The organism is Corynebacterium sp. HMSC067D03, assembly GCF_001811185.1.
Classification (GTDB): domain Bacteria; phylum Actinomycetota; class Actinomycetes; order Mycobacteriales; family Mycobacteriaceae; genus Corynebacterium; species Corynebacterium coyleae.
Window position 1 is genome coordinate 117,772 of record NZ_KV803820.1, and the last position, 115,343, is coordinate 233,114.

General features: G+C 61.3%; 103 protein-coding genes. 21 read left to right on the top strand and 82 right to left on the bottom strand.

Annotated elements, in window-relative coordinates:
- Window positions 1-53 precede the first annotated feature (53 nt).
- The 5 genes from map to dxr all read right to left on the bottom strand — a co-directional run bounded on the left by map (window position 54) and on the right by dxr (window position 6,436).
- A complete protein-coding gene (map, locus tag HMPREF2785_RS06310) occupies window positions 54-953 on the bottom strand; it encodes a type I methionyl aminopeptidase (protein WP_168164681.1) in 900 nt (299 codons plus the stop codon).
- Window positions 954-1,012: 59 nt separating this feature from the next.
- Entirely contained in the window at window positions 1,013-2,818 is a 1,806-nt protein-coding gene (locus HMPREF2785_RS06315; protein ID WP_070614554.1) for a penicillin-binding transpeptidase domain-containing protein, read from the bottom strand.
- Between the two features lies 1 nt (window position 2,819).
- Window positions 2,820-3,983 carry a flavodoxin-dependent (E)-4-hydroxy-3-methylbut-2-enyl-diphosphate synthase gene (ispG, locus tag HMPREF2785_RS06320; RefSeq protein WP_070422393.1) on the bottom strand — a complete coding sequence of 388 codons (1,164 nt, stop codon included), beginning with the start codon at window positions 3,981-3,983 and terminating at the stop codon, window positions 2,820-2,822.
- Between the two features lie 20 nt (window positions 3,984-4,003).
- Window positions 4,004-5,212: a M50 family metallopeptidase gene (locus HMPREF2785_RS06325; RefSeq protein ID WP_070614555.1), complete on the bottom strand. Its 1,209-nt coding sequence runs from the start codon at window positions 5,210-5,212 to the stop codon at window positions 4,004-4,006.
- Window positions 5,213-5,275: 63 nt separating this feature from the next.
- The gene (gene dxr, locus HMPREF2785_RS06330; protein ID WP_070483892.1) at window positions 5,276-6,436 is read right to left on the bottom strand and encodes a 1-deoxy-D-xylulose-5-phosphate reductoisomerase; all 1,161 of its coding nucleotides are present in this window, start codon (window positions 6,434-6,436) and stop codon (window positions 5,276-5,278) included.
- A 196-nt stretch (window positions 6,437-6,632) separates the two neighbouring features.
- Between dxr and HMPREF2785_RS06335 the strand changes: the two genes are divergently transcribed.
- Window positions 6,633-7,121, top strand: coding sequence for a DUF2631 domain-containing protein (locus HMPREF2785_RS06335; RefSeq protein WP_083292009.1), 489 nt, complete (start codon window positions 6,633-6,635; stop codon window positions 7,119-7,121).
- Window positions 7,122-7,196: 75 nt separating this feature from the next.
- On the opposite strand, the gene rlmN is transcribed toward HMPREF2785_RS06335, so the two are convergent.
- Genes rlmN through frr form a run of 3 tightly spaced genes read right to left on the bottom strand, consistent with a single transcriptional unit; the run spans window position 7,197 to window position 9,823 of the window.
- Window positions 7,197-8,300: a dual-specificity RNA methyltransferase RlmN gene (gene rlmN / locus HMPREF2785_RS06340; protein ID WP_070614556.1), complete on the bottom strand. Its 1,104-nt coding sequence runs from the start codon at window positions 8,298-8,300 to the stop codon at window positions 7,197-7,199.
- 55 nt (window positions 8,301-8,355) lie between these two features.
- Window positions 8,356-9,264, bottom strand: a complete 909-nt coding sequence (locus tag HMPREF2785_RS06345) for a phosphatidate cytidylyltransferase (RefSeq protein ID WP_070422267.1) — start codon at window positions 9,262-9,264, stop codon at window positions 8,356-8,358.
- A gap of 1 nt (window position 9,265) precedes the next feature.
- Window positions 9,266-9,823 (bottom strand): ribosome recycling factor, encoded by a 558-nt coding sequence (frr, locus tag HMPREF2785_RS06350; RefSeq protein WP_070422266.1) that lies wholly within the window; start codon window positions 9,821-9,823, stop codon window positions 9,266-9,268.
- 74 nt (window positions 9,824-9,897) lie between these two features.
- Here frr and HMPREF2785_RS06355 point away from each other — a divergent pair, with 74 nt between their 5' ends.
- The gene (locus HMPREF2785_RS06355) at window positions 9,898-10,977 is read left to right on the top strand and encodes an amidase family protein (protein ID WP_141750653.1); all 1,080 of its coding nucleotides are present in this window, start codon (window positions 9,898-9,900) and stop codon (window positions 10,975-10,977) included.
- Here the strand turns inward: HMPREF2785_RS06355 and pyrH are convergent.
- From pyrH to rpsB, 3 genes are all read right to left on the bottom strand, one after another.
- Window positions 10,966-11,649, bottom strand: coding sequence for a UMP kinase (gene pyrH, locus HMPREF2785_RS06360; protein WP_070422390.1), 684 nt, complete (start codon window positions 11,647-11,649; stop codon window positions 10,966-10,968). The two genes, HMPREF2785_RS06355 and pyrH, sit on opposite strands and share 12 nt — an antisense overlap.
- Window positions 11,650-11,874: 225 nt before the next feature.
- Window positions 11,875-12,693, bottom strand: a complete 819-nt coding sequence (gene tsf / locus HMPREF2785_RS06365; RefSeq protein WP_070422265.1) for a translation elongation factor Ts — start codon at window positions 12,691-12,693, stop codon at window positions 11,875-11,877.
- A gap of 231 nt (window positions 12,694-12,924) precedes the next feature.
- Window positions 12,925-13,842 carry a 30S ribosomal protein S2 gene (gene rpsB / locus HMPREF2785_RS06370; RefSeq protein ID WP_070614557.1) on the bottom strand — a complete coding sequence of 306 codons (918 nt, stop codon included), beginning with the start codon at window positions 13,840-13,842 and terminating at the stop codon, window positions 12,925-12,927.
- Window positions 13,843-14,172: 330 nt separating this feature from the next.
- Between rpsB and HMPREF2785_RS06375 the strand changes: the two genes are divergently transcribed.
- Window positions 14,173-14,703: a M23 family metallopeptidase gene (locus HMPREF2785_RS06375; protein ID WP_083279399.1), complete on the top strand. Its 531-nt coding sequence runs from the start codon at window positions 14,173-14,175 to the stop codon at window positions 14,701-14,703.
- Here the strand turns inward: HMPREF2785_RS06375 and HMPREF2785_RS06380 are convergent.
- The 14 genes from HMPREF2785_RS06380 to rpsP all read right to left on the bottom strand — a co-directional run bounded on the left by HMPREF2785_RS06380 (window position 14,666) and on the right by rpsP (window position 27,997).
- Window positions 14,666-15,565: a tyrosine recombinase XerC gene (locus HMPREF2785_RS06380; protein ID WP_070614558.1), complete on the bottom strand. Its 900-nt coding sequence runs from the start codon at window positions 15,563-15,565 to the stop codon at window positions 14,666-14,668. The two genes, HMPREF2785_RS06375 and HMPREF2785_RS06380, sit on opposite strands and share 38 nt — an antisense overlap.
- Window positions 15,566-15,606: 41 nt before the next feature.
- Complete coding sequence (gene dprA / locus HMPREF2785_RS06385) at window positions 15,607-16,782, bottom strand: DNA-processing protein DprA (RefSeq protein WP_070614559.1); 1,176 nt, start codon at window positions 16,780-16,782, stop codon at window positions 15,607-15,609.
- Window positions 16,779-18,302 (bottom strand): YifB family Mg chelatase-like AAA ATPase, encoded by a 1,524-nt coding sequence (locus tag HMPREF2785_RS06390; RefSeq protein ID WP_070483901.1) that lies wholly within the window; start codon window positions 18,300-18,302, stop codon window positions 16,779-16,781. Before HMPREF2785_RS06390 ends, dprA begins: the two co-directional genes overlap by 4 nt.
- Window positions 18,289-18,669, bottom strand: a complete 381-nt coding sequence (locus HMPREF2785_RS06395) for a YraN family protein (protein ID WP_070422259.1) — start codon at window positions 18,667-18,669, stop codon at window positions 18,289-18,291. Before HMPREF2785_RS06395 ends, HMPREF2785_RS06390 begins: the two co-directional genes overlap by 14 nt.
- Before the next feature lie 74 nt (window positions 18,670-18,743).
- A complete protein-coding gene (locus tag HMPREF2785_RS06400) occupies window positions 18,744-19,049 on the bottom strand; it encodes a DUF2469 domain-containing protein (protein ID WP_070422258.1) in 306 nt (101 codons plus the stop codon).
- Window positions 19,046-19,696: a ribonuclease HII gene (locus HMPREF2785_RS06405; protein ID WP_070450984.1), complete on the bottom strand. Its 651-nt coding sequence runs from the start codon at window positions 19,694-19,696 to the stop codon at window positions 19,046-19,048. Before HMPREF2785_RS06405 ends, HMPREF2785_RS06400 begins: the two co-directional genes overlap by 4 nt.
- A 4-nt stretch (window positions 19,697-19,700) precedes the next feature.
- A complete protein-coding gene (gene lepB, locus HMPREF2785_RS06410; protein ID WP_371326413.1) occupies window positions 19,701-20,531 on the bottom strand; it encodes a signal peptidase I in 831 nt (276 codons plus the stop codon).
- Between the two features lie 105 nt (window positions 20,532-20,636).
- Window positions 20,637-20,984: a 50S ribosomal protein L19 gene (gene rplS, locus HMPREF2785_RS06415; RefSeq protein ID WP_070422256.1), complete on the bottom strand. Its 348-nt coding sequence runs from the start codon at window positions 20,982-20,984 to the stop codon at window positions 20,637-20,639.
- 114 nt (window positions 20,985-21,098) lie between these two features.
- Window positions 21,099-23,417 (bottom strand): Tex family protein, encoded by a 2,319-nt coding sequence (locus HMPREF2785_RS06420; RefSeq protein WP_070614560.1) that lies wholly within the window; start codon window positions 23,415-23,417, stop codon window positions 21,099-21,101.
- A gap of 36 nt (window positions 23,418-23,453) precedes the next feature.
- Complete coding sequence (locus HMPREF2785_RS06425; RefSeq protein ID WP_070614561.1) at window positions 23,454-24,839, bottom strand: anaerobic C4-dicarboxylate transporter; 1,386 nt, start codon at window positions 24,837-24,839, stop codon at window positions 23,454-23,456.
- Window positions 24,840-24,943: 104 nt separating this feature from the next.
- The gene (gene trmD, locus HMPREF2785_RS06430; protein ID WP_070614562.1) at window positions 24,944-26,023 is read right to left on the bottom strand and encodes a tRNA (guanosine(37)-N1)-methyltransferase TrmD; all 1,080 of its coding nucleotides are present in this window, start codon (window positions 26,021-26,023) and stop codon (window positions 24,944-24,946) included.
- A complete protein-coding gene (rimM, locus tag HMPREF2785_RS06435) occupies window positions 26,016-26,516 on the bottom strand; it encodes a ribosome maturation factor RimM (protein WP_070614563.1) in 501 nt (166 codons plus the stop codon). Before rimM ends, trmD begins: the two co-directional genes overlap by 8 nt.
- Before the next feature lie 59 nt (window positions 26,517-26,575).
- Complete coding sequence (locus tag HMPREF2785_RS06440; protein WP_070614564.1) at window positions 26,576-27,355, bottom strand: SDR family NAD(P)-dependent oxidoreductase; 780 nt, start codon at window positions 27,353-27,355, stop codon at window positions 26,576-26,578.
- Between the two features lie 132 nt (window positions 27,356-27,487).
- Window positions 27,488-27,997 carry a 30S ribosomal protein S16 gene (rpsP, locus tag HMPREF2785_RS06445; RefSeq protein ID WP_070483912.1) on the bottom strand — a complete coding sequence of 170 codons (510 nt, stop codon included), beginning with the start codon at window positions 27,995-27,997 and terminating at the stop codon, window positions 27,488-27,490.
- Window positions 27,998-28,388: 391 nt separating this feature from the next.
- On the opposite strand from rpsP, the gene HMPREF2785_RS06450 reads away from it, so the two are divergent.
- Window positions 28,389-30,584: an acyltransferase family protein gene (locus HMPREF2785_RS06450; protein ID WP_070614565.1), complete on the top strand. Its 2,196-nt coding sequence runs from the start codon at window positions 28,389-28,391 to the stop codon at window positions 30,582-30,584.
- 58 nt (window positions 30,585-30,642) lie between these two features.
- Here HMPREF2785_RS06450 and ffh read toward each other — a convergent pair whose 3' ends face one another.
- Window positions 30,643-32,271 (bottom strand): signal recognition particle protein, encoded by a 1,629-nt coding sequence (gene ffh / locus HMPREF2785_RS06455; protein WP_070422388.1) that lies wholly within the window; start codon window positions 32,269-32,271, stop codon window positions 30,643-30,645.
- Window positions 32,272-32,382: 111 nt separating this feature from the next.
- Complete coding sequence (ftsY, locus tag HMPREF2785_RS06460; protein ID WP_246818859.1) at window positions 32,383-34,020, bottom strand: signal recognition particle-docking protein FtsY; 1,638 nt, start codon at window positions 34,018-34,020, stop codon at window positions 32,383-32,385.
- A 190-nt stretch (window positions 34,021-34,210) separates the two neighbouring features.
- On the opposite strand from ftsY, the gene HMPREF2785_RS06465 reads away from it, so the two are divergent.
- Complete coding sequence (locus HMPREF2785_RS06465; protein ID WP_070422248.1) at window positions 34,211-35,701, top strand: HNH endonuclease signature motif containing protein; 1,491 nt, start codon at window positions 34,211-34,213, stop codon at window positions 35,699-35,701.
- Between the two features lie 29 nt (window positions 35,702-35,730).
- On the opposite strand, the gene smc is transcribed toward HMPREF2785_RS06465, so the two are convergent.
- The 9 genes from smc to gdhA are packed head-to-tail and all read right to left on the bottom strand — an operon-like array spanning window position 35,731 to window position 45,831.
- Window positions 35,731-39,189: a chromosome segregation protein SMC gene (gene smc / locus HMPREF2785_RS06470; protein WP_070614566.1), complete on the bottom strand. Its 3,459-nt coding sequence runs from the start codon at window positions 39,187-39,189 to the stop codon at window positions 35,731-35,733.
- Between the two features lie 31 nt (window positions 39,190-39,220).
- Complete coding sequence (locus tag HMPREF2785_RS06475) at window positions 39,221-39,505, bottom strand: acylphosphatase (RefSeq protein WP_070422246.1); 285 nt, start codon at window positions 39,503-39,505, stop codon at window positions 39,221-39,223.
- A gap of 18 nt (window positions 39,506-39,523) precedes the next feature.
- Window positions 39,524-41,005 carry an alanine/glycine:cation symporter family protein gene (locus tag HMPREF2785_RS06480; protein WP_070422245.1) on the bottom strand — a complete coding sequence of 494 codons (1,482 nt, stop codon included), beginning with the start codon at window positions 41,003-41,005 and terminating at the stop codon, window positions 39,524-39,526.
- A 52-nt stretch (window positions 41,006-41,057) separates the two neighbouring features.
- Window positions 41,058-41,564, bottom strand: coding sequence for a flavin reductase family protein (locus HMPREF2785_RS06485; protein ID WP_070422244.1), 507 nt, complete (start codon window positions 41,562-41,564; stop codon window positions 41,058-41,060).
- A gap of 10 nt (window positions 41,565-41,574) precedes the next feature.
- A complete protein-coding gene (mutM, locus tag HMPREF2785_RS06490) occupies window positions 41,575-42,396 on the bottom strand; it encodes a bifunctional DNA-formamidopyrimidine glycosylase/DNA-(apurinic or apyrimidinic site) lyase (RefSeq protein ID WP_070614567.1) in 822 nt (273 codons plus the stop codon).
- Window positions 42,389-43,156 (bottom strand): ribonuclease III, encoded by a 768-nt coding sequence (gene rnc / locus HMPREF2785_RS06495; RefSeq protein ID WP_070422242.1) that lies wholly within the window; start codon window positions 43,154-43,156, stop codon window positions 42,389-42,391. The genes mutM and rnc overlap by 8 nt, the downstream gene beginning before the upstream one ends.
- A complete protein-coding gene (locus HMPREF2785_RS06500; RefSeq protein ID WP_070450960.1) occupies window positions 43,153-43,689 on the bottom strand; it encodes a YceD family protein in 537 nt (178 codons plus the stop codon). Before HMPREF2785_RS06500 ends, rnc begins: the two co-directional genes overlap by 4 nt.
- Window positions 43,690-43,723: 34 nt before the next feature.
- Window positions 43,724-44,458, bottom strand: coding sequence for a DivIVA domain-containing protein (locus HMPREF2785_RS06505; protein ID WP_070422240.1), 735 nt, complete (start codon window positions 44,456-44,458; stop codon window positions 43,724-43,726).
- A gap of 26 nt (window positions 44,459-44,484) precedes the next feature.
- Window positions 44,485-45,831 carry an NADP-specific glutamate dehydrogenase gene (gdhA, locus tag HMPREF2785_RS06510; protein WP_070422239.1) on the bottom strand — a complete coding sequence of 449 codons (1,347 nt, stop codon included), beginning with the start codon at window positions 45,829-45,831 and terminating at the stop codon, window positions 44,485-44,487.
- Between the two features lie 111 nt (window positions 45,832-45,942).
- Between gdhA and HMPREF2785_RS06515 the strand changes: the two genes are divergently transcribed.
- Entirely contained in the window at window positions 45,943-47,070 is a 1,128-nt protein-coding gene (locus HMPREF2785_RS06515; protein WP_070422238.1) for a glycerate kinase, read from the top strand.
- On the opposite strand, the gene HMPREF2785_RS06520 is transcribed toward HMPREF2785_RS06515, so the two are convergent.
- Window positions 47,040-47,429 (bottom strand): hypothetical protein, encoded by a 390-nt coding sequence (locus HMPREF2785_RS06520; protein ID WP_070422386.1) that lies wholly within the window; start codon window positions 47,427-47,429, stop codon window positions 47,040-47,042. The genes HMPREF2785_RS06515 and HMPREF2785_RS06520 overlap by 31 nt on opposite strands.
- 40 nt (window positions 47,430-47,469) lie before the next feature.
- Between HMPREF2785_RS06520 and HMPREF2785_RS06525 the strand changes: the two genes are divergently transcribed.
- From HMPREF2785_RS06525 to HMPREF2785_RS06535, 3 genes are read left to right on the top strand one after another with little or no spacing between them, the layout of a single operon-like run.
- Window positions 47,470-48,822: a DUF4921 family protein gene (locus HMPREF2785_RS06525; RefSeq protein ID WP_224213725.1), complete on the top strand. Its 1,353-nt coding sequence runs from the start codon at window positions 47,470-47,472 to the stop codon at window positions 48,820-48,822.
- 7 nt (window positions 48,823-48,829) lie between these two features.
- Window positions 48,830-50,083 carry an amidohydrolase gene (locus tag HMPREF2785_RS06530; protein WP_070422237.1) on the top strand — a complete coding sequence of 418 codons (1,254 nt, stop codon included), beginning with the start codon at window positions 48,830-48,832 and terminating at the stop codon, window positions 50,081-50,083.
- Window positions 50,084-50,104: 21 nt separating this feature from the next.
- On the top strand, window positions 50,105-52,495 hold the full coding sequence (locus tag HMPREF2785_RS06535) for a glycogen/starch/alpha-glucan phosphorylase (protein WP_070614568.1): 2,391 nt from the start codon (window positions 50,105-50,107) through the stop codon (window positions 52,493-52,495).
- Here the strand turns inward: HMPREF2785_RS06535 and HMPREF2785_RS06540 are convergent.
- Window positions 52,492-52,950 carry a GNAT family N-acetyltransferase gene (locus HMPREF2785_RS06540; protein WP_070450949.1) on the bottom strand — a complete coding sequence of 153 codons (459 nt, stop codon included), beginning with the start codon at window positions 52,948-52,950 and terminating at the stop codon, window positions 52,492-52,494. The two genes, HMPREF2785_RS06535 and HMPREF2785_RS06540, sit on opposite strands and share 4 nt — an antisense overlap.
- 29 nt (window positions 52,951-52,979) lie before the next feature.
- On the opposite strand from HMPREF2785_RS06540, the gene HMPREF2785_RS06545 reads away from it, so the two are divergent.
- Both HMPREF2785_RS06545 and HMPREF2785_RS06550 read left to right on the top strand, forming a co-directional pair.
- Window positions 52,980-54,824, top strand: coding sequence for a chorismate-binding protein (locus tag HMPREF2785_RS06545; protein ID WP_070614569.1), 1,845 nt, complete (start codon window positions 52,980-52,982; stop codon window positions 54,822-54,824).
- Window positions 54,817-55,560 (top strand): aminotransferase class IV, encoded by a 744-nt coding sequence (locus tag HMPREF2785_RS06550; protein ID WP_070614570.1) that lies wholly within the window; start codon window positions 54,817-54,819, stop codon window positions 55,558-55,560. Before HMPREF2785_RS06545 ends, HMPREF2785_RS06550 begins: the two co-directional genes overlap by 8 nt.
- A gap of 118 nt (window positions 55,561-55,678) precedes the next feature.
- Here the strand turns inward: HMPREF2785_RS06550 and HMPREF2785_RS06555 are convergent, their stop codons facing one another.
- From HMPREF2785_RS06555 to HMPREF2785_RS06605, 11 genes are all read right to left on the bottom strand, one after another.
- Window positions 55,679-58,096, bottom strand: a complete 2,418-nt coding sequence (locus tag HMPREF2785_RS06555; protein ID WP_070614680.1) for an excinuclease ABC subunit UvrA — start codon at window positions 58,094-58,096, stop codon at window positions 55,679-55,681.
- A gap of 18 nt (window positions 58,097-58,114) precedes the next feature.
- The gene (gene pyk / locus HMPREF2785_RS06560) at window positions 58,115-59,539 is read right to left on the bottom strand and encodes a pyruvate kinase (RefSeq protein ID WP_070450941.1); all 1,425 of its coding nucleotides are present in this window, start codon (window positions 59,537-59,539) and stop codon (window positions 58,115-58,117) included.
- Window positions 59,532-60,491, bottom strand: a complete 960-nt coding sequence (lgt, locus tag HMPREF2785_RS06565; RefSeq protein ID WP_070422383.1) for a prolipoprotein diacylglyceryl transferase — start codon at window positions 60,489-60,491, stop codon at window positions 59,532-59,534. Before lgt ends, pyk begins: the two co-directional genes overlap by 8 nt.
- Before the next feature lie 18 nt (window positions 60,492-60,509).
- Window positions 60,510-61,328, bottom strand: a complete 819-nt coding sequence (locus HMPREF2785_RS06570) for an indole-3-glycerol phosphate synthase TrpC (RefSeq protein WP_070422231.1) — start codon at window positions 61,326-61,328, stop codon at window positions 60,510-60,512.
- A 39-nt stretch (window positions 61,329-61,367) separates the two neighbouring features.
- Complete coding sequence (locus tag HMPREF2785_RS06575) at window positions 61,368-62,033, bottom strand: TIGR02234 family membrane protein (RefSeq protein WP_070450939.1); 666 nt, start codon at window positions 62,031-62,033, stop codon at window positions 61,368-61,370.
- 16 nt (window positions 62,034-62,049) lie between these two features.
- Window positions 62,050-62,838, bottom strand: a complete 789-nt coding sequence (locus HMPREF2785_RS06580) for an inositol monophosphatase family protein (protein WP_070614571.1) — start codon at window positions 62,836-62,838, stop codon at window positions 62,050-62,052.
- Window positions 62,831-63,487 (bottom strand): type 1 glutamine amidotransferase family protein, encoded by a 657-nt coding sequence (locus tag HMPREF2785_RS06585; RefSeq protein WP_070614572.1) that lies wholly within the window; start codon window positions 63,485-63,487, stop codon window positions 62,831-62,833. Before HMPREF2785_RS06585 ends, HMPREF2785_RS06580 begins: the two co-directional genes overlap by 8 nt.
- Window positions 63,488-63,514: 27 nt before the next feature.
- Window positions 63,515-64,828 (bottom strand): MFS transporter, encoded by a 1,314-nt coding sequence (locus HMPREF2785_RS06590; protein ID WP_070570048.1) that lies wholly within the window; start codon window positions 64,826-64,828, stop codon window positions 63,515-63,517.
- A 1-nt stretch (window position 64,829) separates the two neighbouring features.
- Complete coding sequence (locus HMPREF2785_RS06595) at window positions 64,830-65,009, bottom strand: hypothetical protein (RefSeq protein WP_070422226.1); 180 nt, start codon at window positions 65,007-65,009, stop codon at window positions 64,830-64,832.
- Window positions 65,010-65,095: 86 nt separating this feature from the next.
- Window positions 65,096-65,617 (bottom strand): hypothetical protein, encoded by a 522-nt coding sequence (locus HMPREF2785_RS06600; protein WP_141739363.1) that lies wholly within the window; start codon window positions 65,615-65,617, stop codon window positions 65,096-65,098.
- Window positions 65,617-66,327, bottom strand: coding sequence for a hypothetical protein (locus HMPREF2785_RS06605; RefSeq protein WP_070422224.1), 711 nt, complete (start codon window positions 66,325-66,327; stop codon window positions 65,617-65,619). The genes HMPREF2785_RS06600 and HMPREF2785_RS06605 overlap by 1 nt, the downstream gene beginning before the upstream one ends.
- Window positions 66,328-66,537: 210 nt before the next feature.
- Here HMPREF2785_RS06605 and HMPREF2785_RS06610 point away from each other — a divergent pair, with 210 nt between their 5' ends.
- The 5 genes from HMPREF2785_RS06610 (at window position 66,538) to HMPREF2785_RS06630 (ending at window position 72,387) form a co-directional block, all read left to right on the top strand.
- On the top strand, window positions 66,538-67,095 hold the full coding sequence (locus tag HMPREF2785_RS06610; protein ID WP_070422223.1) for a TetR family transcriptional regulator: 558 nt from the start codon (window positions 66,538-66,540) through the stop codon (window positions 67,093-67,095).
- Window positions 67,096-67,134: 39 nt separating this feature from the next.
- Window positions 67,135-69,324 (top strand): glycogen debranching protein GlgX, encoded by a 2,190-nt coding sequence (gene glgX / locus HMPREF2785_RS06615; RefSeq protein WP_070614573.1) that lies wholly within the window; start codon window positions 67,135-67,137, stop codon window positions 69,322-69,324.
- Window positions 69,325-70,686 (top strand): exonuclease domain-containing protein, encoded by a 1,362-nt coding sequence (locus HMPREF2785_RS06620; protein ID WP_070614574.1) that lies wholly within the window; start codon window positions 69,325-69,327, stop codon window positions 70,684-70,686.
- A gap of 103 nt (window positions 70,687-70,789) precedes the next feature.
- The gene (locus tag HMPREF2785_RS06625; protein ID WP_070450928.1) at window positions 70,790-71,341 is read left to right on the top strand and encodes a hypothetical protein; all 552 of its coding nucleotides are present in this window, start codon (window positions 70,790-70,792) and stop codon (window positions 71,339-71,341) included.
- Window positions 71,342-71,355: 14 nt separating this feature from the next.
- Window positions 71,356-72,387 carry a GTP pyrophosphokinase gene (locus HMPREF2785_RS06630; RefSeq protein ID WP_070614575.1) on the top strand — a complete coding sequence of 344 codons (1,032 nt, stop codon included), beginning with the start codon at window positions 71,356-71,358 and terminating at the stop codon, window positions 72,385-72,387.
- Between the two features lie 6 nt (window positions 72,388-72,393).
- Here the strand turns inward: HMPREF2785_RS06630 and HMPREF2785_RS06635 are convergent, their stop codons facing one another.
- The 4 genes from HMPREF2785_RS06635 to ilvA are packed head-to-tail and all read right to left on the bottom strand — an operon-like array spanning window position 72,394 to window position 74,961.
- Window positions 72,394-72,777, bottom strand: coding sequence for an RNA-binding S4 domain-containing protein (locus HMPREF2785_RS06635; RefSeq protein ID WP_070614576.1), 384 nt, complete (start codon window positions 72,775-72,777; stop codon window positions 72,394-72,396).
- A 4-nt stretch (window positions 72,778-72,781) separates the two neighbouring features.
- The gene (locus HMPREF2785_RS06640; protein ID WP_070422217.1) at window positions 72,782-73,015 is read right to left on the bottom strand and encodes a hypothetical protein; all 234 of its coding nucleotides are present in this window, start codon (window positions 73,013-73,015) and stop codon (window positions 72,782-72,784) included.
- Between the two features lie 11 nt (window positions 73,016-73,026).
- Window positions 73,027-73,677 (bottom strand): YigZ family protein, encoded by a 651-nt coding sequence (locus tag HMPREF2785_RS06645; protein WP_070450919.1) that lies wholly within the window; start codon window positions 73,675-73,677, stop codon window positions 73,027-73,029.
- Window positions 73,678-74,961 carry a threonine ammonia-lyase IlvA gene (gene ilvA / locus HMPREF2785_RS06650; protein ID WP_070614577.1) on the bottom strand — a complete coding sequence of 428 codons (1,284 nt, stop codon included), beginning with the start codon at window positions 74,959-74,961 and terminating at the stop codon, window positions 73,678-73,680.
- Window positions 74,962-75,238: 277 nt separating this feature from the next.
- On the opposite strand from ilvA, the gene HMPREF2785_RS06655 reads away from it, so the two are divergent.
- On the top strand, window positions 75,239-75,661 hold the full coding sequence (locus HMPREF2785_RS06655) for a hypothetical protein (protein ID WP_070614578.1): 423 nt from the start codon (window positions 75,239-75,241) through the stop codon (window positions 75,659-75,661).
- A 29-nt stretch (window positions 75,662-75,690) separates the two neighbouring features.
- Complete coding sequence (locus tag HMPREF2785_RS06660; RefSeq protein WP_070614579.1) at window positions 75,691-76,185, top strand: hypothetical protein; 495 nt, start codon at window positions 75,691-75,693, stop codon at window positions 76,183-76,185.
- A gap of 381 nt (window positions 76,186-76,566) precedes the next feature.
- On the opposite strand, the gene dnaE is transcribed toward HMPREF2785_RS06660, so the two are convergent.
- The 7 genes from dnaE to lspA all read right to left on the bottom strand — a co-directional run bounded on the left by dnaE (window position 76,567) and on the right by lspA (window position 85,855).
- Entirely contained in the window at window positions 76,567-80,127 is a 3,561-nt protein-coding gene (gene dnaE / locus HMPREF2785_RS06665; RefSeq protein ID WP_070614580.1) for a DNA polymerase III subunit alpha, read from the bottom strand.
- Window positions 80,128-80,160: 33 nt separating this feature from the next.
- Window positions 80,161-81,429: an ABC transporter permease gene (locus HMPREF2785_RS06670; RefSeq protein ID WP_070450908.1), complete on the bottom strand. Its 1,269-nt coding sequence runs from the start codon at window positions 81,427-81,429 to the stop codon at window positions 80,161-80,163.
- Window positions 81,430-82,140, bottom strand: coding sequence for an ABC transporter ATP-binding protein (locus HMPREF2785_RS06675; RefSeq protein ID WP_070422382.1), 711 nt, complete (start codon window positions 82,138-82,140; stop codon window positions 81,430-81,432).
- Between the two features lie 162 nt (window positions 82,141-82,302).
- Window positions 82,303-83,892, bottom strand: coding sequence for an efflux RND transporter periplasmic adaptor subunit (locus tag HMPREF2785_RS06680; RefSeq protein ID WP_070422210.1), 1,590 nt, complete (start codon window positions 83,890-83,892; stop codon window positions 82,303-82,305).
- Between the two features lie 38 nt (window positions 83,893-83,930).
- On the bottom strand, window positions 83,931-84,449 hold the full coding sequence (locus HMPREF2785_RS06685) for a hypothetical protein (protein ID WP_141743379.1): 519 nt from the start codon (window positions 84,447-84,449) through the stop codon (window positions 83,931-83,933).
- A complete protein-coding gene (locus HMPREF2785_RS06690) occupies window positions 84,430-85,356 on the bottom strand; it encodes an RluA family pseudouridine synthase (protein ID WP_070422209.1) in 927 nt (308 codons plus the stop codon). The genes HMPREF2785_RS06685 and HMPREF2785_RS06690 overlap by 20 nt, the downstream gene beginning before the upstream one ends.
- On the bottom strand, window positions 85,349-85,855 hold the full coding sequence (lspA, locus tag HMPREF2785_RS06695; RefSeq protein WP_070422208.1) for a signal peptidase II: 507 nt from the start codon (window positions 85,853-85,855) through the stop codon (window positions 85,349-85,351). Before lspA ends, HMPREF2785_RS06690 begins: the two co-directional genes overlap by 8 nt.
- Before the next feature lie 63 nt (window positions 85,856-85,918).
- Between lspA and HMPREF2785_RS06700 the strand changes: the two genes are divergently transcribed.
- Window positions 85,919-86,839 (top strand): hypothetical protein, encoded by a 921-nt coding sequence (locus HMPREF2785_RS06700; RefSeq protein WP_083308108.1) that lies wholly within the window; start codon window positions 85,919-85,921, stop codon window positions 86,837-86,839.
- A 1-nt stretch (window position 86,840) separates the two neighbouring features.
- On the opposite strand, the gene HMPREF2785_RS06705 is transcribed toward HMPREF2785_RS06700, so the two are convergent.
- The gene (locus HMPREF2785_RS06705) at window positions 86,841-87,437 is read right to left on the bottom strand and encodes a WKL family lipoprotein (RefSeq protein ID WP_070570073.1); all 597 of its coding nucleotides are present in this window, start codon (window positions 87,435-87,437) and stop codon (window positions 86,841-86,843) included.
- A gap of 75 nt (window positions 87,438-87,512) precedes the next feature.
- Here HMPREF2785_RS06705 and HMPREF2785_RS06710 point away from each other — a divergent pair, with 75 nt between their 5' ends.
- Window positions 87,513-88,406, top strand: coding sequence for an asparaginase (locus HMPREF2785_RS06710; RefSeq protein WP_070614682.1), 894 nt, complete (start codon window positions 87,513-87,515; stop codon window positions 88,404-88,406).
- On the opposite strand, the gene HMPREF2785_RS06715 is transcribed toward HMPREF2785_RS06710, so the two are convergent.
- A complete protein-coding gene (locus tag HMPREF2785_RS06715) occupies window positions 88,395-89,777 on the bottom strand; it encodes a DNA polymerase IV (protein ID WP_070450902.1) in 1,383 nt (460 codons plus the stop codon). The two genes, HMPREF2785_RS06710 and HMPREF2785_RS06715, sit on opposite strands and share 12 nt — an antisense overlap.
- Window positions 89,778-89,819: 42 nt before the next feature.
- Window positions 89,820-91,118, bottom strand: a complete 1,299-nt coding sequence (locus HMPREF2785_RS06720; RefSeq protein WP_070483964.1) for an HNH endonuclease signature motif containing protein — start codon at window positions 91,116-91,118, stop codon at window positions 89,820-89,822.
- A gap of 217 nt (window positions 91,119-91,335) precedes the next feature.
- Between HMPREF2785_RS06720 and HMPREF2785_RS06725 the strand changes: the two genes are divergently transcribed.
- A complete protein-coding gene (locus HMPREF2785_RS06725; protein WP_070614582.1) occupies window positions 91,336-92,499 on the top strand; it encodes a S1 family peptidase in 1,164 nt (387 codons plus the stop codon).
- Between the two features lie 74 nt (window positions 92,500-92,573).
- Here the strand turns inward: HMPREF2785_RS06725 and ileS are convergent, their stop codons facing one another.
- The 19 genes from ileS to mraZ form a co-directional block, all read right to left on the bottom strand.
- Complete coding sequence (gene ileS / locus HMPREF2785_RS06730; protein ID WP_070614583.1) at window positions 92,574-95,738, bottom strand: isoleucine--tRNA ligase; 3,165 nt, start codon at window positions 95,736-95,738, stop codon at window positions 92,574-92,576.
- A gap of 218 nt (window positions 95,739-95,956) precedes the next feature.
- A complete protein-coding gene (locus tag HMPREF2785_RS06735) occupies window positions 95,957-96,916 on the bottom strand; it encodes a DivIVA domain-containing protein (protein WP_070570081.1) in 960 nt (319 codons plus the stop codon).
- Window positions 96,917-97,047: 131 nt separating this feature from the next.
- Entirely contained in the window at window positions 97,048-97,356 is a 309-nt protein-coding gene (locus HMPREF2785_RS06740) for a YggT family protein (protein WP_070422201.1), read from the bottom strand.
- Between the two features lie 22 nt (window positions 97,357-97,378).
- Window positions 97,379-97,861 (bottom strand): cell division protein SepF, encoded by a 483-nt coding sequence (locus HMPREF2785_RS06745; RefSeq protein WP_070483971.1) that lies wholly within the window; start codon window positions 97,859-97,861, stop codon window positions 97,379-97,381.
- Window positions 97,862-97,896: 35 nt separating this feature from the next.
- A complete protein-coding gene (locus HMPREF2785_RS06750; RefSeq protein ID WP_070614584.1) occupies window positions 97,897-98,583 on the bottom strand; it encodes a YggS family pyridoxal phosphate-dependent enzyme in 687 nt (228 codons plus the stop codon).
- Window positions 98,576-99,301, bottom strand: a complete 726-nt coding sequence (gene pgeF / locus HMPREF2785_RS06755; protein WP_070614585.1) for a peptidoglycan editing factor PgeF — start codon at window positions 99,299-99,301, stop codon at window positions 98,576-98,578. Before pgeF ends, HMPREF2785_RS06750 begins: the two co-directional genes overlap by 8 nt.
- Window positions 99,302-99,315: 14 nt before the next feature.
- The gene (ftsZ, locus tag HMPREF2785_RS06760) at window positions 99,316-100,530 is read right to left on the bottom strand and encodes a cell division protein FtsZ (RefSeq protein ID WP_070422197.1); all 1,215 of its coding nucleotides are present in this window, start codon (window positions 100,528-100,530) and stop codon (window positions 99,316-99,318) included.
- Between the two features lie 132 nt (window positions 100,531-100,662).
- Window positions 100,663-101,340: a cell division protein FtsQ/DivIB gene (locus tag HMPREF2785_RS06765; protein ID WP_070422196.1), complete on the bottom strand. Its 678-nt coding sequence runs from the start codon at window positions 101,338-101,340 to the stop codon at window positions 100,663-100,665.
- Between the two features lie 17 nt (window positions 101,341-101,357).
- Window positions 101,358-102,779 carry a UDP-N-acetylmuramate--L-alanine ligase gene (murC, locus tag HMPREF2785_RS06770; protein WP_070614586.1) on the bottom strand — a complete coding sequence of 474 codons (1,422 nt, stop codon included), beginning with the start codon at window positions 102,777-102,779 and terminating at the stop codon, window positions 101,358-101,360.
- The gene (locus HMPREF2785_RS06775; protein ID WP_070570093.1) at window positions 102,779-103,855 is read right to left on the bottom strand and encodes a UDP-N-acetylglucosamine--N-acetylmuramyl-(pentapeptide) pyrophosphoryl-undecaprenol N-acetylglucosamine transferase; all 1,077 of its coding nucleotides are present in this window, start codon (window positions 103,853-103,855) and stop codon (window positions 102,779-102,781) included. The genes murC and HMPREF2785_RS06775 overlap by 1 nt, the downstream gene beginning before the upstream one ends.
- 12 nt (window positions 103,856-103,867) lie before the next feature.
- The gene (locus tag HMPREF2785_RS06780) at window positions 103,868-105,262 is read right to left on the bottom strand and encodes an FtsW/RodA/SpoVE family cell cycle protein (protein WP_070422193.1); all 1,395 of its coding nucleotides are present in this window, start codon (window positions 105,260-105,262) and stop codon (window positions 103,868-103,870) included.
- Window positions 105,263-105,305: 43 nt separating this feature from the next.
- Window positions 105,306-106,700: a UDP-N-acetylmuramoyl-L-alanine--D-glutamate ligase gene (gene murD / locus HMPREF2785_RS06785; RefSeq protein WP_246821179.1), complete on the bottom strand. Its 1,395-nt coding sequence runs from the start codon at window positions 106,698-106,700 to the stop codon at window positions 105,306-105,308.
- Complete coding sequence (gene mraY, locus HMPREF2785_RS06790) at window positions 106,697-107,803, bottom strand: phospho-N-acetylmuramoyl-pentapeptide-transferase (protein WP_070450875.1); 1,107 nt, start codon at window positions 107,801-107,803, stop codon at window positions 106,697-106,699. The genes murD and mraY overlap by 4 nt, the downstream gene beginning before the upstream one ends.
- Window positions 107,804-107,842: 39 nt before the next feature.
- Complete coding sequence (gene murF / locus HMPREF2785_RS06795; RefSeq protein ID WP_070450873.1) at window positions 107,843-109,363, bottom strand: UDP-N-acetylmuramoyl-tripeptide--D-alanyl-D-alanine ligase; 1,521 nt, start codon at window positions 109,361-109,363, stop codon at window positions 107,843-107,845.
- Window positions 109,360-110,865 (bottom strand): UDP-N-acetylmuramoyl-L-alanyl-D-glutamate--2,6-diaminopimelate ligase, encoded by a 1,506-nt coding sequence (locus HMPREF2785_RS06800; protein ID WP_070614588.1) that lies wholly within the window; start codon window positions 110,863-110,865, stop codon window positions 109,360-109,362. The genes murF and HMPREF2785_RS06800 overlap by 4 nt, the downstream gene beginning before the upstream one ends.
- A gap of 24 nt (window positions 110,866-110,889) precedes the next feature.
- Window positions 110,890-112,842, bottom strand: coding sequence for a peptidoglycan D,D-transpeptidase FtsI family protein (locus tag HMPREF2785_RS06805; protein WP_083308907.1), 1,953 nt, complete (start codon window positions 112,840-112,842; stop codon window positions 110,890-110,892).
- Window positions 112,843-112,951: 109 nt separating this feature from the next.
- Window positions 112,952-113,659: a cell division protein FtsL gene (locus tag HMPREF2785_RS06810; protein ID WP_141750654.1), complete on the bottom strand. Its 708-nt coding sequence runs from the start codon at window positions 113,657-113,659 to the stop codon at window positions 112,952-112,954.
- Between the two features lie 47 nt (window positions 113,660-113,706).
- On the bottom strand, window positions 113,707-114,720 hold the full coding sequence (gene rsmH / locus HMPREF2785_RS06815) for a 16S rRNA (cytosine(1402)-N(4))-methyltransferase RsmH (protein ID WP_070483991.1): 1,014 nt from the start codon (window positions 114,718-114,720) through the stop codon (window positions 113,707-113,709).
- Window positions 114,721-114,895: 175 nt separating this feature from the next.
- Window positions 114,896-115,330, bottom strand: a complete 435-nt coding sequence (gene mraZ, locus HMPREF2785_RS06820; protein WP_070422186.1) for a division/cell wall cluster transcriptional repressor MraZ — start codon at window positions 115,328-115,330, stop codon at window positions 114,896-114,898.
- Between the last annotated feature and the right edge of the window lie 13 nt (window positions 115,331-115,343).

Consider the following 115,343-nt stretch of genomic DNA (forward strand, 5'->3'; position numbering starts at 1 on the left):
GCCCCGCAGGGAACGTTCCCTGCGGGGCACATATGCATCTACCAGTGCGACGCCTACTCCCCCAGCATGTGCTGGCCTGCTGCTACATCGGCGTCCGGGATCGTGAGAATCTCGTTGCCATCGGCAGTGATCACGATGGTGTGCTCGAATTGTGCGGTGTACTCACCATCGACGTTCTGTACCGTCCAGCCGTCGTCCCACACGGTGTACGGCAACTCACCCAAGTTGATCATCGGCTCGACGGTCAGCGTCATCCCCGGCTCGAGAACATCCGTGTAGGCATCCGAGTCATAGTGCAGGACGACGAGACCGTTGTGGAACGTCGTGCCCACGCCGTGTCCGGTGAAGTCAGTGACGACGTTATAGCCGAAACGTTTCGCGTACGCCTCGATAACGCGTCCGATGACGTTGATCTCGCGGCCCGGCTTTGCTGCCTTGATGCCACGCATCATGGCCTGGTAGGTACGGTCCACAAGATCCTTGTGTTCCTGTGCAACCTCGCCAGCGAAAAATGTGGCGTTGGTGTCGCCGTGCACACCGTTCTTGTAAGCAGTGACGTCAATGTTGACGATGTCGCCTTCCTGAATCACCGTCGTATCCGGGATGCCGTGGCACACGATCTCGTTCAGGGACACACAGGAAGACTTTGTAAAGCCGCGGTAGCCAAGCGTGGAGGGGTATGCACCGTGTTCGATCAGGTAGTCGTGCACAATGCCGTCGATCTCATCGGTGGTTTTTCCCGGCGCAACCGCCGCGCCAGCAAGGGCGAGTGCGTTCGCGGCGATCTTGGATGCCTCGCGCATCGCCTCGATCGTCTCGGGGGTTTGGATGACCGGTTCGCCGACGTTTTCTTGGACGTCGTCTTTCCAGGCGTACTCCGGACGCTCAATGTGGTCCGGGACCTTACGCACTGGGGTCGGTTTACCTGGTGTAAGTAGTCCTCTTGGATTCATAAAGGCCATGGTAGTACCGCGAGCAAATTGGCCCTGCGGCAGCTAGCCAGCTTTCCGAGCTACCCCAGCGGCAAGTTGGCAAGCATCGTGTTCGTCAGCGCAACTGCCGCTTCAGAACCACCGCCGAGGACCACCAGGGTTGCAAACGCGATGTCGTCTTCCACGCGGTAGCCGGTGAACCAGGAGTGGGACCCACCGTTGATTTCGGCCTCGCCGGTTTTGCCGCGAATATCGCCGCCGGCACTCATGCCGCCTGCGGTACCGCCCGGCCCGGTCACGGCAGCCATGATCTGGCGCAGCTGATCGATCGCTTCCGGTGGAAGGGGCTGCACGTCCTCGCTGAGTTTCGTTTCCTCGCCCTGCACCAGGTACGGCACCGGCAATGACCCACGCGCGGCCGTCGCAGAAACCAGTGCCATGCCGAAAGGGCTGGCAAGGTCGAGGCCCTGGCCGTAGCCGGCCTCAGTGCGGTCGAGGGGCTCCTCCCCGACCGGGATCGAGCCAGTGATTGTCTCTACCCCTGGGATCTGCATATCGACCCCGAGACCAAACTGCTTACCCACGTCCTGCAACTCACCTGGGGCGAGACGCGTCGACATGTCCGCAAACGTGGTGTTGCACGAACGCGCAAACGCCGTCTCCAACGGCACGGTGCCGAGGCTGAAGCCTCCGTAGTTGGTCACGATGCGCCCATACAGGTTCATCGGGCCCGGACACGGCACCGGTGAGCCTGGTGTGAGCCCTTGCCGTGCAAGCCCCGCCGCTGCGGTGATGATCTTAAATGTCGAGCCAGGCGGGTACTGGCCCATCGTCGCCAGATTGCCTTGCGCATCCGCAGCCGGGGTCTGCGCAATAGCCAGAATCCCGCCCGTAGACGGCCTGATGGCCACAATCATGGCCTGCTGCCCGGCAACGGGTTCGAGCGCACGCTCAGCGGCCTCCTGGACCCGGTGATCCAAGCTGATGTGCACCGCCGGCGCCGGTGCGGGATCCTGACGGGTGATCTCCTCGTACGACGCACCATTTTCGTTGACAATGTCGACGCTCCAGCCGGAATCACCAACCAAATCATCGCGCACCAACTCGCCCACGCGCGCCATAATGTCGGGCGCGAAGCCCGGCTTTGCGTTAACCATGGCGGCTTCTTCGTTGAGCCGGACACCGGGCTCGTTGCTAAGCGCTGCTTCAACAGCATCTCGCGCTGCTGCCGGCACCACCGCCACCGAATACACACCGGAGGCGCGCTCGAGCTCGCCCTTCAACGTGTCTGCGTCGCGCAGTGGCACGCCACGGTCCTGCTCGTGCGCCCGGGCGAGAGCACTGCTGATCGCAGATGCCGCAGCACCGGCCGTGCGCATCTCGTTGGTATCCACCAACACCCGATACGCGATGCCGGGCTTTAACAACTCCACCCCATCAGAGGACACGACACTCGCCTGTGCGGGAGCGATCGCGCGCAACTCCAAATGCTGGTGCGCACCCAAACGCGGGTGCAACACCGACGGCTGCCAGCGCACCGTCCACTTCTCGCCGGACTGTGTCAGCGTCATCTGCGCGTCGTACTTCAACTCACGATCGCGCGGCAATTGCCACGCCAACTCGTACGTCGCGGTGGCCAGATTCTCTTCCTGGCGCACATCTTTCAGCGTCGCTGTGACGTCTTCTGCCTGCAAACCATCCCAGGTCGCGTTCGTGGAATCAGCCGCGGACGTCGGATTGTCAATCGCAGACGACCCGACGTCGCGACGCTCCAGCGCCTCCAAAAACGCACTCGCTGCTGGCTCAGCATCATTGGGGCGCGGGGTGCATGCGCTTATCGACGACGCAAGCACCACCCCGGCAACAACTGCGACGACACGACGCATACTAGCGGGTGACCTTGACCTCAGCCTTGGCGCCAGCGACCTCCTCGAGGCCCTGCTCCTCAGCAATACGCAGCGCGTGAGCAATCAGCGTTTCCACAATCTTCGACTCCGGCACGGTCTCCACAACCTCGCCCTTGACAAAGATCTGGCCCTTACCGTTACCGGAAGCTACACCAAGGTCAGCGTCGCGCGCCTCGCCCGGACCGTTGACAACACAGCCCATGACGGCCACACGCAGCGGGAACTCCATGCCATCCAGGCCAGCGGTGACCTCCTCGGCCAACTTGTACACGTCCACCTGGGCGCGACCACAGGACGGGCAGGAAACGATCTCCAACTTGCGCGGACGCAAGTTCATCGACTGCAGAATCTGGTCACCGACCTTGATCTCTTCCACCGGGTCAGCGGAAAGAGACACACGAATCGTGTCGCCGATACCCTGCGACAACAGGGCACCGAAGGCGACGGACGACTTAATCGTGCCCATGAACTTCGGACCAGCTTCCGTCACACCGAGGTGCAACGGGTAATCCGTCTTCTCTGCCAACTGGCGGTACGCCTCGACCATCAGCACCGGGTCCGAGTGCTTTACGGAAATCGCAATATCGCCGTAGCCGTACTCTTCGAACAAGCCAGCCTCGTAGATCGCGGACTCCACCAGCGCTTCTGGCGTGGCCTTGCCGTACTTCTCCAGCAGGCGCTTATCCAGCGAGCCACCGTTGACGCCGATACGGATCGGGATGCCTGCGTCACCGGCTGCCTTCGCAACCTCCTTGACGCGGCCGTCGAACTCCTTGATGTTGCCCGGGTTCACACGCACAGCTGCGCAACCGGCGTCGATCGCAGCGAAGATGTACTTCGGCTGGAAGTGAATATCGGCGATCACCGGGATCGGCGACTTTGCAGCAATTGCTGGCAACGCTTCCGCATCGACCGTCTTCGGGCACGCGACACGCACAATGTCGCAGCCAGCCGTGGTCAACTGCGCAATCTGCTGCAAGGTGGCGTTGATGTCGTGCGTCTTCGTCGTGGTCATCGACTGCACCGTGATCGGGTGATCGGAGCCAACACCGACACCTCCAACCATCAGTTGGCGGGTCTTACGACGTGGGGCCAGGGTGGGTGCCGGACCTTCAGGGATGCCTAATCCGATGGGGGTACTCATGGTGGATAACTCTAGCACCGTCACCCAAAAAGATTGACGGGGTTGACCACGTCTGCCGCCATCACCAACACACCGACAACAAGCAGCAGCGCCGCCATGAAATAGGTCAGTGGCATCAGCTTCTCGTAGTTTGCCGGGCCGGCTGGCGGCAGGCCACGGAGGCGTCGCAAAGCATTGCGAATCTTCTCGTAAATCACCACCGCAATATGCCCACCATCAAGCGGTGGAAGCGGCACGAGATTAAACAACGCCAGAAAGAAGTTCAGGCTGGCCAGCATCATCCAAAACGCCGGCCACTGGTCGCGCTCCACCAGCTCACCGCCGGTGCGCGAGGCCCCAATCACACTGATCGGGCCCTCAATGTCGCGCTCCCCGCCAAAGATCGACGCGACAACCCCCGGGATCTTCCCCGGAAACGCCATCAACCCGTCAACAGATGCTCGAAGCATCTGACCGGTGAACTTGGCCGTCGCCGGCACCGCCTCGACAGGCCCGAATTGCTTCACCGCATCCTTGACCGGAGCTGCGGCGATGCCCACCGCGCCGACGTCGATACGCTCGCCCGTCGAAGGATCGATGCGCTCGACCCGCGCCACGGGGACATCAATGCTTTGCGACGACCCACCGCGCTCCACCTCAAGCGCGACCATCTCCCCCGGACGCTGCGCAACATAAGTACGCAGATCCGCGAATGTCTCGATTGGTTCGTCGTCGACCGCAACCAACGTGTCGCCCACCTGTACACCCGCTTGGCCCGCAGGACCAGGTCCGCTGCACTCCGCCAGAGTTTTCTCATCCACCTGGTCGGCAACACAGACGACCTGGCCCACCTTCGGGGTGAAATCCGCGTACGGGTTCCGGATACCTGATGAGACAGCAACCCCAAAAATGATCACGACGCCGATCAAGATGTTCATCACGATCCCGCCGGAGAGCACCGCAATACGCTGCCACGCAGGCTTTTTCACCATCGCGTGCGGCGCTTCCTCCTCGGTGACCGGATCCATCGCCGTCATCCCCGCAATGTCACAGAACCCACCGAACGGCAGCGCAGCAATCCCATACTCTGTTCCGCCCCGTTTCACCGACCACAACGTTGGCCCGAAACCGACAAAAAACCGGCGCACTCGCATGCCAAACGCACGCGCAGTGAACATGTGGCCTGCTTCGTGCAGCGCAATCGAAGCAGTGATTGCAAGCGCGAAAAGCACAATCCCCAACACACTCATCGCGCTTCACCCCACAGCACACACAGCGAAGAGGTGCGGGCACACCGCCCGCACCTCAAGGGTCTAACGCTCAATGCGCGCAATCGCCGCGGCGACTCGCTCACGCGTACGGGACTCAACCCGCATCACATCAAACACATCGCTCGGGACTGCGGCGAACTCGTCGGCCTCGTCCAGGACCTCCCCGATAATGTCCACGATCTCCGGGAACTTAATGCGACCCGCGAAGAACGCCTCTACCGCTGCTTCGTTAGCAGCGTTGTAAATAGCCGGGTACGGATCACCCTTCTTGGCCACCTCACGGGCCAGACACACAGCAGGGAACACCTCGTTGTCCAGCGGCTCAAACTCCCACGAGAATGCCTGCGAGAAATCCAACGGCTCCTGCACATCCGGCACACGGTTCGGCCAATCCAGCGCGTGCGCGATAGGCAGCTTCATCGACGGCGGCGAAGCCTGTGCAAGCGTTGCACCGTCCGTAAACGTGACCAACGAGTGAATCACGGACTGCGGGTGAATCGTGACGTCGATCTTGTCCGGATCCATGTCGAACAACATGGCCGCCTCAATCAGCTCAAGGCCCTTGTTCACCAGAGTCGAAGAGTTAATGGTGTTCATCGTTCCCATCGACCAGGTCGGGTGTACCACGGCTTCTTCCGTGGTCACCTCCATGAGACCCTCGCGCTCCCAGCCACGGAACGGACCACCCGATGCGGTAAGAACAAGGCGAGCGATTTCGCTACGGCGAGTGCCGCGCATGCACTGCGCCATTGCCGAGTGCTCCGAATCAACCGGAACAATCTGACCCGGCTTTGCAGCGTCGAGCACGATACGGCCACCCGCTACAAGCGATTCTTTGTTAGCCAACGCAAGTGTCGCATCCGAGCGCAGCGCAGCCATGGTTGCCGGCAGGCCCGAGGCACCAACGAGTGCGTTGAGCACCACGTCAGCTTCCTGCGATTCAACGAGCGCAGCAGCGGAGTTCTCGCCAGTGATCACGTAACCGCCAAGCGCACGGGAGACTTCCTTCGCACCCTCAATATTGCGCACGGCAATCTGGTCGGCGCTCAGGCCAAACTCCTGCGCCTGCTCAATAGCAGCCTTAGGATTGGCGCCACCAATGGCAATCCCGACAATGTTGAACTTGTCGCGGTTTTCGCGGATCACCTCCACAGCCTGTGAGCCAATGGAACCGGTCGAACCTAAAATTACAACGTTTCGCACGCAACCATTGTGACACGTTTTGATTCATTTCGGCACTTGAACTGGATTAAACCCCCGAGGTGGTGCGAAAGTTTGAACACATTGGGGGCTATTGTCACCTTTTTCGCGCTCTGTGTGCGATGATGGGCAGCGATAGTTTCATCATTTCCAGGTGATCGTGTTTGCGATCGATCCCGTGTTAACAAGGAGCGTTGCAGTGGCCCACGCAAAGGAAAGCGCACCCCAGGTGTACAACGGTGTATCCGAGGCTGACGTCCCGTCCGCCAAATTTGGTTGGAGTGCGCTGAGCGACCGCGCCATCCAGCTGGCAGGTTGGATTTCCGTCGCGTTCCTCGTCGCCTACAACTTTGGCAACCACCAGGGCCACGTTGAGACCATTTGGCTCATCGCACTGGCCGTCCTCATTGCTCTCGCACTGATCCTTCTGGCTACCAAGCCGAAGCTCAACCAGGTGCGCACCGTGACGTCGCACAACAAGCCGGTCGGCTACGTGGAGCGTGACTGGACCTACGACCAGGCCACCCTCTCCGGCGACGTCTACGAGTCGCTGACCGATAGCCAGCTGCGCGCCCTCAACATCGAGCCGAGCCGTGTTGCACACCTGCGCAACACTGCACCGGCGCAGGCACGCGAAAACGTAGAGGTCATCGAGGTCGAGTCCAAGACCGGCAAGCACGCCCTCTAAAATCTTTTCGACGAAATACCGCCGCACCTTCCAACGAAGGTGCGGCGGTATTTTCATGCCGTCTGCCTGAGCGGACTAGCCACTCTTTTCGTCGGCTGCCAACTGCCCGCAAGCGGCCGCGATCTCTTGGCCCTTGGTGTCGCGCACCGTGCAAGGCACGCCTTGGGCGATCACACGGCGGACGAACTCGTCCTGCCGATCCTTCGGCGACGCATCCCACTTCGATCCCGGTGTCGGGTTGAGCGGAATGAGATTCACGTGCACCAGCGAACCCAACGCGCTGTGAAGCTTCTTGCCCAACATGTCAGCGCGGAAGTTCTGATCGTTCATGTCGCGAATCAAGGCGTACTCAATGGAGACACGGCGCCCCGTCTGGTCCGCGTAGTAGCGGGCCGCATCAAGCACTTCGGCTACCTCGAAGCGGTTGTTGATCGGGACCAACTCGTCGCGCAATTCATCGTCCGGTGTGTGCAGACTCACTGCGAGTGTGCAGGACAGCCCTTCATCCGCGAGCATACGAATCTGCGGTGCAAGTCCGACAGTGGATACCGTCACGTTGCGCTGGGAGATGCCAAAGCCAGCAGGCGACGGCTGCGTAATCTGGCGAACAGCAGAGACCACACGCTTGTAGTTAGCCAGTGGCTCCCCCATCCCCATAAACACAATGTTGGATAGGCGGGAGCCTTCTGCCTCCATCATTGCGGCCGCAGCGCGCACCTGGTCCACGATCTCCGCGGTGGACAGGTTACGGTCCAGGCCACCCTGACCGGTCGCACAGAACGGGCATGCCATGCCGCAGCCCGCCTGCGAGGAGATGCACAACGTCGCGCGACCTGGGTAACGCATCAGCACCGACTCCAGCAAGATGCCATCGTGCAGACGCCACAGCGTCTTCGTGGTATCACCGTTGTCGGTCTCCACGGTGCGCACGGGGGTCAACAACGTGGGAAAAAGTGCGTCCTTGACAAGCTGACGCTGGTTCTCGGGCAGATCCGTCATCGTCAGCGGATCTGCCTCAAACTTGCCGTAATAGTGACGCGCGATCTGATCAGCACGGAACTTCGGCAGCCCGAGTTCCTTCAACGCGTCGATTCGCTCCTGTGCCGACAGATCAGCGAAGTGCTTTGGCGGCATGCCACGCTTTGGGGCGAGCAGTTTGATCTCGGGAAAATCACTCATAGTGCGCCCCATCTTTGCATGTCGCACGAATGTTTTCGAATTACTAGGTCTGTGCTTAGGCGCTCATAAGCGTGATGGTCGTGAGCAGGATGTAGGTCGCCGCTGCTGCGGGAAGCATCCCGTCAAGTCGATCCATGATGCCACCATGCCCTGGCAGCAGGTTGGACATGTCTTTGATGCCCAGTTCACGCTTGAACTGGCTTTCCACCAAATCTCCCATCGTTGCGCAAATCACTAAAGCGATGCCGAGCACAACGCCCATCCACCACGGGCCGTGAATGAGCAGCGTGACCACTAAGATGCCGGTGATGCTTCCGGCAACGATCGACCCAGCGAAGCCCTCCCAGGACTTGTTCGGGCTAATTGCCGGCGCCATCGGGTGCGAGCCAAACATCACGCCTGCAGCGAAACCACCCACATCGCTGGCAACAACGCACAGCATGAACGCCACAATGTAGGCGGAACCATCCACCCCACCTTGGCTAATCAAGGAAATCATTGCGGCGAACGTGCCAAACAGCGGAATCCACGCAAGCACGAACAGACTCACTGCCGTGTCGCGCAGGTAGTTCTCTGGTCGCTTGTTCCTGCCCTGGTGGAACATCCCCCAGAACATGACAACTAGAACGGTGAAGGCAAAACCCGCCACGAGCCCTGTAGTGCCATACGGCACGGAGGACCACAGCATGAGTTGGGCCATGATGATCAGCAGTGTGCGCGGCTGCTGGTAACCAGCTTCCCGCAGCCGGGTCATCACCTCCCACATCGCTCCTGCTACAGCGACGGCGACAAGTGGGTACCAGGCTTTGGGCCCCACCCATACGGCGGCAATGACAATCGCGCCGAGCACAACACCGGTCGTAATGGCGGTCGGCAGATCACGCCCCGGGTTGTTCTTCGGCTTCGGCGCATGCACCGGCCAGCGGCTCGGCGTGGCGCGCTCCTCCTGATCAGCAGCAGGCACGCTAGACCTCCAGCAGTTCGGCTTCCTTACGCTGAACGATCTCATCGACCTGAGCAACGTAGGACTGGGTGGTCTTGTCCAGCGCCTTCTCGGCGGTCACGACCTCATCCTCACCAGCGTCGCCGTCTTTCTGAATCTTCTTCAGCGCTTCCATGCCCTGGCGACGGATATTACGGATGGCAATCTTGCCGTCCTCGCCCTTCTGCTTCGCCTGCTTGACCAGGTCACGGCGGCGTTCCTCGGTGAGCTGCGGGATAGACACACGGATGACCTGGCCGTCATCCGTCGGGTTCACACCGAGATCAGAGTTACGGATTGCGTTCTCGATCTCACCCATGGTGGACATGTCGTACGGCTTGATCAGCAGCATGCGCGGCTCCGGCACGGAAATCGTCGCCATCTGGTTAATCGGTGTCGGCGCACCGTAGAAGTCAGCCATCACACCGTTGAACATCGCCGGGTTCGCACGTCCGGTACGAATCGTGGCCAACTCGTCACGAGCGTGCTCAACAGAGGCGGTCATGCGCTCTTCGGCATCCAGCAATACGTCATCAATCATGGGGAAAACCCTACCTTTTCTCTATTCGGCGTCCCTACTAACCTACCAGCGCGACTGGCACCTACACTGGCGCCATGCTGCATCCCGCGTTCACGTTGCCCCCAAGCACACACACGCGGCCGCGCCCAAACATCGGACGTCTGGCTGGTTGGCAGATCCCGGTCAAAGACGGCACCGACGTTGCTGGCATGACCACTACCCACGGCAGCCCTGCACGCGCCTACACCGCAACAGCAACCGATCCGTTTATCTCCAATCTTTTGGCGCACGGCGTCGCCATCCACGGCAAGACGCTGACCTCGGAGCTGGGCGCGACCTGCTACGCAGAGCGCCCTGACGTTCCCGTGCTCGAGTCGCCGGCCTACCCCGGCTGCACCCCAGGTGGCTCTTCTACTGGCGCCGCAGTTGTGGTGGCCGACGGCACCGTTCGCGCCGCACACGGCACCGATGCCGGCGGATCCATACGCGTGCCAGCTGCAGCGTGCGAGATCGTCGGCTTCAAACCCGCAAGCAAAGGTATCGCCGCACATGGGTTTCTCACCCAGGACGTCGCGGACCAATTCACGTTGTGGGGTTGGCACCGCCGCATCAAAGGCAAGCGGCTCCGAATCGGTGTGCTTACCGACGGTATCTTCGCGCGGCCGGATGTGGAGGATCGGCGAGGTGCGCTCGTCGAAAAGCTTGCGAGTGCTCTCGACTTTGAAGTGGTGCAGCTCAAGCCGTATCGCGAATCGCTGGAAACCTACGCCCACTTCACGACCACAATCACCGCGAGTTTCAACCTGACGGATCCGCTCGACAGCGGATACATCGGCTGGCTCGTCGAGCAATCCCACAAGCTGACCAACAGCGACCTTGACGCCGCCGAGCAACACCGCCGGGATTTGCCTCACCTCATCGCCTCCCAATGGGACGTCGATGTAGTGCTCTCCCCCACGCTCGCATTCGCACCACCCCGGATCGGCTATTTCCCCTCTCTCACGCCAGAAGCGAGCTTCCACGCGCAAACCGAATGGTCACCGTGGTGCTCGCTGTACAACATGCTCGGCACCCCTGCGATTGCACTCGGCGGGGTGCACCTTGGCAGCCTTACGCTCACCGGGCCGGAACTGCTCACGGTGGCGCAGCATATTGAGACGCTGTTAGGCGACTAGCGTACCTACCTGCTCGCCACCAACCGCGCGGGCGATGTTTCCTTCCTTGAGCAGGTTAAACACCAGGATCGGCATGTTGTTGTCCATACAGAGACTAAATGCGGTGGCATCCGCAACCTTGAGGCCAAGTTCAATGACCTCGCGAGGAGAAATCTCGGAGTAGAGCTTCGCATCGGGGTTCTCGCGCGGGTCGGAGTCGTAGACACCGTCCACACCCTTAGCCATGAGCAGCACCTCGCAGCCGATCTCCAGCGCACGCTGCGCGGCCGTGGTGTCCGTGGAGAAGTACGGCATACCCATACCCGCACCGAAGATGACCACGCGGCCCTTCTCCAGGTGGCGTGCTGCACGCAGTGGCAGGTACGGCTCTGCAATCTGCGCCATGTTAATCGAAGTTTGGACGCGGCAATCGATGCCCATCTGCTGCAAGAAGTCCTGCAGCGCAAGGCAGTTCATGACAGTGCCGAGCATGCCCATGTAGTCCGAGCGCGCACGGTCCATGCCGCGCTGCTGCAGCTGAGCGCCGCGGAAGAAGTTGCCGCCACCGATCACGACAGCGACCTCGGTGCCGGAGCGCGCGACATCTGCGATCTGGCGGGCGACGGACTCGACTACGTCGGGGTCGATGCCAACCTTGCCGCCGCCGAACATCTCACCCCCCAGCTTCAGCATGACTCGCTTGAAACCTGTGCGGTTGGGGTTGAGGTCAGTCACCGAAAACGCTCCTTTGCGCGGATCAGCCAATTGCAAAATGTTCGGAACCGATCTTAGCCACGCAACGCGTTGAGTTCAGAACTGCTTGCTTAACGACGACAACCCCGCACCACCCGTCCCCCTAATCGGGACAGACAGTACGGGGTTGCACCGCGTGTGAGGCTATGAAACCTCTCGCCTGGCTTATGCCTGGCCGACCTCGAAGCGGACGAAGTCGGTGATCTCGATGCCGTTCTCGTCAGCGAACTGCTTCACGGTCTTCTTGGAGTCAGCCAGCGACGGCTGGTCGAGCAGGACAACGTCCTTGAAGAAGCCACCCATGCGGCCCTCGACAATCTTCTCGATGGCAGCTTCCGGCTTGCCCTCGTTGCGGGTGATCTCTTCCTGAACCGCACGCTCCTTCTCAACAACGTCGGCCGGGACAGCCTCCTTGTTGAGGTAACGAGCCTTCATAGCAGCGATCTGCAGAGCCACCTGGTGTGCAGCCTCAGCGTTGTCACCGTTGTAGGCAACGAGTACGCCAACTGCCGGCGGAAGGTCAGCAGCCTTCTGGTGCAGGTACTTGGCAATGTTGTCGCCTTCGATGGTGGCAGCGCGGCGCAGTTCGAGCTTCTCGCCGATCTTTGCGGAGAGGCGCTCCAGCACCTCGTGTGCGGTCTCACCGTTGACGTCGGCCTTTGCCAGCTCCTCCTGGGAGTTCGCCTTCACTGCAGCAGCAGCCTCAGCGATCTGGTTGGCGATGTCCTTGAACTCCTGGTTCTTCGCCACGAAGTCGGTCTCGGAGTTGATCTCCACGATGGTGTTGCCGGAAACAGCAACGAGGCCCTCGAGGGCGTTGCGCTCAGCGCGCTTGCCCACGTCCTTCGCACCCTTGATGCGGAGGTTCTCAACGGCCTTGTCGAAGTCGCCGTCGGTTTCCTCGAGTGCCTTCTTGCAGTCGAGCATGCCGGAGCCGGTGATCTCGCGGAGCTTCTTGACGTCAGCAGCAGTGTAGTTCGCCATATTGGGCGATCCTCCTCGTGAAAGTTTTACGTAAAGGTATTCAACCGTTTCAAGCGTAGCCGACGATCTGGCCGGCGGCATGACTTGCCACGTGTGGAAAATACGAACACCCCGGTCCGCCGCGTCCCGGCCGGTAATCGGCGGACGTGAGCGGAACGCGGGGTGTGCGTGAATCCTGGCCGAAGCCAGGCGGCTTACGCCTGGGTTGCGGACTTGCAGTGTCCTTGAGACTTAGGCGTCCTTGCCCTCAGCCTGCTCAGCAGCGCGGACGGCTGCCGGCTGCTCGACCTCTGCAACTTCCTGCGGAGCAGCGGTCTCTGCGGCAGCAGCAGCCTTAGCGGCATCTGCTGCGGAAACATCGTCGGAAGCAGCGGCCTGTGCAGCAGCCTCGGCTGCCTCAGCCTGACGCTTCGCGTCGGTGTCGCCTGCAGCGTCACGTGCAGCTGCGAGCTGACGCTCTTCGCGCTGCTGCTTACCAGCGATGACAGCCTCGCCCACGACGTGGGTGAGCAGCTTGACAGCGCCGATGGCGTCGTCGTTGCCCGGGATCGGGAAATCGACAACATCCGGGTCGCAGTTCGTGTCCAGAACAGCGACGACCGGGATGCGAAGCTTCTGCGCCTCGTTGACGGCGATGTGCTCCTTGTTGGTGTCCACGATCCAGAGAGCGGACGGAGCCTTGGTCATCTCAGAGATGCCACCCAGGACACGCTCGAGCTTCACGCGCTCGCGGGTCAGCATGAGGATTTCCTTCTTGCCGCGACCTGCGTAGCCGTCCTCGGCTGCGTCCATCGCCTGAAGTTCCTTCATGCGACCGATACGCTTGGATACGGTCTGGAAGTTGGTGAGCATGCCACCCAGCCAGCGGTGCGTGACGTACGGCATGCCGACACGCTGCGCCTCTTCCTGGATCGGCTCCTGTGCCTGCTTCTTGGTGCCGACGAACAGGATGGTGCCGCCGTGTGCGACGGTTTCCTTGACAAACTCGTATGCCTCATCGATGTAGGTCAGCGTCTGCTGCAGGTCGATGATGTAGATGCCGTTGCGCTCCGTGAAGATGAAGCGACGCATCTTCGGGTTCCAGCGACGCGTCTGGTGACCAAAGTGGACACCTGCGTCGAGGAGTTCACGCATGGTTACAACTGCCATGGGAATGTCTCCTTCGGAGAAAGTAGTTCGGTTACTTGTAAGTCTCACGTGCGGGTTTTTATCCCTCACCCTGGCACCGTGCCTGCCCCGCACCCCTGTGAGAGGGACCGTTGCTGAGCAGCCATTGTTCGGCGCGCGTAGTCAATCTATGCAGCGCTCTACGGTGCTGCACAAACTGCCCCGGCAACCTTACCCGTATGAGCCCTAAAAACCTAAACTCATCTGCAACGTTGTGGATAACTTCCCCTGGAGTCACACTAACCACTCCCGTTATCCACAGATTTTGCGCAGACCCTGTTTTTTTCCACGCCGCAATGGTCCTTTGAGAGCATGCATTGCCTATCGACGACGCCACGCACCACCACAGCCACCATCCTGCTCGGAGCCCTACTGTGGTGCTCCCCCGCCACCGCCCTTGCCTGGGTCGATCCCGCGGCAGGCACACCGTATCCCCGCGCGGTATCCCGTCCTGCGTCAATCCCGGAGGAAAATTGGAAGCCTGGCCACCGTGGCGTGGATCTGCCTTTGAAGCTCAACGCGCCTGTGCTCGCTGCGGGCGACGGGGTTGTGGCGTTCGTCGGCACTGTCGCGGGCACTCCTGTGATCTCGATTGACCACCCAGGGGGCATTCGCACGACCTACCAGCCAGTGCGCTCAGACCTCAAGGCTGGCGACAACGTTACGGAAGGCCACATCATTGGCAGACTTGCGCGCGCCACAAGCCACTTTGCTGGCGAACACGACGGACTGCACTGGGGTGCGCTTACAGGACCTGACAAGTACATCGATCCGCTCACACTGCTGGAGCCACCGAGAATACGACTTAAGCCCGTGGATGCGCCTGGTCGTAGACGTTTTTGAGCCGCTGCGCCGAGACGTGTGTGTAAATTTGCGTGGTTTGCAGGCTTGAGTGCCCAAGCATTTCCTGCACAACACGCAGATCCGCTCCGCCTTCGAGCATGTGCGTCGCGGCCGTGTGGCGAAGGGTGTGCGGACTGATGTCGCTGACACCGGCACGTTGCCCGGCGCGCTCGACAACGCGGCGCACTTGGCGTTGGTCGATGCGCCCGCCACGCGATCCGACGAATACCGCATCCTCTGCTTTGCCATTGGCCAGTTCGGAGCGCCCGAACTCGAGCCACTCGTTGAGCGCCAGTGTTGCTTCGCGCCCGAATGGGACCACGCGTTGTTTGTTGCCTTTGCCGGTCACGCGGGCAAGCCCGCGAGCCAGGTCAATGTCGGCGAGGTTGAGACCGGTGAGTTCGCCAACACGCATGCCGGTGGCGTAGAGCAGCTCGAGCATGGCTCGGTCACGGAGGTGTTCGGCGGGGTGGGCGTCGTCGGCGGTATCCGCCTCGACGAGTTCTGTGGCACGCTCCCCGCGTACGACGTTGGGCAGCGCGCGATTCACTTTTGGTGCTTTGAGGCGGGCTGCTGCATCGTGGTCGATGTAGCCCTGGCGGTACGCCCAGGTAGAGAATGCGCGCGCGGCTGCGGTACGGCGCGCAAGGGTGGCTCGGCTGCGCCCGGCGGTCAGTGCGTCGGCCAGCCAGGTGCGAAGCGCCTCCAGGGTGAACGCGTCGAAGGTGTCTGCGTACCCGGCGAGTGTCGCCAGGTCGGAGACATACCCCTTCACTGTGTTTGGGGAGCGCCCGAGCACAAGCGAGGCGTAGTCGGCGAAATCGCCGACGCCCGCTTGCACTTGCCCTACGCTTTCACTCATGTCGCAGGAGTTTACTCGCTAACCGATATTCACTTGGTTATTCACTCGGTGCGGGACCATTCCTTCCGCTCGCGCTGCACCACTCCCCGTTTAGCGAGATCCATCAGGATATGCACCGCCAGTCCGATGGAAAGGCCAGCGTCTGCCGCGATCTCTTCAGCCGTTCGCGATCCTTCGCCTGCTCGTGGCAGTGCGTCGTAAATGCGCAGTTCGTTGTGGCTGAGTTGCTGCGTCAATGTCGGCGGGTACTTCATTTCCATCTGCTCGCCCGCATCGAAATCCCCCGTATGCACGATGTGCTCGTGAATCTGGTCGGCGTTGAGCACCATCGCCGCCTGCTTGTTCTGAATGGCGAGGTTCGTGCCGAGCGACTCCGTTGCAGTAATGGGGCCCGGCACTGCCATCGTTTGTTTATTCATTGCATTGGCCCACTTCAGCGTGTTTAACGCACCTGAGCGAAACGCCGCTTCCACCAGCAGGGTGCCCTGGGTCAGCCCTGCTACGAGACGGTTACGGGTGAGGAACCTGTGCCGGTCCGGGGTCGTGCCGGGTGGGTACTCGGTGACAATGGCTCCCCCGGCGCGCACAACCCGATCGAAGAGTGGCTCGTTGCTCAGCGGGTAGACGTACCCCGGCCCGCAGGCAGCGACCACGATGGTGGGTGCGCCGCAGTCGAGGGCCGCCTGGTGTGCGATCGTGTCGATACCCAGTGCACCACCAGAGACGATCGTGTACTGGTGTTTTGCCAAACCCCGCACAAGGTCATCGGTAGCGTGACGTCCATACTGCGTTGCTGTTCGTGTACCGACAACGCCGACCGACTGTGCAAGTAGCTTCGCAAGGTCTGCTTCACCTTTTACCCACAGCGCGTGTGGTGCAACCGCTTCTTCGTTCAGGGAAAGTTTTCGATCATCGTCCGGATACTCACAGTGGAACGTGGGCTTGATGTTCTCTCCAGGCCAGCCTGGCGAGTCTGGAGTCAGCAACGTATATCCGGCGGCCCTAGCACGCGCGAGATCCTGCGCAGGTTGGTCCCAGGTATAGCGGTTTTGCGTCTGCGGTCCTAGGGCCCCGATCCAGCTTGCACGCGTGCGCACACCGTGGGCAATCTCGTCCGCGCTTCGCCCGTTGGCAATGAACTCCTGAATGTGGATCGAGGGTCCCTCGACAACACGGCTGAGATACGCCCAGGATTCTGGCGAACTTACATTCCTCATGCCGCCACCTCCTCTGGTGCGGTGCGCATATCGACCGCGCGAGCCACATGGTCGATATCCGGTTGCGCCACGCCTTCCAGATCCGCAAGCGTCCACGCCACCTTCAGGCTCCGATCCACGCCACGCTGCGTGATACTTCCGGTGCGCAGCAGCGAGGACAGGTAAGCCATCGCTGCTTCGTCCGCGGGAAATTGCTTGCGGATCAAAGTTGGGGCAACGCGAGCGTTGACGGACTCGTCGATACCAGCCTGCGACCAGCGCTCTTGGGCACGCTCGCGCGCCTGCATGACACGCTCGGCGATGACTGCCGACGACTCCGCGTCACCCGGGGTAACCACCGTGGAATCCGCTGAGGTCTGGATGAACACATCCAGCCGGTCGAGCAACGGGCCGGAAACGTTGGATAAGTGCCGGGCCCGCTCAGCCACCCGACACGTGCAATTGCCGTTGACCCGCTGGCACGCACACGGGTTCGCAGCCAGAACGATTTGCGTATCAGCCGGGTAGACAACTTCCCGGCGCGAGCGCGTCAGGCGCACCTCACGCTTTTCTAGCGGGATCCGAAGCGCGTCGAGAACGTGCGCAGAAATCTCCGAGGCTTCGTCGAGGAACAGCACCCCATGGTGGGCCTGGCTGACCACCCCGGGGCGAGGCACTCCTGAACCGCCGCCGATGAGCGCCGCCCTGGTCAACGACGGATGTGGGGCGATAAACGGCCGGTTGGACACAATGCCGCCACTGGAAATTCCCGCAGCCGAGTGCAGCGCCGTGACTTCCACCATCTCCTCGATGTTCAGCGGCGGCAAGATAGAAGGCAGCCGCTCTGCCAGCATCGACTTGCCGGAGCCAGGCGGGCCGATCATCATCACGTGGTGCCCACCGGCTGCGGCGACCTCGAGGGCCTCGCGCTCCACAGTCATTCCGGCGATGTCACTGAAGTCCGCGACCGCTGCAGCGTGTTGGACCTCCGGCTCGCCGACGGTATCCAGCGTTGTCTCCCCGATGAGCCACTGCCACACCTGCGCCAGCGAATCTGCCACAAGGATGTTCTTCATGCCGAGCAGTGAGGCTTCTGCGGCGTTCTCTCGTGGAACGACGACGATGTCGGGTCCGGTGGTGGAGTCGTCGTGAAGCATTGCAATCAGCATCGGCAACACGCCGTCCACTCGGCGCAACGAACCATCCAACGCCAGCTCTCCGAGCAGCATTGTGCTCTCTAGTCTGCGCTGCACCCGCGGATCCAAACTGCCCAAGACGGCAGCTGCAATCGGTAAGTCGAAGTGCGAGCCCGTCTTCGGCAAATGCGCCGGGGACAACGACACCATGATCTTCGTACGTGGCCAAGGAAGCTGCGAGTTGGAGATCGCAGTGCGAATCCGGTCGCGCGACTCTTTCACCGCAGCATCGCCCAACCCCACCATGTGGATCCCCGGAAGACCCGGGCCGACGTTGGCCTCCACAGTGACAAGCCGAGCCGTGATGCCCTCAACTGTTGCGCTGATCGTGCTAGCAAGCGGCATCTTCCACCCCCAAGTAACGACGAAGGACGAAATCATCGCCATCGGTGACGCACTCCACGACGTCGAAACGGATAGCGCGAACCCCCAACGCAGGATGCTCTCGCATCCACTGCGCAGCGCAACGACGCATCGTGCGCAACTTCTTCGCAGTGACCGCCTCCGCGGCACCGAACGCGCCACCCCTGCGCGACTTCACCTCGACGAACACAATCGTGCCGTCTTCGTCTTCAACGACTGCGTCAATCTCCCCCGCAGCAACGCGTTCTCGCTGACCAAGGACGGTATACCCTTGCTCCGCGTACCAGCGAGCCGCAGCACGTTCCCCCAATACGCCCAACTCCTGTTGGGCCGCATACCTGGCGTGCATACATTCCCCCTTATTGTCTTTTAGGACCAAAACATCTGGTGCCTATTAGACGGGCAAATGCACGCCCCGGTTCCCTACTCCGGGAATGTCAGCTCAGGTTTATCCAACTCTTCAATGTTGACATCCTTGTAGGTGATCACACGCACGTAACGCACAAAGCGCACCGCACGGTACATGTCCCACACCCACGCATCCGACATGAGGACCTCGTAGTAGACGTCGCCACCCTCCGTGTGCGGAATCAGCTTCACCGCATTAGCCAGGTAGAAGCGGCGGTCCGTCTCTACAACGTAGGAGAACTGGCTCGCCACGTCGCGGTACTCGCGGTACAGGGACAGCTCAACTTCTGCCTCGTAGTTGTCAAGATCCTCGGCGCTCATACATGACCCCTTAGCTCAGTGTGAAACCTGTCAGCGTCCCTGACGTTCGCATAACTATAACGATGTTCCGGGCTCGCCCCGTGGCGGCGCACCGCGTCCATATGCACCTTTGTTGAATAGCCCTTGTGGCCCTCCAACCCGTACTGCGGATAGTCCCGAGCCATCTCCACAACGAGCCTGTCGCGGCTCACCTTTGCCAGCACACTCGCCGCAGCGATACAACGCGCGGTGTAGTCACCGCCGACAACTGGCAGTTGCGGTGCGCGAAGCCCCGGCACACGAAACGCGTCCACGAGCACGTAACCCGGATCGACATCCAAGCCTGCGACGGCGCGCCGGGCCCCATCCAGGTTGGCGTGTTGGATCCCGCGCCGATCAATCTCTGCCGCAGGGATATGAATGACGTGGTAGGAGACGGCGGCGTTGCGGATTTCGTCGAAAAGCAACTCGCGCTTCTTCGCCGAGAGTTTCTTCGAATCCGTCAACCCCTCAAGCGCAGCAATCGGCTTGATGGGCAAGACGCACGCAGCGATGGTCACAGGGCCGAAGCACGCGCCCCGACCAGCCTCATCGACCCCCGCCACCGGCCCCAGCCCGGCCTTGTCCAACGCGACCTCGTAGGTGCGTAACTGCTTAAGACGGCGCACTACCCTACTGCTGAATGTCCGGGTCCGACACACCCTGAAGGCGGTTCAGCGGGAAAACAACCGCCTGCACCTTGCCGCGGATATTCTCCTCCGGAATAGTTCCCTGGAACTGATCCCCCAAGTGGTAGCGAGAGTCCAGCGAGTTGGTGCGGTTATCGCCCATCATGAAGTAGTGGCCTTCCGGCACCGTCACCGGGCCGAAGTACGGACCACCACACGCATCCGAACCGGTCTCCTCATCCACCGGGTAGAAGTTCGGCTGCAAGATGTACGACTGATCGATCGGCTTACCATCAACCATGACCGCCGGGTCGCCCGCCTGACACGAGACAGTCTGTCCGCCGGTAGCGATGATGCGCTTGACCAACGTGTTTTCATCCTTGGGCACCAAACCAACCCAGGAACCTACCTCCTGCAGCCCACGAATCGCGGGGTTAGAAGAACGGTTGGAGGAAAAACCCGTGTTCCACGAATCCGTACCGGCGAACACGATGACATCACCCGGCTCAGGGTCCGAGAAGTAATAGCTGACCTTCTCTACAAAGATGCGGTCGCCCGAACCGTCCTCGCCGTGCAGCGTTGGCTCCATCGACGCCGACGGAATGACATACAGCCGGCCGATAAACGTTTGCAGCACGAACATGATCACCAACGTGAGCACAACTACCACCGGGATCTCGACGTACCAGGGAAGGTTCTGCTTCTCGTCGCTGCTGTCAGCGCCATTTGCAGCGCCGTTTGTAGGGCGGTCTGCAGCGTTCACCTCATACGATGCATCCTCGGCAGCGTACGGGTTGTGCGGCTTAGGGGTCTGGGGCTGCCCGTTGGCGGGCACATTCGCGTTGGTCACGCCGGATAGGTTAGCACCGCACCCCGACACCCTGAGAACGCAACGTGCCCCGCCCGAGAAACTCGGACGGGGCACGTGGTGCGGCTAAAACTAGCGACGCTCCTTAATACGCGCAGCCTTACCGCGCAGATCGCGCATGTAGTACAGCTTCGCACGACGGACGTCACCCTTGCGGACGACCTCAATCTTCTCCAGGTTCGGGGAGTGCACCGGGAAGGTACGCTCAACGCCGATGCCGAAGGAAACCTTGCGGACGGTGAAGGTCTCGCGGATACCGCTGCCCTGGCGACGCACAACGAAGCCAGTGAACACCTGAGTACGGGTCACAGAACCCTCGATAACCTTAACGTGAACGTCGAGGGTATCGCCCGGGCGGAAGTCCGGGATATCGTCACGGAGCTGGCCTGCGTCTACCAGATCAATAATGCCGTTGCTCATGAAAGCAATCCTTTTCGTTTTCGGACAGAGGACCCTGGCGGCACTTCCCTAATCAGGGCGCTCGGCCGGTTCGTGTCGATTACAACAACCTGCAGCATTCTACATACTGCCCGGTCACTTCCCAAATCCGGCACGCTTGAGCGCGTCCGCCATCGAGCCAGATGCTTGACGACGATCACCGCCCCGGTTCTGGTTTCGCCCCTGGCGCTGCTTCTGACCGCCACGGTTCTGGCCACGGTTCTGGCCACTGCGCTGTTTCTGACTGTTGGTCTGGCCGGGCTGGCCGGGCTCGTCGTCAAGCCGCAGGCTCAACCCGATGCGGTTGCGAGCGACATCCACATCCATCACCTTGACCTTGACCACCTCGCCGGAGCGCACCACCTCGTGCGGGTCGGAAACAAACTTGTGGCTCATCGCGGAGACGTGAACCAGACCATCCTGGTGCACACCCACATCCACGAACGCGCCGAAAGCGGCAACATTGGTCACGGTTCCCTCGAGGATCATGCCGGGCTTGAGATCCTTGACCTCGTTGACGCCTTCCTTGAACTCCGCAGTTTTAAACTCGGGGCGCGGGTCGCGCCCCGGCTTGTCCAGCTCGGCCAGGATGTCGGTCACGGTAGGCACACCGAAGGTGTCGTCAGCGAAATCTGCCGGCTTGAGTTTGGTGAGTACCGCCGTGTTGCCGATGAGTTGCTCGGTGTTCAGGCCCGTCGCCTGGGCGACGCGCTCCACCACCGGGTAAGCCTCCGGGTGTACCGCTGAGCCATCGAGCGGGTTCGTCCCGCCCTGGATACGCAGGAAGCCAGCGGCCTGCTCGAATGCCTTCGGCCCCAGACGCGGAACCTTGCCCAACTCCTTGCGGGTAGCAAAACTGCCGTGCTCGTCGCGGTACGCCACGATGTTCTTCGCCACCGTGCCGGACAGACCAGCGACACGCTCAAGCAGCGGTGCCGAAGCGGTATTGACGTCCACGCCAACTGAGTTCACCGCATCCTCCACCACAGCGTCCAACGTCTGTGCGAGCGCCGTTTGATTCACGTCGTGCTGGTACTGGCCTACGCCGATCGACTTCGGGTCAACCTTGACCAGTTCCGCCAAAGGGTCCTGCAGGCGGCGCGCAATGGACACTGCGGAGCGCAGCGAGACATCCATGTCTGGGAACTCTTCGGCTGCGATTGGGCTTGCCGAATAGACCGACGCGCCTGATTCGGACACAACCACCGGAGTCGGGCGCTTGCCGCCAGCCTGTGCGATGAGGTCCGCTACCTCGCCGGCGAGCTTCTCCGATTCGCGCGAAGCGGTGCCGTTGCCAATAGCGATGAGCTCGACTCCGTGCTGGGCAGCCAGCGACGCTAACTCGGCACGCGACGCGTCCCAACGGTTCTGCGGCTGGTGCGGGTAGACGATTGTCGTGGCCAGCACCTTGCCGGTGCCGTCCACAACCGCGCACTTCACGCCGTTGCGATAGCCCGGGTCAAGCGCGAGCGTTGCGCGCTGACCTGCGGGGGCGGCGAGCAGCACGTCGCGCAGGTTGGTCTTGAACACCTGCAGCGCGCCCTCCTCGGCCTTTTCCTTCAGACGCATGCGGGTATCCAGGTTGGCCGACACCTGCAGTTTCGTGCGCCAACCCCACTGCACCGCCTTAGCCAACCAGGCGGAGTCTTTCACCGGCAGATCGAAACGATCCGCGATCATGCCCTCAAAGACGGCCTCGTCGCCCGGGTCGAGGTTGAGCGTGAGCACGCCCTCGTTCTCACCACGCAGCAACGCCAGAATGCGGTGGCTGGGCAGTTTGTCGAACGGCTCCGAGAAGTCGAAGTAGTCCGCGAACTTCGCGCCTTCCTGCTCCTTGCCCTCAACAACCGAGGAGCGCATGGTGCCCTGTTCGTAGACGCGGTCGCGCACGGCTCCAACAAGGTCGGCGTCGGTGGCGAACCGGTCCACCAAAATCGAACGAGCACCGTCGAGTGCAGCCTTGGCATCCGGGAAGCCTTCGGAGAGGTACCTCTCGGCGAGGGTCTCGGGGGTGGCGGTGGGGTCGTCGATAAGCAACTGCGTCAAATCCTCAAGACCTGCCTCGCGGGCGATATCCGCCTTAGTCTTGCGACGCTTCTTGTAGGGCAAGTACAGGTCCTCAACGCGCGCCTTCGTATCGGCTGCGAGAATCTCGCGTTTGAGATCGTCGGTAAGTTTGCCCTGCTCCTCAATACTTTCGAGCACCGCGGTCTTGCGCTCAGCGAGCTCGACGAGGTAGATGTTGCGCTCCTCAATGTGGCGCAACTGCCCGTCGTCGAGCCCACCGGTGGCTTCCTTGCGGTAGCGGGAAATGAACGGCACGGTGTTGCCCTCGGCGAGCAGTTTCAGCGCCTGCTCGACCTGAGATTCCCGAATGCTGAGTTCGTTCGCGATGGTGACTGCGATTGATGTCATTCGGGCGATCTTAGTCGCGCCGTTGTTGTGCCAGCTTTACAGCAGCACCTGCGCCAGAATCGAGCCCACCACGCACGAAGTGAACACCGAGATCGCACCCGGAATCAGGAACGAGTGGTTGATCACGAACTTGCCAATTCGGGTGGTGCCGGTGCGGTCGAAGCCGATGCAAGCCAGGTCGGACGGGTAGGTGGGCAGGATCCAGTAGCCATACGCCGCGCCGTAGAAGCCGACAATGACCTTCGGGTCGATGCCCAAGGCAAGCCCGATCGGGGCGATGGCGACCAGCGCCGCAGCCTGGGAGTTCACCAACTTGGACACAATCAGCAACACGATGGCGTACGCCCACGGGGCAGCCTCCACAACCGAGCCGAGGCTGTCTTCCAACTGGTCGATGTGCGCCGCGAAAAATGTATCCGCCATCCAGGCCACGCCAAACACGGAGAACACCGCGGTCATGCCTGCCTTAAATACCGGAGTCGAGGCGATCTTCTTGTGATCCACCTTGCAGAACAGCAAGATGATCGCACCGGCAAAGAGCATCACCATCTGGATGGCGAGGTTCATGGACAGCGGCTTCATGCCACCGTCACCGTCGTCGAACGCGGGACGCAGGCCCTCAAACGCGCCGAGAACAACCACGAAGGCGATAGCGCCGAGGAAAATCCACACCGCGTTGCGAGCGGACTTTGGAAAGACTTCGTCCAGAAGCGAATGGCTGGACTTGTTGATGGACTCCGCAAACGCCGGGTCCTGCATGCGCTCCTGGAATACCGGATCCTTGTCCAGATCCTTGCCACGGTGCAACGACCACAACGCGGCCAAGATCACGCCGGAAAGCGAAGCCGGAATGGCAACCATAAGAATCTGCGGGATCGAGTACGCCTTATCGATAACTCCGGCGTGTTCCGCCAAAATCGACGCGAGCGACACCGTTGCCACCGACACCGGCGAGGCTGTAATACCCATCTGCGCCGAGGTAGAAGCAACCGCCATGGGACGCTCCGGGCGAATTCCCTTCTTCACCGCGATGTCTTCGATAATCGGGAACATGGTGTAGACCACGTGACCGGTACCGCACAGCACAGTGAGGAACCATGTGGTCACCGGAGCCAGCAAGGTGATGCGTTCCGGGTGGGCGCGAAGGAGCTTCTCGGCTTGCTGCATCATCACCTCCAATCCGCGCGATTGTTGGAGGGTCGCCGCACAGCCGATGACTGCGATGATGGTGAGCATAACGCCCACCGGTGGTTCGCCCGGCTCCAGACCGAAGACGAAGACCATGAGCATAAGGCCGATGCCAGAGATCAGACCAAGCCCAAGGCCCCCGTACCGCGTGCCGAGCAGAAGAGCGCCAAGAATAACGGCGATTTGAAGGACAATTGCGAGCCCCGAGGTGGGGTCGAGCACTGACGCGAGCATGGGTGTCCTTTCGTTTTGCAACGCGTGTAACACACCCAACTCTAAGCGAACAATGATCTGACCTTTAAATTATTGTGGGGTGATTTTCACCACCTCAGCAGGCATTACCCTGCCGTGTACCCGCTCCACTGCGTACCCTTCGGCAACGCATCCGCAACCGCTTGCGTCGCATCCTCCAGCGACAGCGCGGTTCGCCCTTTTACCGTAAGCGTCGTTTCGTTCCGCTCGATCGTCTCCGCGCGGTAGCCTGCCTGTTTCAGCGCCCGTCGCAGTTGCTTTGCGACGACCCGCTGTCCGCCCACCTCGAACACCGACACAACCTCACGCGAATCCAGCATGAACCGGTCCTCTTCACTGAGCTCCACCTGTTCGAGCAATTCGGGCCTGACGGCACGGGTGCGTTTCAGCGACTGCTCACGGCGCCACGCATCAACCTTCTTGTGGTCGCCAGAGGTAAGCACCTCCGGAGCCTCGATCCCCCGCCATACTCGTGGTTTTGTGTAACTCGGCCCCTCAAGCAACCCATCCGAGAAGCTGTCCTCCTCGTGGCTTTCAGTGTTGCCAAGCACTCCGGGGATCAACCGGGTGACTGCCTCCGCGATGACTAGCACGGCGACCTCGCCACCAATGAGTACATAGTCACCAATGGACACCTCACGCACCCGGTAGCGCTGCTTCGCATCCTCGAAGACACGCTGGTCGATTCCCTCGTAGCGCCCGCAAGCGAACACAATGTGTTCCTCGCGCGACCAGGCACGGGCATCCGCCTGCGTAAATGGCTTTCCGGCCGGTGTGGGAACGAGCAACAGCGGCTTTGAGGCGTCATCGCCTGCCACTGGGGATTCGTAAGGGCGTGGTGCACCGTTTGCGACATCGTCGTGACGCAACTTGTCATTCCGGTGCTTGGCCGCCGAGTCCAGCTCCGTGCCTGTGCGTCCCGCAGCGATATCGTCGAGCGCCGGCCCCCACACTTCCGGCTTCATCACCATGCCAGGACCACCGCCCAGAGGGGGTGCGTCTACCGACTTGTGGTTACCCGTCGCCCAATCACGCAGGTCATGCACTCCGACAGACAGGATGCCCTGCTCAATCGCCTTGCCCAGCAGCGCGTGGCGCAACGGGTCCAAGTACTCCGGGAAAATGGTGACGACATCGAGGCGAAGCACCGGCTTCGGGTTAGACATCAAGCAGTCCCTCCGGCGGCGTAATCACCAGGTAGCCATCAGCGAGGTCAATATCCGGCACAAACTCCATAACGAAGGGCACGAGGACTTCCTTGCCGCGATAGTCGATCTCCAGAATCTTGCGATTCGGCGCATCCATCACGCCAGTAACCTCGCCAACTTCATCGCCGTCATGGCGGACCTTCAACCCGATGAGTTCGTGGTTGTAGTACTCGTCGGAATCCTCGTCGCGCTCCAGAGGTTCTGCAAAAAACTTCATGCCGCGCAGACTGTCCGCGGCAGTGCGGTCTGGCACCTCCTCAAAACTGACGAGGAGGCGCTTCTGATGAGGCCGAACCGTCTTCACAGTCAAGTGCTGTTCCTTGCCAGCCTGGCGGCCAGTGAGCACCTCGCCGACAACAATGTGGTCTTCAGACTCGTCGGCGAGTAGCTCGACTGCTACCTCACCCTTCACGCCATGCGACTTCACGACGCGGCCAATGTTGAGCTCCATAATCGGCTACGGTAGCAGTCCCACAAATTGCCCTTGTCGGCCTACCAGACCTTGTCGGCCTACCAGACCTTGTCGCCACGAACTGTGGCGTCGAAGCCGCCGTCGATAAAGACAACCTGGCCGCACAGGTGGGTATTCTCCTCACTGGTCAGCCATGCAATGAAGCTGGCCGCAGCCTCTGCCGGCATCCAACCGTTCAGCGGCATCGGCACCTGTGCCAACTGCGCACGACCTTCGTCGGTGTTGCGCAGCTCTTCAGTCATCGGGGAAATCACGACGGCCGGCGCAATAGCGTTGAGCGCAATGCCCTTGCCAGCCCACTCCTCGGAGATCGCGTTCTTGCGCACCCAACGAGCAATGGCCTGCTTAGAGGACGAGTAGTTAAGGTATGCAACTTCGGGGCCCTGGTCAGCAAGTTCCTGACCACGCTTGACGGTGGCTTCCTCATCACCAGCAAGCATCGCTTCAATCAACTGGTCATCCGCCGGCTGCAGTGATGCGATCGACGCCGTCACCACAGCGCGCGGCGCATCCGACTTCTCCAGCAGCGGACGAAGCCCCTCAAGCGTTGCCACCGCGCCGAAGTAGTTCACCTGCGCGGTCTTCGGCGTCGGCGCCTGCATACCGGCATTCGCAATGACGCCGTCGAGCTTCCCTTCGGAAAGCTTGGTTGCCTCATCAACGAGTTCCTGCCGGCCCTCAACAGTTGTGAGGTCCGCATTGATATCCGCATTCGCAATATCGGCAGTAATCACCTTGTGACCGCGAGAGGTAAGCAACTCCGCAGTCGCCTTGCCAATGCCGCCCGCGCCACCAGTCACCAAAAACGTACGAGCCATGATCCGCTCCCCTTTCGATTAGGAAATGTCTACATGCCCAACCGTACGCAAGTTTTGCAAAGCTGCAGCACGAAAAACCCCGCACCGGCACGAAAAGTGTGCGGTGCGGGGTGTCGTCGATAAGCGAAAGGCTTATGCCTCCTCGGCCGGAGCCTCCTCAGACTCAGCCTCAGCAGCCTCGCCCTCGGCCTCTGCAGCCTCGGCCTCTGCGGCAGCTGCAGCCTCAGCAGCTGCCTTAGCCTCAGCGTCTTCCTTAGCCTTCTTGCGCTTCTCGGTGATCGCCTCAGCGGTCGGGCCGTTCTTAGCCTCTTCCAGAGCCTGGTTGAACAGGTCGAGCTTGGACGGCTTCTCCTCAGCAACCTTGAGGGTGCCCTCAGCACCGTCGAGGCCCTTGTGCTTCTGCCAGTCGCCGGTCACCTTCAGCAGCGCGAGCACCGGCTCGGTCGGCTGTGCGCCGACACCCAGCCAGTACTGAGCGCGCTCGGAATCGATGCGGATGAGCGACGGCTCTTCCTTCGGGTGGTAGATGCCGATGTTCTCGATGACAGCACCGTCACGACGGGTGCGAGCATCAGCGATGACGACACGGTACTGAGCGTTGCGGATCTTGCCAACGCGCTGCAGCTTGATCTTTACAGCCATGGTGTACTTCCTTTAGGTCACTGGGCAGTGCAGACACTCGCCGCTTCTCGACGAGCCGGTTCAACCCTTCTTATTTACCCTGCGCGTGCCTGGCCGGTCGACCATCCCCTCCCAGGCAACCTGGGAAGGATCCAGACGGATCCGGCGCGTACGCAGTTATAGACTTGTCGTGCCAAACGCCAACAATGACGTCAGACAACCTTTGACATCTTACGGGCTAAAACCCCAAGACACCAAACTCCCGCACGGCAATGCCTTGCAATGCCCCGGTGTGGCTGGTTCGGTCATGCAAAGTTCAGACTGTATGGTCTTTACCGATTGCGACGCGCATTGCCAGCTGCAATACACGTCGCCTGTAACGAAATAGAAGTAGTTGACAAGGTTGGACACGATGGCAGGACAATCGGCACAGTCGACAAAAGGCTCGACCGCATACCGCGTCGACCTCGATGGGCTGCGTGGATACGCCATCGCACTCGTCGTCCTGTTCCACGTCTTCGTCGGACGTGTCTCTGGTGGCGTCGACGTCTTCCTGCTGCTGTCCGGTTACTTTTTCCTTGGCGGGCAACTGCGATACGCTCTGCGTCCGAACCCAAACCTGAACCCGTGGTGGCCCCTGTGGCGCACCATCCGCCGACTCGTACCGGCGCTCGCACTTGTCATCGTTAGCGTTGTCCTTCTCGTTCTCGCGTTTACGCCAGAACTGATGAGCCAGCAGCTCGCGAGCCAAGTCACAGCGTCGATGCTGTACTACCAAAACTGGGAACTCATCGCCCAAAATGCCGACTACGCTGCAGCAAGCCAGGAAACATCCCCGCTACAGCACTTGTGGTCAATGTCGGTCCAGGGCCAGTTCTACATCTTCGGCATCCTCATGGGCACCCTGCTGGCCTTTGCGGTATCGAAGCTCAAAGCCAACCCTGTCTGGGCACGGCGCGTAGCTATCGGGGTGCTGGCGCTCATCACTATCGCCTCCTTCGCCTGGGCCTCCCGCTTCGGTTTCGTCGGCACCGGCGCCAACTACTACTCCACGTTCTCTCGCGCATGGGAACTCTCCCTCGGCGCACTGCTCGCCTTCGTACCAGCCGAGCGATTCTTCCCACAGCGTTTCGCCTGGTTCACTGCGCTACTCGGCGTCGCAATGATCACCATCACCGGCATCGTTATCCCAACGTCGCTCGCATTCCCCGGCCCCCTCACACTGCTGCCACTGACCGGTGCCGCACTGGTCATCCTGTCAGGCAACAGCGACGCTGTCTCCGGCGTGCTGGCATCTGCACCCATGACCTGGCTGGGCAAGATCGCTTACTCGCTCTACCTTTGGCACTGGCCGCTTTTGATCATCGTCACCGCCCTCGGCGGATACGCCGTTCCCCCAGCATGGCTCGGCGCATGTGTCATCGCCGTGTCCCTCGCCCTCGCACACATCACCCACATGCTGGTGGAAGATCCACTACGCCAGCATCGTGCGCGCCCGCGTGCCATGGATACGCCGGTGCGCGACGCGGGGTCGTCGCTACGCACGTGGCCCGGAAAATTCCGCGCAACGGGTGGTGTGCTCACCGCCGCTTTGTTTGCCGCAGCACTTGCCATCCAGCCAATCTGGAACGATCGTATCGACGACGCCGACAAACCCCTCGACCCCGCCATCTACCCAGGCGCACTCGCACTCGCCGGCGCCGAAGTCCCCGACGTCGAAGCCCGACCAGACCCGAACCTGGTTGCAGGCATCTACCCACCAATCGGACTGGACAACTGCATGGTCTTCCTCCCCGAAGGCCCAGACATCATGCCGGGACCTCACTGCGTATACGGTGACCTGGAAGCCGACACCACCATCGCACTGGTCGGCGGCTCCCACATCGAACCATTCGGCATCCCACTGGACATCCTTGGCAAACGCCACGGCTTCAAAGTTGCAACATTCGTGCGCCAAGAATGCCCACTCGTCGTCGGAGGCCCCTGGGACCCCGCCAACGCCGACATTGTCTCGCCAGAATGCGCAGAATGGGGCGAGAACGCGTTCGCAGAACTCGTCGAACTCAACCCTGCCATGGTGATCTCCACCTCCACACGCCCCGCAGGTCACGCAGGCGGTGGCATCGCCTCTCAGGACTACGTGCCTGACGCATACGCAAACTTCTGGCAACGCCTCGCTGAATACGGCATCCCATTCGTCGGCCTGCGCGACAACCCATGGATGTTCAACCCCGACGGCGACCCAATGGACCCCAACCTGTGCCTCGTAGCCGGATACTCCGAAGCCGACTGCTCCATGGACGCACACGTGGTCTACTCCCCTGAAGACCCTGCGAAGTACTTCCTCGACGGCGGCTACAACCAGTGGGAAATCGACACCGCCAGCTGGTACTGCATCGACGGCATCTGCCCGCCGCAGATCGGCAACATTTACATCTACCGCGACCAGAATCACATCTCCAACGCGTACGCCGAATCGCTCGCCCCATTGATGTGGGAAGAGCTCACCCCGATCTTCAACAAGCTTGGGCTTATCGACGACACCACGCTGGCCCCCGAAACCGCCACCGACTCTGCCCAAGATGGCGAAGAGGCCAACACCCTCTAAAGTGCTGGCCTCTCCCCCCTTTGATCTGTGAAGCGTTCGCGCTGCGGCGCGCTGCGCGCTAGAAGAACTTCCCCTTCTGCATACGCTTCATCGCCTCGTTGAAATCGAGGTTGTTGAGATCCATGCCCTGCATGCCCGCAGGAAGCTGGCTCTGCAACTTTTCCAAATCCTTCATATCCGGCATACCGCCACCCATGCCCGGCATTCCTGGCATTCCTGGCATCCCTGGCATCTTCGGCATGCCCTGATTTCCACCGCGCTTCACCGGCTTGCGCTTGCCGTTCTTGCCCCGGCGCCCCTTCGGCTTCTTCTTAGTAGCGCTTCGGCCCATGCCAGGCATACCCGGCAAGCCGAACTGGCTGGCCATCTGCCCCATCATCTTCTTCGCCTCGAAGAAGCGCTCCACCAACTGGTTCACATCCGAGACCTTCACACCGGAACCGTTAGCGATGCGCTTGCGGCGCGATGCGTTCAAAATCTTCGGATCCTGGCGCTCCTGAGGAGTCATACCGCGAATGATGGCCTGGATACGGTCGAGCTGCTTCTCGTCGACCATGTCCGCCATCTGGTTCATCTGCTTGCCGCCAGGCATCATCTTGAGCAGGTTGCCAATCGGCCCCATGCGACGAATCATGAGCAACTGGTCGAGGAAGTCCTCCAGTGTGAGTTCGCCGGAAGCCAACTTGGTTGCGGCTGCCTCAGCGTCCTGCTCGTTATAAGTCTGCTCAGCCTGCTCAATCAGCGACAGCAGATCACCCATGCCGAGAATACGGCTGGACATGCGGTCCGGGTGGAACACGTCGAAGTCGTCGAGCTTCTCGCCAGACGACGCAAACAGAATCGGCTTGCCCGTGACCTCACGGATGGACAGCGCGGCACCGCCACGGGCGTCGCCATCAAGTTTGGTCAGTGCAACACCAGTGAAGTCGACGCCAGCAGCGAACGCCTCGGCGGTAGACACCGCATCCTGACCGATCATCGCATCAATAACGAAAATGACCTCATCCGGATTCACTGCATCACGGATGTTGCGGGCCTGAGTCATCAGGGTCTCATCGATACCGAGGCGGCCCGCAGTATCGATGATGACCACATCGTTTTTGTTCTGCTTAGCGTGCTCAATACCCTGCTGCGCCACCGCAACCGGATCACCGTGCGAGGTGCCCATCTCGTGCTCATACGAGTCGATGGACGTACCCGGATCCGGGGCAAACGTCGGCACACCAGCGCGCTCACCAACAATCTGAAGCTGCTGCACCGCACCCGGACGCTGCAAGTCACACGCCACCAACATCGGGGTGTGGCCCTGCTTAGCCAAGTGCTTAGCCAACTTACCTGCCAGGGTGGTCTTACCAGCACCTTGCAGACCGGCGAGCATAATCACGGTCGGCGGGTTCTTCGCCAAATTCAACCGGCGAGTCTCACCGCCGAGAATGTTTGTCAGTTCCTCATCAACAATCTTGATGACCTGCTGCGCCGGATTCAGCGCTGCCGAAACATCGGCACCGAGGGCACGCTCCTTGACGCGCTTAATAAACGCACGCACAACCGGAAGCGACACGTCCGCCTCCAGCAACGCGATACGAATCTCGCGAGCCGTGGCGTTAATATCCTCCTCGGTGAGCTTGCCCTTGCCTCGCAGACCACCCAGGGCTGATTGGAGGCGGTCGGACAGTGACTCGAACACGGTGTGCACGCTCCCTTTTGCTTCTAGCGGAAAAGAATCCCCACAAGACTAGCGCGCGCCCCGGGTGATGGGCACATCACCGGGGGCGCGGGGTCGTCGACAAGCAAGCGCTTAGCCGAGAAGAGCGTCGACGAAACTCTCAACCTCAAACGGCGCAAGATCGTCCGCGCCCTCACCAAGACCAACCAGCTTTACCGGCACACCAAGTTCCTCCTGAACCTGGAAAACGATACCGCCCTTGGCGGTGCCGTCGAGCTTGGTCAGCACCACACCCGTGATGTCAACAACCTCACGGAAGACACGCGCCTGCGCAATGCCGTTCTGCCCCACCGTCGCGTCGAGCACCAGCAACACCTCATCGACGTTGCTCTTCTTCTCCACGACGCGCTTGACCTTGCCCAGCTGATCCATCAGACCCGTGGAGGTGTGCAGGCGGCCCGCCGTATCGACGAGCACCACATCAGCACCCTCGTCAACACCAGTTGCCACAGCATCGAAGGCCACCGAAGCCGGGTCCGCACCCTCCTTGCCACGAACCGTGGAAGCGCCGACGCGCTTGCCCCAGGTCTCCAACTGGTCCGCAGCCGCCGCGCGGAACGTATCCGCAGCACCAAGCACCACCGAGTGCCCCATAGACACGAGCACACGAGCAAGCTTGCCGGTAGTCGTCGTCTTACCGGTGCCGTTGACACCGACAACCAAGATCACGGCCGGTTTGCCGTCATTCGGCATCGCCTTAATCGAACGGTCGAGCTCCGGACGGGCAGCCTCAATCAGAGTTTCGCGCAGCATCGCACGAGCCTGCGCTTCGTTTTCCACACCACGCTCAGCGATCTTCTCGCGCAGGTTGTCCGTGATCTTCATCGTCAGACCCGCACCGATATCGGCCAAGATCAGCGTGTCTTCAATCTCCTCCCACGCGTCCTCGTCCAGATCGCCAGCGGAAAGAATGCCAAGCAGACCCTGGCCGATGGCGTTCTGAGAACGGGAAAGGCGGCCACGAAGCTTGCCCATGCGACCTGCTGCTGGAGCGATGTCATCGATCGGTTCGCTCGCGGGGGCCTCAACAACGACAGCCTCATCGGAAACCTCAGCGCCATCCTGGAGCGCCTCTTCAGCACCCTCTTGAGCCACTACAGCAGCCGCAGCAGCCTCCTCTGCCTCCGCCGTGTCTGGTGTGTCTGGCGCATCGGGCGTTTCCGATTCGGCCTCAGGGGTTTCTGCCTCATCGACAGCAGGTTCCGGCTCCGGTTCTGGAGCTGGCTTCGGCTCTGCTACCGGCTCAGGTTCTGGTGCCGGCTCCGGTTCTGGCACGGCACATTCTTCAACGACAGGCTCCTCCACAGGCCGCTCGGACGGCTCTGGCTGATCTACCTCCGTGCTGGTGGTGTCGTCGACAAGCAATGGCTCTTCATCAGGCGCAACTGCTTTCTCGATAACAGTCTTCGGCTCCTGCTCGGCCTTTTCAGGCTCGACTACCGGCAGAACCGGCTGGTCACGACGAATCGGCTCCGGCTGCTTCGGCTGAGCATCCGCCGGTGCGAAATTGAAACCGCCCTTCGCCTGATAATTGCCGGATTTCTCCTGCTGAGTGAGCTCCTTCGGCTCCTCCGGCTTCTCAAACGAAACGGTCTTCGACTCCTTGCGCTTCTTCCCCGCAACGACGATGCCCACGATGATCAGCACGGCAACGACGACCGCAACCGCCACCCAAAGGGCCGGGGAGTTCATCAACTCAGTGGTATTCATGCGTTCTAGTGTGCCAGCCGCCACGACACAAGGTGGAACAGCAATAGACACATTGCTTATCGACGAATCAACGCTGCAGGTCAGGCCCATCCATACGAACGGGTGTTCGAATGTGTGGCGATCGTGTCGGCCTGGTCTGTAGCTTCATTTTCAACTCAGTTAGCAGCACACGTAGCCGAGAGGGGGACCCATGACAACCATCATCGACCAACACGTCAACCAGATCACCGCTGGACTAGAAGCGCTGTCCAACCTCATGATGGAACCCGACTCCCTCCACCTCCTCGGCACCCACCAAGCAATAGAGCGGCTACACGGCTCATTGCCACTGCTCGGAAACGTCAACGCCGCCTTCGCACATCTCTGCACAAGGGACAATGCCGGATCCCTGGTCGGCGCCAACCATCCCGTGGAATACCTCACGCAACGCCTCGGCCTCTCCCGTGCCCAGGCGTTCGACCTCCTCAACCACGGCAAGCGCCTCTTCGGCGAGCCCGATATCCCAGCCCCACCAACTAACCCGGAACAAACCGAAGAGGAAAAGCGCGCCGCAGAAGAAGAAGCACAACGACGCAAAGAACAAGAAAAGAAAGCCCAGGAACGCGCCCGCAAGGCTGCACGAGAAAAGAAAGCCTCCGAAGAAAAGAAGCGCATTATCTCCAACGCGCTCAAGGACCTCAACGAACACGCCAACCCGGGCTACCTCGAGTGCTACTCCCAAGCCATGGAAGCCGCAGCACGCATGACCCCCGAAGAGCTCCGGAAGTTCGTCACCGACCTCGTCCGCAAAGCCAACCGCGCGGGGCTGGACTACGAAAAGAAAAAGGACCCCCTAGCCGCGTTTAAAAAACGAGGCATCTCCTTCGGACCCACCGATGCAGACGGCGGCTCCTACGCCCGGCTCTACCTCGACGCCGCATCACGCGCAAAATTCGAAGCAGCCCTCGCCGCCGGAGAAGCCCCCGGCTCTCACCTACCCGACGGCTCCAAAGACACCCGCACGAAACAACAACGCCGCTTCGACCAACTCATGCACATCCTGGATAACTACTCCCAGGCACGTATCACGCGCGACCGCGGCATCGGAACCGTTGTGGTGACACTGACCCTGGAAGATCTGGTCGGTGCTGATTGGCAAACACGCTTTTCCACCAATACCAGTGTGGATCTCACTGCCCTCGACATTCTTCACCTGGGCTTAGCAGGAGACACTTTTGCTCTCCAACTCGACTCTGCAACCGGTGTGCCACTATCACTCGGACGCGCCCGCCTCGCGTCGATTGAACAGCGCCTCGTCCTACTCGCTACCCAAGGTGTCTGCGCCTGGAACGGGTGCACCAAACCTGGCGTCGAACTCGAAGCCCACCACCTGCAGTCCTACCTCCACGGAGGTGTCACTGACCTCAATAACCTGATACTGCTATGTCGCGAACACCACAGATGCAACAACGACAACAGAGACGGAGCCGGTGGTAAGGGACACTTCGAAAAAGACCCCGACACCTGGGACATCACCCACCATCCAGCCGACGGCGGGCCACCGACCACGACCAGCACATGGCAGTTCGAACAGTCACCCGGTCAGCGGCATAAACGAAAAATTCGGGACAAACACCCAAGTTTCGACGACCAAGAACTACCGGGAACAGATCCACCCCTGTTCGCACCGGACACCGGGTAGCCATCTTGCGCTGTGCTACGCCCCAGGTGCTACGCCCCAGGCGCTGCACCGGCAGGTTGCATGCGTTGAGACAGCACTCGAGTGACGCCATCGCCACGCATAGTCACGCCATAAAGCACGTTCGCAACATCCATCGTTGGCTTCTGGTGCGTGATCACAATGAGCTGCGAATCCTGACGGAGTTCCTCCAGAAGGGCAATGAGCCGGCGCAGGTTGACGTCGTCGAGCGCCGCCTCAACTTCGTCGAGCACATAAAACGGACTTGGACGCGCACGGAAGATAGCGACCAGAAACGCCAAGGCTGTCAGCGATTTTTCACCACCGGAAAGCAGCGAAAGCTGCTTGACACGCTTCCCCGGTGGCCGGGCCTCAATTTCAATGCCGGTGGCCAACATGTCGTCTGGCTCGGTGAGCACCAAGCGCGCCTCACCACCCGGGAAGAGCGTCTGGAACACTCGCGGGAACTCGGCCTCCACATCCGTCCAGGCATCGGTGAACAACTGCAAGATCTGTGCGTCAACGTCCTCGATCACACCAGTGAGGTCTTTGCGCGCCTGAATAACATCATCAAGCTGCGTAGAAAGAAACGAATACCGCTCCTCCAACGCCTTGTATTCCTCCAAGGCCAGCGGGTTGACCTTACCCAGCGCGCGCAGATCCTTTTCTGCCCGCTTGAGACGTTTCTCTTCTGCTTCGCGGTCAAAGTCCTCACCTGGGGTGTACCCATCAAGCAGATCGGCTACGGCGATGCCCAGGGTGGAGGTGATGTTGGCTTCGGCTTCGTCGATACGCACCTGTGCTTGCGAGCGGGCAATATCGGATGCGTGTGCGTTGTCGGTCAATCGAGACAATTGTTGGCGCGTGGCATTGACCTGCTGACGAGCTTGCTGCAACTGTCCCTGCAGGCTCGCCGTCTGGGCGGAGAGCTCATCGCGTTGCGCCGTCGCGCGTGCCAACGCGTCCTCGATTCGGGCGGCAAGGTCGCGCGCGTGCTTCTCGACGACCCCCGCTAGCTCCGCCTCTGCTCGACGCCTTGCCATCGCAGCGTCATGGCGGGCTTTCGCCTGACGTTCTTGCTCGGCTTGGCGGCGTAGCGCGTCTCCCTTGCCCGCTTCCGCCTCTGCCCGCTGTTGTGCAGTACGCGCGGCGAGGACGGCCTCCATTTCCATGGATTTGATGTGGTTTAGCGCGTTTCGGGCAGCGTCGCGTTCGGCAGATGACGGCTCCTCGGGTGAGGCGGATACATCCGTGTCCACTCGGGTGAGACGGTCGCGAGTTTCTTCCAGTTCGGCGCGGCGTTGCGCAAGCCGTGCGTCAGCTTCGTTGGCGCGCTGCGCAGCTCGTTCGTGCTCCGACTTGTTCGCTTCAGCTTGCTTGACCAAGCGGGTGCGATCGCGTCGCCAGGCTTCGAGTTCGGTGTCGTGCTCTCGAAGAGACGCACGCGCCGACGCGGCGTTGACTCGGGCTTCTTCCGCCGCAACCTTCGCACCTTCAAACGTGCCTGCGAGTTCGCTGAGTTGTTGGCGGGCCGTTTCAAGTTCCACGCGAGCAGCCTCGATGCGGGCGGAGACTTCAACCGTGGTTGCTTGCCCGGAGCCGGCTGCGATCCAGCCTTCGCCGACAAGTACGCCGTCGTGTGTGACGGCTCGTAATCTCGGGTCTTGTTCGACGACGGCACGAGCCAGCTCAACATTTTTTGCGACCACAGTGTCAGCGAGCAAACGTGTCACCGGACCAGCCACTGCTTCGTCCAGCGTGACGTGGTCGAGCAGCCAGTCCACCTCAACGTCGGTCTCCAGGCGCCATGTGGAGCCGCCTCGTGTATCGACGACCACCGTACGACTCGCATTCCCCAACCGCGACACGGTCTCGTCGGACACATCACCTGCGAGCGCTTCGGCATAGTCGCCGAGGGCCGCCGCAAGCGCCGTTTCCAAACCTGCCTCTGTAGTCAGCAAACCCGCTAGCGGTGAGAAACCGTCGAGCAATTCGGCGGCATCCATTTTCGGCGTCTGCTCAGACAGCGTTGCAATGCGCGATTCAAGCGTTGCTACGTTGCGTTCGTGTTCGCGCTGCTCAGAACGAAGTTGTTCGAGGCGCTTCTCTGCAGCGTCAGATTCGGTGTGGGCGCGGGCGAATGCGGCGTCGAGTGGAGCGCGTTCCGCCTGAAACGCCGCGATGCGTTCCTCAACGGACACAACCTCAGCGTCAGCTTGGCGTGCACGTTCACGGGTTTCTTGAAGCGTCTCGTCGAAACGCCGAATCTCCTCCTCAGCAGCTTCAACCGCTTGCGCCTGCGATTCTTCTTGAGCAAGCAGTCGCACTACGCCTTCGCGACGGTCCGCGATCGCACGCACCTGCGCCATGTGTTCGCGCTCAGCTTCATCGAAAGCTTCCTGTCGTTCCACGACTTCTTCTCGTACCGTTTCCAGCTGTTCTGCTGCTTCTTCGGCTGCTTCGACGGCTTCCGCGTAGCGTTCGTCGGCAATCCGTGCCCGTGCTTCGAGGTCTTCCGGGTCTTGCCCGGCATAGGCAACATCCGCGTTGTGGCTCCGAGCACGCTCCGATGCGATGCGTTCCGTAGCACTCGCCCGTTCCGCCAGCGTCGATAGCGCAAACCACACCTGCTGTGCTTCTTGTGCTTTGGGCTGTACTTCCTGCTGCTGTGCTTCGATGCTCTCCTGCGCTTCGGTGTATTCCTCGAGTTGCGCGGTAACGGTTTCTACCTGTTCTTCGAGGAGTTCGGCAGCACGGGCGGCGTCGGAAAGCTTCGCTCGCAAACGCACGACTTGGTCACCTGCGAGCTTGAGTTTGGCGTCGCGCAGTTCGGCCTGCACCGCCGCCCCACGTTTCGCGGCTTCTGCCTGCCGCGCCAACGGTTTGAGTTGCTTGCCCAGTTCGTCGGTGAGGTCGGTGAGGCGATCCAGGTTCGCCTGCATGCCGACAAGTTTGCGCTGTGCCTTCTCTTTACGACGACGGTGCTTCAGTACACCAGCGGCTTCTTCGATAAACGCGCGACGTTCTTCAGGGCGCGAATCAAGGATTTCGGAGAGTTTGCCCTGGCCGACAATGATGTGCATTTCGCGGCCGATACCGGAGTCGGACAGCAGCTCCTGAATGTCCATGAGACGTGCTTTGGAGCCGTTGATTTCGTATTCGGACGCACCGTCGCGGAACATGCGGCGAGTGATTGCTACATCGGTGTAGTCGATGGGCAATCGTTTGTCGGTGTTGTCGAAAGTAAGCGTGACTTCGGCACGTCCGAGTGGTTTGCGCCCGCCGGCACCGGCGAAGATGACGTCTTCCATCTTCCCGCCACGCAGGTTTTTCGCACCTTGCTCGCCCATCACCCACGCGAGTGCATCGACGACGTTGGATTTTCCCGAGCCGTTCGGCCCGACGACGGCGCAAATGCCCGGTTCGAATTTCATGGTTGTCGCGGACGCGAAAGACTTAAATCCTTTGAGCGTCAGCGATTTCAGGTGCATTCGCGCAATATTACCCGCTCGGGCGCGGCTTTTAGCGTTCGTCGAACCCTACCGCACCCTTCGGTGCGCTGTACTGGGCTTGCACATGGTTCACGCGCCCAGGGCGCCCCGAACCAGAGGGTGTTTCCCGCAAGAGCTTTTCAAGCTTTTCGACGCCACCCTGCTCCCCCTCCGCAACCACTTCAACGCGGCCATCTGCAAGGTTCTTGGCGTATCCCGCAAGCCCAAGTTCGAGGGCGCGGGAGCGTGTCCACCAGCGAAACCCAACCCCCTGGACTTCGCCGTGGACGTGGGCGGTCATGCGTTTCTCAGCCATACCGCCCGAGAATACAACTTAGATGCGGTCGTCTGCGCTGCGTCGGGTGACGGGGTCGGAGCCGTCCCAGAACTCAACGTTCTTGACTTCCGGCAGCATGTCGCGGTGGAAGACAGGGTCTTCTCCTCGGCGACGCTGTTCGTTGTAGTTCTTCAGCAGCTTCAGCGCTACCCCGCCGAGCGGAACGATTGCGATGATGTTGAAAAGCGCCAGAAGACCGGCCATCGTGTCGCCGAGGGCCCAAACGAGCGGCACAGATCCGAACGCACCGAAGATGACGAAGCCGAGAACAACAATGCGGAACGTGGTCAACGCGGACTTGGAGTCGGTGAGGTACTGCAAATTAGCTTGCGCCAAGTAGTAGTTACCGATCACGGAAGAAAACGCCAGGAAGAACAGGATGCATGTGATGGCGTGTGCGCCCCAGGCGCCGACAGAATCGGCGAGTGCAGACTGCGTCAGCGAGGCACCCTGGATGTCATCGCGGCCATAGGTGATTGCGGGGCCGAGCAGTACAACAAACGCGGTGATGGAGCACACGAGCAGGGTGTCAAAGTACACGCCGAGGGCCTGCACAAGTCCCTGCTTAACGGGGTGAGACACGGTCGCAGTCGCGGCAGCATTTGGTGCCGAACCCATGCCTGCCTCGTTGGAGAACAAACCACGACGCATACCGTGTGCGAAGGCTGCGCCAACGGTCGCGCCCGCAACCTGCTTGAGGCCGAGAGCGTGGCCAACGATGAGTTCGAACATGCCTGGGATCTCGCGCCAATTGATCACCAGCACTGCGAGGCCAATCAAGATGTAGGCACCGGCCATGAACGGAACGATCACCTGGGTCCAAGATGCAATGCGGGTAACGCCACCGAAGATGATGAGCGCGGTGAGTGCGGCGACGACACCAGCCACGATGGTTTTCACAGCGACAGAGTCGTTGCCCAACGAGCCGGAAACCGCTTCAGCGATGGAGTTGGTTTGGATGGCGTTGTACACAAAGCCGTAAGTGATGGCGAGGAAGGCAGAGAACAGCACCGCGAGTGGCTTCCATCCAAGGCCGCGGGTCATGTAGTAGGCCGGACCGCCGTGGTAGTTGCCGTCGCTGTCCTTGGTTTTCCACAGCTGGGCCAGCGTGGATTCGACGAATGCGGTCGCACCACCGAGCAAGGCGAGCATCCACATCCAGAACACCGCACCCGGGCCACCGATGGAGATTGCCAGTGCGACACCGGCGATGTTGCCGGTGCCGACACGAGAGGCGGCAGAGATGGTGAAAGCCTTGAAGGCCGACAAGCCACCGTACTCTTCATCGAGGTCTCGACCTTCGCGGTCTTTGCCCTTCGGGGTTTCTGCAACGGCTTTGAGCATGTCCGGGAACATGCGGATTTGAACGAATAATGTGCGCAAGCCGAAGTAGATGCCGGCAGCAACGAGGAACCACGGTACGAGGCTCCAAATCACGCCATTGAGCGATCCCTCGACAAATGAGGTAGCTGAATCCATGGCGGGCAGCTTATCCCTGGGTTGTCTCAATTACCCAACGTGATCGAGCGCACTACCCCTCTATGGATTTGGTCTGTACCTCTCCGGGTTGGATTGGCCCGTGGGTGCCAAACTCGCGTTGCCAGTACAGCAGCGGGCAGTTTGCGGTAACTTCGGTGGCAGTGACGTCAACCAAGACGAGGAAGTGGTCCCCTGCTTCGATGATGCGGCTAACGTTGCCGGCGATCCAGGTGTGGTCGCCGGCAAGTTTCGGTGCGCCGTCGGCAATGCGCCAATCCACCCCCGCGAAACGATCCTCGAGCTTGTCAGCGAACCTGCGCGCCAACTCGTTCTGTTCGGTGGACAGCACGTTGATACCGATCGGTGAGCCGATCTCCAACCTCGCGAGCAGCGATGACTTCTGGTCTAGCGAGACCAGCACCATCGGTGGTTCGAGAGAAAGTGACATGAATGCGCTGACCGTTGTGCCGTGTGCCGATGCTTGCGTCCCTGTCGTCACAATGGCAACTGCAGCGGCAACCTGGGACATCGCGACTTTGAACGTCTGCTGATCAACCATGTCTTCTAACCTAGAGCACTTGGCAAACCGGGCAGTAATAACTGGAACGGCCGTTGATCACGGTGCGGGCGATCTCCGTTCCGCATCGCGCACAGGGTTTTCCGGCTTGACCGTATGCATTGAGAGAGCGTGCGAAGTATCCGGAGGCTCCGTTGACGTTGACATAGAGGGCATCGAAGCTCGTTCCGCCTTGCTCGAGCGCCCGGGCCATTACGTCACGCGATGCCTCAAGCACTGCTTCGGCGTCGCGTTGTCGCATGGTGCGCGCTTTTCGCCAGGGTTTGAGGTTGGCAGCCCACATCGCTTCATCGGCGTAGATCGAGCCGATTCCACTGACGATTTCTTGGTTGAGCAGCACCGTTTTCAGCGCCGAATTTTTCCGGCGCATCGCGCGCGCTGCCTCTCGCACATCAAATGCATCCTCGAAAGGGTCCGGCGCAATATGGCCCGCAGGACGAGGCACCCCATCGACAAGGTCGGTGTATTGCCAGAATCCGAACGTGCGCTGGTCGACGAAACACAGCTCACATTTGCCCATGTCTGCGCGAATTCGCAAATGCGGCGATGTCACTTCGCCATGCTTTGCGACGAGCATCTGCCCGCTCATCCTCAAATGCACCAGCACCGCTGCCCCATTGTCCAGCAGTAGCCACAAGTACTTGCCCCGTCGGCCCGTATCCACGACGGTACGTCCCGGCAGCACTCGCTCAAGATCAACTTCGTTGCCACGTGCCGCACGTGGGTGAAGCACTTCGACGCGGCCAAAGGTAAGGCCGACAATGTGCTGTTCAAGCCCCCGGCGGACCACCTCAACTTCTGGCAGTTCAGGCATGTCCTAGGGTCGCCTCGGCAGCGTGGTCGCGCAGGTATACCAGTGCCTGTTGCGCTGCTTCCTGTTCCGCGAGTTTCTTGTTCGGCCCTACGCCCTTACCTCGCACGACGCCGTTGATCAGTGCTTCGGCGTGGAAGGTCTGCTCATGGTCTGGACCAGTGGCTTCAGAGCGATACTCTGCAACAGGGAGCTTCAGTTCTGCCACACGAACTTGCAGTGCGGTCTTCCAGTCCTTGTTCTTCTTGCTTACCGTGGCGTGACGCAGTTTCTCGTCAAAAAGCCGCAGGATCACGTCGCGGGCAGTCGCGAATCCATGCTCGAGATATATCGCGCCGAGCACAGCCTCTGTTGTGTCGGCAAGAATCGACTCTTTATCGCGCCCACCAGTCAGTTCTTCACCTTTGCCAATGAGAACGTGCTGGCCGAGGTTGATCTCACGGGCGATGTCGGACAAGCCGTAACGCGACACAATCGCTGCGCGCATTGGAGAAAGATCGGACTCGGGACGCGACGGGTAAAGCTCAAAGAGCTTAGTTGCCACGGTCAGACCTAAGATGGCGTCGCCGACGAACTCGAGTCGCTCGTTGTTGGGCAGTTGGTTGTGTTCGTTGGCGAACGAGCGGTGAGTCAGCGCAAGTTTGAGATTGTCGCGCTCGATGTTGACGCCCAGTTTTTCCAGCAGTGGCGCATGGTCTACTGCCCCATAGGCGTCTTCCCATGCCTGTTCGGCGTTGGCGGGTTTCCTGCGTGAACGGCTCACAGGAACTTCTCCAGATCTGCCCAACGCGGGTCGACAAGGTTGTTTTCTTCGCCCGATACACCGTCCGGCACGGGAACGTCGGTATCGCCGGCGCATTCTGGCTGGCAGGTCGGGTTGAACGGCAGGTTAAGCCCAGCTTCGTTCACAAACGCTTGCTCTAGGTCGACAGTATCGCCTTCGACACGGGCAATTTCGTCCCCCGAGCCACGGTCTTCTTCTTCCTCTGCGTCTCCGGTGATGAAATCATCTGAAGTGGAAAACACTTCGGAGATCTGGAGCGTTTCGGTGGGGGTCAGATCTTTAAGGCAGCGCACACACTCACCTACGAACTCAGCAGTCAGGGTCGCATCGACCATGATGCCGGAGCCAAGTGGGGTCAGGGTGGCTTCTACCTTGACCTCTCGGCCTTCAGGAATAGCGATCATTTCCGGGCCGATACGCGACGGGGATGGCCCCGTCTGCGTCAGGGTTTCCGGCAGTCCGTCGCCTTTGAGGACGCCGGAAACATCAAATACGAAAGGATTGTTAGCCATAGCCCTTTCAGACTACAACGAATCGCTTCCCTTGCTAGTACTCGTCGGCTTCACCCTGGCCACGGCGAGCGCGGTCTGCACCGGAGACGCCCGCCCCACGACGCAGCGCGGAGCGGTCGGTGGAGACAGTGCGCAGCACGGTGTTGAGGGTCTCCTCGAACTCTGCGAGCTTGGAGTCGACATAGTCGTCGCACTCTGCGCGCAGGCGGGAGGATTCAGCGTGTGCGTCTTCGACGAGGCGATGTGCCTCTTCGTCTGCGCGACGCATGACCTCAGACTCGGAGATCAAGCGCTTCTGCTCCTTCAGGCCCTGGTCGACGGAGCGCTGGTATTCCTCGTTGCCGGTTTCCACAAGGTGATCGGCTTCGCGCTGAGCACTGTTGATGGTGGTTTCTGCAATGTCGCGAGCGCGGGTGATCATCATGTTCGACTCTTCCTCGGCGCCCGAGACGAGTCGAGTTGCGTGGTCCTGGGCGTCCGACAGCACCGTCTCCGATTCGGCTTGGGCGTCGGAAACGATGCGACGGGCGTCCTCTTCGGCGTCGCCAACGAGAACGTCGGCGCGTTCCTGGGCCCCGCGCAGGATTTCGTCCTGCTTGTCCAGAACGTCCTGGGCGTCGTCTAGATCGCCGGGCAGGGCGTTGCGGAGGTCGTCGAGAAGAGCGAGCATCTCATTGCGGGGCACCATGCAGTTGGAGGTCATCGGCACGCCGTAGGCCTGCTCCATCGTCTGCACTAACTCATCGAGGGCTTCAAAAACGCGGTACATAGTTGCACAGCGTACTGGATGAAGCTCTAAATCACGCCTTGCGCCAGCATCGCGTCGGCAACCTTTTTAAACCCAGCGATATTTGCGCCCACAACATAGTCGCCCGCGCGGTCATATTCTTCCGCGGTTCGTGCAGCGGTCTTGAAAATGTTGGACATGATGCGCTGCAGACGGTCGTCGGTGTATTCGAAGGACCAGGAGTCACGGGAAGCGTTTTGCTGCATCTCCAGCGCAGAGGTAGCAACACCACCGGCGTTAGCCGCTTTACCTGGGCCGAAAGAGACCTTATTAGCCCGGAAGACCTCGGTCGCTTCGTGCGTGGACGGCATATTGGCGCCCTCCGCGACGTACTTCACACCGTTGTCGACGAGGCGTTGGGCATGCTCGCCGTTGAGCTCATTTTGGGTTGCGCACGGCAACGCCACGTCAGCTTCGAGGTCCCAAATGGAGCCGTCGGTGTGGTAGGTCGCCCCGGTGGCTTCTGCGACATAGTCGGAAACGCGTCCGCGACGGTTTTCCTTGATGTCGATCAGGAGCTCAGTATCAACCCCATTCGGGGTCTCCACCCAACCGGAGGAGTCGGAGAAGCCAACGACAGTTGCACCAAGCGCCTGCGCCTTCTTGATCGCATAGGTGGCAACGTTGCCGGAGCCAGAGACAATCACGCGTGCACCGTCAATGGATTCGCCGTTGGTACGCATCATTTCGTCGGTGAAGTACACAGCGCCGTAGCCCGTGGCTTCCTTGCGCACGAGGGAGCCACCCCATGTCAGCCCCTTACCGGTGAGCACGCCCGACTCGTGCTGGTCCACCAGGCGGCGGTACTGGCCAAACAGGAAGCCGATTTCGCGCCCACCCACGCCGATGTCACCCGCGGGGACGTCGCGGTATTCGCCGATGTGGCGCCACAGTTCAGTCATGAAGGATTGGCAGAAGCGCATGATTTCGGCGTCGGACTTGCCCTTCGGGTCGAAGTCGGACCCGCCTTTGCCGCCGCCGATGGGCAGACCAGTGAGCGAGTTTTTGAAGATCTGTTCAAAGCCAAGGAATTTGATGATGCCCAGGTTCACGCTCGGGTGGAATCGCAGACCGCCCTTATAGGGGCCGAGCGCGGAGTTGAACTGGACACGGAAGCCGCGGTTGACGCGCACGTTGTTGTCATCGTCGATCCACGGGACGCGGAAGATGATCTGACGCTCCGGCTCGCAGAGGCGCTCGATGAGGCCGTAGTCGGCGTAGTGCGGGTCTTTTTCCAGGACGATCTTCAGAGAGTCGAGCACCTCGGCAACTGCTTGGTGGAACTCGGGTTCTCCCGCGTTTCGCTCGAGCACCCTGTCGTAAAAACTCGCAACTTCCTGGTCGATTGCACTCATGTGACCCCGCCTCCAATTTCTATAGGCTTGCAGAATTGTTTACCGGAAAGATGCTACAACACATCTCGCCCGCCCGCGGAATTTTGCGGTCTTCCGGTTAAACTTGCCCGCATGTCTTCCTCTTTCGACCCGGCTCCGTCGCCGAAAATCGTCATCGCCCCGGATTCGTTTAAGTCCACTGCTACTGCGCAGGAGGCTGCTGAATGGCTGGCAGAGGGTGTGACAAGCGTGATCCGCGATGCCCAAATCATCCTTGCCCCGATGGCCGACGGTGGCGAGGGCACGTCCGCGTTGTTTGAGGGGGAACGCATTTGCTTACCGACGACCACAGCAGACGGTCGCCTTACCGAAGCCGAATACACATTCCACGCCCCCTCCTCCACCGCCTATATCGATGTGTCTGCTGCTTCTGGGTTGCCCGCTGTGGAAAAGCCGGTCCCGCTGACCGGCGACACTTACGGCACCGGTGTGCTCATCGCTGATGCGGAGACCCGCGGCGCGAAACGTATCGTGCTTGGTCTCGGTGGCACCGCAACGGTCGATGGCGGTACCGGCATTCTGGTGGCGCTCGGTGTCAACCCCCTCGACGCTGCTGGCTATCAGCTAAAACCTGGCGGTGGCGCTTTGGAAAACCTTGCGGATTTCGACACTGCCAAAGTCAATGTCCCTGCTGGCGCTATGGAGTGGGTGCTGCTCACTGACACGTCTGCACCAGCAACAGGCCCGAACGGTGCAGCTCACGTGTTCGGCCCACAAAAGGGCGCTACCACCGACGATGTTGAACTCTTGGATCGTGGCCTTGCTCGACTGTGCGAGGTCGCAGAGATCGACCCCACAACCCCGGGGCTTGGTGCGGCGGGCGGCGTGGGCATCGGCCTGACATGGCTTTCCACCATGCTGCACGGGACCGATTCCCACGTGCATATCGTGCCCGGCGCGCGCGTTGTCGCAGATTCCAACGGGCTGACTGAGCAGATCGATGGCGCTGCGTTGGTGATCACCGGCGAAGGTCGCTTCGATGGACAGACAGGCACCGGCAAGGTGGCGTCTGTGGTCGGCGAGCTTGCTGCGGAAGCAGGTGCGGTATTCGCGATTGCTGCAGGGCGTTTCGACGAGCAGCCCGCCGACGGAACTCTCGCAGTGACGCTGCCCGAGATTGACGACGTCCGCGAGCAGCTCGTTCGCGCCGGTGCGGAGATTGCGGTCGCTTACCTCAACACTTCAACTGTCCAGGGATAAATCGACGGGGCCTCGAACTTGTCCTGGTCCTCGAGCGCCACGGGGTCGCGTGGCAGGTCGCGCTTGGGGGTCAGGATGCGTGAGAGCCCCATAGCGAGGCGGTTAATACTGTCCGCGCCTTCGGACTCGATGCGGTAGCGGTGGATTTCAGCGTCGTCTGCTGGCTCGCCGCGGTCGTGTTCATAGGTTTCGGCGAGCTGGGCGTGCACGGTGTCGTCGATACGCACTTGCTCCATAGTCACGCTGCCGGAGGTGAGCATCTCGCGGCGCACCAGGATGTCGAGGGCGCGCTGGAATGCGTCGCGTACCTCTGGAGCTGCCGCGGGTGGGACGAGGACGTCGAATTGAATGACAGACATGGGCATAAGGCTAGACGCTCGGGGCGGTAGGGTGTCGTTCATGTCTCACGCTGCTGTCAACCCGACGCCCGCGCAGCACACAGCGCTGCAACGTATGAAGGACGGCACGTTAAAGCAGGTCAATCCGTTCACCGGAACCCATGTGTGGACGGTGCCTGGCCGTGGCAACCGTCCGCTTCACCCCCAGCCGAACGAACCTGCAGCACTTGGCCCCGGCGCGCACACCGATACGTGTAATTTCTGCGCGGACCGCATGCTGCATACTCCCCCGGAGCGTTCGCGACTGGTGACTACCAGCACGGGTTTCGACATTCTGCGCAATGTCATGCCGGATGAACTCGATGCGACACAGGCCGACTTTCGGCGCGTGCCCAACCTGTTCGAGATCGTTTCTTACGACTACTGGCGCGAAAACTATGGTGCGGAAATGTCAAAAGATTGGCAGGAGCACATGGAGCGCTACCTGTCGGACCCGTCTGGCCGACACCACGTGTTGGATATTGTGCGCACGCGCTTGTCTGCGTCGGGTCAGGATCCGGATCTGCCGGACGAGCAACTGCTCAGCATCGCGCCTGCTTATTTTGGTGGTGGGCACGACGTCATCATTGCAAGGCGGCACTTTATCGACGACGCCCGCGACACCTCCGACCTCGCAGGCTCAGGCTCGCTCACTGCGGATGAGCATTACCAGTTCATCGCCTTCACCGTCGATTCGTTGCACGACCTCATCACTCACCACCGTCACGCCCGCTATGTTGTGGTGTTTCAAAACTGGCTCGCCGCAGCCGGCGCGTCCTTTGAACACCTGCATAAGCAGTTGGTTGCTATCGACGAGCATGGCGTCAACGCTGAGTCCGAAATCGCCAAGTTGCAGCAGCACCCGAACATGTACAACGACTGGGGTGTGAACCCCGCTTTCGACAACAACCTGGTCATCGCGGAGAACGACCACGCCGTCCTAGTTGCCGGTGTGGGGCACCGCTACCCCACGATGACGGTGTATTCGAAGTCGGAAGCATGCGAGCCATGGCTGCACACTGACGACGAGGTCCGTGCCATGTCGGACCTGCTCCACGCCGCACACGCCGCGACCGGTACCCGTGTGGCCACGAACGAAGAGTGGCACTACAAACCACACGATGTCGAGGTGCCAATGCCGTGGCGTATCAATGTGAAGTGGCGCATCTCTACTGTTGCGGGTTTTGAGGGCGGCACGCAGATCTTCGTCAATACGCTTTCGCCCTTTGATGTCCACGACCGCGTCACCACGGAACTGGAGCGCTTGCGTGCCGTGGGAACGGTCGCGCCTAGTATCCGTATAGGCCAAGAATGCACGCCTAGGCCGAACGTGCTGCGCTATACCCAAGGTTTGGCCCCGAACGTAGAGAGGTAACGAGACTATGAGCAACATCGCCGACATCTTGGATACGTACCAGGTTGATGCAGCCTGGCAGCGCCGACTCTACGAGGAACTGCACGCTAACCCGGAGCTCTCCATGCACGAGGAGGAGACCTACCAGCGAATCCTGCATGAGTTGAAGCCGCTTGATTGCGAGGTTGTTGCCCCGATTGGCAAGTACGGCATCTGCGCAGTCTTTCGCAACGGTGAAGGCCCGACAGCGCTCTACCGAGCCGACTTTGATGGCCTTCCGGTCACGGAGCGCACCGGCGTACCGTTTGCTTCCCGCAAGGTGGTCACCACTGCGGATGGGCACACGACCGGCACGATGCACGCTTGCGGCCACGACATCCACACCACGGCTCTGCTGAGCTTGTGCCACGTCATGGACAACACGCGCGACCACTGGTCGGGCACGTTTATCGCATTGTTCCAGCCTGGCGAGGAGCTGGCTGCGGGCGCCCAAGACATGGCCGATGGCGGCCTGGCTGAGAAGGTGCCCACCCCGGACGTGGTGTTGGGCCTGCACGTGATGCCTGGTCGCGCTGGCGAGGTCATGTCCAAGCCCGGCCCGCAGTTCGCTGCTTGTGATTCGATCAGGGTGCACATTCCCGGCCGTTCGGCCCACGGTTCGATGCCGCACAACTCGGTGGATCCCACGTTTACTGCCGCGATGATTATCGCTCGTCTGCAGGCGATTGTGGGGCGTGAGGTCAATCCGGCGGATTTCGCGGTGGTCACCGTCGGCAGCATGAGTGCTGGGCGCGCGATCAATATCATTCCAGGGTCGGCGGAGTTGGTGCTCAACTGCCGTTTCTACGACGACAAGGTCAAGGCACGCGTGTATGCCGCCATCGAGCGTGTTGTCCATGCCGAGGTAGCTGCCTCGGGCGCGGAGGGCACGGCTGGCATCGAGTACTTTGCTCACGGCGAACTGTTGGACAACGACGAGGCGGTCTTTTCCGCAGTGCGCGCGAACTTCGATGCGGTGTTCGGTGAGGACTCGGTCACGTCGGATCCGAAGACGGTTTCCGAGGACTTCCCGATCATCGGTCAAACGTTTGGGGCGCCGTACCTCTTCTGGCTCATCGGATGCACCCCGCGCGACGTGTGGGATCGTGCTGTCGCGGAGGATAGGGTTGCCGAGGATGTTCCGGTCAACCATATGCCGAACTTCCTGCCGGATTATGAGCCCACGATTTCTGCTGCCACACGCTCGGCCGCAGTTGCTGTCTTGACCTACCTAGCTGGCTAACTGGCGGTACGCTTGGGCGCCATGACGTTCTCCAAGCAGTCACCCGCATTTGAGCAGACGATCGCAGGCCATGTCCGTGGCTTTGCCGGCAAGTCGCCGCAAGCCGCGACAGTGAAGAAGTTTTGGACCGGCTTGTCAGCCGCTGTCGTTGAGCAGATCGCCGACGATTGGGATGAAACCCGCAACGCCTACCGCAAGGCTCGTCGCGCTGCGTATTTCTCGGCGGAGTTTTTGCAGGGCCGTGCGCTGCTGAACAATCTGACAAACCTTGGGCTCGTCGATAAGGCTGAGGCGGTGGCCCGCGAGTTGGGCCACGAGCTCTCCGACGTGTTGGAGGCAGAACACGACGCGGCACTGGGCAATGGCGGGCTCGGCCGCCTCGCCGCCTGCTTCTTGGATTCGGCAGCGACGCAGGACTATCCGCTGACCGGCTATGGCCTGCTGTACCGCTACGGGTTGTTCCGCCAGGAGTTCGAGGACGGCTTCCAGCGCGAGCACCCGGACCGTTGGAAGGAATCGTTCTACCCGTTTATCGTGCGTCGTGGCTCTGAGCAGCGCATTGTTCATTTCGACGACATGGATGTGCGCGCAATTCCGCACGACATGCCGATCACGGGCTACGGCACGAACAATGTGGGCACACTGCGTCTGTGGGACGCTTCCCCGATCGATGAGTTCGACTATGACGCGTTCAATTCTCAGCGCTTTGCCGACGCGATCCTTGAGCGCGAGGCTGTCCACGACATCACGCGTGTGCTCTACCCGAACGACACCACGTACGCCGGCAAGTTGCTGCGCGTGCGTCAGCAATACTTCTTCGTGTCTGCATCGTTGCAGGAACTTATCGACGACTACCGCGCCGCACACGGCGACGACCTGCGCAACTTCCACAAGTACAACTCGATCCAGCTCAACGACACACACCCGGTGCTCGGCATTCCTGAGCTGATGCGTTTGCTTATGGACGAGCACGGACTCGGCTGGGACGACGCCTGGGAAGTCACCACCAACACGTTTGCCTACACCAACCACACGGTGCTGCAGGAGGCGCTGGAGACCTGGGAAGAGTCCATCTTCAAGCAGCTCTTCTGGCGCATCTGGGAGATTGTGGAAGAGATTGACCGCCGTTACCGCCTTGATATGGAGGCACGTGGGGTTGATCCAGAAACGGCGCACCACCACTCCCCGATCCACGACGGTCGCGTCCACATGGCATGGATCGCCTGCTACGCCTCCTATTCGGTCAATGGTGTGGCTGCGCTTCACACGGAGATCATCAAACGCGACACGCTCGGCTTCTGGCACGGGCTGTATCCGGAACGTTTTAACAACAAGACCAACGGTGTGACCCCTCGCCGTTGGTTGCGTATGTGCAACCCGCGCTTGTCCGAGCTGTTGGACCGTCTCGCGGGTTCGGACGAGTGGGTTACCGACCTTTCCAAGCTGCAGGAGCTACGCCACTTCGCGGACGACCCGGATATCATGCGCGAGCTGCGCGAGATCAAGGCAGCGAACAAACGTGACTTCGCCGGATGGATCAACGCCCGCCAGGGTGCGGTGATCGACCCAGACTCGATCTTTGACACCCAGATCAAGCGTCTGCACGAGTACAAGCGCCAGTTGATGAACGCCCTGTACATCCTGGATCTGTACTTCCGCATCACCAAGGATGGCGAGCACAACATCCCGAAGCGCACGTTCATCTTTGGTGCAAAGGCAGCCCCGGGCTATGTCACTGCCAAGGGCATCATCAAGCTCATCAACACCATCGCAGACCTGGTGAACAATGATCCGGTTGCTTCCCAGTACATCCACGTGGTGTTCGTGGAGAACTACAACGTCTCCCCCGCCGAGCAGATCATCCCGGCAACGGATGTTTCCGAGCAGATTTCCACCGCTGGCAAAGAGGCGTCGGGAACCTCGAATATGAAGTTCATGATGAATGGCGCTCTCACCTTGGGCACGATGGACGGCGCGAATGTGGAGATCGTCGATGCTGTTGGCGAGGACAACGCCTACATCTTCGGCGCCCGCGAGGAGGACCTGCCGGAGTTGAAGGCGCACTACAACCCGCGCCAGGTTGCGGAGCAGACCCCAGGGCTCATGCGCGCACTCGATGCGCTTGTCGACGGCACCTTGGATGACCGTGGCACCGGAGCCTTCCACGACATTCGCGCATCGCTTCTCGACGACAACGGCTACGGCGAGCGCGACGTCTTCTACGTCTTAGGCGACTTCGCTGATTTCCGTGCGACTCGCGACCGTATGGCCGCTGACTACTACGCCGACCAGGACGAGTGGGCGCGGAAGTGCTGGATCAACATTTGCGAGTCTGGCCGATTCTCCTCCGACCGCACCATCCGCGACTACGCCGACGAGGTCTGGAAGATCAGCCCAACCCCGATCAACTAATCGCGCACCATGCGTTTGGTGGTGATCTTGTCCCGCTCATGGGTTTTCGACTCACCATCAAACGCAAAGCCTTGCTTGGTGTAGAAGGCCTGGGCGCGGTCGTTGAAGTCTGCCACCCAGAGAAATGCTGGTTCGCCGGGGTGGATGACGGCGTCGAGAAGCTTCGGCGCCACTCCGGTCCCTGCTGCGTCCTCGAGCAGGTACAGGTTGCGAAGTTCGGTGCGCTCGCCTGGGATGCCGTACGCCAACCCGATGATCTTTCCGTCAAACTCCGCGATTGCGACGCGGCCGTTGGGGTTGCGGAAGTACTCGACCCACTGTTGTTCGAGTGCTGCGTGATCGTCGAGGACGTCGTCGTCAATATGCCCCCGGAATGCTTGGGCACGGGAGCGGTAGTGCATGTCGGCAATGGCGATGGCGTCTTGTGCGCTTGCTTGTCGGATGCTGGCGTCCATGCGCGTCAACGCTATACGATTCCGAATCGATGATCCTGCTCATTGACAATTACGATTCATACACGTTCAACCTCGCCCACCTCATCGCCGAGGCTGCCGGCCGCGAACCACTCGTTGTGCCTGCTGGCGAGGGTGCTGACCTTCCACAGCGTGTGCGCGCCGGCGAGTTCAGCCATGTGGTTATCTCGCCCGGCCCAGGTACCCCCGAGCGCGAGGAAGACTTTGGTACGTCCCGGCGCGTGATTGAGGCTGCGGCCGAGGCGCAGGTCCCGTTGTTGGGTGTGTGCCTGGGCCACCAAGGTTTGGCGATGCTCGCAGGGGCCTCCGTCACTCGTGCTCCGGAGCCTCGCCACGGGTTCGTTTCCACAATTACCCATTCCGGTGAGGGCATTTTCGCCGGTATTCCGCAGGGTTTTCAGGTGGTGCGCTACCACTCTCTGCACGTCGAGGAAATCCCCGGCGTCACCGTGCACGCTCGCAGCGAAGACGGCGTCATCCAGGCGCTCAAGGTCGATGGCGCTCCGCATTGGGGTGTGCAGTTCCACCCCGAATCGGTGCTGACTGAGCACGGCGCCGCGATCATGCGTAACTTCCTCGGCGGCTGGCGGTTGCTGCACCGCGAGGTGCCCGGCGCACTCGACTGCCAGCGCGTCTTCAACGCGATCAAGCGCGACGGCAACGATGCGTTTTTCCTCGATTCCGCCGACCCCCGCGGGCGTTTCTCCATCCTCGGAGACACCGCGGGCGCCCTGTCGCGCTCGTTTCGCTATTCGCTTGGTAGCGACCCCGATATCCTCCACACCCTCCAACACGAACTATCCGCCCCTCTCCACGACGCGCCTGACCTGCCCTTTACCGGCGGTGTCATTGGGTACCTCGGCTACGAGTGCGCGGAACTTACGCTCCCGATCACGCTGCGCCACCGCTCGCCGTACCCGGATGCTTACTTTGTGCGCCCGCAATCGTTCATCGTTTACGACCACGAGGCCGAAATCGCCCACTTGTGTGCACTCGCCGGCGACGGCACGGATGCACTCCTTGACCGCCTCGAGAAGGCCTTGGATGGGGCGGACGGTGCGCGGGGGTCGTCGATTAGCAATGGTTCCTGGAGCAACCCCGACTACCTCGACTGCATCGAGAAAGCACAGGACCTGCTGCGCGCCGGTGAGAGTTACGAGGTCTGCCTGACCGACACCTACACCGCCGAAGCAACCGGCGAGATCTATGCGCCGCTGCGTGAGCACAACCCCGCGCCATATGCCGCGCACCTCATCTTCGACGGTGTGGAAGTCGCCAGCGCCTCGCCCGAACGTTTCCTCACCGTGCGAGGCCGCGAGGTGGAGGCCAAGCCGATCAAGGGCACCATCGCCGCTGATCAGGACCCCGCATTGCTTCACGACGACAAAACCCGCGCCGAAAACCTCATGATCGTCGACCTGCTGCGCAACGATCTTTCCCGCGTCTGCGAACCCGGCAGCGTACAGGTCCCGGGTCTGATGCAGGTGGAGTCGTATGCCACCGTGCACCAACTGGTTTCCACCATCACCGGGCAGCTACGCGAGGGAGCCACTGCCGTCGACGCCATCCGTGCCACCTTCCCGCCCGGTTCCATGACCGGCGCACCGAAACTACGGACGTGCGAAATCATCGACCGGCTGGAAACCTCCCCGCGCGGCGTCTACTCGGGCGCGCTCGGCTACATCGGGTTCGACGGCCAAGCCGACCTGTCGGTGGTCATCCGCACCGCAGTACGCGCCGGCTCCACTGTGACAGTCGGTGCAGGTGGCGCGATCGTGCTCGCCTCCGACCCTTCCGCTGAGATCGCCGAGCGCAACCTGAAGGCCCAGTCCGTTTTAGGAGCGTGGGATGCGTAAGTACGCCTGGTACGGCGCGTTTGTTCCGCGCGACTTCTCCGACGGCCCCCTGGACGTCGCCGATTCTTGGCGCCACTCCTCCGGCCGCACCAACGGCCTCAGCCTGCACATCGAGCGCTTCACTCGCACCGCCGGTCCGCTCCCCGCCGGGTTTGTCGACGCGATGCTGCCGCTGCTCAGCGAAGGCGAACTCTTCCCCCGCATCGCGCTCTCCTCAGGGCTTTTGCTTCTCGACGTCCGCCCCGCCCCATCCCCTCGCCCCACCACCTCACTGACCTACACGCAAGCCCCAGACCCGCGCACCCAGCCCGAGGTGAAAGGCCCCGACTTCGGCGCGTTCCGCGCGTACCGTTCGCGGTACCAGGTGGAGGGAACTGACGACACGGTGGTCGTCGATAAGCATGGCGCCATGCTGGAAACAACCACCGGCGCGCTGGTGATGTGGGACCGCGACACGCTGTGCATCCCCGACGGCGTGTGGCTGCCGAGTGTCACACTGCACCAGGTTGTCGCGCGCGCCGAGAAGTTAGATATGCGGGTGGAGCGCCGTCAGCTCAAACCCGAACTCGCCGCCAAGCACCCGTTGTGGTTCCTCAACTCGCTCCACGGCATTAGCCCCGTCAGCGAACTGCATGTAGGCGGCGATGTGATCACTCCGCCGGTCCACCCAAGTTTCAACGAGTGGCGCGACTGGTGGTGGGGCAGTTTTACGACCGAATGGCACATCGAGGCATAGCGAAACACCGTGGGTCCCCAGGACTATGCCGCTGCATAGTCTCTACAACCGCCAACACACTATGCCGCTGCATAGCGTCGCACCACCGCCGGGTCCGAAACCCAGCGAGCCCCCGGGACTATGCCGACCGCTCGGCGAGCACGCGCCCTGTTGCGGTGTCGCACTTTGCGAGCTCTGACGGGGTGCCCGAAGCCACAACTTGTCCGCCGTCGGCGCCAGCGCCGGGGCCCATCTCGATGACACGGTCCGCCTGCGCGATCACGGAGACGTCATGCTCGACCACGATCACGGTTTGGCCCGCTTCGACGAGGCTGTTGAGTTCCTTGACTAGCAGTGAGATGTCGGCGGGATGCAGGCCGGTGGTGGGCTCGTCGAGGAGGTACACGGTGTAGCCCCGGCGCGAGTTGCGGGAGCGCTGCAACTCGGTGGCAAGTTTGATGCGCTGTGCCTCGCCACCGGACAGTTCGGGCGCGCCCTGGCCGAGGCGCAGGTAACCCAGCCCCACGGCTTGCAGAGTTTCGACGGCGCGCAGGATCTTCGGTTCGTCGGCGAATACGTCCGCGGCTTCGTCGACGGTCAACTCCAGCACCTGAGCGATGGTGAGGCCCTCCCAGGTCACTTCGAGGGTTTCGTCGTTGTAGCGTGCACCGCCGCAGTCGGGGCAGGTGGTGTACGAGCCGGGCAGGAACACTAGCTCGACTTCGATCTTGCCGGCACCGCCGCAGGTCGGGCACTGTCCTTGCTTGACGTTGTAGGAAAAGCGCGACACGCTCCATTTGCGTCGCTTTGCTTCGTCGGTTGCGGCGAAGAGTTTGCGCACGCCGTCGAAGAGTCCGGTGTAGGTGGCCAGGGTTGACCGCGGGGTGCGCCCGATCGGCTTTTGGGTAATTTGCACGACGCGGGTGACAGCGTCAAAGCCATCATGCTTATCGACGCCCCACTCGCCCTCCTGTCCCACCTCATCGTCTTCATCAACAACGGTAGAGGCGGCGTCGCGAAGGACACCGGCGAGAACGGTGCTGACCAGCGTCGACTTGCCTGAACCAGACACACCAGCCACGGCGGTGAACTGCCCCATCCCAAATGACACATCCAGGCCGTCGATGGAGCGGGCCGAGACACCGGACAGGGAAAGTTCGCCGGTTGCGGCGCGGGGGTCGTCGTTAAGCGAGAGCTTGCGGTTGGCAAGCGCGCGGGCGGTTGGCGCATCACCGGAGTATTCGTTGGTCGGTCCGGAGTAGACCACTTCACCACCGCGTTCGCCAGCGAGCGGGCCGACGTCGACGAGCCAGTCGGTCTGGGCGACGAGTTCCATGTCGTGCTCAACCAAGAGGACGGAGTTGCCCGCGTCGATGAAACGACGGCAAATGTCCAGCACAGCGCCACGTTCGGATGGGTGCAGGCCGGCGGACGGCTCGTCAAGCACATACGCCACGCCGAACAGGCCGGAGCGCAACTGTGAGGACAACCGGATGCGCTGCAACTCACCCGCGGACAACGTGGGCGCGGGCCGATCCAGGCTCAAGTGCGCAAGGCCCAAGTCGAGTGCGGACTGCACCGCGGGCAAAATCTGTTTGAGCAGCAAGTCTTCGGCGGAGCCCTCCGAGGGCTTCTGTGCCGCGAGTACCTCATAGACACGGTCGAGAGGCAAGGCGCCGAGCTCGTCGATGGGCATGCCAGCATAGGTAACCTTGAGTGCTTCCGGGTTGAGGCGACGGCCGTGGCAGGTCTCGCAGACGCGTGACTCCATGTAGGACAGCACGCGTTTGCGCAGGGTATCGGACTGTGTTTCGGCGAGTGTATTGGTCAGATACGACGCCACAGATCGCCAGGTGCCTTTGTAGTTTCGCTGGATCTGGTCCTCACCGCGCAAGGGTTTCACGGTCACCACGGGGCGCTCGTCGGTGAACAGGATCCAGTCGCGGTCCTTCTTCGGCAGATCCTGCCAGGGTGAATCGAGGTCGTAGCCCAGCGTCTGCAAAATGTCGTGGAAGTTCTTACCTGCCCACGCGCCGGGCCAGGCTTGGATCGCACCCTCCTCGATAGATAGCGTCGGGTCCGGCACCATCGACTCTTCGGTTGGCTCGTGCACGACACCTGTGCCCTGGCACGTCGGGCACATGCCTTCCGGCGTGTTGGGCGAAAACGAGTCGGAGTACAGCCCCTTCGGGTTATCGCCAGCGCGCGAGTACAGCAGACGAATGCTGTTGGACAGCGCCGAGACCGTCCCCACCGTCGAGCGCGCCCCGCCCCCGGAGGTGGACTGTTCGAGCGCCACGGTCGGCGGCAGTCCCTCAACCGCGCCGACCTGCGGGTCTACTGCAGAACCAATCAGGCGACGCGCAAACGGCGCCACCGATTCAAGGTAGCGCCGTTGTCCCTCCCCGTGGATGGTGCCGAACGCCAGCGACGACTTGCCGGAGCCTGACACCCCTGTCACCGCAACGAGAGTGCCGCGTGGGATATCCACGTCCACGTTGCGCAGGTTGTGTAGGTGGGCATCGCGTACTTGGATTCCGGCATGTGTTTCAGGCATGCCCACCAGGGTAACGCGTTAGGGGTTTCGCGTGTCCTCGCCGAGTTGGTGCACGAGGATCGTGTTGGTAGTGCCCGCAACTCCTGGCGGGGTGCCCGCGACGACCACCATGGTGTCGCCTTCGTGGTACTGGTCCATGGCTAGCAATTGCTTGTCCACAACTTTGACCATCTCGTCGGTGCTGTTGACCTCATCGCACAGGAACGTCTCCGCACCCCAGGTCATGGCCAATTGCGAACGCACCTGCTGCACCGGTGTGAACACGAGCAGTGGCAGGTCCGGGTGCAGACGCGCCACGCGGCGTGCAGTATCGCCGGAGGTCGTAAACGTGACAATCGCACGTGCGTTAAGTCGCTGCGCAATGTCGTTCGCCGAGTAGGACACCACGCCACGCTTGGTGCGCGGAATGTGGTTCAGCGGCGGGACGTTGCCCATCGTTTCCGCAGAACGCACGATGCGGCTCATGGTGCGTACCACGTTGTGTGGATCCACGCCGACGGATGTCTCGCCGGACAGCATCACGGCATCCGCGCCGTCGAGCACCGCGTTGGCTACGTCGGAGGCCTCCGCACGGGTGGGGCGGGAGTTCTCAATCATCGAATCGAGCATCTGCGTTGCGACGATCACCGGCTTCGCATTCTCACGCGCGATCTGAATCACACGCTTCTGCACAGCCGGCACCTGCTCGAGCGGGATTTCCACGCCCAGGTCACCACGAGCGACCATCACCGCGTCGAATGCAAGGATGATGGACTCCAACGCGTCGACAGCCTCGGGCTTTTCCAGCTTTGCGACGACCGGCACGCGCCGGCCGACCTCATCCATGATCTCGTGCACGAGGTCGACATCAGACGGCGAACGGACGAACGACAACGCAATAATGTCCACGCCGAGCTTCAGCGCGAACCGCAGATCTTCCTTGTCCTTCTCGCTCAGCGCAGGCACGGAGATGTCCATGCCCGGAAGCGACACGCCCTTGTTGTTCGACACCGGGCCGCCCTCGGTGACGCGGCAGACTACGTCGTTGCCGTCGATGTCGGTGCAGACGAGGCCGACCTTGCCGTCGTCGACAAGCAAACGGTCCCCCGGCTTCGCATCCTTGGCCAGCTGCTTGTACGTCGTAGACACACGGTCGTGCGTACCTACAACATCGTCGACGGTGATGCGGACGGTTTCGCCCGTCTCCCAGTAGGTTTTGCCGTCGCCTTCAAAGCGGCCAAGGCGAATCTTCGGGCCCTGCAAGTCCGCCAAAATGCCGACCGCATGGCCGGTCTCATCAGTGGCTTCGCGCACCCAACGGTAATTCTGCTCGTGATCCGGGTAATCGCCGTGCGAAAAGTTCAGCCGCGCGACATCCATGCCGTCGCGCACGAGTCCTAAGATCGCATCCTTGCTGGCCACAGCGGGACCGAGCGTACAAACGATCTTCGTTTTCCTATCCACGTTTTCCAACCTCACCTTCGTAGGCTTCTCGCGTGTCTTCCACCGCAACACGGTACTCCGGATTGTCCTCTTCTGCCGTGGACGGTGCGTTGTAATCCGGATCGACCTCTTCCGGGGTCTCGCGCCCCTTCGGTGTGCGCATGAACATCACCACCGCGATGATGAACAAGATTGCGGTCATCCAGGTGTTGACGCGCAGGCCGAGGATGAGCGTGGCTTCGTCGCTACGCATCAGCTCGATGAAGAACCGGCCAAGGGTATAACCCGCGACATAGAGCCAAAACACGCTGCCATGGCCAAGGCGCCGGCGGCGGTCAATCCAGATGAGCAGGAAGAACACCGCAACGTTCCAGATCAGCTCGTAGAGGAACGTCGGGTGCACGCTCGCGATCACCTCACCGGTGGACCGGCCGGTCAGCGGCGCGAACTCCCCCGCCTCGTTGACGCGGTAGTAAATATCCAGCGCCCACGGCACATTGGTTTCGGCCCCATAGAGCTCCTGGTTGAAGTAATTGCCCAACCGGCCGATGCCTTGGGCGAGAATCACCGTCGGCGCAACTGCATCCGCAAGTGGCGCGAACGGAAGGCCCTTGCGGCGCATCATCACCCACACGCACAGGGTTCCCAGCGCGACTGCGCCGATGATGCCCAACCCACCCGAGGTGATGTCGAAGGCCTTCCACGGGTTCTTGCCCTCACCGAAGTACTTATCGTAATCCGTGATCACGTGGTAAAGGCGCCCGCCGATAATGCCGGTCGGGATAATCACGATCGCTGCATCCCAGATCGTCTCCGGATTACCACCGCGGGCCTTGTAGCGACGCAGGGAAATCAACAGCGCGACAACAATGCCCGCCATGATGCACAGCGCATAGGCACGAATCGGAATCGGTCCGAGCTGCCACACCCCCTGCGGCGGGGAAGGAATGTTTGCCAGAAGTGTTGTTTGCACGCCCAACAGTGTGCCAGTTTAATTCCGCGATGGACAGGCTGGGTGCTGTCCCGCGGCCGCCAAAGAGCGGGTTGCCTCGTACACATCGCCAGACGCCATCACAGCCTCCGCTGCCAACACGGCATCCGCACCACACGCGGCGGCGTCCATCAGGTCACGCGGAGTGGTCACACCACCCAGGCTGATCTTGATCACTTCGGTGGGAAGCCCCGGCGCGATATCCGCAAAGGCGTTGCGGTTGAGGTCGTTGGTGTCAAAGGTCCAGGAGTTCACCGCGATCACACTCACGCCGGCCTTAAGGGCCCGATCCGCCTCCGCTGGCGTGCGCACCTCGGCCACACCGACCATGCCCAGCGATTCCACTCGGTCCAGCAGTGCCTCCAGGCGCGGCTGCTCGAGGATGCCTACCTGCAGCGGGAGCATGTCGGCGCCGTAGCAACGGGCCTCGTGGATCTGGTACGGGTCGACGATGACATCGCGACACACCATCGGCAGGCTTACGGCTGCGCGGGCGTTGGCCAGATCTGCCAGGGAGCCGTCGAAACGCAGCCGCTCTGTCTGGCAAGCGATGAGGTGGGCGCCACCGCGCTCGATGTCTTGGGCAACCGACTCGATCGAGCGTCTGCCTACCGCGGTTGGGCCAAAAACTGGCGAGTTGCGTTTGATCTCCACGATGACCCCGCAGCCGTGGCGCAAAAGTGCTGCTTTAGCATCGCGGGTTGGGGGCATGTCGCGCGAGCGGGCCTTGATTTCCTGGAACGGCACGACCGCTTCGCGTTTTTCGACATCACGGAGCACACCAGCGACAACGTTTGATACTGCGCTCGGTGCCGACATGCGCCTACCTCCAGGTGATACGGCCTATAGCGCTATAGGTTAGCGGTTGCCCTGCGTAGGACGAAAATCCTCGTCACCAGTTTCGGTCGGGTCGATATCCGCGTCGAGCGCATCCCACATCACGCGTCCGGAATCCGGCTCCTCTTTCAGGTCGTGACGGATGGTTTCTTTGCGCACAGCTTCCTTCTCGTATTTGTGTTGCTTCGGCGCATCCTCGCCAGGCTTGACGACGAGCATCGCACCGCCAATCACCCCCAGCACACATCCCACGATCGTGAGTACTGGGCCTACCACAGCAACGTCGGCGGCGGTGATCTCCGCCCAGTTCGCAATAGCAGCGGAGGACGTATCCGTGGCTGCCTGTTCCGCCCCTGCCGTCAAGATGGCGTGGATACGCTCATGGTCAGCACCACGCGCCAGAAGCGCTGCTGCTGGGATGACAGCAGCAGCGGCGGCGAGCGCGCAAATTCCGCCAACGACACGACGACCGACCTTGCGCAACGCAAACGCGGCAATCGCACCGGCGAGCAGCAGCACCGCCACTGCGGTGATCTCGGTGGACCACTCCGCGCCGGTGATGGTTGCTACACCTTCGCCGGAGAGGTCGTCGTTGTACTTCGCGGTCACCCAGTCCATGCGGGAAAAGCCCCACATCACCGCACCCGCCACACCGAGCAGCAGTGCACCGGTTTTGTTCTTCTTCATCTGAAGCGTCCTTCCGCTACTTTGCAACCATCTGGATCGCATCGAGCACAGTACGATGCGCATGCGGTGTACCGATAACCACACCGGCGGTGGTCGGAGTCCATTCCGAACCATCAAACGCGCTTGCGTTCGCCCCTGCACTGCGCGCCAACAACACACCAGCTGCGTTATCCCAGATGTGCGGGGAAAAACTGACCGCAGCCTGGTAGATCCCCTGCGCGACGAAGGCCAGGTCAACGCCGACCGATCCGCTGATGCGCGGCCGCAGGTGCGAATCCGTGAGTGCGCCAGCCAAATCGAGACGGAACGATGCTGGGTATCGCTGCCTATCCGCCGAGGCCAACGAGCCAATCCCCACCTGCTCCGCAGCGGAAGTCAGCGCACCAACCGGTGGCAAGGCGTTGCCGTTGAGGTGCACGGGCTCGCCATCGACCGCGGTGAGGCGCATGTTCAGCAGCGGCGCATCGGTAATCGCTGCGACCGGTTTTCCACCAAGCAGCAGCGTGCACAGGATGGCGCAGTTCGGATTGCCGGACGAGTAGTTCGACGTACCGTCGATCGGGTCAACAACCCAGCACGCCTCCGGATCAAACGATCCGCCTTGTTCCTCGCCGTACACCGCAATGCCAGTCATGTCCGTCAGACGCTTGCGCAACAGCTTCTCAATGATCAGATCAGCCTCTGTGGCAAAGTCGCCGGCCCCCTTGCGCAGTGCAGGAGCAGCCCCCACTTTGTCGACGAATACCTCACGCGCCTCATCAACCGCGCACAATGCAGCATCAAGCAGCTCCGCTGGGTTATGCATGTGACACCTCCGGCTGCAGCTGCTTCACCCAGTTGCCCAGCACGCTCACACCAATCTCACCGGACATGGCTGGGTCGAACGCCATCGCCCACAATGGCCCATTTTCTACAGCGGCAAGGATGCGCTCGCCGTTGATGTCTGCCCAAGACAGTTTCGGGTAGGCGATGAAGTCATCCTCTGCCAACGGGAACGACTTCACGGCTTGTGGCGCGTCGAAGAACACGTCTCCAACAATTCCGGCCAGCAGCTTCGAACCATCTGCCGCCACGACGGGGTACTCCCCCGCTTCAAATGCTGCCTCCACAACTTGGCCCGGCCACTCCCCAAGGCCTGGTGTGGTGCGGCTGCCGGTCACGGCGTCGTCGAAAAGCACGTGCATTCCAGTGCCGACCGCAAGCAGTGCCCTACCCCCTGCCAGACGCTGGCCTACGATGCGATCCCCTTTGATGCGCTTGATCGCCGCAGCAGCGTCTGCAAACGATGCCCCACCAGGCAGGACAAGACCGCCTGCCTGCACAGCCTTGTCGGGGTCAGTGGTGGCAAAAGCATCAGCACCTGCATTCACCAAAGCACTGACAAGGCTGGTGGTGGTCTCACTGCCGAGGTAATCAAGTACCGCGACTGTCGGGCTTGCCGGGGTGTTCGTCATGGTTGCGTAGTGTATCCGCTCCCCCGATTACTGGTTCTTCGGCTGCTTCTTATTCTTCGACGGATAACGACGCGGCGCCTGCACAGCCTTCAAACGAGCCGACAGATTGTTAACTTCCACCACACGGTGGCGGCCCAACTGACGGTCAAGCAACGTGACAATCAGCCCAATCGCGATGACACCGGAGGCGATGCCGAACATCGGCGCGAACGCCATCGTGGCAATGAGCATGCCGTAGAAGGTAGAACCCAGGCCCGTCCCGCCGTCGAAAGCAATGTTCCAGATAGCAGAAGCTTCCGAGGTCTTCGAGCGCGGCAGGCGGTAGAACATCATGGTCAGTGCCTCGTTTTGCACCGCGCCGAAGCCTGCGCCGTAACACAGGGCGGCCAGCAGCATGGTCCACACCGGTAGCTCAAGCGCCAAGATGGCTGCCATGAGCAACACGCCGAGTGCACAAAGGACCTGGCATGGGATGAGCACGGTGCCGGGCTGCCCACGACGGTCCATGATCTTGCCTGCCGTGTAGCGCGAGATCATCGACGCAAAGTTCATCACGCCGAGCATTACGCCGCCCATCGCGGCACCCGTGGCCGGGTCGAGATCACGCATGGAGACCGGCAAGAAGTTCGTGATCGCACCGTAAGCAGTGGTCACAAACATCAACGCGAGTGCCGGCACGAGCACCAGATGCCACATGGGCACATGGACCATGTTTGTGGTCTCTGGCTCGGGATCCGGTGGTGGAATAGCAGGGATCGCCGCACAGGCAATGAGCGAGATGCCACCGATCGATGCCGCGATAATATACACGGCGTCGTACCCAATCCTGTCCACCAGGGCCAAGCCCGATGGCAGCGCAATCATCTGAGCAAGGCCGACAACACCACCGAAAATTCCCGTGGCACTGCCGAGCAGGCGCAGCGGTACCAGCTCCGCGATAATCGCCGCTTCAGCCACGGACAATGCACCGAAGCCGATGCCACGAATCGCACTAACCGTCAGCAGCGGCGCTGCATCCATGCCGATGATGTACCCCAACGCCGGGATACCCAGAAGCATTGAGGCCACTGCCATGATGATGCTGTAGCCGAACCTCCGCAGAGCCCACGGTGTACAAACTTGTGTGAGCACTGTTGCCAGCATGAACACACCAGTGGACAGCCCGGCAAGGGATGCAGACTGTCCGGCATCGATGACGGCTGTGGGCACTACCGGCAACAGAAGCGACCAGGCGGCGAAGGCGGATGCAACGGCGACGAGCACCGGGATCAAACCACGGGCCCGCCACACATTGGTTAGCGAATCAACCTCGTCGCGGGTAAGGGGCCGAACTCCGAACATCTCACATCACCTCCACCAACATCAGCACACCACCTAGGGCTGCCATAACTGCAAGAAGCGCGAGGACGGCAGTCACCGCTCTTGAGGAGCCGTTCTGATACGACGACCACACTCCACCGACGAGGATGCCTGCAAGGAGGAACAGCAAAAGAATGAAGAATGTGTTTCCGGCACCTGTCACTGGGCGAACCTCCTGCGTTATTGGCGCGTTCAAGCTGTGTACGCCGTCAGTGTAACGACGCAGTCCGATTCCGGCCGTTCGGGGCCTTACAGACGGCTGTCGTCATCCCCGCGTGGTTCACGCGCATAGGCGCGCAGGTTGCCGATCCAAAACACCAGACCAGCTGTCAGCGGCGCAACAGCCCACCCGACCCCCGGCGAAACCGGCGGGACAAGCGTGAAGCTCGATCCGGTTTCCAAGACATCGTGGGTAGGCCTGGGGTGCAGTTTGAGGCTCAACCAGTCACCAAACAAGTAGATCGAGATCGCGCCGAGTACGGCAACGGTCATGATCCACAGCATCCACCACACAGAACCGCCGACCCTGCCGCGGCGCACGCTGCGCCACCCCACGGCGCCAAGCACCACCCCGAGCAGGAGTGCCAGCAGCACAAACCACGCAAACCCTGTGAACTGTACATTCACAGGGCTTGCCACTTCGTCGACCCCGATACCGCCGTTTTCTGTGATCACGCCGACGTATGCGGGACGAAGACCACCCCAGGCGAAACCTCCAGCGATACCGAGGAGCAGGGCTAGCGCGAGCAGCCCTGCACCAGATCCCATCACTAGTTGCAGAACTTCCAGCGGCCGTCTTCCTTCTCGAAGATCATGACCTGGGTTTCTTCACCGTTTGCGTTCTTTGCAGTCAGGTTGGCAGACGCACGGTTACCGTCCACACGAACGTCGGAAATGCTGACCTCGGACTTCGGCAGCTCGAGCGCCTGGCCCTGCTGCTCAGCAAGGCGGCCCGCCTCTTCAACCTGCTCAAGGGTCAGACCCTGACGCTCCAGTTCCTCCATCATCGGGTCAGCGACTGCCTTACAGGAATTGTCCAAGATGGTGCGGGTCCAGTCAGCGAAAGAACCCGGGTTCAGCACAGCACGTGCAGTGTCTTCCATCTGCTTGCGGTCTTCGTCGGTGCCTTCCTGTGCGCCCTCGAGCGGCTGGTTGGTGTTTTCCGGCATGCCGTTCTCAAACGGATTGGCAAGGGTCGGGGCCTCGCCCTGGTTGCCGCCCTCTTCCTTCGACTCCTTCTTCTTCGAAGTCGTGGCGGTTGCCTTCTTCTCGTCCTTCTTTGCGTCGTCCTTCTTTCCTTCGCTCTTATCGGCATTCTCGGACACCGTGGACTCGACAGCCGTATCGGCCGGAGCAGCCTCAGCAGCGGTGGACAGCCCTCCGGACTTGCCTTCGTCGGAGGATCCGCATGCCGAAAGCGGAAGTACGAGCATTGCTGCAGCTACGCATGCTGCCATGCCGGACGTAGTGTTCATTTTCATCTTTGACTACCTTCCTAGTTTCACCCCATCCGTTCGCTGGACGCGGGCAACCGTCTTGGGCGTGGATTGGCGCCACGACGGGACGTTCGTCCCAAAGAGTACCAACGCAACGCTTACCTGACGGTTGAACGTCCGTACTATTGTTCTGAATGGTTCCTGTGAAGTCACGTAAACCCATGTTTCGGCCACTTCGGTCTAGGGTGGTGTGTCATGCAATTGTCTCGCGAGCGCATCACGCAGGCGGCGCTTGAGCTGCTGTCTGGGTACGGTTTGGCCGATGTTTCCATGCGGCGTGTGGCGTCGTCGCTGGGCGTCGCCCCTGGCGCGTTGTACTGGCATATCGCCAACAAGCAGGAGTTGCTCGCGTCGTTGGCGGAGCATATTGTGCGCCCTCTCATGAGCGATCCAGTTGCCGACCCAGCTGAGCTAAGTCGCGCGCTGCGGGAAGCGGTGCTCGGCATCCGCGATGGCGCAGAGGTGCTTGTGGCTGCAGTGAGTCAGCCGGACGCTGAGGTTTGCGCCCAGTTGTCGGAATTGTTTATTGCGTCGGTGCGTGAGTATTCGGGTGAGGGGTCGTCGTCAAGCGAGATGCGTGCTGTGGCTCTCGGCCTGTTGCATTTGACGCTTGGGGATGCCGCCGTGCACCAAGCGAGCACACAACTTGCGGAAGCGACCGGCAGTGTTTCGGACACGTACGAAGACGATTCTGCGCAGATGCATGCTGCGGCCGTGAAGTTTTTGCTGGACGGTTTGGCGCAGCATTCGTAGCCCGGGCAGTGTCGAGCGGGTGCACTATGCTCGGGCAGCATGACTGAGACGACGCATCCGGATCTGCAGCAGCAAGTCTGGCCTGGCTCCGCACATCCGCTGGGCTCGACGTTTGATGGGGCGGGGACGAACTTTGCACTGTTTTCGGGGGTTGCTGATGCAGTTGAGCTTTGTCTTATCGACGACACCGGCGCCGAAACGCGTATCGCCCTCGACGAGGTGGATAACCATGTCTGGCACGCTTACCTGCCCGGTGTTGGCCCAGGTCAGCGTTATGGCTACCGCGTGCACGGGCCGTGGGACCCGGCCGACGGCAAGCGTTGCGATCCCAGCAAGCTGCTCGTGGACCCGTACGCGCGCGCCTTTGATGGGGAGTTTGATCAGCATTCCTCGCTGTTTTCCTACGATGTCAACGCAGTAGAACCTGGTACCGGTCGCAATGAAGAAGACTCGCTCGGCCACACGATGTTGTCGGTGGTGATCAACCCGTTCTTCGACTGGGGCGACGACCGCGCGCCGAAGATCCCTGATGAGGAGATGGTGATCTACGAGTGCCATGTCAAGGGCATGACACAGACCCACCCGGGCATTCCTGAGCAGTTGCGCGGCACCTATGCGGGTATGGCGCACCCGGTAATGGTGGATTACCTCACCGACCTTGGTGTGACCTCGATTGAGTTGCTGCCGGTGCACCAATTTTTGCAAGACGACCGCCTACTCAAACTCGGGTTGCGCAACTACTGGGGCTACAACACGTTCGGTTTCTTCGCCCCGGAGCACAGCTACGCCTCCTCCTCTGCCCCTGGCGATGCCGTGGCCGAGTTCAAACAGATGGTGCGCGCCTACCACGAGGCCGGCATCGAGGTGATCCTGGATGTGGTATACAACCACACCGCGGAGGGCAACCACATGGGCCCGACAATTGCGTTTCGTGGCATTGATAACGAGGCGTATTACAGGCTTGTCGACGACAACCGGTTCCTCTATATGGACTACACCGGCACCGGAAACTCACTGAACGTGCGCTACCCGCACTCCCTGCAGTTGATTATGGATTCGCTGCGCTACTGGGTCACCGAGATGCACGTCGACGGGTTCCGCTTCGACCTCGCCTCGACCCTCGCGCGCGAGTTTTCAGACGTGGACCGTCTGGCCACCTTCTTCGACTTGGTTCAACAGGACCCGGTGGTGAGCCAGGTCAAACTCATCGCCGAGCCGTGGGATGTGGGCGAAGGCGGCTACCAGGTCGGTAACTTCCCTGCCCTGTGGAGCGAGTGGAACGGCAAGTACCGCGACACCATGCGTGACTTTTGGCGCGGCGAGGACTCCACTCTCGGCGAGTTCGCCTCGCGCCTCACCGGCTCGTCGGACCTGTACCAGCACAACGGGCGTCGCCCCACCGCGTCGATCAACTTCATTACCGCCCACGACGGGTTCACCCTGAATGACCTGGTGTCCTACAACGACAAACACAATGAAGCCAACGGCGAAGATAGCCGCGACGGCGAGAACCACAACAGGTCCTGGAACTGCGGTGTGGAGGGCCACACGGACGACCCTGTGGTGCTCGACCTGCGAGCACGGCAACGCCGCAACTTCCTGACCACACTCTTGCTATCTCAGGGCACCCCGATGCTCGCTCACGGCGACGAGATCGCACGCACCCAGGGCGGTAACAACAACGTGTACTGCCAGGACAACGAGACGGCTTGGATGGACTGGTCCAACCTTGAAAGCGCAGCAGACCTGCACGAATTCACGCGTCGGCTCATCGCTTTGCGCCGAGATCATCCGGTGTTTCGCCGCCGCAGGTTCCTCGAGGGCGGTGCGCTTGGCGACGACGAACACGGCCGAGAGATCGCTTGGCTCACCCCCGACTGCCGTCTCATGACACAAGACGATTGGAACGCCGCCTTCGGCCGTGCACTTATGGTTCACCTCGATGGCGAAGCGATCGCGGAACCCGATAGCCGCGGCCAGCGCATCGTGGACGATTCATTCCTTCTCATGTTCAACGCCCATTATGAGGACATTGACTTCACTGTTCCCGGCGCAAAGTTTGGCGACGAATGGGAGATCGTCGTCGATACGACTGGCCCCCTCGGCTACCGTGAAGACGCACAACCCATCGGTCCGGATTCGACTGTCACCGTCGGCCAGCGCTCGACCGTGGTGCTGCGCCGTACGCAACCGCCCGCTGGAGCGGGCCGAAAGGAAGACAACGCCTAAATGATTTCCGCTCATGGTGCAACGTTGACTGTGACCAACGACGCCCTCACCGTGACCCCAACTGCCCTCCTCGCCTCGCTGCGCGGCGACTCCTCGGACCGCACCGTCAGTATTGCGGATATCACCGGCGTGGATATCACCGAAGGTGACGCATGGTCGCCGACCAAAGTGGATGTTGCCACCACCGGTGCTCCGCTGACCGTCTGGTTCGCACCGGGGGACGTCGATGGCGCAAAGAAGTTGCGCACGCTTCTCGACGACGCCAAGCACGGCAAGGCCCCCACCACCGCTACCGCCGACGGCGGAGCAGGCATTCCTGGCTTCTCCTTCGTCGGTTTCGATGTGGAAACCGCGAACCGTCGCTGGGGCTCGATCTGTCAGATCGGGTTGGTCAAGATTGTCGACGGCGAAGAGGTCGAGCGAAAGTCTTGGTTATGTAAGCCGCCTGCCGGTTTAGACGAGTTCGAATCCGGCAACGTTGCTATCCACGGCATTTCTGCTGAGGATGTCACTGATGCCCCAGACGTACGCGACTGTATCGCGGAAATGAGCGCCTTTGTCGGGGATTTACCCCTTGTCGCGCACAACGCACAGTTCGATGCCTCCGCACTTCGCGATGCTTGCTTGGCCTCCTCCATCGCCGTCCCGAAGATGCTGTTCGCGTGCACGTTGGCACAGGCCCGCGCTACCAAGCTGGATGTGGCAAATCACAAGCTTCCAACCCTTGCGCAGCACTTCGGCGTTTCCTTGGACAACCACCACGATGCCTGCGAAGATGCCGCTGCGTGCGCCGGTGTGATGGTTGGTCTCGCCCGGGAGGCCGGCCACACTGGCAGCCTGATGAGCTTCATCCACGACACCGGGTTCACGCTCGGATCGATCGACGACGCCCGCGTCACCCCTGTCCTCCGCGACCGCTCCGGTGCCGGCCGCGCGGTGCAGGCGAAGCAGGTCGCCGAAGGTGGTGTCGCTGCTGCCGTTGCCGCCACCGCCGAGCCACGTGGTTCCAACCAGGCCGGGCCGGTGAAGAAGGAGCGCAAACCCGCTCCGTGGCAGTCGGTGGCCACCCCGGACACCGTGCCGGAGCCAGATGCTCAAGCCGACCCGAACGCTCCTCTGTACGGCGAGCACGTCACCTTAACCGGTGAGTTCGAACCGCACGATAAGGGCGAGTTGTGGGACGCGATTGCGAAGCAGGGCGCGCAGGTGGGCAAGAACGTCACCAAGAAAACGACCATCCTGGTTGTCGGCGAATGGTCGAGTGTGACCTCGAAGGAGAAACGAGCCCGCGAACTGCAGGAAAAGGGCCAGGACATTCAGATTTGGCAGGCCCCGAAACTCCTCGAGGTACTCGGTCTGTAAAAAGTTTTGGTTCGGATGGAACCGGGGCGGTGTTGGCTACGTCTAACTGAGTATGTACGTAGTAGAAACTCTTCCCCGCCCTGTCCACCAAGATGCTATTGAATTGCGGCTGGCGCGTCGCGACGACGTCGCGCCATCGTCGTCGTCACGTTCCTGGCTCACGCCTGGCTTTTCGGCCTCGACCGCGTTTATCAACCTTGCACCGCGCCTGGTGTGTGTCTTTACCGTCGACGACGGTCCGGCGCTGACCCACCAACAAATCGGTGAGCTCACGCCGAGCATGAACCAGCTCTGGAATGGTGCCGCTGACCGGTTGGCGAAGCGGGCGCTCGTCGACACGGGCGTCGAGTTTTTGGTGCGCAATCCCGCTGCCGCGCTGGAGCAGACCGGCCTTCCGCCCGGTTTAGAGGTAGGTGGACACGGTGTGCCACCCACCGCGTGGCTCGCTCACCCGAAAACGTTTACGGTGATGCACCGCCATTTCCAGACGGTGCTCGACCCCCACCACGAGCTGGTCTACGCCACCCGCGACGACCAGGAACTGTTTATCTTCGACGCACCGCTGCATCACGTCCGCGACATCCTGGGGCGCGGCGCGCTGATGACATACTCGGTCGGCTTCCCGCTAATGCACGATCCGCCAGTTTCCGGGTAAGCTCACCCGCCGACATGAGCACTTCAAAACAACCGGCCAAGCGAAACAAGGAAGCTGACGACACAATCGCACGTCTCGGCTCCACCTACTTCGCTTGGGTAAACGCACACGAGGACGTGGCGATGACCTTCCGCCACGCCCTCCATGAACTCATGCGCGATGCCGGCGTGAATTTCGACCGCGTAGATGCACGAGTAAAATCCTGGACCTCGTTGAAGGAAAAAGCCCGCAAAACTCGCGACGGTGAGTTGCTCTACCCCGACCCGTGGCACGACATCAAAGACATCATCGGCGCCCGTATCACCGTGCTGCACTCGACCGAGATCCCTGCAGTGCAGCGCCTGCTCGCCGACGAGTTTGAGGTGTTGCGCAGCGTGGACAAAGCCGAAGAAACCCGAGTCGCCGGCAACTTCGGCTACGGCTCGCACCACCTTGTCGTCCGTGTTGAGGAGCAATCCGAGGGCCTTGAGGAGTTCGTCGGCCAAGTCTTCGAGGTGCAGATTCGTACAGTGCTGCAGCATGCGTGGGCGGAGTTTGAGCACGACATCAGGTACAAACGCTCAGCGGAAAAACTCGACCCGCAGGTGGACCGCGCGTTCACCCTCGCCGCGGGACTTATCGAGCTAGCCGATCAGCAGTTTGACCAAATTTCAACCTTGGCAGACCCGCAGGAAAAGGTGCACACCGACGTGGACACCGAAATCTCGCCTGAGACACTGCCGGGCATTCTGACCGTGTTGCTTGGCAGCCAGTTTCCGCTCTCACGCGCGGGCGACTACCGCTTCCTCACCGAGTTGCTGCGTGCCCACGGCATTGAGCTTGTCTCGGACGTTGCGGACCTGACCAACCCGGCAGACATCGAGGCTGTGTCCAACTCGATGAACTACTCATTCGTCCCGGGGCAAGTGCGCATTATCGACGATCTGCTGCTCAACCGGTTCGGCACCGAACACATCGAGAAAACCTGGGATTCGGGAAACCGCCCAGAGGTGCGCCGCGAGCGTCTGAACGGCCGTCTAGCCCGGCTACGCGGCAGCATCGATTAGCTGCGTTTAGTCCCGCCGCCCCATGAGGCGGTCGATTTCGCGGCGTTCCTTCTTCGTGGGGCGCCCGGTCCCGCGATCGCGCACAGGAGGTGCCGCGAAAAGTTCACGTGGCGGTGGCGGCGGACTGTGGTCGATGTAGCAGGTGCGCGCCACCGGGGCGCCAACGCGCTTCGACACCGTCGCCGTAACCTCGAGAATGTACTCGTGGTGGTTCTTCCATACCCGCACCGTGTCTCCCGGCACGACCTGGACGGCAGGTTTGACTGCCTTGCCACCGATCTTGACGTGCCCAGCACGAACGGCTTCGGCGGCCTGGCTGCGTATTTTGAAGATCCGCACGGCCCACAGCCAGGCGTCGATACGGACGGCTTTGCCTGACGGTTCGATCAAGGCGCTAGTAACGGTCCTGGTGATTGACGATCTTTTGGACCTTGTTCCAATTCACAAAACCACCCGCAACTCCGATGACGAGCCCAAGCACCAGAATCGTCCAGGACTGCATCAGCAGACCGAACGCGATGCCGCCGGCGAGGCCGCCGCCGGCCCACACCAGCGCGTCGCGCGAGTATTTGCGCACGGCGGCTTTTCGTTGGTCGATCGGGTTGTTTGGGCGCGGCTGCATAGTCATGGCATGCAATTCTAGCGCGAAGTAGACAACTCGACCCACCGTGGTCCGAGCGTTTTGCTTTCTGCTTGGCCTTGGGTGGCGGCGGCGAGGAGGTCGTCGATACGCTCACGCTCCCCTGGTTCGAACGCGAGCGTGTACGTGGCGGCAGCTCCGTATTCGACGTCTACGACTTCCACCCCAGCGTTGCGTAGTTCTGCTTCGATTCGGCCGGCTTCAGCATGCGGAAGGTCCACGGCAACTTGCTCACGCATGGCACGTGTGGTGGTGACAACGCTCGGCAGTGTTTCAGACACCGCGTTCGTATACGCACTCACAAGGCCGCCTGTGCCAAGCTTGATGCCACCAAAGTAGCGAATAACCACGGCGACAATGTCGGACATACCTGATCCTTTGAGCACCTCAAGCATCGGCTTTCCTGCCGTGCCGGAGGGCTCACCGTCGTCGGAGGAACGCTCGATTGGCTGTGCGTCGTCGACATGAACGATGAACGCCGAACAATGGTGGCGCGCATCCGGGTACGCCTCACGCGCGGCATGGATGACCTCGCGCGCTTCCTCCTCAGTGGTCGCACGCGTCACCCAGGTAATAAACCGCGAACGCTTGATTTCAAGTTCGTGGATGGCAGTCTCGCCTGCCTTCGGGCGAACGTAGGACGTAACCATTTAACCTGCGACGATGAAGTCGTACTCCGGCGTTCCCGGCTCTAGACGGCGGCAGCCGATCAGCGATCCGTCCATGCGCTCTAGAAGCGGGGCAAGGTCGTCCGCATGCGCAAGTTCAATACCGACGAGCGCAGCACCGGTTTCGCGGTTGTTCTTCTTCAGGTACTCAAACAAGACGATGTCGTCTTCCTCACCCAGGATCTCCCGCAGGAACATGCGAAGCTGCCCTGGCTCTTGGGGGAAGTTGACCAGGAAGTAGTGACGCAGCCCGCGGTGGACCAAGGAGCGCTCCATGACCTCCGCGTAGCGCAGCACATCGTTGTTGCCCCCAGAGATGATGCAGACGGCGGTCGAGCCTGGCTTAATCGTCGTTTGTGCAAGGCCCGCAACCGACAGCGCACCCGCGGGCTCAGCGATGATGCCTTCGTTTTGATACAGCGAGAGCATTTCCGTGCACACTGCCCCTTCGTCACAAGCAAGCACCTCTGCACGATCCTTATGTGCTTGGAACACCTGCCAGGGAGTGTCACCGATCCGCTTCACCGCCGCACCGTCTACGAATGGGTCGATAGATTCCAGCGTCACCGGCTCGCCCGCCTCAATCGCAGCGCGTAACGACGACGCCCCCACCGGCTCAACACCAACCACCCTCGTCGACGGCGACATGTCCGCCACATACGACATCACACCTGACATCAGGCCACCGCCACCGACCGGCACAAGAACAGTGTCGAGCTGCTTGCCCATACTGGACAATTGCGCGACGATCTCGGCCGCGACGGTGCCTTGCCCGACCACGGTATTGCGCGAGTCGAACGGCTCAATCACCGTCGCTCCCCGTGCCGCAGCGTCTTCGCGCGCAGCCTGGGCAGCCTCGTCAAACGTGTTGCCCGTAACGACGAGCTCAATCGCATCACCGCCGTGCACCAAAATGCGGTCACGCTTCTGCTTCGGGGTGGGTTTCGGGACAAAGATCTTGCCCTGAATCCCAAGCGCACGGCACGCGTACGCCACGCCCTGGGCGTGATTGCCTGCCGACGCCGCCACTACGCCAGCCTCCCGCTCCTCCGGGGTTAGCTGCGAAATGCCAAAGTACGCCCCGCGAATCTTGTACGAACGCACATCCTGCAGGTCTTCACGCTTGAGATAAATCTCAGCACCGTACTGCTGAGACAGCCGCGGGCAGTACTGCAGCGGCGACGGAGTAATGACAGAAGAAATCCTTCCCTGCGCGAACTGGATATCGGCGGCATGGACCTCTTGGAATGTGTCAGATGGGCGCATGGTCGATCAGTGTACGCGCGACGAGCTTTCAGTTTGTTCAAACCTCGATTTACCCCGCTTCCACAGAACTTAGACATATAGATGATTTGGGGTACACTGCTCGCCGTGACCAAACCCCTGACTTCCAGGTGTTGGCCAATCCGATGCGGGGAACACTGAAAACATTGCCTATATCACTATGTTTTCTTCTGGGAACCTGCTAGGTTCTTCCGAGTGATCTGTCGAGCGCACGGTCGACAGCGACAAACCCCCTAAATTTCCATAGGAGTTTTTCATAATGAAGCGCATTTCTTCTGCAATGGTCGCTGCCGCGACCGCGCTGACCCTGGCTGTTACCCCGGCTTACGCTGAGGACGCCAAGAACACCGGCAACGAGGCCACCGACACCCACACCACCGCTCCGGTTGACCAGCCCGAGGACAACAAGGGCGAAACCGACAAGCCGGGCGAGACCGAGCAGCCGGGCAAGAGCGAGGACAACAACCCGCCGGCTCCCCAGAAGCAGACTTCCGGTTCCTCCCAGGGCCACATCATCGGCGCAGTGTCTGGCACCCTCGCTGCGGTTCTGACCACCGGTCTGATCGTGTTCTCTGACCCGCGTGGCATCAACAAGATCATCGACGCACTGAACCGCGAGTTCCACCTGGGCATCCCGCACGTCCACGTGCCGCAGGTCCAGCTCCCGAAGCTCCCGTTCTAAACCTCCACCCCAGCTAGGAATATTCAAGCATGAAGCTCCGCACTCTGTTGGTTTCCGCAGCCGGTGCCGCCGTCGCCGCTGGCGCTCTTGGCACTTCAGCTCTCGCTGCAGAGACCACCACATCCGAACCCACTTCGGCAACTACCACCGCCACCTCGGAACCGGCACCGACGACGACCACTGAGGCGCCGGCGGAACCGACACCTTCCGAGGGCACGGAGGAAACCACCACCTCGACGACGACTACTGAGACGTCGGAGGAAACTACCACCAACCAGTCGACCGAAACCACGACGAAGGAAACCACGACCGCTCCTACGCCGACGAAGGTGACCGCTGAGCCTTCGGCAACGCTGGCTCCGCACGGAAGCATCGGCCCTGCCGATAACGAGGAAAAGATCCTGAAAGCAATCACGACTATCAGCGTGATTGTTACGACGCTTGGTGCTGCAATTGGCAGCCTGGTTGTCTTCATCAACTCGATCCCTGGTGGTCGCGAGGCGCTGCGTAAGTTCTTCAAGTAAGACACGCGCTTCATCTCCTCATGCCCGCTGTGCAATATGCCAGCGGGCATTTAGCTGCGCCGACTATGCAGCGGCATAGTCCGCCCTCTCCCAGCATCCCGGCTCCCAAGGCGTCACCCGACAAGCTCGCGGCGCGGTACGCCCGCAGAGAATCACCGAAGCCGACTATGCAGCAGCATAGTCACTACCGCTGGATCCTCGAGCCCGCGCACTATGCAGCGGCATAGTTTCTCCTAGCCGAGCATCCCAGCTCCCAAGGCGTCACCCGACAAGCTCGCGGCGCGGTACGCCCGCAGAGAATCACCGAAGCCGACTATGCAGCGGCATAGTCACCACCGCACGAGCCTCAAACGAGCACACTATGCAGCGGCATAGTTTCCCCTAGCCCAAGATCCCCGCACCCAGGGTTGCCTTGAGATCACCCATCAGGCTCGCAGAACGGTGCACTCGCAAATGGTCGCCGAGGATCATCAGTTGACTGTGTTCGCCGTTGACCAGGTTGAGATAGACGTCTGAGTCGCCTGGGTTGTTCGACAGCACTCCCTTGAGTTTCGAAATGTTGTCGATGGTGCACTGGTCCGTCCGCAGCGTTAGACGAAGCGGTAGGCCAGCACCGTTGCCGGGGCCAAGTTCGGGGACTTTGACGTCGTCGCCAAACAAGCTCATGCGCTCGTCACGAATTGAGACATGTGCTCTGACCAAAATGATGTTGTCCTCCACAATTTGCGGAGCCACAAGCGCGTATACCTTATTGAAGAGCAGCACATCCACCTGTGCGCCGTGGTGATCCTCGATGGTCACAATCGCCCAGGGAGAACCGTCCTTCTTAGAGAAGCGTCGGTCCACATTCGAAATCAACCCACCGATGGTGACCTCTGCGCCGTTACGCAGTTCACCGGACAGGATGGTGGTGAGCTGCGTATCGGTCTGTGCATCGATGGCTTCCTCGTACCCATCAAGCGGGTGCCCGGACACGTATAGGCCAAGCATTTCGCGCTCGAGGGCGAGTTTGTGCTTACGGTCCCATTCGTCTTCAGGTACTTCGATGGCAAACGCAGAATTCGCGGAACCGTCCTCGCCACCAAGGCCCGCAAAGAGGTCGAATTGGCCCTTGTCGGCGGCTTTTTTCGTCGCCAAGACTGAGTCCACCGCGTCTTCTTGGATTAGCATCAAGCCCTTACGCGGGTGACCCAAAGAATCGAACGCGCCTGCCTTGATCAGCGATTCCGTGATGCGCTTGTTGCACGGAAGGAGATCGATCTTGTCCAGGTAGTCAGAGAAGCTGGTGAAGTGCCCCTTGGACTTGCGGGTCTCTTTGATGGACTCCACCACTTCCGCGCCGACGTTTCGCACAGCCGCAAGTCCGTAACGGATGTCTTTGCCGACAGCCATGAAGTTCTCTTCAGACTCGTTGATATCTGGCTGCAGCACGCTGATGCCCAGGTGGCGGCAATCCGACAGGTAAATCGCGGACTTGTCCTTCTTGTCACCCACAGAGGTCAGCAGCGCGGCCATGTACTCGGCGGCGTAATTCGCCTTCATGTAGGCAGTCCAGTACGACACCAACGCATAGCCTGCGGCGTGCGACTTGTTAAACGCGTACGACGCGAACGGCTCAATCGTTCCCCACAGTGCATCGACGGCTTCCTTGGAGTAGCCGTTTTCAAACATGCCGGCAGAGAAGGTTTCGTATTCCTTCGCCAGCACCTCCGGCTTCTTCTTACCCATGGCTTTACGGAAGCCGTCTGCCTGACCAGCCGTGTAGTTGGCTACCTTCTGCGAGATGTTCATGATCTGCTCTTGGTAGACGATCAGGCCGTAGGTTTCGTCGAGAATCTCGCGCAGCGGCTCCTCAAGCTCCGGGTGAATCGGAGTGATCGGCTTGCGCCCATTCTTGCGGTCGGCGTAGTCCCAGTGAGCGTTCACACCCATCGGGCCCGGACGGTACAGAGCGAGCGAGGCGACAATATCGTTAAAGCCCGTCGGCTTCATGCGCTTGAGCAACTCTTGCATACCTCCGGAGTCGAGCTGGAACACACCAAGGGTGTCGCCACGAGACAGCAACTCGTACACTGCCTCGTCGTCGGTGTCCAAGGCTTCAAGGTCGATGGTCTCGCCGCGGTTCTTCTCCACGTTCTCCAGCGCGTCGCCAAGCACTGTCAGGTTGCGCAACCCCAGGAAGTCCATCTTCAGCAGGCCAATGGCCTCGCACGCCGGATAGTCCCAACCGGTAATGATCGCACCGTCGGCAGGACGCTTCCACATCGGAATGTGGTCCATCAGCGGCACAGACGCCATAATCACAGCACACGCGTGTACGCCTGCTTGGCGCACAACGCCTTCAAGTCCACGGGCGGTTTCATAGATCTTGGCCACATCCGGATCTGTCTCGATCAGCGAGCGAACCTCAGCCGCTTCCGCGTAGCGCTCGTGCTCCGGATCGGTGATGCCGGACAGTGGAATATCCTTCGCCATAATTGCTGGTGGCAAGGCACCGTTGATGCGGTCGGCCATCTGGAAGCCCGGCTGGCCGAAGTTCACCTTCGCCGAGTCCTTAATCGCCTGCTTCGTCTTCACCGTGCCAAAGGTGATCACCTGGGCGATCTTGTCCTCGCCCCAACGCTCGGCGGCGTAGGTGATCATTTCTCCGCGGCGGCGATCGTCGAAGTCGATATCGATATCCGGTGCGGACGGACGCTCCGGGTTGAGGAATCGCTCGAAGAGCAGGCCGTGCTCCATCGGGTCAATATTTGTAATGGTCAACGCATACGCAACCAACGAACCAGCGGCGGAACCACGACCGGGACCAACGCGAATGCCGATCTCGCGGGCGTGCTTAATCAGCTCCGCAACGATCAGGAAGTAGGAGGGGTAGCCCTTCATGTCGATGACGTCGATCTCGTAATTCGCACGCTCGGTGTATTCCTGCGGAACCTCTCCCCCGTTGAAACGCTCCGACAGTCCGCGGCGAACCTCCTCACGCAGCCACGTCGTCGGAGTGTGTCCCTCCGGAACGTCCGCGATCGGCATGCGATCGTGCGGGTGTTCCTCCCACAACTCGCTGTAGTCGCCGACACGCTCCGCGATCCACAGGGTGTTGTCGCACCCGTCAGGCACGGTGGAGTCCCACAACTCACGCATCTGTTCGGCAGTCTTGATGTAGTAGCCGGAGCCATCAAACTTGAAGCGGTCCGGATCCAGCAGCGTCTTGCCTGTCTGGACACACAGCATTGCCTCGTGCGCGGGCGCCTGGGATTCGAGGACGTAGTGGCAGTCGTTGGTCACCAGCGGCGGCAGTTCAAGCATCTCTCCGATGCGCAACAGGTCGTCGCGCACGCGGCGTTCGATGTGCAACCCGTGGTCCATCAGTTCAAGGAAGTAGTTGTCCTTGCCGTAGATGTCCTGCCACATCGCCGCAGCCTCCAACGCGGCGTCAAACTGGCCTAGACGCAGGCGAGTTTGCACGTCACCGGACGGGCAGCCAGTGGTCGCGATAATGCCGTCAGCATGCTCGGCGATAAGTTCCGCATCCATGCGAGGCCACTTGCCCAACTGTCCCTCGTACGACGCAAGGGAGCTCAGCTTGAACAGGTTGCGCAGACCCGTCGCGTTCTCGGCGAGCATGGTCTGGTGGAGATATGCGCCGGACGCGGAGACATCGTCACGCTTTTGATCCGGCGTACCCCACAGCACACGCTTCTTATTAAAACGAGAGTCCGGTGCCATGTAAGACTCAATGCCGATGATCGGCTTCACACCAGCATCGACCATGCGACGGTAAAACGCATTGGAGCCGAACATGTTGCCGTGGTCGGTCATGCCGACTGCTGGCATGCCCTGGCGGGACACCTCCTCAGCCAGCAAGTCCACCTTTGCCATGCCGTCCAACATGGAGAACTCGGTGTGGTTATGAAGATGAACGAAGGAGGATTTTTTGGCCATGCGGCTCATCTTAGACGGCTACGCAAGTCCGAATTATTCGTAGCGCAGCGCGTCGATGGGCTGCATCTTCGCGGCCTTCGACGCAGGGTATGCGCCGAAGAACACACCGGTCGCCAGCGAGAACAGCAGCGCGAACACCACGGCTCCGATCGGTGGCCATGTCATTTCCAAAAGCGCCGAGCTGGCGATCATGCCGACAGCGCCACCTAGGATGACGCCAATGACGCCGCCGATGAGGCACACCAGCATCGCCTCGACGATGAACTGGACACGAATATCATTGTGGGTTGCGCCGAGCGCTTTACGCACGCCGATTTCGCGGGTGCGTTCAGTAACCGTGATCAGCATGATGTTCATCACGCCGATACCGCCGACGAGGAGCGAGATGCCGCCGATTGCGGAGAGCACGGTCGACAGGGTGCGGAAGATCGTCGTCAAGCCTTCGAGGCTCGCTGAGATATCGAACACCTCGGCCTCGTAGTTGTCGTTACCGGCGTACATGCGATCCAGGTACGTTTGCAGGTCTGCGCGGAACACTTCCGGGTCCTCATCCACAGCAGCACGCACGCTAAACGACGACACCCAGTCCGCCTCCAAGCCAACCCTGCCCGCGGCCGTGACCGGAATGTAGGCGTCCGCAAACGCGGTTTCCCCGAACATGGGCTGGCTCTCCGATTTTTCCAGCACACCGATGATGGTGAACACCGCCGGCTTGCCGTCGATGATGAGGTCGAAGCGGGAGCCGAGCGCCTTGCTCGGATCGTTGTCGAACAACGCCTCGACCAGCTCTGGCGACACAACGGCAACGGGGCGACGACTATCAATGATGTCTTGATCCAACCCGCGACCGTACTGAACCTTCAGGCCACGCATGTCGAGCGAACTCGCAAGCGACGGGTAGATCGACACACTTGAAGTGTTGTCCCCGACCTGTGCGTCACCACCGCCGGAAAGCTCCAGATCGATGCCTTGCACGCGGTCGCCGAACGACGCTTGCAGCTCGTTGAGCTGATCAAACGTGACAGCATCGTTCTCGTTTGTCGGCGGGGCAAGATCAAACGCCGCAAACGGGTCCTCGGATTTCTCGCCTTCTTCCGCGCGTTCGTGCACCATCACCGGGTACGTGGTCGTGCCGGCGTCTTCCAGACCACCCATCACATCGTTCTCGAGGGCACGGCCCAACGTCATGATGATGATCACGGCCATGATGCCGATGATGATGCCCAAAAGCGTCAGCAGCGAGCGCAACTTGTTGGTATTCAGGCTGGACAGCGCCAACCGTAGCGATTCGCGAATATTCACCTAGTTCACCCCACCCGGCTGGCGCACACGAGCGATTTTTCCGTCCATCATTTCCACGATCCGGCCGGTTTCTTCAGCCAACTCCGGGTTGTGGGTAATAAACACGATGGCTTTGCCCAGTTCCTGGTTGAGTTCGTGGAACAGATCCATGACCATGCGTCCGGTTTTGGAATCCAGGGCGCCCGTGGGCTCGTCGGCAAGCAGCAGCCCTGGGTCATTGGCCAGGCTGCGTGCGATTGCCACACGCTGCTTCTGGCCACCCGAAAGTTCGTTGGGGTTGTGGTGCAACCGATCCCCCATGCCCATGCGATCCAGCAGTTCGGCGGCGCGCTCCTCGCGCTCGCGCTTCGGCACACCGGCGTACATCATCGGCATGGCCACGTTCTGCAGCGCGTCGATGCGGCCAACGAGGTTGAAGTTCTGAAAAATGAATCCGATGTTTTGGCTGCGGTAATGCGCCAGTTCCTTGTCCTGCTTCGCGTACACAGGTTCGCCGTTGAAGGCATACGCACCTTCCGTGGGGCGATCAAGCATGCCGATTAGGTTCATCAACGTCGATTTACCGCAGCCCGAAGGACCCACGATAGAAACAAATTCGCCCTGTTCAGCGTAGAAATCCACGCCGTGCAGTACGGTCAGTTCGCTCGGCTCGCCAACGTTGTACGTCTTCACGATCCGGCGCATGTCGATCAACCTGCCGGTGTTCTCCATGCGCGGCTGCGTATCGACGACTTCCTCCACCGGGACAGTTTCAACTACCGGTTCGTCTTCATCGGCTGGGTCTTCTTCGCCGTCGAGGAAGAACGGGTCGTGGGTGTCTGTCGTGTCGGTCAGGGTGTCGTCGTCAAGCGGACGCTTTTTCCTGCGAAACACTTACGGCTGCTCCTTCTCGCCGTCCTGCTTCTTCTTGCCTTCGCGAGCCTCGCGGACCTTCTCCGGGTCGAAGTTCGGGTCGTTGATCTCAACGGTCTCCCCGATACGCTCGCGGTACTCGTCCGGCCAGTTCACGACAATATCGCCAGCCTTGAGGTCGCCGCCCGTAATGGCAATGTCGACGTCGTTGGACGCACCGGTTTTCACGATGCGTTCCTCGACCTTGCCAGAGGTCGCATCTTCGCCCTCGGTTGCCATGACGAGAACCTTCTTCTTGCCGTCCTCCTCATACACGGCGTCGAGCGGGACGTTGAGCGCGTCCTTCGCCTCAGCGGTAATGATCTCCGCACGCGCGGTACCACCCAGCAGCAGACCTTCCTTGTCGCCGGTGATTTCGATCTCGACCGGGAACGTCACCTCGCTCGAATTTTGCGATCCGCCGCCGCCCATCGCCATGCCAGGAACCTCAGCAGAACCAGAACCGCTCGCGGCCGGCGCAATGCGCGTGACCTTGCCCTTGAACTGCTTCTTGCCAGTTGCGGTCGACGTGAAATCAACCCGGTCCCCGACCGAGATGTTTGGCACGTCCGACTCACGGACCTCTGCCCGAATGACCAGGGAGGAATCGTCGGCAATACTGAGCAATTTGCCTTGCGGGATGTCGCCTTCGTGCACGGAAACCTCGGTCACCAATCCCGCGATCGGGGCGTACACGGTGCCTTCACGGACTTGGTATTCGAGGGTGCCGTCGCCCTCGCCAAGCTGCGCCGACTCGGCCTGACGGGTAGCGGAGCTCACCTGCGCCTGCAACTGGTCACGTTCCTGCGCCGCCTGCGCACGTGCGGACTCAAGTTCCGCCTGAGCCTGCTGCAGCGCCGCCTGAGCCTCCTGCTTGCTCAACGAACCACCAGCGAGCTGCGCCGGAGCTTGCGGTGCCGGTTGTGCCGGCTGTGCCGGTGGTGCTGGAACACCCGGCTTTGCCGTCGCATTGCCAAGCGAGGAGATCTGACCCGCCATCTGCTCCACAGCCGCCATGCCGCGGTTGATCAAGCGCGGGCCGCCCTCTGCAGCAACAGCAGCGTTGTAAGCCGCCTGCGCCTGGTCGACCTGCGCTTGAGCAGCAGCAATCGCCGGGTGCGTCCCGTTATTGATGCTTGCCTGATACGCGTTCAACTGCTGCTGCGCCTGCTGCACGTTGGCCTGCGCATCAGCCTGCGCGTTCGCCTGCTGCTTTTGCTGGACCGCCAACTGGCGCTCCAGCTCCTCGGTATTCATGGCAACGAGGAACTGCTGCGCCTGGACCCTGTCACCAGCCTTCACTGCAACATTCTTTACCTCAGACTGCACCGCCGAGGTGATGTTGACAGTGCGCACCGGCTCAATCTTGCCGGAGACGACAACACTGTCAGAGACGCCTTCCTGGGACACGACGGTGTAATCGCCGGGCTGCAGCCCGTCACCTTCGCCTTCGCCGTTGCCATCGCCACCGAATCCGCACGCGCCGAGCAGCAGTGCGGACGACGTGACAATTGCCAGGCTCACGCGTGTCAGCCGGCGACGTGCGGTCGAGTGATTGGTCTCGGAAGCCAAGGGGTCTCCTCCCGGTAGCAGGCATATAACTCCGCAAACTATACACGGCCCCCAGAGACGTTTCGGGTCAATGCAAACGCTCCCCACACAGCATCAGAAGGCAATACTTCCACGGCGAAAACAGCTGGCTGTTCGGCAACCGCGCGGAGTTCATCGCCTGAACCGTAAACGATCACTGCGTCAATTGGCTGCGTGGTTGCTTGCTGGAAGATTTCGTCACGTAGCTGCCCCGCAGGCGGTTCACCAACCGCGATAGGCGCTCCGCCGTTCGCGACCAGAGCACTCGCCCGGCGCGCCGGCGCAACCGTCACCGCAGCATCGTGAACAGATAATGCTGTATCGAACGTCACAAGCGCGAACGCGGGGGCGTCGGCGGCACGCAAGGTGTCGTCGGCGCGTTGCTTGTAGTTCTCTTCCCCGTCTTCGGGCCCGAGGGTGTCGCCTTGCAGCACAGATGGCAGTGGTGGCGTTGCAACGCCAATCGCCCACAACGCTGAGAGCGCAACACCAGCTGCAAGCAGCGTTGCGACGACCCGCCTACCCGTTACGGACCGCATCAAGCGCCACACGAAGGTCCTCCGGATACTCGGAGGTGACCTCCATATATTCACCGGTACGCGGGTGGACGAACCCAAGGCTGGTGGCATGCAGCCACTGGCGCTTCAACCCGAGTTGCTTCGACAGAGTCGGGTCCGACCCATACATCGGATCTCCCACGCAGGGATGGCCCACCGAGGACATATGCACTCTGATCTGGTGGGTCCGGCCCGTTTCTAGGTGCACCTCGATGAGACTCGCCCGGCGGAACGCTTCAATTACCTCGTAGTGGGTCACGCTCGGCCGGCCGTCCTGCGTGACGGCAAACTTCCACCCGGCGGAAGGGTGGCGTCCGATCGGTGCATCAATTGTGCCGACTGTCGGGTCCGGCAGCCCCTGCACCAACGCGTTATAGGTCTTGTCCACGGTGCGTTCTTTAAAGGCGCGTTTCAACGCGGAGTAAGCGGGCACGCTTGCGGCAACGATCATGACGCCGGATGTGCCGACGTCGAGACGCTGCACGATGCCCTTGCGCTCCGGCGGGCCGGCATCGGGAAGCGTGAATCCCATGGCTTGCAACCCACCGACCACATCGGGGCCTTCCCAGCCCAAGGTCGGGTGCGCCGCCACGCCCACAGGCTTATCCACCGCGATGACGTCGGCATCCTTGTACAGGATCTCCAGACCTTCAACGAGTTCGGTGACCGGCTGCGGCGCCCGCTTCGGCTCCGGCAGAGTGACCTCCAGCATGGCGCCTGTGTGGACTCGTTCCGATTTCTGTGCAGCAGTGCCGTTGACAAGCACGTCACCGTTCGCGGCAATTTCTGCGGCGACGGCACGGGAGACACCGAACAGCTTCGACATCGCAGCATCGACACGCATCCCGTCCAGCCCTTCCGGCACTGGAAGCGCCCGGAACTTACCCATCGTTGTCCCCCTTCCGCTCTGCAACAAAGGTGGCCACGACAAACACCACCACACCGACCGTAATAGCAGCATCGGCCAGGTTAAACACCGCGAAACTGCCTACGGAGATGTAGTCCACCACATGTCCGAACCAGAATCCAGGCTCACGGAACAACCTGTCGCACAGGTTGCCCAGTGCGCCACCTGCGACCAGCGCTAGACCAAACGCCTCCCAACGTGTGGACATGCGAGGACCAAACCAAAGCGCACCAATGACAAACGCAAGTTGGAGGGTGGTGAATAACCACGTCGAATTCTGCCCCATTGAAAATGCGGCGCCCGGGTTAAACAGCAGGTAGAAGCGGAACCAATCTCCGATCACTGGGTGGGGCACTCCGGGTTCCAGCCATGCGACCATGATGATTTTCAGGAGCTGGTCCAGCGCCGCCACGATGAGCATCACAGCGATCACGACACCAAGGTAGCGGGGTGTCGAGCGGGGTTTCGTTGCCTGTTCCATCGCCGTCCCACCTTAGCGCCTCGGACGCTACCCCTGCGTATGCCGTGCGGTACGTTCTTAAAGATGTCTCGTTTAACTGCCGCCGTTGCCGCCGTTGCTTTGTCACTGTCCCTCACCGCATGCGCGGGCGAGGAAGACCTGATCGAGGGCGTGCCCGCGTTCCCTGTGGACGAGCCGGGTGTCACTGTCGTCGATACGGGCGAACATGCTCGCGTGTTGTCGTACACCGAGAACGCCGAGCCCTGGTCCACCACGGTTGCGGTCTCGTCCGGTGTCGCGCAGACAGTGGGCGATCAGGTCCGGGGCGGCGATGTGGCGATCACGACGTTGCCGCTGGACATCTCGGTTGGTGACGCACCTGAACCCGGCGAGGGAGAAGCAGCTGCTTCTCGACGAATCGACTTCACCGTCGGCTCCGGCAAACACTCCAACCTGGACATCGGCCAGGACGTCGCCGCCACTGAAGGCTTCCGCATGAGCTGGCGTGGCGACGACTCTGGGAAGATCTCCACCATCAAACTGCTCGCCCCACCGGAAGCACCGGAGCGCGGCCTGCAGCATGTGGAGCCCGCCCTGCTGGCGCTGATCACCCAAAACGTCGTGTTCCCCACCGAACCAATCGGTGAGGGTGGCGTGTGGAAGGTGGAAAACCGAGTCGCCGGCGACAACACGATGTTGCGCACCACCACCTACACTGTCGAGTCGCTTACCGATTCCACCGTTGACCTCGCCGTCGACATCGAGGAACGCCCCTCGGAAAAGGACATGACGATCGACGCCGATGCCGCCGGGGACCTCAACGGCCAGCACATCGAGGTGGAGTCCTCTTCCACCACGTCGAAGGGGCACATCACCGTCGATTTCTCCCGCCCGTTGCCAGTGTCAGGCGAGGTGGAAGCGACAACCCACCTGGTGTACTCCGGCGGGGAGCAAACAACCCGCGTGGTCCAAGACATCACGCGGGCTGTGCGGTACGGCGCTTAACTTACAGGCCAGGAGCTGCCGGAGGCGCCTGCTCGGCTGGGGCTTCGGCCGGGGCCTCAGCCGGTGCGGCCGGTGCGGCCGGTGCGCCGGTGTTGCACATGTCCGGCACCTGCTCCGGCGGCAAGGTGTTGCTGACCAGGAAGCACGCCCAGCTTTGCGAGATCTTCCAGTGGCCCTCCTCGTACACAAACTCCACATCCTCAGCCAGCTGCGATTCCGCGTCCGGTCGGGTGAAGTTCACCGTCGCCAACACCGAGTTGGTGGTGTAGCCCGGCAACACCGGGTTGACCACCTGGAAGTTCGCGCCTGATTCCTGCTGAGACTGGGTCATCAGATCGAACAGTTCCGGCGTGGTTTCGCCACCCTGGACGGTGTTCGCGCGTTCTGCGATGGGCAGGTTCGGGTCGGCAGCGCGCTGCAGGACTGCGTTGAGCTCTTCTGCGGTGGGCATTTCTGCCACGGGCGCTGCGTCGGATGCGCTTGCCTGTTCGGCTGCGGTGGTGGTGTTCTCCGTGTTGTCGGACTCGCCCGAGCAGGCGGTCAGACCCAGCGCGAGGCTGGCCGCTGCAAGTGCCGCAGCAAATCGCTGTGCTTTCACGTGTTCTCCTTGCATACCTTGATTGACTTGCTCAACGTTACTGCACTGAAGCCCATTTCTGGCACTCTGGTGCACATGACCGTCTACGTTGTCTCCACCGGAGGCACCATCGCCTCCACCGCCGATGTGTCCGGGGCGCTTGTGCCGACCTTGTCCGCCGATGAACTTGTCGCCCGTAGCGAAACCACCCGTGACGTGCAAACTCGGGAGATTGCGAGTCTGGATTCGTCGTCAATGGGGCTCGCCGACATCGACCGCCTTCGTGCGCTGACTAGCACATTGCTTCACGACGACACCCTCACCGGCCTCGTCATCACCCACGGCACCGACTCCATGGCAGAAACCGCCCTCGCGTTAGACCTCGTCCACCGCGATGAACGTCCCGTCGTGTTGACCGGTGCGATGCGCTCCGCCGATCATCCCCACCCTGACGGGCCCGCAAACCTGCGTGGCGCGATCGAGGTGGCCGCCACCCAACGCGGCGGTGGCGCCTTCGTTCACTTCGGTGGCACAACCTTGCCTGCACGCGGCCTACGCAAGCGGCACACTACCGATCTGGACGCCTTCGACGTCCCCGTTTCACTGCGCCGACCTATGCCTGTCCCCGCTGCGCCATTGGACGGCTTGTTCGTGCCGATCCTGCGTGCATGGCCAGGTGACGACGGCACCGTTGCACATCTTGTCGCCTCGAAGTCCCCCGACGGCGTCATTGTCGAGGCCCTCGGTGCCGGCAACGTCTCCGACGGCACCGGCGAAGCACTTCGCGACATGCTGCGCCGCGGCATCCCCGTAGTGATTGCCACTTCTGCCCCCTACGGTGCAGTGACCTTCGCCTACGGCGGCGCAGGTGGCGGCTCTACCCTCGGCGACCTCGGCGCGCTGCCCGCCGGCCATCTCTCCCCCGGCCAAGCTCGTATCGCACTGCTCACCGCCCTGGCCACCGGTGTGAATCCCAGCTCACTGCTCTGACAGCCAGTCCTCCCACGCCAACGAATCGACGGGGTCGGCCGGGACGAGCGCGGGATCGTCGCTACGCAAGCTCTTGACCCTGCCAGGCCCCGTCGCGCGAGTTTCAAACCGCACCGTGACCCACCCTTTGCCGGCCCCTTGCACCCAACCGTGCCCAAACTCAGGGTGAAACACGTCCTGGGTAGCCCGCCACTGCCCTGGCGTGTCTCCCATCTCTGAGACCACCTCGAGTCCAGCCGGTGCGGCATGATCACTCACCCCAGTTTCGTAGTCCTCCGCCACCGGCGCCGGCTTCACAATCTCCTGATCCAACTCCGGAAACAACACATCCTGCAGCGCATCCTCCAGGCCCGAATACGACACCCCGACAAGCCTGATTGGCCCGACTTCGTCCGGGTAACGCACCAGTCGAAACGCCGTTGCGAGCAGGGTTTCCGCATCGTCGGTTGCATACGGCAGGGTCGCCGAGCGGGATTCGATGCGAAAGTCCGCCATCCGCAGCTTCACTGTCACCGTGCGAGCCCCTCTCCCGTCCTTGAGCAACCGTCGATGCGAATCCGCTGCCGCACGTTCCAGCGCAGTGTCTACCTCCGACGGCTGGGTTAAATCGTTCGGGTAGGTGTGCTCGGAGGAGATCTGCTTCGCCACAGCACGCGGGGCAACCGGCCGCTCATCCACACCGCGAGCAAGCCACCACAGCTGCTTGCCCACCGCACCACCAATCGCGATATCGAGTTCTTTCTCGGTCAGCGCCGCCAAATCCCCAATCGTCTCGATCCCCGCCGACGCTAACTTCGCCTCCGTCACCGGCCCCACACCCCACAACTCATTGACCGGCATCGGATGCAGGATCTCTAACTGTTCTTCATGCGGGATGACAAACACTCCGTCCGGTTTCGCGCGGCCCGAACCAATCTTGGCGTATTGCTTGCCCGACCCAGCTCCGATCGAGCTCGGCAAGCCAGTCTCCTCCTTGATCTCCGCGCGCAACTGGTTCGCCCACTCACGCACCTCGTCAGGGGTAGCACCAATGAGCTCAGCTGGCTCCATGAAGGCTTCATCGATAGACAGTTGCTCCACCACATCAACGTGCTTGCTAATCACCTCGAACACTCGTCTCGACGCGGTCGTGTACACCGCCCGCCGGGGTGCCACAAGAACTGCTTTTGGCCCCACCAGACGTGCCGCCCGGTGTGTTGGCATGGCGGAGCGCGCCCCATACTTTCTTGCCTCGTAACTGGCGCCCGCCACGACCCCGCGGCCGGTCACACCCGCAACGAGCACTGGCCGCCCTTTCAGCGTGGGACGGGTGAGCTGCTCACATGACGCGTAGAACGCGTCCATGTCGATATGCAGCACCCAGCGAGTCATGCCACCACTGTGCGCCACCGCTACCGCCGAGTTCCAATTTCGTCATTCATCGAATGAGGTACCCGTGATGAAATCCAGGCGACGCGGCAACCCTCGCCCGCGGGAAACAAACCGCGCACCATCGTTAAACGTGAAGAACAGGTCGGTTCCCCTGCTTTCAATTGTGATCGTCCCGTGGCTAACCTGCGAGTGACAACTCGAGCACAGTGGAATGAGGTTATCCATGTTGGTCGAGCCACCATGCTCCCATTCTCGGATGTGGTGGATCTCAATAAACCGGCGATGCGAGCACCCAGGCATGGCACATTGATACCCCCACGTTGCTAGCAACGCCTGCACCTGGCCGTCAGTGGCGAACCGCTGTGCACGGCCGACGTTGATGGTCAGCCCATGTTTGTCCATCAAGTGCAACCGCACCACGGCGTTAGCAAGGTAGCTTCGCACATCCTCTGACCGTGCGGCACGGTTTTCGGGCATCCAACAGCCCCCGCCCTGATTCACCATGAGATTGACCTGCACACCGGGGCTACGAAGCGGACTAATCGGGTGAGCCCGCACCATATCCACCATGGCCAGCAACGCTGCGTAAACGTCCTGTTTCTCCGGAGGCCCGTAGCGCGAAACCGTCTTCGCGATGTCTTCGGCGGTGATCTTTGTCCGTTTCCGTGGTTCGCGATCCTGCTCAGAGGCGACAGCATCCTTGGCGTTGGTGGCGTCGTCGATAAGCAGTTGCACCTTTTCAGGATCGTTGAGATCCTCCGGATCGACGTCCTCCAGACCAAAACTGGCCAACTGCGCCATTTTCAGCGCGGTCAGAAGTTTCTGCCCAGCCACGGCGGGAAGACGGGCCTCGAACGCAAGCATGCCATCGTCGCACTCTCTGGCCCGGGCGAAAGGTTCGGTCGGCTCATCGCCTTTCGGCCCGGCACCGGCGAGCACAAGTTTCAGGTCCGAAAACGCCAGAGACAACGCAAGAGCGACAAGCTCCTCTTCGTTTTGCTCGTCTAGAAACTGCAGGAGAAAACGAACCGTCGAATACGGCATCACCCCAGACTCAAACGCCTCGAATAACCGGCGATACCTGCGCAGGCCCCGGGCAACCCTCACATACTCAAAGGCCGTCGGTTCGGGCAGGTTGAGTTCCCTACGCAACCACGTCGCGGTCGACTTCTCCCCATACTGCGACGCGAGATCCTGCTCATCGAACTGCCCGACTGCTTCAAGCATCCGCGCACGATGGTGATTGGCCGAAAGGTGGTTGACCTTAATCCGGTCTTCGAGCACCTCTGCCGACAAATCATTCGTTCGATCAGCCACCCACTGGCTCACTGCAACTGTCATGTTCACACCCCTTGTTTACAAACATTGACACCTTTATATATCGAATAGGTGTGCGAGTCAATAGTTTTCCTCAAATCTACCCAAAGAGGCCATTCCCCCACCTTGGCTGCGCAGCTTTTTCACTATGCCGCTGCATAGTTTGGAGCAGACGGCGGTTCTTTGTTCGAAAAACTATGCCGCTGCATAGTCGACACATTCGTCGCCACGATGTGTCACCATGACATCTGTGAAGATCATCCAAACGTTAATCTCGGTAGCGCTCGCATCCGCGACCACGCTCACTGCGCTCACTGCCTGTTCCGGTGCAGAAGATATCGCCGCCGATGCTCCCGAGACCAAACTGACACCGACTGAGGTCGCCGAATTATGTCAGAACGCCGCCAGAAACGCGTCCACCGCCGACGGCGTTGCCTACGACGCCCTAACGGTCTATGCACACGAAGTGCCCACCGACGCAATCACAGGACAGACGTTCGACAGCGAGATCTCCGGTTTTCTCAGCAATGACGAATACATCGGTGAATTCACATTCCGCTGCACGATCGACGGCTCCGACGCCCAAGTGAGCAATTTTTATTTCCCTCCCGAGAACTTTCTCGCCCCGCAATCGGAATCCAGCCCCACAAGGCAAGCACAGCGACAGCACGCACAGCCGCAGCAACCACAGGCGCAGGCCGTGGACCCGCAGCGCATCGACCCACGAAACAACGGCGCGGGAGTAACCGGCAGGGACGACAACCTGGGCATTTACTATCACAACAAACAGGACTGGCTGTTTCTCGAGGCTCCGGGCAAGGTTGTACCTGGCGCGAAGATTTACAACGTGAACAAAAGCTACTGCTCTACTGGTTTTATCGCGTCGCGGGAAAACCGCACATTCATCGTTACTGCCGGGCACTGCGGCGATGTGGGTGACCAGTACTACGTCAATGACCAATACGGCGGGTCACTGGTTGTGGGCGAGATGGTCGAATCCTTCTACGAGCGCGACAACACGGGCTTTATCGGCACCGACATCGGACTGATTGAGATTTACGACGACGCCAAGCCGTACGTGGATTCCGCACTGCCCGTAAATTCCCGATTGAAGGGCTGGATCACCCCAGCCCAAGCGGGGCAAGGCAACATGACCATTTGCCGTCTCGGTGCCACCACTGGCTACTCCTGCGGCAAATTCGTCGAGGTAGATAGGGCCGGCCAATTCGTGTTTCGCAACATCGCTGACAGAGGCGATTCCGGAGGCGCGATCTTCGCGTTCGACGGCACGGACGCATGGGCACTAGGGGTGACGTCGAACGGCAGCGACTACAACAAGACGCTCACCAGCGGCATGGAAATCGCCGGCGCAATGCAGCACTGGGGCCTCACGCTTCACGGCTAGCCCCTAAAAACACTATGCCGCTGCATAGTGGTCCGGGTCAGGATCCACTATGCAGCGGCATAGTCCGTCAGCGCCTAATTCTTGCGAACGGTGGCGGTCACACCGTCGACAACATCATGGCCTTCGACTGGTTCGGTGACCACATCGAAGGAGGTTGCCAACGTTTCAGCGGCGATGTGCTCTGCGTGACGACGAGCCCACTCCTCCTTCTCAGCCGGCACCGCAAGCACAACCGCAATGCGATCGGAGACCTCAAGGCCCTCACGCTTGCGCGCATCCTGCAGGCCACGGATGACATCGGCGGCCCAGCCTTCAGCCTCGAGTTCCTCAGTGACGTTGGTGTCCAGGACGACGAGGCCGACGGCGGCGTCGGCGTCGACACGCGCAGTGCTCTCCGGGTTCTCGGCGACGAGACGCTCGGTGTAGAGCTCCGGAGTCAGCACGATGTCTCCGTCGACCACCACGTCGTCGCCACGACGCTCATAGTTGCCAGCCTTGACGTTCTTGATCGCGCGCTGGACATCCTTGCCCAGCTTCGGACCAGCAATCTTCGCATTAACGACGACCTCGAACGAACCAGCCGAGTCCACATCCGCGGTGAGCTCAACGTCCTTGACGTTCACTTCGTCGCGAATGGTGGAGCGGAACGGCTCAAGTAGATCAGCCTCTGGCAGAGCAACAGTGAGCTTCGGCAGTGGAAGACGGTTACGCAGCTTGTTCGCCTTGCGTACCGACGACGCCGCCGAACACACCGCACGCGTCGCATCCATCGCAGCGACCAGGTCAGCATCCGCCGGCAGGTTGTCTGTCTTCGGGAAGTCAGTCAGGTGCACCGAACGGCCGCCGGTGAGACCACGCCAGATCACCTCAGAGATGTACGGCAGCAACGGCGCGACGGTACGGGTCACGACTTCAAGCACCGTGTAAAGCGTATTGAACGCCTCCGGGTGGGCCTCCTGGCCTTCCCAGAAACGATCACGGGAGCGACGCACGTACCAGTTGGTCAGGGTGTCCGCGAAGCGACGCACCTCATCGCAAGCATCGGCGATGCGCGTGTCGTCGAGAGCCTCGCCCACGGCCTCCACCAAGTCGTGGGTCTTGGCCAGGATGTAACGGTCGAGCACGTTGTCGGAATCCACCGACCACTGAGCGTCCTCAGAGGAGTACAGCTGCAGGAAGGTGTACGCGTTCCAGATCGGCAGCAGCGCCTGGCGCACGCCCTCGCGGATGCCCTGCTCAGTGACGATCAGGTTGCCACCACGCAGGATCGGCGAAGACATCAGGAACCAACGCATCGCGTCGGAACCGTCGCGGTCGAAAACCTCGTTGACGTTCGGGTAGTTGCCCTTGGACTTGGACATCTTCTGGCCGTCGGAACCAAGCACGATGCCGTGGGCGACGACCTTCTTGTACGCCACACGGTCGAACAGCGCGGTAGACAGCACGTGCTGGACGTAGAACCAGCCACGGGTCTGGCCCGAGTACTCGACGATGAAGTCAGCCGGCTGGCGAGCGTCGTGCTCCTCGCGGTTCTCAAACGGGTAGTGGTACTGCGCAAACGGCATAGAGCCGGATTCGAACCAGCAGTCGAGCACGTCCGGCACGCGGCGCATCATGGACTTACCGGTCGGGTCGTCCGGGTTCGGACGCACCAGTTCATCAATGTGCGGACGGTGCAGCGACTTGGGGCGCTCACCGAAGTCACGCTCGAGCTCATCGAGGGAACCGTAGACGTCCACCCGCGGGTACTCCGGGTTATCGGACACCCACGCCGGCACCGGGGAGCCCCAGTAGCGGGTACGCGAGATGTTCCAGTCGCGGGCGCCTTCGAGCCACTTGCCGAACTGGCCATCACGGATATGCGACGGGATCCAGTCGATCTCCTGGTTGAGCTCGACCATGCGGTCGCGGATGTCGGTGACCTTCACAAACCAAGCCGGCAGCGCCATGTAGATCAGTGGCTCGCCGGAGCGCCAGGAGTGCGGGTAGGAGTGGACGATGGTCTGGTCACGCACGACACGGCCCTTGGCGCGCAGGTCGCGGATGATGTCGCGGTTCGCGTCGAAGACCAACTTGCCTTCGTAGTCCGGAACCAGCGAGGTGAACTTGCCGTCGGCGTCGACGGGGATGACCAAATCGATGCCGTAGTCCTGGCAGGTGAACATATCGTCTTCACCGAAGGCGGGCGCCTGGTGGACGACACCGGTGCCGTCCTCGGTGGTGACGTAGTCCGCGTTAAGCACCATGAACGCGTTCTCATGATCGCGGAAGTAATCGAATACCGGCTCGTACTCCAGGCCCTCGAGCTGGGCGCCGGTGAACGTGGAGATGACCTCGTACTCGCCGAGTTCCTTCGCGTATGCGCCGAGCAGGTTCGTCGCCAAGAGCAATGGCGTATCGACGACACCCTCATCCCCCGGCTTCACCAACGAGTATTCAACCTCCGGGTGAACCGCCAACGCCAAGTTCGACGGCAGCGTCCACGGCGTGGTGGTCCAGGCGATCGCAGCCGCATCGTGCAGTTCAGGGTGCTCAGCCCACGTCTTCTCCGCAGCGTAGCCGGCGCGCCCGCCGGTGAACGGCATGGTGACGGTGACGGTAGGGTCCTGGCGGTCGCGGTAGGAATCGTCGAGACGCGTCTCCTGGTTGGACAGCGGCGTGTGCTCTGCCCAGGAGTACGGCAGCACACGGAAGCCCTGGTAGATCAAGCCCTTGTCGTAGAGCTCCTTGAACGCCCACATGACGGATTCCATGTACTCCGGGTCCATGGTCTTGTAGCCGTTCTCAAAATCGACCCAACGAGCCTGGCGGGTGACGTACTCTTCCCACTCGCCGGCATAGTGCATGACGGACTTGGCGCAGTATTCGTTGAACTTCTCCAGGCCCATGTCCTCGATCTGAGCCTTGTCGGTGATACCGAGCTGCTTCTCTGCCTCAAGCTCCGCAGGCAGACCGTGGCAGTCCCAGCCGAACACACGCGGCACGTGGAAGCCGGTCATCGTGCGGTAGCGCGGAACGATGTCCTTGACGTAGCCCGTCAGCAGGTGGCCGTAGTGAGGCAGACCGTTAGCAAACGGCGGGCCGTCATTGAACACGTATTCTTCGCTGCCTTCACGCTGCTCAAGCGATGCCTGGAACGTTTCATCCTTGTTCCAGTAGTCGAGCACAGCGCGTTCCATCTCGGGAAACTTGTCGCTGCCTCCGGTCATATCGACCTTGGGGTAGACGTTGCCAACCATGACACTCCTCCACACACAATCTGCAGGGACGCATGTGCTGCGCGGTACCACCCTGCTTGGGGCGAAAGCCCCCACTTCATTTGTGGTGAAGGAAGTGACGTCTTCCCATTTAACGTCCGGTTCTAATAAGCGTGATGCCGTTCTTCCGGAATGCTCCCCGGTGATAGCCGGATCAAAGCGTTACGCCCAGAAGTGTAGCACTCCCGGGCGTTGAGGTTTTACTTCTCGTTCGGCGCCGTAGTTGAGCGGGCCTCGAGTTCCTCGAGCTGGGACTCAAGCAGCGTCTTCAGGCGAGTACGGTACTCGCGCTCGAAGGTGCGCAGCTCCGCAATGCGATTCTCCAGCGCAGTCTGCTGCTGCTTCACCGTGTTCATAATCTCGGTGTGCTTGCGCTCTGCGTCTGCCTTGAGCTTGTTGGCCTTCTCCTCCGCTTGGCGGATCTGGGCCTCGGCGCGGGAAGCGGCCTCGCCAGTGGTCTCCTCGGCCTTCTTCTGGGCCTCGGCGACGAGCTGCTTGGCGCGAGTCTCCGCCTCCTGCAGCTGAGACTGGGAGCGGGTCTGAGCGTCCTGCAGTTGCTTCTTGGACTTCGCCTCAGCCTCGGCCACCTCACGCTCTGCAGCGCTGCGTGCGTCTGCCAGCATGGAGGTTGCCTCTGCCTGGGCATCGCTGGTCAGACGGTCTGCCATCTCCTGTGCAAGGCCGAGCACCTTGGCAGCCTGGATGTGCGAATCCTGCGAAGGCTCTGCCTTCTGCGGGGCGGTGTTGACCGCCTTGGACACGCCTTCAGCCGGACGTTTCGCAGCCTGTGCGCGAGCTTCCTCAGCCTGCTTGCGGGCTGCTGCCGCATCTTCCTTGGCAGCCTTAGCCTCAGCCTCGGCCTTGTCCTTGGCTTCCTTCGCGGAACGCAGCTGCGCCTCGTAGTCAGCGCGGATCTTCTGCTCCACCTCGCGGCGGATTGCAGCCTCGTCTGCGGAAGAACCGGCTGCTGCCGGTGCCGCTACGCCAGCGCCACCCTCTTCGAGTCGTGCGCGGAGCTCTTCGTTTTCATCCTGGAGCTGTGCAAGCGCGTCTTCAACCAGGTCGAGGAACTGATCAACTTCGTCCTCGTTGTAGCCCCGCTTGCCAATCGGGGGCTTGCTGAAAGCGACATTGTGCACGTCAGCTGGCGTCAACGGCATTTGCGTTCCCTTCATGTTCTTGTAACGGACCCGCGTCTGCGGGTCGCGAATGCGCCCCACGTTACGGGAACGTACTTAATTTGTCTGCTGAATTGTAACTGTTTCGTCTACACAACGCACATGACAGCGCGCTAATGCAGTGCCGGAACGATCATCGTCGCCCGGATAACCATCTGGAGCAGGGAAAGTGCCAGGAATAGCACGATCACGCTCACATCGAGCCCTACTCCCCCGTTCAACCTCAACGGGGGGATGAGCTTGCGTAATGCAAACACTGGAGGGTCGGTAATTTTGAACAGTGGTTCCGCCACCATGATGAACCAGTGGGGCGGGTCGAAGTGCTTCGAAAATGCCTGAATCATCTCAATGATGATGCGCACGACGACAATCAGCGAGTAGATGCCGATGACGGCGTAAAGAATTGCTCCGATAAGTGCCACGCGTTCACACCCTACAGGTTGTCTAGCGCAGGCCCGCGGAGCGCTTCAGCGCATCTTTGTCCACGTTGGCGTTTTCCGGGACGATGGCAAACAGGCGCTTGCGAGTGTCCTCACCACGGGACAGGTTGTGCATGCTGCCGCGCAGGCCGAAGCACAGGCCAGCAGCAAAGTCGACGATGCGCTTTGCATCGGCGGTGTCCAGATCGGTGAGGTCCATCACCACTGCGTCGCCATCGCGGAACGGCTCGCCGATCTCCTTGGCATCGTTGTAATTACGCGGAGACACGTTGACGATGCGCGGGGTCGGACGGTAGCTGGCGCGTGTCGACGACACCTCGCGGTGGTCACGCTCATAACGCGACGGACGCTCAGCACGGTCGTACGCGCCAGCGCCAGCAGTCGAGGAAGTTTCGGAGTAGCGCGAATCCTCAAAGTAGGCGTCGTCCTCGTTGTTCTCGATCGGACCGAGGCCGAAGAATTCTTTTGCGCTGCCAAAGAAGGACATAGTGGGGCTCCTTGGGGGTGGTTTTGCGATGAAGGTCAGCCTACGGGGCGGGGCCCAAGCAGCGCTGTTCCGACACGCACGAGATCGGATCCGCACGCGATTGCTGTCTCAAAGTCCCCGCTCATACCGGCCGACAAGATGAGGTCGCGGCCGAGGTGGGCGGAGGTGTCGTCGACAAGCGCACGTGCCCTGCGGAACACCGTCTCGGGGTCGGAGTTCAACGGTGGCACGACCATGAACCCGTCGAGGCGAAGATGCTCGGAATTTTCGACCGCCTCGATGATTTCCGGAACATCGTCGTAGGACGCGCCGCCGCGGGCGGTATCGCCGTCGTCGGAAAGCTGGATCAGGCACGGCAGGGTGTCCGTGGTGCGGTCGCCGCGCTCGAGGGCAAGCGCCATGCCACGGTCAAGGCCGTGGGCGAGTTTGACCGAGTCGAGCGAGTGGACCTGAGCCGCCCAACGCGCGACGGCGTTAGCTTTCTTGGACTGGATCTGGCCGATCATGGCGATCTGACACCGCCCATCCAGAGCTTCAGCCTTCGCGCGAGCCTCCTGCTCGCGGTTCTCACCGACGAGGGTGATGCCTGCCTCGGCGAGTTCAATAATGCGCTCAACGGGGTGGAATTTGGTCACGGGCAAGAGTTGCACGCTGCCTTCCGGGCGGCCGGCGGCGCGCTCGGCGTCGTGAATCTGCTGGGTTACTTTTTCGAGGTTATGCATCTGGCATCCAAATCACGCCGGCCTGACGTCCGGTGACGCCCTCGCGGCGATGAGAGAAGAAATCGGTATCGGTGATGGTATCGCGCGGATCTGCGTCGATGTGGGTCACGCCCATGCTCATCAGTTGGCGCACAAGCCCGGCACGGACGTCGATGCCCGCGGTCCCCTGCTTGGTGGTTGTGCGCGAGCCGGGCAAATGCTTTTCGACGTCCGCAGCCATCTCGGCAGGCACCTCATAGGACTCACCTGCCGCCGCCGGCCCGAGCAGCACCTGGATACGCTCCGGGGCTGCGCCAAGCGCCACCATCTCCTCGACGGTGCGGCGCACAATGCCGTTGCGAGCTCCCATACGGCCCGCGTGGGCTGCGGCGATCACACCTGCGCTGTGGTCGGACAGCAGCACGGGGGTGCAGTCCGCAACCAGCACGCACAGCGCGAGGTTTTTCTTGCGAGTCACGATCGCGTCAGTGGTCGCAACCGGCTCATCCGCAGGCCCGTCGACCACGGTGACGGTGTTGGTGTGGAGTTGTTCCATCCACACGAAACGCTCGGCGGGAAGGCCCAAGATGTCGGCGAGACGCTGGCGGTTCGCAGCGACGTCGGCTGGGTCGTCGCCAACATGCGTTCCCAGGTTGAACGCATCGTACGGAGAACGCGAAACCCCGCCAGCACGGGAAGTAAACACCATGCGGACGGGGCGGTTGGAAAGATCTGGCATGCCAGCCAGTCTAACTAGCGCATGAAATCAGGCACATCCAAGTCGTCGAAGCCGCCGCCGAACTCCTCGTCGCGGCGCGGACGGGAGTCCTCACGGTCCGTAAACAGGCCACGGTTTGGCTCGTAGCGGTGACGAGCCTGGTAGCTCTCCGACGGCTGCTCGGCGCGGGTCTCGGTCCGGGTCTCAGTGCGTGGCTCGGCCGGCTTCTCCGGCTGGGACTCAAGCTCCTCGGCCGGAGCGACGACGCTTGCCTGCGGGGCGTCCTCGGCAGGGCGGGCGTTGGCCTTCTCGTCGAAGCCAGTGGCGATGATGGTCACGCGGACCTCGTCGCCCAGGTTGTCGTCGATAATCGTGCCGAAGATGATGTTGGCATCGTCGTCGGCCTTCTCCTCCACGATGGAAGCAGCGTTGTTAACTTCCATCAGGCCGAGGTCGGAGCCACCGGCGACGGAGATGAGCACGCCCTTGGCGCCCTCCATGGTGGTCTCCAGCAGCGGGGAGTTGATGGCCTGCTCAGTTGCGGTCATCACACGGTTCTCGCCGCGCGCAGAGCCGACGCCCATGAGCGCGGAGCCAGCGTCAGCCATAACGGAGCGCACGTCCGCAAAGTCGACGTTGATCATGCCCGGGATGGTGATCAGATTGGTAATACCCTGAACACCGTTGTAGAGCACCTCGTCAGCCGCGCGGAACGCTTCCATCATGGAGAGCTCCGCGTCTCCCAGCTGCAGGAGGCGGTCGTTCGGGATCACGATGACGGTGTCGCAAACTTCCTTCAGGTTCTCAATGCCAGCCAGCGCCTGGCGGGTACGGCGCTTGCCCTCAAAGGTGAACGGGCGGGTCACAACACCAATAGTCAGTGCGCCCATCTTCTTTGCAATACCTGCGACGACCGGGGCCGCACCAGTACCGGTGCCGCCGCCTTCGCCTGCGGTAACGAAGACCATGTCGGAGCCCTTCAGGGACTCCTCAATCTCCTGCTTGTGGTCCTCGGCGGAAGTGCGGCCAACCTCGGGGTTCGCGCCTGCGCCCAGCCCACGGGTGGCTTCTCGACCAATGTCGAGCTTGGTGTCGGCATCGGTAAACAGCAGCGCCTGCGAGTCAGTGTTGATGGCGACGAATTCGACGCCCTTCAACCCCTCCTCAATCATTCGGTTCACAGCGTTGACGCCGCCCCCGCCGACACCGACGACGCGGATCATGGCGAGGTAGTTGGCGGGAGAAGTCATAGCGTAAGTCTCGCCTTTCAAAACTCGGGTGTTCAGTTGCGTCCCATCATGTTTGAAAGCGAAGCATTTTTTGTGTTCTCCCCCGGCGTGTCACAACCCTAAACCTGTACTTTAGGGTTGTGACCTGGGGTTTTAGCGCGAGGTCACCAACTCGGGGTTAGAAATATTGAACTCGTGGCCTTCCAACTGGAGCACGGTTTCGAGCGCCAGCGCCTTATTCGCATTGTCGGTTGCAGCTCCCCACTGGACTACGCGGTCGTCGTCAAGCACGAGCGTGTAGGTGTAGTCACCGTTGGCTTTGAGCGCGCGGACGCGAGGCCGGGCAACATCACTAATCGACGACGCCACCTCCACCGCCTGCGCAAACCGCTCCTGGGCCACCCCCTGGATCTCCACAGCGCCTGCGGGCGGCGCCGCAACGATGAAATCGCGGCCCTCCCGGTCGATCAGGTGCGGCTGGCCATCAATGTCCACCCACGCCACCGGATCATGCTCTGTGATCTCCACACTGACGCCGTTCGGCCACGCGCGCGACACTGTTGCGGAATCCACCCAGGGGTTTGCGGCAACATTCTCGGCGGCTCGGCGCGGCTTCACCTTGCCTATCGGCGTGCCGTAATCAATCCCGGTGAGGTTGCGTACTTCCTCCTCGGGCAGGTTCACGGACCCCTCGACGGCAATATCGTTCACGCTCATCAGCGGCGTGAACGGCACGGCCGCGCACACAGCCACAACAATGGCCACCGTTGCTGCGATCGCACCGTACGGGATCTTCCGGTGCTTCGGCTGCTCCTCGGTTGAGTCAGGCATGGGAACTTTTGTGGACATTACTTGCCCGCCAACGCATCCAGGATCTCGTCTGCCAGCATGGTCACACTGCCCGCCCCCATCGTGAGCACCAAGTCACCCGGCTCGGTCACGGACGCAACGGTTGCAGGAGCAGCAGAGAAGTCCGGTTCAAGGTGCACCGGGATGGTCATTTCGTCGCTAATAATGCGCGAGGTCACACCCTCAACCGGGGTTTCACGGGCACCGTAGATATCTAACAGCACGCACTCGTCTGCCAGCGACAATGCCTTAGCAAACTCGCTGGAGAACTCCTGGGTGCGCGAGTACAGGTGTGGCTGGAAGCACACGACCACACGCGCACCGTTGCCTTCTGCTTCCACCTTGTCGCGGGCCGCGGTAAGCACCGCCTCCACCTCGGTCGGGTGGTGGGCGTAGTCGTCGTACACGCGAGTCTCGCCGACGCTGCCTTTGTACTCGAAACGACGGCGCACGCCCGTGAACTCGCTGAGCCCCTGGGCGAGCTTCTCCGGATTCGCGCCGACGAGTACCCCACCGAGCAGCGCTGCTGCCGAGTTGAGCACCATGTGGCGGCCCGGGATAGCCATGCTGTAGGTGACCTCGCCGGAGACATCAGGCGTGCGCAAACGCACACCGACTGCGGTGTGCTCGCCTTCCTGGCGCTCTTCGGTAATCACCGCCGCTGCCGGCACGCTCGGGTGGCGCTTTGCGGCTTCTTCAGTGCCGTATCCGTAAACCGTCAGACCACGCTCGATTGCGCGTTCACCGCAAGCTGCGGCGTGTTCGTCATCAAGGCACACCACGATGTTCTTCGCAATGTCCGCAAAATCATCGAACACCTTAAAATACGCCTCACGCGTGCCGTAGAAGTCCAGGTGATCCGGCTCAATGTTCGTAATCACGGCGACATCTGGGGAGTAACGCAACAGCGACGCGTCCGACTCGTCGGCCTCCGCGACAAAAACCTCGCCCTGGCCGTGATGAGCGTTCGTGCCAGCACGGTTGAGTTGCCCGCCGATCGCGAACGACGGGTCTTTCCCTGCTGCTTGCAACGCCACGACCGCCATCGACGTCGTCGAAGTCTTGCCGTGCGTGCCAGCGAGCAACAGCTGAGTACGGCCCTCCATCAACTCGGCCAGCAGGTCCGAGCGGCGCAGCAGCGGAACACCCTCCCGCTTGGCGCGGACGAGTTCGGGGTTGTCCTGCGGGATAGCAGCAAAGCTCGTCACCACCGCGGTGGGCAGCTCGCCTGAGAGCTGCAGGTTGGCCTCGTCGTGGCCAAGCGCCACCTTCGCGCCCTTGGCCTTCAGCGCCCGAACCGGACGGGAGTCCTTCGCGTCAGAGCCAGTCACGGTTGCGCCTCGGTCCAACAAGATATGCGCCACGCCCGACATGCCGGCACCGCCGATGCCAATGAGGTGCACGCGTGAGAGATCCGTCATCAGTTTTCCTTTCCAGCCGCATCAGCAATGCGGCGCGCGAGGTCCTCGGCAACATTGCCGGCACCGGATTGAGCAATTGCGCGACGCATCTCGGCACGCGCATCGTCGTTATTGAGCAAAGGCAGCAGCTTCTCGACGAGTACGTCGCCGTTGAGCTCGGCGTCGTCGATACGCAATGCCGCCCCTGTGGCAACCAAATGTGCCGAGTTCAACCCCTGCTCGCCATTGCCATGCGGCAACGGGATGTAGATCGCCGGCACACCAGCCGCAGAGTTCTCCGCAACCGTCATCGCACCGGAGCGACACACAACAACATCTGCGACCGCGTACGCCGCCTCCATGTCGTCGATGTACGGCACTGCCGTATAACCCTCGTGGGGTGCAGGGGCATCATTTTTGCGCCCATAGGCGTGCAACACCTGGTGACCCGCAGCGGTAATACGCTCAACCGCGCCAGCGAGTGCCGTATTGATACTCACCGCACCCTGAGAACCACCCGTAACCAACACCGTGGTCTTCTCCGGATCCAGCCCCCACGTGCGCAAGCCACGCTCGCGCTTCGCCCCGTCCGGATCCACTCCGACACCAGGGCGCACCGGAATACCGACGACATCGCCAGCCATGCCCGAATTCGCCACCGCATTCAAGCCCACGCCGCCGAGCTTGACCCCAAGCTTGTTCGCCATGCCCGCAAGCGCGTTGGTTTCCAGCACGAAAAACGGCAGCCGCAGCGACTTCGCCGCCAAGTACGCCGGCGCGGACACATACCCGCCGGTACCGAGCACCACCTGAGCACCCGAAGACTTCATCGCCTCCTTGGCCTGATTGACCGAACGCAGCAGCTTCGCCGGCACCGCAGCCAACTTCCACGGCTTCTTGCGCGGAATGGGCACCGGATCAATCAACGCCAACTGAAAACCGCGGGCGGGAACAATCGTGGTTTCCAAACCACGCTCCGTGCCCAACGCGACAACATTGGCACCGAACTGATCACGCAACACCTCCCCCACGGCGAGCGCCGGCTCAATATGGCCTGCGGTGCCGCCGCCTGCCAAGACGACGTTGAGTTCACTCATGTAATCCTCCTGCTATCTACGCACGCGGCGCGGCCCACCAGTGGCTTGACGCACCGGCGCCGTCGGGCGGTGATTGCGCTGTACCTGCTCACGTGGGTGCTCGCGAGGCTGGCGTTGCTGTGTGATCGGACGGGGCTCCTGGACGCCAAGCATGCGGTCGAACACTGGGCGGCCGTAGTTCTGCATCGCGGAAATCGCATCCGGCTCGTGGCGAGCCACGTTTGCCAACACACCCATCGCCCCCAGGGTGATCACAGCCGAGGTACCGCCAGCAGAGAGCATCGGCAGCTGAATGCCGGTCACCGGCAGCAGACCGATGACGTAGCCGATGTTGACAAATGCCTGCGAAACAACAGCTGCCGTCAGCGCCGCCGCCATCAGCGTCTGGTACTGCGACTGCGCACGCCGAGCGGTACGGAAACCGAAAAAGCCGAGCAAGGCGAACAGGGAAATAACCAAGGTGCCGCCCCACAAGCCGAGCTCTTCGCCGATGATCGCGAAAATAAAGTCGTTGCGTGCCTCAGGCAGGTAGAACCACTTCGCGCGGGACTGGCCAAGACCGACACCGAAAATGTGACCGTCTGCGAGCGACAAAAAGCCTTGGTGGGACTGGAACGCAATACCTTGCGTGTCATCGAAGTGGCCGCGCAGTGCGTCGAAGTACACGTGGAAACGCGCAGAGCGGAAACCTCCGGACAAAAACGCCACAATCAGTGAGAACGCGCCACCAATTCCCAGGTAAACGATTGCCTTCTTTGGCACACCCGCGAAGATCAGGATGAAGGCGACCACAACCGCGAACGACAAAGCCATACCCATGTCGCCCTGTGCGGCAATCAGCGCGACACAGATTGCAGCCACGATAAAGAACGCGAGGAAACCATTGTTGGCCTGGAACAAGCGTTGCGGATTTCTGTGTTCGAGCACCTTCGCGCCCCACATCGCGATAGCCACACGGGCCACCTCCGATGGCTGCAGGCGCAGCGGGCCCAGCACAATCCACGACTGGGAACCTACCTCTTCGCGGCCGGTGCCCAAGGGCGTGAGCACTAAGATCAGCAAAATAACGGAAGCGGCCATCAGGACAGCGGAGAAGCTGCGCAGCCGCTCAGGCGGCGTTTTCAGCGCCACCCAAAACGCGATCAGGCCACCGATGACCATGACGGTTTGACGGATGGCCACGCCCCAGACGCTCTCGGAATCTGCGAACGACGTCGCCATTGACGACGACATCACCATGACCACACCAAGACCTGCAAGCACCAGGACAATGCTGCGGATCATGGTGTAGTCGATGAGCGGCCGGGAATCCAGAAACTCCTCGAATTTGCGCACCTTAAGCGCCAATTTTGAGGTTGGCTCGGTCGATCGCGGGGCACGCCGCGTTGTCCCCTGTTGCACCGCCATGCAGCTGCCCTTTCATTCGAGAAGTCTCAACGTGAAGTTGAGCTTACTTGTTATCCGGGCTCCAGTGTCGCATCGCTGCCGCTGCGAAGGCGTCGCCACGCGCTGACATGCCCGAAAACATATCCAAGCTCGCAGCAGCCGGCGCCAACAGCACCGTATCGCCCGGCTGCGCCTGGGTCGCCGCCCACGCAACAACCTCATCCATGGCTTGTTCCGGATCCGTGGAGTCAGAGACAAACACCGGAACGTCCGGGGCGGCCGCGTTGACAGACGCGCGGATGAGCTCACGATCCACACCGAGCAAAGCAACGGCGCGGAACTGATCAGCGTGTGCTTTGACGACACCGTCGACGGCAGCGCCTTTGAGCTGTCCTCCCGCGACCCACACCACCGTGCCCGCACCGGTGAGCGCAGAATCCGCCGCGTGCGGGTTCGTGGCCTTGGAGTTATCCACCCAATCCACACCGCCGCCGGAGTGCACCACCGCCCCACGGTGACCGGCCACGCGGTACTTCTCCAGTGCCCGCTGGATGTGATGCGGCTTGGCCCCCTGGGTCAACGCCACCGCAGCGGCCGCGAGTGCGTCAAGCAGACCGGCGGCTCCGGCGGGCTCGATGCCGTCGGCACTTGCAACGTCGATAGTTTCGCCGCCGAGTTTGGCCACGATCCTGCCGCCCGAAACACCGACCTGGTTGTCGCCAGGCTCTTGAAGTGTGAACCCGATGATGTCGTCGCGACCAGTCTGCTCAGCTAAACGCTGCACCTCCGTATCGTCGATACCTGCAACCGCATGCGTTGCTTGCAATACCTTCGCCTTCGACGCGGCGTATTCCGCAAACGAGCCGTGCCAGTCAATGTGGTCTTCAGCCAGGTTCAGCAGCACGCCAGCATCCGGCACGAGCTCGGAGGACCAGTGCAGCTGGAAGCTGGACAGTTCGGCAACGAGGACATCGACGTGTTCGTCGAGAAGCAGTACCTCTCCGACCGCGGTGCCGATGTTGCCGCAGGCACGTGCGATACGGCCGGTGTCGGCGCCGACTTCGGTCATCATCGCCGCCAGCATGCCCGTGGTCGTGGTTTTGCCGTTGGTGCCCGTGACGACGAGCCACGTCCTCGGTGCGCCAAACACGCCGGCGCGGTCAAGGCGGAAGCACAGTTCAACATCGCCGATGACGTCGATGCCGGCGGCGGTGGCGTCGACAAGCAATGGCGTATCAGGTCGCCACCCGGGCGAGGTGACCACAAGGCCAGTGTCGGCGAAGCGCTCGCGCGCTTCAGCGCTGGAACACACCGCGAAGCCTTTTGCGGTAGCGGCTGCGCGCCCATCCGGGTTGTCGTCGACAACCGTGCAATTCGCACCCGCCTTCGTCAGCAAGTGTGCTGCGCCGAGACCAGAAACACCAGCACCGGCGACTAAAACATGATCTGGCAGCGTCACAGGCCCGCTCCGTTCAACGAGAGCCACTCACCATAAAACGCCGCGAGGCCAAGCATGACCGACATCCCGGAAATGATCCAGAAACGTACCACCACGGCAGTCTCTGGCCAGCCGCCGTTTTCAAAGTGGTGGTGGAACGGCGCCATACGGAACACTCGCTTGCCGGTGGTCTTGAAGGACGCAACCTGAATCACCACGGAGGCGGCCTCCAGGACGAACAACGCGCCGATGACAACCATCAGCAACTCGGTGCGCGAAGCAACCGACAGGCCCGCAACAAGGCCACCGAGTGCCAGCGAGCCAGTATCCCCCATAAAGATCTTCGCGGGTGCGGCATTCCACCACAGGAAACCCACGCAGGCACCAAAACCGGCCGCCGCGAGGATAGCCAGGTCCAACGGGTCGCGCACCGAGTAACAGCCAGCGGTCGCGACAGCATCACAAGAGTTACGGAACTGCCAGAACGTAATGCCCGAGTAGGCAGCCATCACAAGTGCCGTCGTACCAGCGGCCAACCCGTCGAGACCGTCAGTCAGGTTCACTGCATTCGACCACGCGGCCAGCAAAATGTAGATGAACACCAGGAAGATGATGGTGCCCACTACACCCCCGCCGATGGCGAGGTTGATCGTGTCGATGTCGCGCACGAACGACAAGAACGTCGAGCCAGGTGTCAGACCGTTCTCGTCCGGGAACTGCAAGATAAGCAGCCCGAAGGCGATCGAAATGACAAACTGCGCCACAAGCTTCGCTGTCTTATTGAGGCCAAGGTTGCGGTGCATGAACAACTTAATGCCATCATCGGCAAAACCTACGAGGCCGAGCGACAGCGTAAGCCCCAGCACGATCAGGCCCGAGGCAGTAAACGCCGTGTGGCCCGTAGCCAAGGCTGAGAGACTGCCGCCGACGTAGCCAAGCGCGATTGCTAACAAAATAGCGATGCCGCCCATTGTTGGCGTGCCACGCTTGCGGGCGTGCGACTTCGGGCCGTCCTCGCGGATCTCCTGCCCCATCTCGCGGCGATGGAAATATCTAATGAGCAGCGGGGTCACAAAAATCGAGACCAGGAAACTAAGAATCCCGGCGCAAATGACTTGAACCATGAAGTGTTACCTCGCTGCTGTTTCGTTATTCATGTTGAACTATCTAAGCGTATGCCCTTGCAGTAGCGCCTCGGCCACTGCCCACAGTCGCGCAACGTTTGATGCTTTTACCAGCACGACATCGCGGTCGGTGCGCGACTGCCAGTCGTCGATACCCGCTGGCGGCATGGCCAACAGTTCGCGCACTACCTCGCTGGCTTCGGCAGCATCGGCGACGCTGCTGGTGCGGATGCCGAATTGCTCAGCACGCTCGGCCAGCGCTTCCATCGACGCATTATTCCCGACAGTGATGAGGTCGGTGACGCTGTAGCGCGCCAACTCATCGGCAAGCGCCGCGTGCTCGTGTTCCGCACCGGCGCCAAGTTCGCCCATCTCCCCCAGCACCGCAAGAGAGCGCACACCTGGGCGCGCCGCGGCGGTGTAACCCAACGCGGCAATGGCAGCCCGCATCGATTCAGGGTTGGCGTTGTAGGCATCGTTGATCACGGTCACGCCATCGGCGCGGGTGTTGACGTCCATGCGGTTGACCGACACGGAGTGCGCATCAGACAACGCCTGCGCGACAGTTGCGGCATCCATGCCCGATTCAATGCCGACTGCAGCTGCAGCCAGCGCATTGCCCACCTGGTGGGCACCGAACACGTTGAGGGTTACGCGCTGCGGATCACCCTTCGGGGTGTGCATGATAAACGACGCACGCGCCACCGCATCCAGTTCCACATCGGTGGCGTAGTAATCCGCTGCCGTATTGCCGTTGGCGGAAAAGCGCACCACGCGTGCCTTCGTCCGCGGAGCCATCGCGTTGACCAGGTCGTCGTCGGCGTTGAGCACCGCGATGCCATCGGCAGGCAGCGCCTCAACGAGTTCGCCCTTGGCCTGCGCGATGTTCTCGCGGGAGCCGAACTCCCCCAGGTGCGCCGAGCCCACGTTAAGCACCACACCGATCTGCGGTGGTGCAATCGTGGCCAAGTGCGCAATGTGGCCGATACCGCGCGCCGACATCTCCGCGACGAGGAACTTCGTCTCCTCCGTGCAGCGCAGCACCGTGTATGGGTGGCCGATCTCGTTATTAAACGACCCCGGAGGAGCCACCGTCTCGCCCGCGCGCTGCAGCACCGCCGCGATCAGGTCCTTCGTCGAGGTCTTGCCGGCAGAACCAGTCACGCCGATGATCCGCAACCCGTGGTTCTCCGTCAGTTCGCGGGCCACATAGGTGGCCAACTTTGACATCCCATCCACAACGCCTGCTGCGGAGCCAGTTGGATCGTTGACCGCCAGGTCCGAGTTGTCGTCGGCACTGGGCGGTCGCTTCTCGACGACCACAGCCGGCCGACCGACCTCCCTCGTGGTCAACGACGCCGTGGCACCCGCCGCAGCCGCCTTACCCACAAAATCGTGGCCATCCACGTTCGCACCCGGGAACGCAACGAATAGCCCGCCGGGGCCAATCTTGCGGGAATCAAACTCCACAAACCCGGTCACCGAGTTGTCCGGATCAGCCTCCGGGCTCAAGTGTCCTCCGGTGATCTCCGCGATCTGGCGAAGCGTCAGTGCAATCATGCGTTCCTCTTCTCTCGGCGGGCGCGAAGTGCGCGCCGCATCTCTTCGCGGTCATCAAAATGGTGCTTGGTGTCGCCGATGATCTGTCCAACCTCGTGGCCTTTACCCACGACAATGATGGCATCGCCGGGCTTTGCCCACTCGACGAGCGCGTCGATCGCCCTCGCGCGGGAGCCTGCCTCGATGATCTCGGCTGCCGTTTCTGCGTCGCGTGCGCCTTGCAGCACCGCTGCGCGGATCGCTGCCGGGTCTTCGGTGCGCGGGTTGTCATCAGTCACCACAACAAAGTCTGCGCCCTTCGCTGCTTCCGCTCCCATGAGCGGGCGTTTCGAGGAATCTCTGTCACCACCAGCGCCGATCGCCACACCAATCCGGCCATCGACCTGTCCACGCAGCGTCTGAAGCACTGCTGCGACAGCGGCCGGCTTGTGGGCGTAATCCACAACAGCTACAAAATCCTGGCCTTCATCAATTCGCTCCATGCGCCCCGGCACCGCCGCCTGCTCTAGGCCTGCGACAAACGCTGCTACATCGACACCAACCTGCGCCGCAAGCGTGGTAGCAAGGGCGGCATTGGCGACGTTAAACGCACCCGGCATCGGCAGAGCAAACTCCACCTGACGCTCTGGAGTGTGAAGTCGAATGTGCTGGGTTCCGGTGTCGTCGATACGCAATAGCTCCGCAGTGACATCTGCATGCTCACCGCGGGTTGCCACCGTCACCGGGTGCTCCGCGCGCGCGGCCATCTTCTGACCCCAAGAATCGTCGACACAGATCACGCTGCGCTTCGCGTGGAGGTCGCTCGACGGGTCAAAGAACAAGGCTTTCGCCTCGAAGTAGTCCTCCATCGTCGGGTGGAAATCAAGGTGATCCTGCGACAGATTGGTAAAACCAGCGACGTCGAACTGGGCACCCGTGACGCGCCCAAGCATGAGCGCGTGGGAGGAAACCTCCATCACCACATGCGTAACGCCCTCGTCGCGCATACGGGCAAACAGTGCCTGCAACGTCGGCGCCTCAGGCGTAGTCAACTCGGTGGCCACATCGCGGCCCATGATCTTCGTGCCCGTCGTACCAATCAGGCCGACCTTGCAACCAGCCTGTGTCAGTCCACGCTCCAGCATGTACGTCGTGGTGGTCTTGCCCGACGTCCCAGTCACGCCCAGCAGCGTGAAGTCCTTCGACGGATGCCCGTACACCTCCGCGGCAACATGGCCAAGAATCGCGCGCACATTATCGACGACCAACACCGGCCGGCGATCCGACGTCTGCTGGATGATCGCAAGACCTTCCTCGTCAGTCAGAACCGCACCTGCGGCCGAGTCAAACGCGTACGACGCGCCATGCACCCGCGTGCCAGGCAGCGCAGCAAACAAGCCACCGGGCTCCACGTTTTGGGAATCAAGACCAATAAACGACACCTCAAACGGTGCCTGCGGCGCATTGACGATGCGTGCCCCCGCAATCTCAGCGAGGGATGTCAGCGTGGGCGCTGAGGACATGATAATTCCTTCCTTTCAGGGCCGTTACTGGGCTTTCAGAACAAACGGTTCCGCGGGCGGGCTCGGCGGGATATTTTCCTTATCCAACATCCAGCTCGCAATCTGACGGAACACCGGCGCCGCAGACTGGCCACCGGCACCGCCGTCGAGTACACCGCGCTGCGGCTCGTCCAGCATGACCGCCACAACAAATCTCGGATCGTTCGCCGGGGCAATACCCGCAAACGTAATCCAATACTGGCTCTGTGAGTATGCGCCCGTTTCCGGGTTCACCTTCTGTGCAGTACCTGTCTTGCCAGAGAACTGGTAGCCCTCTAGCGCATTTCCTTGTGCAGTACCCGACTGGTTGCCGGTCGGGTCTTCTTGGAATGCGGCACGGAACATATCCACCGTTGTACGCGCCGCCTCCTTGCTCACCACTTGGTTGCGCTGCGGCTCATCCTGCGGGATATCTTGCCCGTCCGGTCCGACGATGCGCTCGATGATGCGTGGCTGGATGCGCTCGCCGTCGTTGGCCAACGCCTGGTACACACTCGCCATCTGCAGCGCAGTCCAGCTCATGCCCTGACCGATTGGCAGGTTGGCAAAGGTACCGCCCGACCACTGTTCAAGCACCGGCAGCAGACCCGGCGACTCATTGGGCAATTCAATGCCGGTCGGAGCACCGATACCGAAACGGTTGAGGTAATCCCAGTAGCGCTCCTCGCCGAGGCGCTGCGCCAACTGCAATGTGCCCACGTTGGAGGACTTACCGAAGATGCCTGCGGTAGTGTACGGCAGAACATCGTGCTGCCAGGCGTCGCTCACTGTCACACCGGCCATGTCGATCGAGCCCGGCACCTGGTGCACCTCGAACGGGTCAGTCAACCCCTGATCGATTGAAGCCGCTGCAGCGATGACCTTTGCCACCGAGCCTGGCTCGAACGGGTGCGAGATCGCTGGGTTTTCAAAATCCTTACCCTGCTTGATCTGCTTTTCAATATCCCCGTTCGGGTTGATGGTGTCTGTATTGGCCATCGCCAACACCTCACCCGTGTGAGCGTCAAGGACGACAGCCTCAGCCGACTTTGCCAAAGAGTTTGCCTTTGCCTGCTCAAGCACTTGCTGCACATACGTCTGCAGGTCGAGGTCTACCGTGAGCTCAATGCGCGCACCAGGTACCGCTGGCACCACATCGCGCAGGGAGCCCGGAATGGACTGCCCACCTCCCGAGACGTCCTCGGTCGAGCGGCCGTCGATACCGGTAAGCACCGCATCGCTAGAGGCCTCAAGGCCGAACTGACCGTGCCCGTCCATGGAAACCTTGCCAATGATGTTCTCCCCCACAGCACCGTTCGGGTACTGGCGGATGTCCTGCTGGTCAGCAGCCACACCGTGGAACTTCGCCGCCACCTTCGCAGCGACATCGGGGTCAACGTTGCGCACTAAGACTTCGTACGACGTGTCGGCGTGGAGCTTGTCCAAAATCTCCTTGGCACTGACACTGCCCACAGTGCGCAACTGCTCTGTGTCTGTACCCGTAGGCTGTGGATCAGTTTCGCCACCGATCATGCCGGGGATCTCATTCGCCATTGTGCGCAGCACGTCTTCAACGCGGGCGTCGAGCTGCGCGTCGATATCTGCCTTGGGGACGCCGTCGATACGCATCTGCAGCTCTTGCTGCTGTCGCAGTTCCTCACGCAACTGCTTCGGCGAGACCGTCAACGACCTTGCCTGCATCGTGTACGCCAACTGCTTGCCGTCACGGTCCACGATCTCACCGCGACGCGCTGGCTCAACATACTCGCGCTGGCGTTGCACCTTGGCAACTTCACGCAACTCGCCGCCGATGATCACTTGGACCCAAAACAGGCGTGCGATCAGCAAGGCTGCAACGCTGAGGAACACAAGCGTCAAAAGGAATACACGGTGGTTGGTGATGTGACGCTGACTCTTCCGTGGCGCCGGACGCTTCCGGGGTGTGCCCGTGGATGTCACGTGCCCTCCTCACCTACCAAATCTGCTCATTGACTCGTTTATCATGCCCCGCACAAATGCGAAACGAGGTTGCGCCACACGCCTGCGGCACAACCCCCACCGTTAACGTCTATTCGCCGGCGGGCACATTTGCCTGATACGGCGCCACGTTGGCAACCTGCGGTGCTTGCTGCGGACGAGGCGGAGCTTGATTGCCACCTGGAACCTGAGTCAGCGCATCCGCCAGCTCGCGGGTTGCACGGTCATCACTGCTTGCACGGCCCTGCCGCAACGCTTCGCCGTTAACGTCGACAATCTTGGCAACCTTTTCTGGGTTGAAAGGCCGGCGCTCTTCAGCACGACCATCTTCCATGACCTCCACTAGGCCAGGTTCTCCAGCGACCACCATGCCTGCGACTGCAGCGCGCTGTGCGATCTCCGCAGCAGAACGACGATCCTCTAAGTCACGGTTGAGCGACTCGACCTCGTTGGCAAGTTCACGCTCCTTCGACTGCAGCTGCTGGATGGTGAAGGTTTGTGTCGTGGCCACGCCGGACAGCAGCATCGCTATAGCAATACCGATCACCAGCAGAGGCACCGCAAGTGCGGACACTGCGGAAAAACGCGACGGCGCCGCGACCGTGCCAACCCGACGCCCACGCACAGACACAACCTGCTGCGAGCCGAGGCGCCCCCGCCCTCGGGAGTGCGGCACATGCGGCTTCACACCCGGCATCGTGCGACGACGTGCCGGAGCGCTTGTACGGCTGGTGCGGGCACTGCCATCGCGCGTCAGCGTCATCGCGCGGGAGCCACCTCGTGTGTCTCGTGCTGCCATGGTGTCCGTCCTCAGATGGTTGTGTGTTGTACGTGGTTTGTTGTGGGTTATGTGGTTGTCGTTGAGTGCTTAAGCTTCTCGACGCCGCGCACCCTCACCGGTGCTGCACGCGAGTTGCGCTCAATCTCTTCCTGCGGAGCCTTTTCCGCCCCGCGGGTGATGAGTTTGAACGTTGGCTCGGTGCCCGGCAGATCCATCGGAAGTCCCGCCGGCGTCTTTGAAGCTGTCAGTTCAGCGAAGGCAGATTTGACGATCTTGTCCTCGAGCGACTGGTAACTCATGAACACTGCTCGCCCGCCGACGCCGAGCAAATCCGTAATCACCGGAACCACTCGCTCGACAGCCTCAAGCTCGCGGTTGACCTCAATCCGCAGCGCCTGGAAGGTGCGCTTCGCCGGGTGACCGCCAGTACGTCGCGTGGCGGCCGGGATGGTGCTGTACAGCAGTTCCACGAGCCGGTCCGCACGGTCGAACGGCGCACGCTCGCGCTCCTTCAGCACAGCCGACGCAATCTTGCCTGCGAAACGTTCATCGCCGTAGGACTTCAGAATCCTCGCCAGGTCTCCATGCGAGTACGTGTTAAGTACCTCGGCCGCAGTGATGCCGGTGGTCGGATCCATGCGCATATCCAGCGGTGCGTCACCGCGGTAGGAAAAGCCACGCTCCTCCTGGTCCAACTGCATCGATGAAACACCGAGGTCGAACAGCGCACCAGCCACACCGTGCTGCCTCACAAGGTCGAAGGTCTCGCCCTCCCCCGATGCGATCTCGTCGCCGATGTAGTCGAACCGGCATTGCACCGGAGTGAAACGCTCACCGAACTGAGCCAGGCGCTCAGTCGCCTGCTGCAGCGCATTCGGGTCGCGATCCACACCGATCACGCGCGCTTGCGGGAATACGTTGAGAAAGTGTTCGGTGTGGCCACCGGCACCAAGGGTTCCATCGACAATGACGGCGTTGGCGCCGAACGCCTCTACAGCTGGGGCCAGGAGTTCGGCCATGCGGTCGCGCATGACCGGCACATGCCCATGAGGGTCTGCAGCGTGTGTGCGGTACACCATCCGGGCTCACCCCTCGCGGTCAGTTAGTCGTCGGCTCTTTCTAAGCCGGGGAGTATGTAGAGCCCTGTCCGGGGCGGCTGTTCTGATGTCGGGGAAGTACACCAGAATGCTTCACGCCCCGGACAGAGTCCGTACACACTCTCCGAATTGGTTGCCCGCTGTTGGGTAGTCAGTCCTACAGCAGACCGGAGAGAATGTCGTCGTCATCCGCCGCGGAGAACGCGGCTTCAGTCTCTTCTTGATACTTATTCCAGGATTCAAGATCCCAGATCTCGAGAAAATCCACAGAACCGATAACTACGCATTCCTTGGAAAGGCCTGCGTACTCACGGTGTGCCGGCGACAGGGTGATACGTCCGGACCCATCGAGCGTTTGCTCATCCGCACTGGCAGCCAGATTGCGGATAAACGCGCGCGCCTTCGGGTTCGTCCTTGATGCTGCAGCGGCCTTGCGGGCGCGTGCAGCAAACTCGTCCCGCGGGTACACCGCGAGGGAGTGGTCCTGCCCTTTGGTCACCATCAGGCCGTCTGCCAAGTCCTCACGGAACTTCGCAGGCAGCGTCAGGCGCCCTTTGTCGTCGAGCTTGGGAGTGTAGGTTCCCAGAAACATTCGGCGACCTACC

Bases quoted from the DNA above. Each gene is read 5' to 3' on its own strand.
- HMPREF2785_RS06775 (WP_070570093.1), bottom strand. From the start codon at position 103,855: ATGAGTGAACTCAACGTCGTCTTGGCAGGCGGCGGCACCGCAGGCCAT.
- HMPREF2785_RS06465 (WP_070422248.1), top strand. From the start codon at position 34,211: ATGACAACCATCATCGACCAACACGTCAACCAGATCACCGCTGGACTA.
- HMPREF2785_RS06515 (WP_070422238.1), top strand. From the start codon at position 45,943: ATGTCTTCCTCTTTCGACCCGGCTCCGTCGCCGAAAATCGTCATCGCC.
- HMPREF2785_RS06800 (WP_070614588.1), bottom strand. From the start codon at position 110,865: ATGTCCTCAGCGCCCACGCTGACATCCCTCGCTGAGATTGCGGGGGCA.
- mutM (WP_070614567.1), bottom strand. From the start codon at position 42,396: ATGCCTGAACTGCCAGAAGTTGAGGTGGTCCGCCGGGGGCTTGAACAG.
- HMPREF2785_RS06655 (WP_070614578.1), top strand. From the start codon at position 75,239: ATGAAGCGCATTTCTTCTGCAATGGTCGCTGCCGCGACCGCGCTGACC.
- HMPREF2785_RS06590 (WP_070570048.1), bottom strand. From the start codon at position 64,828: ATGTTCGGAGTTCGGCCCCTTACCCGCGACGAGGTTGATTCGCTAACC.
- murC (WP_070614586.1), bottom strand. From the start codon at position 102,779: ATGACGGATCTCTCACGCGTGCACCTCATTGGCATCGGCGGTGCCGGC.
- HMPREF2785_RS06645 (WP_070450919.1), bottom strand. From the start codon at position 73,677: ATGGTTACGTCCTACGTTCGCCCGAAGGCAGGCGAGACTGCCATCCAC.
- HMPREF2785_RS06480 (WP_070422245.1), bottom strand. From the start codon at position 41,005: ATGGATTCAGCTACCTCATTTGTCGAGGGATCGCTCAATGGCGTGATT.
- rsmH (WP_070483991.1), bottom strand. From the start codon at position 114,720: ATGGTGTACCGCACACACGCTGCAGACCCTCATGGGCATGTGCCGGTC.
- HMPREF2785_RS06605 (WP_070422224.1), bottom strand. From the start codon at position 66,327: ATGAAAATGAACACTACGTCCGGCATGGCAGCATGCGTAGCTGCAGCA.
- HMPREF2785_RS06530 (WP_070422237.1), top strand. From the start codon at position 48,830: ATGAGCAACATCGCCGACATCTTGGATACGTACCAGGTTGATGCAGCC.
- tsf (WP_070422265.1), bottom strand. From the start codon at position 12,693: ATGGCGAACTACACTGCTGCTGACGTCAAGAAGCTCCGCGAGATCACC.
- HMPREF2785_RS06580 (WP_070614571.1), bottom strand. From the start codon at position 62,838: ATGCATAACCCAGCGGAGCTGCTTGATGCTGCATTGTGCGCGGTTGAT.
- HMPREF2785_RS06810 (WP_141750654.1), bottom strand. From the start codon at position 113,659: ATGGCAGCACGAGACACACGAGGTGGCTCCCGCGCGATGACGCTGACG.
- HMPREF2785_RS06660 (WP_070614579.1), top strand. From the start codon at position 75,691: ATGAAGCTCCGCACTCTGTTGGTTTCCGCAGCCGGTGCCGCCGTCGCC.
- rlmN (WP_070614556.1), bottom strand. From the start codon at position 8,300: ATGAGTGATTTTCCCGAGATCAAACTGCTCGCCCCAAAGCGTGGCATG.
- frr (WP_070422266.1), bottom strand. From the start codon at position 9,823: ATGATTGATGACGTATTGCTGGATGCCGAAGAGCGCATGACCGCCTCT.
- HMPREF2785_RS06545 (WP_070614569.1), top strand. From the start codon at position 52,980: ATGATCCTGCTCATTGACAATTACGATTCATACACGTTCAACCTCGCC.
- murF (WP_070450873.1), bottom strand. From the start codon at position 109,363: ATGATTGCACTGACGCTTCGCCAGATCGCGGAGATCACCGGAGGACAC.
- HMPREF2785_RS06700 (WP_083308108.1), top strand. From the start codon at position 85,919: ATGTCTCGTTTAACTGCCGCCGTTGCCGCCGTTGCTTTGTCACTGTCC.
- trmD (WP_070614562.1), bottom strand. From the start codon at position 26,023: ATGTCTAACCCGAAGCCGGTGCTTCGCCTCGATGTCGTCACCATTTTC.
- smc (WP_070614566.1), bottom strand. From the start codon at position 39,189: ATGCACCTGAAATCGCTGACGCTCAAAGGATTTAAGTCTTTCGCGTCC.
- rplS (WP_070422256.1), bottom strand. From the start codon at position 20,984: ATGAGCAACGGCATTATTGATCTGGTAGACGCAGGCCAGCTCCGTGAC.
- HMPREF2785_RS06500 (WP_070450960.1), bottom strand. From the start codon at position 43,689: ATGGCTAACAATCCTTTCGTATTTGATGTTTCCGGCGTCCTCAAAGGC.
- HMPREF2785_RS06555 (WP_070614680.1), bottom strand. From the start codon at position 58,096: ATGCCTGAAACACATGCCGGAATCCAAGTACGCGATGCCCACCTACAC.
- HMPREF2785_RS06735 (WP_070570081.1), bottom strand. From the start codon at position 96,916: ATGCCGTTGACGCCAGCTGACGTGCACAATGTCGCTTTCAGCAAGCCC.
- HMPREF2785_RS06620 (WP_070614574.1), top strand. From the start codon at position 69,325: ATGATTTCCGCTCATGGTGCAACGTTGACTGTGACCAACGACGCCCTC.
- HMPREF2785_RS06750 (WP_070614584.1), bottom strand. From the start codon at position 98,583: ATGCATAACCTCGAAAAAGTAACCCAGCAGATTCACGACGCCGAGCGC.
- HMPREF2785_RS06630 (WP_070614575.1), top strand. From the start codon at position 71,356: ATGAGCACTTCAAAACAACCGGCCAAGCGAAACAAGGAAGCTGACGAC.
- HMPREF2785_RS06720 (WP_070483964.1), bottom strand. From the start codon at position 91,118: ATGACAGTTGCAGTGAGCCAGTGGGTGGCTGATCGAACGAATGATTTG.
- HMPREF2785_RS06710 (WP_070614682.1), top strand. From the start codon at position 87,513: ATGACCGTCTACGTTGTCTCCACCGGAGGCACCATCGCCTCCACCGCC.
- HMPREF2785_RS06610 (WP_070422223.1), top strand. From the start codon at position 66,538: ATGCAATTGTCTCGCGAGCGCATCACGCAGGCGGCGCTTGAGCTGCTG.
- HMPREF2785_RS06575 (WP_070450939.1), bottom strand. From the start codon at position 62,033: ATGAAGAAGAACAAAACCGGTGCACTGCTGCTCGGTGTGGCGGGTGCG.
- HMPREF2785_RS06380 (WP_070614558.1), bottom strand. From the start codon at position 15,565: ATGAGTGAAAGCGTAGGGCAAGTGCAAGCGGGCGTCGGCGATTTCGCC.
- ftsZ (WP_070422197.1), bottom strand. From the start codon at position 100,530: ATGACTTCTCCCGCCAACTACCTCGCCATGATCCGCGTCGTCGGTGTC.
- HMPREF2785_RS06540 (WP_070450949.1), bottom strand. From the start codon at position 52,950: ATGGACGCCAGCATCCGACAAGCAAGCGCACAAGACGCCATCGCCATT.
- HMPREF2785_RS06535 (WP_070614568.1), top strand. From the start codon at position 50,105: ATGACGTTCTCCAAGCAGTCACCCGCATTTGAGCAGACGATCGCAGGC.
- HMPREF2785_RS06685 (WP_141743379.1), bottom strand. From the start codon at position 84,449: ATGCGGTCCGTAACGGGTAGGCGGGTCGTCGCAACGCTGCTTGCAGCT.
- dprA (WP_070614559.1), bottom strand. From the start codon at position 16,782: ATGAGGAATGTAAGTTCGCCAGAATCCTGGGCGTATCTCAGCCGTGTT.
- HMPREF2785_RS06505 (WP_070422240.1), bottom strand. From the start codon at position 44,458: ATGTACCGCGTTTTTGAAGCCCTCGATGAGTTAGTGCAGACGATGGAG.
- HMPREF2785_RS06315 (WP_070614554.1), bottom strand. From the start codon at position 2,818: ATGCGTCGTGTCGTCGCAGTTGTTGCCGGGGTGGTGCTTGCGTCGTCG.
- HMPREF2785_RS06570 (WP_070422231.1), bottom strand. From the start codon at position 61,328: ATGTCGGCACCGAGCGCAGTATCAAACGTTGTCGCTGGTGTGCTCCGT.
- HMPREF2785_RS06450 (WP_070614565.1), top strand. From the start codon at position 28,389: ATGGCAGGACAATCGGCACAGTCGACAAAAGGCTCGACCGCATACCGC.
- lspA (WP_070422208.1), bottom strand. From the start codon at position 85,855: ATGGAACAGGCAACGAAACCCCGCTCGACACCCCGCTACCTTGGTGTC.
- HMPREF2785_RS06585 (WP_070614572.1), bottom strand. From the start codon at position 63,487: ATGACGAACACCCCGGCAAGCCCGACAGTCGCGGTACTTGATTACCTC.
- HMPREF2785_RS06475 (WP_070422246.1), bottom strand. From the start codon at position 39,505: ATGGCTGAGAAACGCATGACCGCCCACGTCCACGGCGAAGTCCAGGGG.
- pyrH (WP_070422390.1), bottom strand. From the start codon at position 11,649: ATGCTGAAGCTGGGGGGTGAGATGTTCGGCGGCGGCAAGGTTGGCATC.
- mraY (WP_070450875.1), bottom strand. From the start codon at position 107,803: ATGGTTCAAGTCATTTGCGCCGGGATTCTTAGTTTCCTGGTCTCGATT.
- rpsP (WP_070483912.1), bottom strand. From the start codon at position 27,997: ATGGCTGTAAAGATCAAGCTGCAGCGCGTTGGCAAGATCCGCAACGCT.
- HMPREF2785_RS06400 (WP_070422258.1), bottom strand. From the start codon at position 19,049: ATGAGCGCCGAGGATCTTGACAACTACGAGGCAGAAGTTGAGCTGTCC.
- map (WP_168164681.1), bottom strand. From the start codon at position 953: ATGAATCCAAGAGGACTACTTACACCAGGTAAACCGACCCCAGTGCGT.
- HMPREF2785_RS06520 (WP_070422386.1), bottom strand. From the start codon at position 47,429: ATGTCTGTCATTCAATTCGACGTCCTCGTCCCACCCGCGGCAGCTCCA.
- HMPREF2785_RS06550 (WP_070614570.1), top strand. From the start codon at position 54,817: ATGCGTAAGTACGCCTGGTACGGCGCGTTTGTTCCGCGCGACTTCTCC.
- HMPREF2785_RS06395 (WP_070422259.1), bottom strand. From the start codon at position 18,669: ATGCACGCCAGGTATGCGGCCCAACAGGAGTTGGGCGTATTGGGGGAA.
- HMPREF2785_RS06725 (WP_070614582.1), top strand. From the start codon at position 91,336: ATGACATCTGTGAAGATCATCCAAACGTTAATCTCGGTAGCGCTCGCA.
- ileS (WP_070614583.1), bottom strand. From the start codon at position 95,738: ATGGTTGGCAACGTCTACCCCAAGGTCGATATGACCGGAGGCAGCGAC.
- ispG (WP_070422393.1), bottom strand. From the start codon at position 3,983: ATGAGTACCCCCATCGGATTAGGCATCCCTGAAGGTCCGGCACCCACC.
- ftsY (WP_246818859.1), bottom strand. From the start codon at position 34,020: ATGAATACCACTGAGTTGATGAACTCCCCGGCCCTTTGGGTGGCGGTT.
- HMPREF2785_RS06375 (WP_083279399.1), top strand. From the start codon at position 14,173: ATGCATTGCCTATCGACGACGCCACGCACCACCACAGCCACCATCCTG.
- gdhA (WP_070422239.1), bottom strand. From the start codon at position 45,831: ATGAGTGCAATCGACCAGGAAGTTGCGAGTTTTTACGACAGGGTGCTC.
- HMPREF2785_RS06765 (WP_070422196.1), bottom strand. From the start codon at position 101,340: ATGCCTGACTCAACCGAGGAGCAGCCGAAGCACCGGAAGATCCCGTAC.
- HMPREF2785_RS06485 (WP_070422244.1), bottom strand. From the start codon at position 41,564: ATGGTTGATCAGCAGACGTTCAAAGTCGCGATGTCCCAGGTTGCCGCT.
- HMPREF2785_RS06355 (WP_141750653.1), top strand. From the start codon at position 9,898: ATGCTGCATCCCGCGTTCACGTTGCCCCCAAGCACACACACGCGGCCG.
- HMPREF2785_RS06780 (WP_070422193.1), bottom strand. From the start codon at position 105,262: ATGGCGGTGCAACAGGGGACAACGCGGCGTGCCCCGCGATCGACCGAG.
- dnaE (WP_070614580.1), bottom strand. From the start codon at position 80,127: ATGGCCAAAAAATCCTCCTTCGTTCATCTTCATAACCACACCGAGTTC.
- mraZ (WP_070422186.1), bottom strand. From the start codon at position 115,330: ATGTTTCTGGGAACCTACACTCCCAAGCTCGACGACAAAGGGCGCCTG.
- HMPREF2785_RS06420 (WP_070614560.1), bottom strand. From the start codon at position 23,417: ATGACATCAATCGCAGTCACCATCGCGAACGAACTCAGCATTCGGGAA.
- HMPREF2785_RS06640 (WP_070422217.1), bottom strand. From the start codon at position 73,015: ATGACTATGCAGCCGCGCCCAAACAACCCGATCGACCAACGAAAAGCC.
- glgX (WP_070614573.1), top strand. From the start codon at position 67,135: ATGACTGAGACGACGCATCCGGATCTGCAGCAGCAAGTCTGGCCTGGC.
- HMPREF2785_RS06715 (WP_070450902.1), bottom strand. From the start codon at position 89,777: ATGACTCGCTGGGTGCTGCATATCGACATGGACGCGTTCTACGCGTCA.
- rimM (WP_070614563.1), bottom strand. From the start codon at position 26,516: ATGGAGCTCAACATTGGCCGCGTCGTGAAGTCGCATGGCGTGAAGGGT.
- HMPREF2785_RS06440 (WP_070614564.1), bottom strand. From the start codon at position 27,355: ATGGCTCGTACGTTTTTGGTGACTGGTGGCGCGGGCGGCATTGGCAAG.
- ilvA (WP_070614577.1), bottom strand. From the start codon at position 74,961: ATGCGCCCATCTGACACATTCCAAGAGGTCCATGCCGCCGATATCCAG.
- HMPREF2785_RS06745 (WP_070483971.1), bottom strand. From the start codon at position 97,861: ATGTCCTTCTTTGGCAGCGCAAAAGAATTCTTCGGCCTCGGTCCGATC.
- HMPREF2785_RS06690 (WP_070422209.1), bottom strand. From the start codon at position 85,356: ATGGGTAAGTTCCGGGCGCTTCCAGTGCCGGAAGGGCTGGACGGGATG.
- HMPREF2785_RS06525 (WP_224213725.1), top strand. From the start codon at position 47,470: ATGTCTCACGCTGCTGTCAACCCGACGCCCGCGCAGCACACAGCGCTG.
- HMPREF2785_RS06325 (WP_070614555.1), bottom strand. From the start codon at position 5,212: ATGAGTGTGTTGGGGATTGTGCTTTTCGCGCTTGCAATCACTGCTTCG.
- HMPREF2785_RS06425 (WP_070614561.1), bottom strand. From the start codon at position 24,839: ATGCTCGCGTCAGTGCTCGACCCCACCTCGGGGCTCGCAATTGTCCTT.
- pgeF (WP_070614585.1), bottom strand. From the start codon at position 99,301: ATGCCAGATCTTTCCAACCGCCCCGTCCGCATGGTGTTTACTTCCCGT.
- rpsB (WP_070614557.1), bottom strand. From the start codon at position 13,842: ATGGCAGTTGTAACCATGCGTGAACTCCTCGACGCAGGTGTCCACTTT.
- HMPREF2785_RS06675 (WP_070422382.1), bottom strand. From the start codon at position 82,140: ATGGAGAACACCGGCAGGTTGATCGACATGCGCCGGATCGTGAAGACG.
- HMPREF2785_RS06390 (WP_070483901.1), bottom strand. From the start codon at position 18,302: ATGCCGCTTGCTAGCACGATCAGCGCAACAGTTGAGGGCATCACGGCT.